This is a genomic window from Bacteroidota bacterium, from assembly GCA_016715945.1.
GTDB lineage: Bacteria > Bacteroidota > Bacteroidia > Bacteroidales > F082 > JALNZU01.
Genome location: JADJXJ010000001.1, coordinates 1,960,828 through 2,076,170 on the forward strand (window position 1 = coordinate 1,960,828; position 115,343 = coordinate 2,076,170).

The following is a 115,343-nucleotide window of genomic DNA, read 5'->3' on the forward strand; positions in this document are numbered from 1 at the left end:
TTGGTTGACCCAAACCGACCATGGACGGTTAACAAGGAAAATGTGCTTTATAAATGCGGCTGGTCGCCTTTCGAGGGTACCCGTTTCAGCAGCAGTGTAATCATGACCCTGGTCAACGGCCAGATTGTTTACGATCAGGGTAAATTTGCTGAGCCGGGCAATGGCATGCGCCTTCAATTCGACAGATAATCAACCCGAAATATGACACATGCGATGCACAGACTGTCAGGTTATGTCTTTTCAGGTTTATTGATGATTTTATTGTTTTCGGCTTCCTGCGCCAACCGCACCCCATCCGAACCACAAGCCGTAGCCTCTGAGATTGTGGACCTCTGGGACAATGGCCAGGCGCGCAAGGTGTGGCTTTATGCCAATGTGGACGGGGTGCGCACTGTGGTTAAAGAAATCCAGTATCATCCTAACGGTGTGAAAAGCATGGAAGGCCCGCTGAAAGACGGACTTCGTCATGGCGAATGGAAATCGTGGTACGAAGACGGCAACCTCTGGAGTGTGGGATCGTTTGTGAACGGACTGCGCCACGGGAAAGGCATCGTGTATCACCCCAACGGGAAAAAATTTATCGAAGGCGCTTACCTGAATGGTGAACGGGTGGGCAAATGGTATTGGTGGGACGAAGAGGGACGCAGCATCACCGAACTGGAAGCCCTGAAAATCGCCCCTGAGCTGGTGGAATAATCCGGACTGACAGGGAACCTAAATTGTATGCAGAAAAGAAAAAAAGCGGGAAGATGATCTCCCGCTTTTTTAGCACATTGCTATACGTATCTTGTTATCTTACAATGAATTTCACCGGTGCAAGTGCTTGTGGTGTTTCGATGCGGAGCAGGTAAACTCCGGCATTCACCTGAAGTGGCAGTTCAATTTTATTGGCACCGTTGGCTTTGGTTTCCAGTACTATCCGGCCGGCGGCATCGAGCACCTTCAGTCGGGCGGAGCTCAGCGCTTCGGGCAGGAAGACCTGCAGTTTACCACCTTCATAGCTTACCCTGGGCGTGTTGGCGTTGATGGCCGTCACACCTACAGCGCCCCAGTCTTCGATGCTGATGTCGTCCACAAACACCCCATATCCCTGAGGGGTATGCGCATGCCAGGCCAAATAACCCATTCCACTCTGATCAGGAATGATCAGCGTTTCGGCCCATTGCCATCCGGCAGCACCGTCGAAACCGCTCAGGCTGATTAATGGCTGAACAAATGAAGCCGTATCGGTCCCAGAACCCCAGTAAACTGTCAACTGCTCTGTGGTGCCCGGCATAAATGCCCTGTAAGCAAACCTGAGCAGATATTCCTTACCTGCCTCGAGCACCAGGGGTTTCGAGATGAGCCAGTGGTCAAACTGGGTCAGATTCAGACCAGTGGTGTTGTAACATCCCACGGATCGGCTGCCCTGGTTGCTGATCAGCGAAGTAGTCAGCCATTTGGCGGCACCCTGCGACAACTGTTGCCAGCCTTCCGGAATAGACGATACCGGAACCTGCTCAAAATCCATCACATAAGGGAAGCTCGAGATGGCCTCCACGGTGTTGAACGACCAAATGATATCGCACTCGTCGTTGATGCCGAAGTCGTTGATGGGTTTCACCTGAAGATAATAGGTCGAGCTATGTTCGAGCTGAACTTCGATGCTGTTTCCTTCAACCAGCATACCGTTCAGGATGTTGGATGGAGTTTGCAGCCCTTCGCCATCGGTGCCAAAGAACACCATGTAGGAAGTAGCAAAAGGCGCAAGTTGCCAGCTGACCGTGAGGTTGAGCAAGTTGTTCTGGCTGCCTTGCTCCGGGCTCATCAGACCGGGAGAGCAGAACGGAACGCCCTGGTATTCGTTGATGCCACTTACGATGAGCGAGAAATTCTGCGCATTTTGCAATGTTCCCTGGTGATCCACCACAATGGTGTAGGTGCCGGCCACAGGATTGGGGATAAAAACCATTTCCACATTGTCCACATTGTTTTTGCCATCGGTGGTGGCGGCAGCCTGGGGGTTATCAGGGTTAAGGCTATAGGGATAGTATTCTGTAAGGTCCGGCCCGATCACCTTAAGGTCGAGGTTGTGCACAAGCATGGGCGTGCGCGGGTTGAGCTGTGGCGGCAGCACGGTGCCCGGAGGATCAATCCAGGCGATGGTCACGCGCAAGGGTTCATTGCCGGAAGCCTGGATGTCGCGGGTGTACACGACTCCGTCTTCAAGTTCAATCTCATCAATCACATTTTGCAATACATCGTCCTGGGCAATGAGTTCAGCAGCGGCCTTTGCATTGAGCAATCCCCAGCCAAAACGGTAATCCGGTCCGGGAGTTGTGCCTGCTTCGTCAGCAGTGTGAATGACCAGGCCACGCAAGGTGCTCGAACGCATAGATTGCCCGCCATGGGTTTGCTGATAAAGCTGCTGCAGAAGCGCCATTGTTCCGGCAGCATTGGGCGAAGCCATGCTGGTGCCACTCTTGGTGGAATAATGCGTGTTGGAGTTGGAGCCGGCAGAATAGGTGCTCACCCCTTTGGCCACAAGGTCAGGCTTGATGCGCCCATCGTCGGTGGGGCCGTAGCTGCTGAAACTGCTCATCACCACCGAAGCCGGCGAAGTGTAGTTGTTCACCTGATTGACAGCGCCAATGGCCATGGCGTTTTTGGCTGTGCCTCCATCGCCGATACAATCGTAACCCAAGGCGCCTCCGTCAACAGGGGGCAAACCACCGGTTCCGGCGTTTGCCGGTCCCTGGCCGCGGTCGTTGCCAGCTGATTTAACTATCAGATAATAAGGCGCGTTGTTGGAAATGATGTCCCAATCGCGCGAGCGGTTCCCATAAAAACCGAAGCGCCAGTCTTCCTGATTCGATATGGTGGAGTCGCCATACCAGGTCCAAACCCCGTTGTTGCTGTGCCATCCGGTGATGTACCCATAGCTGTGGTTGGAAAGCTCGAGGCCCTGTGCTGCAAGGTTGGCCATCTCAGATTCTGCATTGTTCCAGTCGTTGGCTTTCAGGGTGGCTTTGTAGGCCATGCCTTTGGCATTGGCCACCACTCCACCTCCTACCAATGTGCCGGCCACATGGGTGGCATGGTCGCTGAGCGAGGTAGCACCATCCGTCTGGGTTACGCGTTGCACACCTGTATTGTTGAACTCCTGGTGGGTGCGGCGCACTGCACCTCCATCCCATTCGCCCAGCTTGTCGTATCCTTCTCCGGAAAGTTCCAACCCGGTCGAGCCACCTTCCCACAAGTCAAAAGCACGTGTGGTGATTGCTGCCCCCACATTGTCGGTGGTTTGATAAACAGGCCTGCCGTTCACTACGTCGATCATCTGAACCACAGTGCCATCATTTTTAAATTCTATGATGGCTACATTGTGACGCTGCGCATAGGCTTCTACCCGCTTGCGGGCATCGCGGTATTCCCTTTCCTTTTGGGCGGCAAAATCATGCAAGGCCCTTTGGTTGGTGCCTTGCGACCATGCCACGTCAAACACCACAAAGATCAGGCAAGTAAGAAAAATTGATAGCAGTTTAATTTTCATCAATAAATATTATTGGTATGGCGCCAAATATAACCGTTTTTCTGAATTATTGTTTTTTGAAAACAGACAAAGGAGAAAATAAAAAAGCCCGGCAGCGTGCTGCAGGGCTCTGATTATCTATATGATAGCTTTTAAACAACTGCTATCTCGCGGTTGATAGCCACTTTGGCTTCCTCTTTCTTTGGCAGGCTAATGCGCAAGATGCCATCGGTGTAGTCGGCACGAATCTGGTCGAGGTTGATAGTTTTGGGCAGTTGGAAGCTGCGCTCGAACGAACCAAACCAGAACTCGCGACGGGTGTACCTTTCGTTCTTTTCTTCATTATTCTGGTTCACTTCGGCAGCAATGGTGAGCAGCTGGTTGTCGAGCTTCACCCGGAAATCTTCCTTTTTCAGGCCGGGTGCAGCCACTTCGAGCACAAATCCGTCCTCCTTCTCAATCACATTTACAGCCGGACGGGCAAGATAGGTTTCCGGACCACGGAAGAAATTCCTGTCGAGATCTTCCATAATCTCATTCAACATGCTGATCGGGTGCTGATTGAATCGAATGATGTTCATGACTTTATCCTCCTTTAATTTGTTGTTGACTTTGTTGATTTGCCTCTCATCGGTCAAATCATGTGCCATGGGCACAAGGATGGGTTTTTCAGTCATTTTGGCAGTTATGATAAGCGGATGAACGTCATTTTGTCTGGGTGATAAGAATTTTTTTAAAGTATCTTAACACCAAAGGGCTGATTTTGGGGCCATTCGGCCGGGACTGGCTGAGGAGAATAGCCTTATTTTTGTTGGGTAAATGACTGATTTCATTGGATAATCCGCAGCATATTTTCAGGCCTGGACGCATTTTGCTGCCAGTAGTTTTTGGGCTTGCAGCCACTGCCTGGTTGCTTTCGCGGAATATTGACCGCGACACCCTGGGCTTTTTCGAATGGACCTGGGCTGCGGCCGGCGGATTGTTGATGGCCCTGGCCATGATGGGCGTGCGCGATGTAGCCTATATGTACCGCATCAGGGTGCTCACCGGCAAAACCCTGAGCTGGCGCCAGTCGTTTCAGGTGATTATGTTGTGGGAATTCAGCTCTGCCGTTTCACCCTCAGTGGTCGGCGGCACTGGTCCGGCCATCTGGTTTTTGTATAAGGAAGGGCTCAACACAGGAAAGAGCACAGCCGTTGTGCTAACCTCCATTTTTCTGGACGAGGTGTTTTTTGTGCTGATGGTTCCGTTGATGTATCTGTTTTTTGGTCACATGGTATTGCCAGCCGAGCTTTCTGAAGCTTTTTCGGGGAGTATCCGGATTGCCCTGCTGCTCGGTTACGGGCTGATTCTGGCCTACACAATCATCCTCACCTACACCCTTTTCATCAATCCATACTTCTTCAAGTGGATGCTCTCGTATATCTTCCTGCTGCCCCTGCTCAGGCGGTGGCGGATGCGAATGCGCAAGCTTGCCAACCAGCTCATTATCACATCCAACGAACTTCGTGGCCAGAAACCAGGCTACTGGGCAAAGGCTTTTATAGCCACTGCCCTGTCGTGGACCGGGAGGTACTGGGTCACAAACTTTATTTTCATGGCGTTCTTTTTCAGTCACTTAGGGCTGAAAGAACATTTTCTGATCTATGCCCGCCAGCTCACCATGTGGATTATCCTGCTGGTGAGTCCCACGCCCGGAGGCAGCGGCATCTCGGAGATTGTGTTCGGAGAGTTTCTGGCCGATATGCTTCCCAATGCCGCATGGGTCATTCCCCTGGCAGTACTGTGGCGTCTGATCAGTTATTATCCCTATCTGATCATGGGCGCACTGGTGCTCCCCAATTGGATCAACAGGGTGTTTCAGAAACCGGTGTACAGGAAGATTGAGTAGCAGAAACCGGAGGCATGTTGACCGGATGAAGTAACATCACCGGTGAACAGATCCGGATTAAACAGACTGATTACCAGACACCTTGGTTCTATCCGCAATGGAAATACTGGCTGACGAGCTTTAAGATTTTCTCCTCGTCGTTGCCCAACTCCTCCCGCAGATTCCGGTCGTTGAACGACTGCAGATGCTTCACCACGTAGGTGAGAATATTCTCGGGGAATACCCCGTGTTGCATGTAGATGGCTTTATCGCGAAGCAGGGCTTCGGCCGATTCAACGCACGAGGCAGGAAGTTTTTCGAGCTGAGCTGTCTTGTGTTTGTGTTCGTCGTGGAAGATATTGATATCCACATAAGTTTTTTCGGCAAACTCAAGCGCATCGGGCGAAGTGAGGCCATGGCGGGCGGCCACGGTGAGGCCTGCCATAAGCAGGTAAATATCGGCCGATCCGTCGGGTGCGCGAAACTCCACAGTTTGCTTGTCGTTGAAATCGACTTCAAGTGGTTTCTCGAGCGGATTGGCATCCGAAATCATGTCGTGTTCATTGGTCCAGCCAAGCGGCACACGCACCAGTACCGAACGGTTGCGATCGCCCCAGCATATGTTGGTTGGAGCTTCCTGATGGGGAACCAAACGGAGATAGGAAGTGGGATTGGTGTTGCCGAAAGCAGTGAGCGAGGCGGCCAGTTTCAGATAACCGGCAATGGCTTTGCGGGCTGTTTCGCTCAGGCTACCCTGGTGCATCATGGCGCTGCGGCCATCCTTCATGATGCGGGTATGCACATGCAACCCGCTGCCGGCGCGGCCCGCCACAATCTTGGGTGCAAAAGTAAGGGTGACCCCATATTGCCAGGCCAGCGTACGCATGATCCACTTGGCAATCACAAGCTGATCGGCGGCATCTTCCACATTCACAGGCAAAAACTCGATCTCGTTTTGCTCATATACCTTGCCCCCAAGTGAGAAATTGCCCACTTCGGAATGCCCGTATTTGATCTGACCACCACTTTGGGCAATCAGTCGCATGGCATGGCGCCTGAAATTGCCAAACTTGTTGTACGGAGATGACTCGTGATAACCACGCTGATTTACAGCCGGATAGAGTGGAGTCTCATCAGATATGATGTAGTACTCGAGTTCGCCCATGGTTTCGAAACTGAAACCTGTTTGCGCTTTCATGAGCCTGTGGGCCTTGCGCAGGATATACTCCGGTGAATCTTCAAGGGGATTGCCATGCCTGTCGTAGAAACCACACAAAATATCTATGGTGGGCACATCGGCAAAGGGATTGACAAAAGCCGTGCGATATTTCGGAATCACATACAGATCGCTTGAGCCTGCTTCCACAAAAGGAAACAAACTGGAGCCGTCCACGCGCTCTCCTGTGGCCAGGATGCTGTCGAGGTGCTCCCGGCTGTTGATGATAAAATTCAACGTCTTGAGCCTGCCATCCCAAGCCACATACCTGAAGTTGATCATGGCAACATCGTGATCTTCGATATACCTTATCAGGTCGGCCCGGGTGAAATCGGACGAGGGCTTGTTCAGGTATTGTACCAGCGGATTGGGATTCATGGCAGTGTTCATGATTGTTAATCTTTTAACATTGGCTTAAAATGGCCACAAAATTAGGGAAAAGCCCGAAGCGGAATCATACTGGGAATGTCCTGGCTATTTATATTTATAACGAGTAAAAACAACCAAAGCACATCAGATTGCCCTTTGCTGCCACAAGGCCGCAGCAACAATTCACATTCAACTTAATAACAGATGATTACATTAACAACATCAACCTTTCGGCGGACTTTGGTTTCGCAGTGCGGCAAACCAGGCATCTAAAAGTTGCGAAGCAGCCACATAGGCGCTGAGCTGTTGGTGGCGTACCTGCTGTTCCAATTCGGACATCTGAGCCTGGATGAGGGGCTGTTCGTAGAATGTCCGTTGCAGGGTTTCGTTCACAGCGTCGTGCATGGTTTGCACCAGCTGGCTGTTGCGTTTATGTTGGAAATAACCGTTGGTTTTGGTGGTTTGCAGGAATTGTTCCACCATTTTCCAAACTTCGGGGATGTTGAAGCCGGTGAGCGCCGAGCAGGTTAGTACGCGTGTGGGCACACCAGAAGCCGGGGGCGGAAAAAGGTGGAGGGCGTTTTCGCATTCTGCGCGCGCACGCTCTGCTCGTGGCACGTTGTCGCCGTCGGCTTTGTTCACCACAATGCCATCGGCCATTTCCATGATGCCGCGCTTGATGCCCTGAAGTTCGTCGCCCGCGCCCCCGATGAGGATGAGCAAGAAAAAATCGACCATCGAGTGCACAGCGGTCTCCGACTGGCCCACGCCAACAGTTTCGACGAACACGGTGTCGAAGCCGGCTGCCTCGCAAAGCACAATGGTTTCGCGGGTTTTGCGCGCCACACCACCCAGGGTGCCGGCCGAGGCCGATGGCCTGATGTAGGCATTGGGATGGGTGGTTAGCTGCTCCATACGGGTTTTGTCGCCCAGTATGCTCCCTCTGGAAATCTGGCTGCTCGGATCGATGGCAAGCACAGCCAGCTTATGCCCGTTGCCCACAAGATGCATCCCCAGGGCTTCGATGAAGGTACTTTTGCCTGCACCAGGTACCCCAGTAATGCCAATTCGCACTGCTTTGCTGCTGTGCGGCAAACAAGCCTGTATGATCTGCTGTGCCAGCTGCTGGTGCGCCGGCAAACTACTCTCGACCAGGGTGATGGCCTGGCTCAGCAGTACCCGGTCGCCACGCAAAATACCATCCACATAAGCTTCGGCATCAAGCAGCGTTTTGCGCCGGTTGGCCAGATTCGACAGGGCAGCACGGTTTACTGAAGCTGGCTGCTCCACGCCATCGTTCACTTTAAGCGCCATGGTCTGATCTTCGGGCCTTTGCTTTTTCATGGTATTGCAAAGGTACAAATATCCGGATGGCCCGGGCTACCGGTTTTGACCACTACAAAAGCTTAAAATAATTTGACAGCAAACGATAATCTTTTCTTAACTTTGCACCCCGATTTCTACTCTCTGTAGCTCAGTTGGTAGAGCAGCTGACTCTTAATCAGCGGGTCCCAGGTTCGAGTCCTGGCAGGGAGACCAAAAAGCTGTAAGCCAATGGTTTGCAGCTTTTCTTTTTCCTGACTTCCGCAAATTAACACCCTATATCAAAGATTTGGGCCAGTTTCATTTGCTCTTCGGTCAGCAGTAGGATTTTCTTGATTTTTTCTTTTTGTTTTGGGGTGGTAATTTCGATTTCGTAAATGCTTTGTGCGATTTCAATTACTTTTTCTGCTGAGAGATCTGAACATTTCTCTTTTAACTGTCTTTCAAGCTCTTTGAAAACTTTATATGCCACAAAATTCAGGCAGATGTGTGCTTCAATCCTTCTTTGCTTATAGTGGAAGATTGGTCTGATTTTCAGATCTGTTTTAGCAATTCTGAAAGCACGCTCAATTAGCCACAGTTGGTTGTAGTTTTCAAGTATTTCCTCTTTGGGCAGGGGTAGAATTGGTCAAGTATCCCTTTAAGCCATCCCATCTTTGGTCTTGCTGTATCTTTTGCTGATCAATGCGAACTTGAACTTGCCCATCTATTTCCAGGAATTTGTTGTAGCCTCGATTGTTGATAGCTGCTTTTGTAAGCCTGCCTGTCTTGATTGCTTTTTCTAATCGTTTAAGCCCCTTTTCCCGGTTGTATTTATCTTTTTCTGCTCTTTGATGGGAGTAGTTGACTAAAAGCCTGAACCCTTCTTTCTCAATGACTATTGTGTCACCATCATTAAAAGTATGGCTGCAGATCTTTTCTTTTATCCACTGAGCTTCATTTTTGATCCTTGCTCCTAAAATAAAATCATGTCCGTTGACTGTAAGCTCTTCAATGTTAGATTGCGACAGCAAACCTGAATCAGCTACAACAGTCAGTTTTTCGATGTTATACTTTTGCTTGAACCCATTGATAACGGGTAACATGGTATGCCCTTCGAATTTTTTTCCATCAAAAACATCGTAAGCCAAAGGATAGCCTCCTTGACTGACAAGCAGCCCTAAAACAATTTGTGGATTTTGATGCCTTCCTTCTTTCGAAAATCCCGTGCGCCGAAAATCATCTTCACCGTCGGTCTCAAAATAAATCGTCGTTACATCATAAAAACACCACTTGAACCCTTTGGGCAAGTATACGCATCGTGTGCTTATAGCTGATTTGCTGAACAAGCTCCTTCTGAGTGTTATAAAGCTTGTCCATGTATCGATAAATATTGTCCTCCGAAATGGATTTCTGGGCATACCGGTAAAGGTATTCTGTTGTCTTTAATTTACTCCTGGGATAAACCAACCTGTACAAAACCAAGTATTTAAACAACGGATCAATGACCTGATTAAAACCAATCTCATCAAATATCTTTCCCAGAATCAGATCGATACCAACAAGCTTGTGGGATGTGATAGCGTCGAGCAGACCCGCATAAACGGCTCTCTCCTGGTCAAAGTCAAACTCCGCTAACGACTGATACTCTTTAATCCATTGTTGAGCCCGTCTTACCAGAGCCTCTAAAGCATCCTCATCAGTGGCAGCCCCAAAACTCTTCCTAACTTTATACTTGCGGTTAAGCTTCTCAACTACTTGTACATAGATCCTGCCGCTTTTATGCTTTAGCTTCCTGACAAACACCCGCAAATATCATAACAAAAACCAAATTAACACCCAAAATTCCAAACACCCAATTTTTAAAACACAGACATACAACAACTTACAATGCAAAATTCAAAAATTCAAAAAAGTCTGCGGAAGTCAGGAGGGAGACCAAAAAGCTGTAAGCCAATGGTTTGCAGCTTTTCTTTTTCATACAAACTCAATCCGGTTCAAAATCCACCGAACCGGCCTTGAACTGCAGAAACACCTTCGCGCCCACACCCAGGCTGAGACGTTCGACCGACTGCCTTGTCACCACGGCCCTAAGTGTGGTACCCCTCACATCGGCGGATACTTCTACGCCCTCCGGCAGGTCGAACAAATCTATTACCACCCCTTCAAACTGATTCACTGCACTGGTTTGCACGGCCTGGGACGAGATCGTGATGGCCCGGGCCGGAATGATGACCTGACCGGTCATGGGTGGGGTGTAGGCCGAGGTCAACCAGAGCGAGAGTTGACCCGATTTAAAGATTTTCAGATTGGAATCGGAGGTGTCGGCGGGAAGGAGTGTTCCGGCGAAATAGTTTCGGATGCCTGCAAATGAAGCCACGAAGGCATTGCGCGGCCGGGAAAAGACCTCTGTGGGGGCGCCTTGCTGGAGCACCCTGCCCTGATGCATCACAACGATATTGATGGCAAGGGCAATGGCTTCGCGGTAATCGTGCGTCACATGGATGATGGTTTGCCCCTTGCGGTGCAATTGCCTGATGAGCGACAGCACATCGGCACGCAGGCTGCTGTCGAGGTTGGCCAGTGGCTCGTCGAGCAAAAGGATGCGAGGCTTTAAAGCGAGTGTACGTGCGATGGCCACACGTTGAGCTTCGCCGCCCGAGAGCTTGTCGGCTTTGCGCTTGAGGAGTTCAGTGCAGTGGGTCAGGCTTGCCAGTTCATGCACCCTGTTTTTGATCTCAGCTCTAGTCAACCCTTTGTTTTTCAGTCCATAAGCAATATTTTCCTCCACACTCATGTGCGGAAAAAGCCATTGTTTCTGAAAAACCATCCCGACGGACCTTTGCGAGGCAGGGGTTTTGGTGATGTCCTGATGATCGAGCACGACCTGGCCCGAATCGGCTTTCTCCAGGCCTGCAATGAGTTCGAGCAACATGGTCTTGCCCGAACCCGAGGGTCCGAGCAGCACCATCAGATCGCCTTCTGCGAGGCTGAGGTGTTCGATGTGCAGGCTGAAATCGCCTGCTTTACGCTTAAGATCAACGATTTCCAACATGCTTGCCGGGACGGGATAAGATATTCAGCAATACAAACACAATCAGACAGATGAGCACAAAGAGTGCGGTAACCGGGCGGGCATAATCGAGTCCGAAGCTGGTGAAACGCTCGTAAATCATCACGGGGGTGGTCATGGGGTGGTAGGCAATGATGACGATGGCGCCAAACTCGCTCATTCCCCTGCCCCACATCATCACCATTCCGCTCAGGATGCTTCGGCCGGCAAGCGGCAGACTGATGGTCCGGAAGATCCTCAGGTTGCCGGCCCCCATGCTTCGGGCCACTTTCTCGTACATTTCGGGCACCATGGCAAATCCGTCGAGGGCGGCATTGAAAAGGTAAGGCAGGCTGACAAACGCCATGGCCATGAAGATGCCAAGAGGATTATTGACGAACGATATCCCGATGGATTCGGCCAGCCGGCCAAATGCGTTTTCGCGCGAGAGCACCCCAAGCAATGCGATACCTGCAGCTGAATGGGGGATAACCACCGGTATGTTGATGACGGCCAGCAACAGCCTGCGAAACGGAAAGTTACGGCGGGCAACCAGCCAGGCAAAAGGCACGGTGAGCAAAGCAAAAAACATTGTCGCCAGCATGGCCAGCAACAGGGTTCGCCCGATGCTCTGCCGCACTTCGTTGTCGCCGGCTGCTTCCACCAGGCCCTCCACTCCCGACGATAGGAGCAAACCTGCCACAGGCGCAATGACAAACACCAGCAGCAATCCACCAAAGAGCGAAAACAGCAAATTGAACAGGTTACGCTCTATTTTCATGGCAGTTCTTTATTAAAAAGAAAATCCGGAAGAGTCTGATCATTAGTCAGATAACTATCATCAAGCGGACGATGTCCGGCCGACTTGAGGATGGCACGCCCTCCGGGGCCGGCAATAAATGCCACAAACTGTTCAGCGAGCAATCGGTTTGGCGCATGGTCTGGTATCGTGAGTCCATAGGTGATGGGCTCGCCTTGCAAGCTGATTTTCTCGCCCGGTTTCCGGCCTCTCACTTCGACCACCGACCTTAGGTATTCCTGGCCATAGGCTGGATCGGAAAGGTTGATTTCTTTTGGCAACTCAACAAACGGCATTTTATGTTGAACTGCTATCGAGCGGTAAAGAAAGGCGTAATCGAGGTGACCGGTTTGAAGCAGGGCAATCAGGTCGGTTTCTTTCGGGCGGACATTTTTCCGGCTCATCTCCAACACTTTATCCGTGAGCCCGGGTTGGTTGTAAAACTTTTCAGCCAGTTGAAGCACAAGCACCGTGCGGTAGCCGCATGGATCGAGATCGGGATCGGAACGCCCAAGCTGCCGGCCGGCTGCCGTAAGCAATTCAAACCAGTTGTGCTGATCCGGCTTATGGTCTGCGCTTACCGGGCGGCTGTAAACAATCACCATCTCGTTGCCGGCAAAAGGCAGGCTCCACTTTGCATGGTAGGGAATGAGCAGCTCGCGGATGAGTTTTTCGTCGGACACTGCCACGATGTCGGCCTTGCGACTGAGCTCGGTGAGCTTGCGGATGGTTTCAAGACTTCCGGCAGCCTCCATCCGAAACCTTACCCCCGGGTGTTGCAATGCAAAACTGTCTGCCAGCATCTTCAAAGGTACGGACAGACTGCCGGCATGCAGGATGGTCAGGACATTTTCCTTAGGCTGTTGATTTCCGGCCGGCTGACAACCGAGGCTGAAAAGTATGGTCAGGGCAATAAATGAGATTGCGCGCTCTGTAGACATGACGGCAAATTTAGGCATTGTAACCCGACCTCTGAAGGGATATCGTCACCTGATGCCCAAGCTTTCTAAATGCACTTCATTATTACTTAATTTTTTGAAACGACTCTTAAAAATTTGAAACACTTTTAATATCAAATAAATATTATTATATTGATATTCAGTATATTAACTTGTATGATTTGATAAACCTATGATTTCCCCTTAGAAGTGCTGGTTTTGCAAAACAAATCCCTACATTATCTTTGGACTGGGATTAACCGGTTAAACAACCCACCTTTACAACCATCGGACAAGCCGAACACCGATTTACAAAGTAGGCCAACAAACTTTCGAATTATGAAGAGAAACCTAACTGTTTTTATGCTTTTCCTGGTGGCATCATTTGCCATCTCATGCACACAGCCACCCAAAAACGAAACACAGCAGACTGCTGTTCAGACAATTACATTCGAGGAAGTCAACGCAGCCCAGCAGGCATGGTGCGACGCTTTGGTAAAAATTGGTGAGCTTTATGAAAATGGAGGCGATTACACAGCCTTTGCCAATCAGGTACTCACCGATGCATATGACTACGACAATGGCAAAGTATTTTTCAAACCCACGCTGGCATACGGGCCAAACACTTTCAGGGTAACCAAGAAGGGCGCTTTGGCTTATTTTGTCGGAAACGACCCCGACTTTCCGGAGGACAAAGGTTTTGCCCTCACACCCTGGGTTAGTGCCCGCTACGACAACATTGGCGAAGGCAACGAAGGCATTCAGATTCATGGCAATATCGCGATCACGCAAGGCAACGTTTACGTAACCGACAAAAACGGAAACGAAGCTATGGTGGACAAAACCTGGGTGTTCAAAAAAGGTGAGGATGGAAAGCTGCGCATCGTAATGCATCATTCTTCACTCCCCTACAAACCCTGATGCGGACAATACTTTAAGGACACAGAAAGACTGCCGGGTGGCGGTCTTTTTTTTTGCAAAAACGCGAAGTTTATTTTCACGCACATTTTGCTTTACATTTGAGCAGTAATTGCGAATCGTTTAAAAAACAAGCTTTATGAAAAGATTTCACATCGAGTTCAGGTGGGCGATCTATTTTGCGATCATGATGTTGGCCTGGATGTTGCTGGAGCGGCTCACCGGCCTTCACGACAAACACATCGCCAGGCATGCGATATTTACCAATTTAATCGCCATACCGGCGATAACAATTTATGTGCTGGCCCTGCTCGATGTAAGAAGGCACAAATACAATGGTCAGATGACCTACAGCCAGGGATTCATCAGCGGGCTGATTATTACTGCTATCGTGACAATCTTTTCACCGCTCTTGCAATACCTTACAAGTGAAGTCATCAGCCCTGAGTATTTTCGCAACATGATTGCTTTTGCGGTATCCGAAGGCAGGATGAGCCAGGAGGAGGCCGACGCATTTTTCAACCTCAGGTCCTATATTGGACAGGTGTTGGTAGGCACACCCGTAATGGGCATTTTTACGACAGCTATTGTCGCAATTTTTACGCGAAAGACCGGAAAAAACCAGTAAATCTCTGTGCCTTAGTAGGCACGTTCGTTCCTGCCCTCAATGTAGTTGATGAAGGAGCGGCAAACCACCTTGTTGCCTCCTGGTGTGGGATAATCGCCGGTAAAATACCAGTCGCCGGTGTGATTGGGCATGGCCTTGTGCAGATTTTCAATGGTCTGAAACACCACCGAAACTTTGGCTTTCACTTTGGGTGAGGTGACCAGCTGGGCAATCTTGGCGCTTATCTGTCGGGCAGTAAACGGCTTATAAATCAGCTTCACGTGGTTTTGCATTTCTTCTTTTGGAAGCTGCATCTGGGCCTTGCATAGCTGGTAAACTTCGTTGATGATTCCCTCTTGTCCGGTTTCTTTGAGCAGTTCGATGGCAGCCCGGAAAGCCACAAAATCGCTGAGCTTGGCCATGTCGATGCCGTAACAGTCGGGGTACCGGATCTGCGGGGCTGAAGAGGCAATGACAATATGCCTGGGTCCGAGTCGGTCGAGGATCCGGATGATGCTGTTGCGCAGGGTAGTTCCGCGCACGATGGAGTCGTCGAGCACGACAAGGGTATCCTGGCCAGGGCGCACTACGCCGTAAGTGACATCGTACACATGGGCTACCAGGTCGTCGCGTTGGTTGTCCTGAGTGATGAAGGTGCGCAGCTTGACGTCTTTTACGGCTATGTCTTCAACCCTGAGCCCATTGGCAAAAATCTCTTCAACGAGCTCTGGAGTGAGGCTGTCGAGCGACCCCAGGATGCGTTCTTTTTTGCGCTGCAGGCTGAGGCGGTTGAGTTCTGTAACCATTCCCCGGAAAGCCACGGAGGCAGTGTTGGGGATATACGAAAACACGGTGTTGTCGAGGTCATTGTCGATCTCCTGCAACACCTGTGGCACCAGCAGCTCGCCCAGTTTGCGTCTTTCCTTGTAGATATCCGCATCCGTACCCCTGGAAAAATAAATACGCTCGAAAGAACATGCCCGCTTTTCTGTAGGCTGTTTGAACATCTGTTCCATCCAGCTGCCATCGCGCTTGATGATGAGCGCATGGCCTGGCTTAAGCTCGCGGATGTCGTTGTGCGACACCTTGAATGCCGTCTGGATGGGAGGACGTTCGCTTGCAGCCACAATCACCTCATCATCCGCATAATAAAATGCGGGGCGGATGCCTGAGGGGTCGCGCATCACAAAAGCATCGCCATGGCCGATCAAACCGGTAATGACATAGCCTCCGTCCCAGTGCTGGCTGCTTTCCTCGAGTATCCAGCGCACATCCATGTGCTTTGCTATCATGGGCGAGATGTCGCGTTTGGCAAAGCCGGCCGAGCGGTATTTCTGGTAGACGCGCTCGTTTTCTTCGTCGAGCCAGTGCCCGATTTTTTCGAGTATGGTTACGGTATCGGATGTTTCGACCGGATATTGGCCAAGCTCGACCAGTTTGTTGAAAAGCTCGTCCACATTGGTCATATTAAAATTGCCGGCGAGCACCAGGGTGCGGGTCATCCAGTTGTTTGGCCGGATGAGGGGATGCAGGTTCTGAATGTTGTTGCCTCCGAAAGTACCATAGCGCAGGTGCCCGAGGAACAATTCGCCCGAAAACGGCACATTGTGTTTCAGCCACTGGATGTCGTTCAGGCGGGCCGGTGTTTTTTCGCGTATCTCCTGCAGCTGATCATACACCTGCTGGAAAATGTCTCTTATCGGGGAAGCCGAATTCGACCGGATGCGATCGATGTACTTATTGCCGGGAGGCAGGTCGAACTTAATACCGGCAATTCCGGCACCATCCTGGCCGCGGTTGTGTTGCTTCTGCATCAGCAGGTGGAGCTTCTGCAAGCCATAGAAAGAAGTGCCGTAGTTGGCCAGGTAGTATTCGAGCGGTTTCAGCAGGCGGATGAGTGCAATGCCACACTCGTGTTTTATCTGATCGCTCATGACTGGGCTGAGGCGAAAGTGATTAGTTTTGTAAAAGAAAGCGCAAAAGTAATGAAAAATCAGGAGCTCATTGTCCGTGAGGCAATAAGGGATGATATTGACGCCATACATCGTTTCCAGCTTGCCATGGCGCTGGAAACCGAAGGACTTCAGTTGGATGCCGACATCCTCAGGCAAGGCATCACAGCAGTTTTCGACCATCCGGAAAAAGGCAGGTATTTTGTGGCATTAACCGGCCATCAGGTTATCGGCTCGCTGATGATCACCTACGAATGGAGCGACTGGCGGTGCCGCACCATTTATTGGTTGCAATCGGTATATGTGCTCCCGGACTATCGAAGGATGGGAGTGTACAGGGCCTTGTATGCGCATGTGCGTGCGCTGGCGGAAGCCGATCCACAGGTAGGCGGCATCCGGCTGTATGTGGACAGCCAGAATCACGATGCCCAGCATGTGTACAGCCGCATGGGCATGAACGGCGAGCATTATCGCGTCTTTGAGTGGATGCGCACCTTCTGAAAAGCTTGCAGGCTTTGGGCAAAGTGCTATTTTTGCCTGAAACCCCGTTATCCCCTGCCCATGGCCAGAAAAACCAAGGTTCCACACACCTATGTGATTGTTTTTTCCATCATCCTGCTTGCGGCCGTGCTCACCTGGATCATCCCGCCAGGAAAATACGTGCCTGTGGATGGCACATTAACATTCAGGTATAAACACGAACTGCCTGACGATGTGGCTTTCAAGAGCCAGCCTCAGACCTGGCAGGTATTTGCCGCACTTTTTAAAGGATTTGTCAAGCAAAGCAACATCATCATCTTCATCCTGATGATCGGAGGGGCTTTCTGGATCATGAACCTGAGCAAAGCCATCGATGTGGGCATCTTTTCGTTTCTCCGCTTTGCCCAACGCCTCGAGCACAATGGCATTGTCCGCCGGCTGGGGGTGAACAACATCATCATGCTGCTCATCATGACCATGTTCAGCATGTTTGGCGCCATCTTCGGCATGAGCGAAGAAACCATTGCCTTTGCCATCATCCTGATTCCGTTGGCCATATCCATGGGCTACGATTCCATCGTAGGCGTCGGGCTGGTGTATGTGGCTGCTCACCTTGGATTTGCCGGCGCAATACTCAATCCGTTTACGATCGGCATTGCTCAGGGACTGGCCGAAATCCCGCTTTTTTCAGGGCTTGAATACCGCCTGGTTTGCTGGGCAATTATCAATGCCGTCGGCTTTTGGTACATCCTGAGGTATGCCGCCAAAATAAAACGCAACCCCACCCTTTCGCCTGTATATGAAGAAGATGCCTATTGGCGCCAGCATCTCGAAATCAATCAGGAAGAAATAAAATATTATACCCCCAAACCGGCCTGGTGGGTGTTTGGCGCCATTCTGGTCGTGCTTGGCGCTTTTGCGTGGATTTATCCCTCGACAAGGCTCAGCATTGGCGAAGCAGGCGCAACCCTGCCGATCATACCGCTTCTTGCACTGATATTTGCTGCAGCCGGTTTCTTTAGCCTCAGGCGCTCCGTACACTATTTCATCCTGCTGCTGCTCACCTACACCATCCTGTTCCTCATTATCGGCGTGATGGGCTACGACTGGTATGTGATGGAAATTGCCACCCTATTCATGGGACTTGGCATTGCCAGCGGCATCGCCATCGGACTGGATGCCAACAATATAGCTACATCATTTCTGGATGGCGTCAGGGATATCCTCTCGGCTGCCATAGTGGTTGGGCTGGCCGGCGGAATTATTGTCATCCTCGAGGATGGCGGGGTGATTGATACCATCCTTTACGGCCTGAGCAAATCGATGGACAATTTTGGACAGATTGCCTCGGTTGGCACCATGTATCTGATACAAACCATCATCAACATTGTGATTCCCTCAGGTTCGGCCAAAGCGGCCATCACCATGCCTATCATGGCACCTTTCAGCGATCTGATCGGCGTTTCGCGCCAGGCCACGGTGATGGCTTTTCAGTTTGGCGACGGCTTTACCAATATGATCACCCCTACGAGCGGAGTACTCATCGCAGTTTTGGGTGTGGCCAGAATACCCTATCAGAAATGGGTAAAATGGGTATGGCCGCTGATCGCGATACTGGTCGTACTTGGATTTCTGTTGCTCATTCCCACAGTGACTATGAGTTTGAAGGGCTTTTGAGGATTTGGTATTGAAAAAATACTTTTTGTTGGTTACATTTACAACGTTTTTAACAACGAAACCATCACACCAAGGCATAACTGCAGTGAACAGAAAGGCCTACCAGTTATTCCTCATGTTTCTGGCGCTGATAATGGCAGGAGAAACAGTTTTCTCTCAGCCCATCCAGCGGATTGATTACCAGCACCATGCGCTTAGGTTTCAGACCTTCAATACCCGGCAGGGCCTTTCGCGCTCATTGGTGCGGCAGATGGTTTTCGACCAGGCCGGATTTTTGTGGGTGGCCACCGAAAACGGCCTGAACCGTTTCGACGGCTACCGGTTCGAAGTATTCCGCAACTATCCTGACGATTCCACCTCACTGCCCGACAACGATGTGCTTTCGGTGCTCAACCTGCCCGATGGCCTGCTCGTAGGCCTCAAACGAGGCAAACTGGCAGTTTTCCACCCGAGGGAAGGTCTGTTCAGCCCCGTCGTTTTTCCGGAAACTACCGGAATGGGTTTTTCCTCTGCCGAGCCTGACTTCATGCTGCGCGATCCGAACGGAAACATCTGGATTGCAAGCACCAACGGTCTGTTTTGCTGGAACCCCAAAACGGGTGATGCCTGGCATTACCACCCTGGCAACAGCGCCCTTAAGACACAGTATATCAAACACATACTCATCGACCGTGCCAACAACATGTGGCTGGCATGTGATGCCGGACTTGCCAGGGTGAACAACTGGCAGCAACCCGAAAAGGCAAGTTTCGAAACATACGATGCTTCACTCTTCCCCAGCCCTTATGCCAAGCGGGTGGTTCAGGACAGCGGAGGGCGCATCTGGGTTGGTCACGATGGCGGCATAAGTCTTTTCGACCCGCTCAACGGCAATGTGCTGCTCAACCTTTCCAGCGAGCCGGACAACCCTTTCAGCCTCGCCAACAATTACATCAAAGACATGAAAACCGGGCCAGACGGACGCATCTGGATTGGCCACGACCTGGGCATTTCCGTTCTCGACGCGACCACCCTGAGTTTTATCAACCACAATGCTGACCCCAACAATGAGTTCAGCATTGTGAACAACTATGTAAAAAGTGTTGTATTTGATAATGAAGGACGCATCTGGGTGGGTACCGACCAGGGCATCAGCATGCACGATCCGATCAAAGAATCGTTTAGCTCGCTCACTTTTCGCTCAGGCCCCAACATCAGGCTGCAAGGCAACCTTATTTACAGCATTTGGGAAGACCACCCCGACCGCATCTGGCTGGCAACCAACAACGGATTGCACCTTTGGAACCCCGAAACAGGGGAAATGCAGGTCTTCAGGCACAACCCCAACGACCCGGGAAGCCTGAAAAGCAACATCATACGATCGGTGATGCGCGACAGCCGGGGCAACCTGTGGGTGGGCACCGACGCCGGCCTCCACAGGCTTACTGAAACTGCTACCGGCATCCGGTTCGAACACTTTGGCGCAGGTGAACCCGACGGAACAAGGCTGAACAACCCATTTGTGGTGACCATGCGCGAAATATCCGACGGTACCCTGTGGATAGGTACATGGGGCGGAGGGGTCAACATCCTTGATCCACTCACCAAACGGTTTTCCTACCTGACCGAAACACCAGATGCCTCGGGCTTGATGCTCAACAACAACAAGATAGCCAATATTTTCGAGAGGCGAAATGGCGAAATCTGGCTGAGAAGCGGCAATATTTACAATCCAGAAAACAAAACCGTAAGGCCCTTCCCCTTCAGTCCCATCCCCGAAAACATCAACTTCTTTTTCGAAGATGCCGCCGGCCGCATGTGGATAGGCACCTCCTCCAACGGCTTGCTTTATTACGATACCACCACAGCCCAGCTAAAACATCCTTTCGAAGACAAAATCTTCTTCGACGGCATCTTCACCTCCATGCTGCAGGACAAGGCAGGAAATCTGTGGGTCAGCATGGATGATAAACTTATCCGTTTCGACAGCAGGCTGTCGGAATACTATGTTTTCGATGAAGCCGAAGGCGTGAAAGCAGGTGAGTTTATCAACGAGTCGGTTTTTGCAGGCAGCATGGGCATGTTTTACTTTGGCGGCAATCAGGGCATCGCCTGGTTTAATCCCGAAAATGTGATTATCAACAGATTGCCTGTTCGCGTGCTGATAACCAGAGTTTTGCTTAATGGAAAACCGATCGGACTGGCAGGTGAGGTTGCATTCGACCCCGACAACCACGTAATCAAACTGCCTTTTGCACACCGTGAGCTGTTGATTCAGTTTACCGGTTTGAACTATACCAACAGCCAGAAGAACCGCTTTGCCTACAAAATTGAGGGTTTGCAGGACGAATGGGTGTATCTGGACGCCGACAACAAACAAATCAAATACCTGCGCCTGCCGCCAGGATCACATAAATTGTTGATCAAAGCTGCCAACAGCAGCGGCATATGGAACACAGAGCCTTTAGTTGTTCAGATTGAGGTTGCAAAAGCCTTCTATCAGCATTGGTGGTTTTGGGTTGCCTCCGGATTGCTATTTCTGCTCATGGGATGGCTTATCCTCTACTGGCGAACCAAAGCCTTGCAATCGCAAAAACGTCTGCTTGAGGAAAAAGTGTACGAACGCACCCAACAGCTTGAAGCTCAGAAAGCTGAGATTGAACTTAAAAACGCCCAGCTCGAAGAAGCCAGCAAAGCCAAATCGGAATTTCTGGCCAATATGAGCCACGAAATCCGCACCCCCCTCAACGGGGTGATAGGTTTCACCGACCTGCTGCTCAAAACCGAGCTTTCCGAATTGCAACGCGAATACCTGAGCATCATCCACCAATCGGGCGAAAATTTGCTCAGCATCATCAACGATATTCTCGACTTTTCGAAAATCGAGGCAGGAAAACTGGAGCTGTATTACGAAAAAACCGACCTGGCCGGATTGGCGAGCCAAACCCTCGATATCATCACCTTCCAGGCACAAAGCAAGGGCCTCGAAGTGCTCCTCAACCTTCATCCCAAGCTTCCACACTTCATCTATACCGACAGCATCAGGCTTAAGCAGGTGATTGTCAATCTTTTGAGCAATGCCGTTAAGTTTACGGAGGAAGGCGAGATAGAACTGAAGATTGAACCTATTGGCCCTGCTGCCGACCAAAAAACCATTATTCGCTTTTTGGTAAGGGATACCGGTATTGGCATTAAGCCGGAAAAAGTTTCACTTATTTTCGAAGCTTTCACACAGGAGGACAGCTCCACCACCAAGCGATTCGGTGGCACAGGGCTGGGCCTGGCCATTTCGAACAAACTGCTCGGGCTTATGGGCAGCCGCCTGCAGGTGATCAGTAAGCCAGGAAAAGGCAGCACCTTTTTCTTCGACCTCGCCCTGCAATGCGAAGATGAACAGGAACCCACACCCGTCGATCTGCTATGGGTCAGAAAAGCCCTTGTGGTGGACGACAACGACAACAACCGGGCCATCCTGTCGAAAATGCTGCTTACGATGGATGTGGAAACCATTGAAGCACGCAGTGCAAATGAGGCATTGAAAATGCTAAACCTGTCAAATGACTATGATGTGATCTTTGTGGACTACCACATGCCTGGCACCGATGGTCTGGAACTGATCGGACAGATCACAAAACTGAAGGATTATAGCCCCGACAGAACAAAGATCATCCTCTGGCACAGCTCGTTCGACAACAATGTACTGGCAGGCAAGGCCGAACAACTTGGGGTGCATCTGCGCATGACCAAGCCTGTGACACAACTAAAGCTGCGCGAAACATTAGCCAAAGCGCGTACAATCAAAACCAAGCCGGTTGCAGCAGCTCCACCCCAGCGCCAGTTTGCCGGCAAGTTTACCATCATGCTTGTGGAAGATAATCCGGTGAACATGCTGTTGGCCAGAACCCTCATCAGGAAACTTCTCCCGCAATCGCACATCATTGAATGCAGCAATGGCCTGGTGGCCCTCAACCTATGCCGCGAAAAACTACCCGACCTGATCTTTATGGACGTACAAATGCCCGAAATGAACGGTCATGAGGCCACACGCCAGATCAGGAAGCTCGAAGGAGGCGACCGCATCCCTATCATTGCCATTACAGCCGGCAACATCAAAGGCGAACGCGAGCGCTGCCTGGAATCGGGTATGAACGACTACCTGACCAAACCCATCGTCGAAGAAACACTTGCCAACGCACTGTCGCAATGGCTCATACCTGCCCGGGAAGCACAGGATGAAAACGTGAATGAAGCAACCCTGATACACCCTGAAGAACCAACTCCACATGGGTTTTCGATCGAAATGCTTAAAAATGACCTGGGTCAGGACGAGAATTTCCTGAAAGAGTTTCTATCCGTGCTTGCCGAGAATCTTCAGGAGTCAGCCCTCAGCATCAGGGCTGCAATTGACGAAAACAATCCAGCCCAGTTCCGGTCGCTGGTGCACAAACTCAAAGGAACTGCCCTCTCGGTCCGTTTGGAACATCTGGCCACCCTTGCAGGCAGTGCCGAAAAAACGGAAGACATCACCACCCCACAGGGCAAAAAACTGGCTGAAACACTTGTAGCCGAACTCGAAGCTGCCAAAACACAGGTAAGTGAGGAACTCAAGCGAATGAATGGCGAAAACAACTGATATGTAGTTCAGTTTTTTCGGAGGATAAAGCTGTTTATCAACCATATAACCTCCTGTGAAATGAGAAATGCGCTCCTTCTTTTCCTCGCATCCCTGTTACTGGCCTGCGGTGGTGCCGACAAACAAAAAAAAGGAAAACAACCAGAAACAGATACATTGCCGCAAGCACGCACGGATACACATGTAATCCATGAAAAAGCGGATACGGCGATCAATCCTTCACTTTATGCCTACGCCGGAGCGATGTTTGGCATGCGAATGGACGAAGTGCTGGCCACCGAAGGTTTCAGCGGCGGAACAAAGTCTGGCGAAACGGTGTGGGCGCCCGAGCATAAACGCAGGGTTGGCAACCATAATTATGACATCGTGGCGCACTTCCACGAGGACAAGCTCTATCTGGTGACTTTCGGCTCAGCCTGGCAAACAGCAGCCTTTATCGAATTTGATATGGTTTCGTGGCTCAACAACCTGAAAGATGTCATTGCCATCCGCTATGGCCAGCCGCAGTTCAGATACAAGATGCCCAATGTGATGGACTTCGAGCCAGGCACCCACAAATGGGTGTACAAGTGGGAAATCGAAGATAAAGTGATTCAGATCGGCATGCGCGAGCACAGCGAGGGCGCACGCTACCAGGCCATCATGTGGATCTACAACAAGCCTGTTTTCGACCGCATCGGCTACATGAAATCCAATGTCAACAAGGTGAAGGATGCGGCAAGGTTTTAATTTGCTCCCTCAACCTGAATAGCAGGGCCTCAGGCTGATATCACAACGCAAAGTTTATTTACGATCGGGATACCGGTGCGGTTTCATGCTGCATTTGCCTGCACCTTTTTGCAAGTTGCGCTGAAAGACAAATTTTAAGGTTCAGGCTCATTATCGTATTGAAAATGAGTGGCAAAAATGTTAATTGTTTCTTAACTTTAAGGCCACCAAAAACCCTCTTTGTCATGAAGACTTCAGGCACATGTCTCTGGGTTGCTTTTTTGTTTCTTGCAGCTTTCGGAGGCAACGGGCTGCTCTTTTCCCAGCCCAAACATTTTGGAATTTATGCCGTGGACCTGCCGGCAGGGTGGACTGCCGTACAGGAGAGCCCAACCCATTTTTCTTTTCAGCACAACAGCTCCGGATTAACCGTCAATCTTTTCAAAAGCCCCGATAATTGTGCCGACGCAGCTTCATTCAACAAGCTGATCATGGGCAAAATTCAGGAATTGACACGCAATCAGGAGGTGGTCGAAATGCGTAAACCTACATTCCCCTGCCAGATTCTGGGACAAAAAGGTTGCCACCTGATGCTGGTGAAATCCAAAGAAACCGATGCAAGGCATCTGCTTTTGCACGTTAAAGCAGGCGAGCATTTGTATCAGATTGATGTTCAAGGAAATATAAGCACAGCGGAGCTTCCGCAGCCGGCACGCGAATTTCTCGGACAGCTTGGCCTGGCCGACGGTAGCATCATGCCCCTTGCATCGAAAGGCAAAGAAAATGCGGATGCGGTGTTTGCCCAGGATCTCAAAACTGATCAAAGCGGCACCACGCGAGCTGCACGCGATGCTTCCCTTTCCGGACAGACAAAAGTTAAATCGGAGACGGATGTACAGACCATTGGCGCAAGCACTTCCATCTCAGGCATGACCAGCACAGCGGTCTCCGGATCCGCATTTGATGCTGTTGCTGCTGAAAAAGCCGCCGGAATGCCGGATGGAGACGAGATGCCCTATGTGGTATTTCCGTCGGGCACGCCACAGCCTGTGGCAGCCGATGCCGGCTGGGCACTCAGCCTGGCACACAATCCCGGACAACTGATCGATGCCCTGAGTGGCGACAGGCCGGGCGGCGAGGTAAGTGCCATGATTGCCTTGCTCAGGCAAGCCATGGGGCCATTCGACGAGCAGGAAGAACAGGCGGTTTATAATCAATATGCTGCGCATGCTTCCGTCGGATCGCCCAAAACCAGAAAAGCTATTCGCGGCCAGAGCGAGCTACTGTTGCAGGCGCTCATTCACAGGCAGTTGATGATGCAAGCTGCACACGAATACGACTTTGCCCTCTCGCAGATGCAAGTGGCCGAAGCCATGCAGGATGAAGAAGAACTGCTCGTAGCAAGCCTGATGCTGCAAACCCAGCAAATGATTGCAGAAACTCAGCAACAGGCTGTGGACCGAATCGTCAAAAAAAGTGAGGCGTCAACGCCCGTACCCACAGCAGCCGAGGTGATTGCAGAACATGAGGAAAAGCTCCGGATGGCCGAAAATGCCACCTATGCAGTCTTCCAGGCAACTGCCTCCATAGGCGGACAGGCCGGAGGTCCAGGAGGCACAGTTGACAGCGATGCTGCCGATGTGGCCCGTTACCATGCATTGCGTCAGGAGCACCGCATGCTGGTCGAAACCATGGGCGGAAGTTCGCCGGAGGCCACAGCCATTTACCGCGAAGCTATGGACCTCAGGCGAAAGCTCGAGGCAAAAGGCATTGATGTGTTTAACTACAAAAGTCCTGTACAGCCAACCGACGTCCAAAACACGCCGGTTGCCGACGAACCTTTTATCATTCCGTCAAACCCCGACCCGCGCCTGAGTCCGGAGCAAAATCAAGCCATAGCCGAGCACGAACAAAACATCAACTCGGCCATCAGAATGATGAACGCCTACAAGCGCGAGATGGCCCAGGCCAAAACACCCGAGCAACGCGAAGAGCTTCGCCTGCTGGCTCTGCATATGGCTCAGAACATACACGACAGCAAAGACCTCATCGCCTCGATCCGCACCGGAACAATCGTCAAAACACGCGGCCCATGGGACGAACATGCGGCTGTAGTTTTGGCAGAGACCTCGCGTAAACTGAGGGAAGACTTTCAAAGGGCAAGCCAGATGCAGGCTTCCTACGCCAGGATGCTCAATATATTGAACAAATACAATCCTCAGGAAGCTGCCAGATTCAGGGAAAAGATGGCCGACAATGTGATCAAAGGGATCTTTGACCCAGGTGGATTTGAAAAGGCACAGCAGGCGCTCAACTCGCTGCATGCCATCACAAAAACAACCGCTCAGGGCGAGCAGCGAAAACTGGAAGCTGAGCAAACCAGATCGTTCGAGCGCCTGGAGACGATTGAAAGACATCTGGCATACGCCGAAACAATCAAATCGGGTTGTGACAAAGCCATTTTTGTAGGCACACTCTTCACCGGCATGGCGCCCGGACTGCTGCTCTCGATGGCCTACGAAGGCGCATGCACGGCGGCTGAGAAGGGACCTGAGGCTGCCCTTAAGTCGATGGCCTACCAGGGTGCGATCACCCTGAGCATGATGGGCGTCATGAAAGCTGGAGGATGGGCACTGGGCAAATTGACGAACCCCAAGGTAGCCAGGAGCGAGATCAACACCTTCAAAAATATCCTCGAAAACAACCGTCTGGCACAGGAAACAGAGTGGAATCAGGCCTTGGTGAACCAATTCAAGGAACGCGCCCGGGCTTTCAATGCGGCAAAAGCCTCCGGGGGCAAGAATTATCTCGAAGCACGAAAGGCCCTCGACGAAGCCGTGGCAGCCTGCAACAGCAGCAGCCTGGCCAAACGCCTCATGAAAAATGAGCTCAACATGATCGAAAACCAGATCCGCACAGGTGCCACGCGCGACTTTTCAAAGCTTAGGGAAGTGGCGTCGTATCACCGTACTTTTGAAAACAGGCTGCAGCGAAGCATCTATCCGCGCACCGATGCCGAAATGATCAACAAATTGCGTGCGCAAGGATACAACGTGGAGGCAAGCTGGTTTCAGGAATTCCGCAATGCCTCAAGCCGCGGCATCAATGCCGACCGCGACCTTGGTCTGCTGGCAAAGTTCGAGCGCAGCGTGATGAAAAACGGACAACCCGTTTCGATGTCGCAGTTTATGGACGAGGCCCAAAAAGCATACGACGCCAGCTACAAGGCTATCACAGGACGCAGCGCCCGTCTGGCCGATCAGAACATCACCACCAGTGTGCACGGCGAATCGTTTCCGGTGAGTTGGCTCAAGAAAAAAATGGAAGGGCCGTTTTCTACCCTCGACCCACCTGTAACCCCATCCGACTTCCAGAAAGCCGGCAAAGCCATTTACGCCAAGGTAGAAAATGCCATGAGTGGACCTGATCCGGCATTCGTCAACATGAAAAAAGCATGTGCCAGCCTGAGTAAAGACCTGAAAACAAAGGTGTTCGAACGTCTGCAGTCGCCCCCACCAGGCACCGGACTTACGCCCACTGCCCGGCAGGCCGCTCTCGAACACTGGTCGGAGGTGCAAAAGGTGCTGGAAAAATTTGCTACCGACCAAAGTGATCCATTCACCACGATGAAAAAACTTCAGGAACTCACCGGCACAACCAGCATTACGGAAAATGCACGCAAGCTTCAGCAGCTGATGGGTAAGCTGGGAGGCTGAATGAACCCCCAGCCGGCCAGGAGCAGAGTCCCGTTGTGCCGGAAAGGTTCAGGGGAGGTTGGGCGCAATCGTGGCGCCAACCTCCCCTGTTTGGTATTTGCAGTTTTTCAGGCTATCTGAAAACCCACAATAGATTCTGATTGATAATAGGTTGCTGATTCTCGCCCCAGGCCACGCCAATATCCCTGAAGGCACGGATGCGCAGGGCCTCGAGCTTCACTTCGTTTTCGAACTGCTTCACAAAGAAATCCCAGTCGCGTTTTTCGTCCTTTTGCACCTTGGCAGCCATCTGCCTGATGATGCCCTGGGCGTCGTTGTAGCAGCGCGAATGGGGGTCAATCTGGCTTAAAACAGCCCCGGCCTTAAGTGCTCCATTCGAATTGGGCTCGGCAGCCCAAAGGTAGGATGCCCCTGAAATCATCATCTGGCAGTCGTGGTCGATGAATTCCTGATAGATCGGGCCAATTTCCTTCAAAGTGCGCATGTAGCAGTCCTTGCTCACCTCGGGCACCCCCGACAAGGTAGCCAGGGCATCGCGGTATTGTTTCTGGGCAGCCTGTGCTTTGGCGCGGGCAATCACAAAATCGCAACGCGAGTTGTAATACTCGATGATCTTGCGCTTGCCGTTTTCGAGAAAGCGTTCCACATTGGGATTCTTCAGGTTGACTGGGCGCAGGGCATTGGTATAAGCCCTGTTTTCGTTGGCACCGGCCCCTTTGGTGGTAAACGAAGTGGTGCTCAGGATGTTTTTGTCCACGTAATCAACCAGATACAGGAACACCTGAAAGGTATAAGTCTGCATCGTTGGTGTGGAAGGCACCACATCTTTGCTCAGGATTTCCATTTTGGCGGTCACGCAAAACCGCGGACTGGCGCCTTTGCCTCCCATGCCGTATTCGGTGACTGCCTCGATGAGCTTGCTCTCGAGCAAACTGCGTGCAAATTCGGGTATTTTGGATACCTGCTCCGGGATGACCACATCGATGGCAATGCGATCGATGTCGTCGGCTTCGCCCAGGGTGTTCTGTGCCAGGGCAAGGATGGGGAGCAAAAAAACGATCAGTAAAAGCTTTTTCATGATATGCAGGTTTTATTTTTCGCCAATAATGAGCCACACTTCGCCCAGACCGCGGGTGTGAATTTTCACGTCAAGATTGAAAGGCGGGCGCGTGAGCAAGGTGCGCAGGTCGCGCACCCAGCGACGGGTATCCATGGCCCGCTGGCGCTCGTCGTAGAGCGGTATGCGCACCTGTTCGAAACGAATGACGTTCTGCGTGTAATTACCGGTACTGAAACGTCCGCGAACAGTATTTTCGGCCACCCAGTCCTCGATAATCTCCCCAAGCTCAAGGCTCTGACCTTTGTAGCTGTACACCTCCTCGAGATCGACCGGCGACGTATCCCAAACCCTCACCTGAAAGACAATCTCACGACCGTTTTCGAATAAGTCGTTGAAATGGTTCTGAAGCCTGGTGTTGAAATCATCAATATGTGCCAGCACGGCCTCCTCAAGCAAAACAGGCGTAGTGGTGGCCATGGAGGGCGAACCGGTGCCCTGTGCTCCGGCAATCTGCTTGTTGGTGTAGGCATCAAAGCCCTGAAGCATGAAGGTGATGGAGCGCTGCGGGCCAATCTTGTTGATCACATAGGTGAGCTGAATGATGATGTCGGCATTGGCTACCCGCTGCAACATATCAATCGGATTTTCGGCTATGGCAGCGCCCGATTTTGAAGTAAGTGCATTGATCTCGGCACTCTCCTGCTCCATGTTTTTGAGTGCGGTTTCCAGATTGACCAACGGAAATCCACGATCGGCCATCATGGTGTTGATCTTCGAGATGGTCATCAGCAGGTCGGTTTCGTTCTGCAGGGCGGTTTTATAATCGGGCAGAGTTTTCATGGTACCCATCTCGTCGTACATCATGGTATAGCCATTTTTGATGCACCAATTGTCGGACGGCACCACCATGATGGTGGGTTTTTTGGCCTGACCAAATGCCAGCATGACCGGCAACAGCAGGGCTGACAAAAGAAATATTCTGATTTTCATCGTATTGGATATTTTAATTAGAATCCCTGACCCAGCTTGGGGATGATGCCGGCTGCCTCGAGTTCGCTGCGCAATTGCGCATGCAGCACCGAAACCACCATGCCCACCTTGTAGGATTTGTTGCTGATCTTGATGCGATCGATGCTGCCATCGCCTGCCTGATTCACAAAGCGCAGGTAAGCTCCTCCATCGCTGAAAAAATTGTTGAAAAACTCAGCATGCTGCACCTCGGCTCCCGGCTTGGTGATCAACGGACTCATCATGCAGCCGGGCAAACCCGTGCGGACTCCTTTGAAAATGACAGCATGCACCGCGTTTTTGCGGGCCTGAGTCATGGCCTTGTCGGGCGAGGTGCCAAACGACCACACTTTGACCAACTGCGTGCCATCAACGCCCACGCCCATGCACTCTACTTCGTAATTGCCAATCACATAGCCGGCAGCCTGCCTTTGTTTTTTTGTCTGGGCACCCAGACTCAAGGTGAGCAGGCAAATCAGTAAAACAGAAAGAATCTTTTTCATTTTCATATCATTTTGGTTGTCTGGATATTAAAACATCATCCGCAAGCCAAGCCCCAGGGCCGGGCCGGTGCGATCGTCGAATTCATCGCTGAATTTGATTTTGACGGGTTCAGCATCCTTGGTGAGAAAATAATTCGCACTCACCGGGATGAAGTACTGAACAAGTGGCATGAGCTGGATGCGATAGGTCAGGTTGAGACCCAGCCGCATATCGAGCGCAATGTGCTGACTGGTGTAGAAGTAAGCGGCATCGCCTGTTGGCTGGGCTTGCTCGAAGAGATAACCGGCAGAGGGCTCCACAAACAGATTGCGGAGCAGAAAGATTTCCTTGCTCAATCCGAAACCTCCTCTCAGGAACAAATAATCGTCCGTCACATTTTGCGGTGAAGCCGTGGCATAATTCAACCCTCCTTCGAGCCATATCTTCCATGCGGTCATGCCTTTTCGCACCTTCCCTCCCCCAAATACTTCGTAAAGAATGGGCGAAATCATGACATCCATGCGCACCTGTCCGCCACCAAGCCCCCCCTGGGCAAAGCCTAAGGTGAGGTTGATGCCGGTGCTGTTGTATTGCTCGGCAAACATGCCGGCAGCATCAATCTTATGCCCGGCCACCTGATAAAAGTAGGAGGGTTTGGTTTCGCCTGTGGCAATGCTCCGGTTGTCGGCCACACTCATGGCGCGTATCACGCCCTGGCGGCTTTTGTAGATGTTGCCATGCCTGTCCTGGCGGTTTTCGTACACAAAATACCGCTGATCGAAACGCAGGCCTTCCTTGCGACCAATCTTGATGGCAATGGGTTTCACATCGTGAATCATGGCCTTTACCCGAAACTCATCCTGTGCACCTTCGAGCCTGAGAATGACATTGTTGAAACCACCTTCAAGCATCGAGCGCAGCAGCTGATCGGCTGTGCGCTGTTGCCTGGGCGCAAATTTCTGACCGGGATTGAGCTGCGTGGCCGATATTTCTTCGGTAAACACATGTAAAGGTTTCAGCTTGAACTGGTAATTGTCAAAAGCTTTGACGCGTTCGGCTTTGTCGGGACTGTCGTCGCTCACCCACAGGTTATCGAAAAAGGTGGCTGCTTCCTGTTCGTTGAAGTCGAGTTTGAACACATAGGCATTCATGGTGCCTATGAAACCGTTCATGATGCGCTGCCCGGCAGGGGTGCTGTCGCGTTCGTACATCTCTTCCATCGTGAGCAGGCGCGGAAAGTCGAGCAGCACGAGATAGCTGCGATCGACCAGATCCATGCCCATATCGGCCAGAGCCGCCCTGCCGCGTTTGCTCGCCGTGGCCACAAGGGCTGCATTGTCGGTGGCATTGTAAAGGCCTCGTTCGGAGAGGAGCTCCACGCCAAATGAGCCATCGTCCCTGCGCGAAAACCATTTGGCTACTATCTGGTTGGCTACCCGCTGGCTGGTCAGAAAACGCTCCAGCGAAGCAGAGGCAAAAATCTTTCGCACCGTATCGCGCATCATCAGGCTTCTTCTCCCGTCGGGCAGTTGCAAAACCTTATGGCTGAGCTGATGATCGAAAAACTTGTCGGGAATCCTGAGCGAATCAATCAGATAAAGAAACGGCCTGACTTCGCTGCTGCCTGCATCAAGCACCATCACGGTGAGGGCATTGCGGTTGTATTGGGGAGTCTGAGCCGGCACAAGCCTGCTGAACAGCATCAACGAGCCACAAATGGCCAGCCCGGCAAAACACATCCGGTTCATCTTCAATGGTTTTGGTTTGGAAAGTGAAGTTACTATCAAATTGGGCCAATTCAACCTCAACAACCAAAAAATCAGTATAATTTGTACTTATTCTACGCATATAATGCTGTTGTGCGGTAAAAAGAGCTTTTTACGTGATTTTGAGGCACATTTTCCACACAAAACTTTGATTTGCGCACCGGCTGAAATAACTTTATTGTCTCAATTCAAACCAATGAAAACAAAAGCATTAACCCTGGCCTTGTTGCTTATTCTGCCCATGATGCAGCTCTCGGCCAAGAAAAAACCAGGCTATCGCAATTCGGATTACAAAGCGGGCAATTTTGTGCTGCACAACGGTAAGGTGTATTACGAAAAGCTTGTGAGCTCAGCTGTACCGTTATCGGTGGCAGCCGACAAGCTGGGCTCGAAAAACGCGCCTCAGGCGGGCATTCAGGTGAAAAGCAGCGACAGTGAGGCCGTCAAAGGTGTGCTCATCCGCAAAACATTCGACTGGGCCGCCATGGGTTACAAGCCCAAAAAACTCCCCTTGTTTGCCCGTTTGCCTGTGAATGGCAATTTCGAGCTTGCCACCACCGATCAGGGAAAGCGCATCAGGGTGACCGACATCTGGTTTACCAATCAGATGAAAGCCGGAGCAGGTCAGCATCTTACCCTCGAAAACATGGTCACCAAAAAAGGCGGGTTTGCTTTCCGTAAAAACAAAAAGGTGATGCGAGGCCTCGAGATGCTCGACCGTGGACTGAGCGAAACGTTTCAGATCCAGGGCAGCGGTTTCTGAGGTGAGTGATCAGAACACCCGGCCCACAGGATAAACCCTGAGCCTGGCATCCCACCAGGGACTTTTGCTGTAGAACCAGTTGAGCTGCAATTGCTGACTGGCTGCAAAAGCTGCATCTGTGGCTTTGCGCCTCTCGTATTCCTCCCGTAATCCGGGCATGGTATCGAGCATCCTGCGCGCCAGGCTTTCCATCACATAACTCTCGGCATACTCCTTCTGCTCGAAGATGGTATTGAAAAAACCCCACTCCAGAAGGCTGCCATTACCCTCAGGCTCAAGCATATGCGCCAGCAGGCGCACTTTGGGCTGCGCAACCGGAACCAGCACACTTCCTGCCGGAAAGTTTTGCACGCTTTCAAATTCTTCCATCTCCATCTGACTGATGCGGTGCCTGCCCTCGTATGGTGTGCGCGCCCACTCCGCCCGCGTGAAACGATACTGCCGCAGGCGAATGCTGGTATCAGTCTTAATCACTTTAAAATCAATCCCGTGCCATCTGAGGCGGTCGATAACTGCCGTCCACTCCACCGGCACCACATAATACTTTGGCAGCTCTATGTATTTGGTTACCACCGACTTGTCGAATATTGGCAATTGCATGTCCACAGGCCTGGTGTTGTCGTAAATAAACCAATCGCCTCCGGTGAGTTCGCTTTTGCGCAACTCATACTCCACACCTTTGAAATTCACCATGATGCTGTCGTACATATCCACCTTAAACCTCAGTGGAAATGGTTGTGCCCGGAAGTCGTCGGAAGCCGCCAGCCGATCGGCTTTCCCGATGGCAGCTTTCAGCTGCTGGTGCTGATCGTTTAGCACCTTCATTGTGGCAAGAATAATTTGTTTGGTACCTTCAACCCTGGGCTGGTAGGGTTTGAGCATATGGGTCTCGACGAGCAGTCCCGGCCGGTTGAGCACCGCGGTGTAGCCCTGCGAGAACATCGGACCTGACACACCAGCAATGAGTCCGCTGCGCGGATCGTGCCAACGCCTGAAACTTACGTACGGAAAAATGGGGAAGCCCGCCTCGTCCATCAGCCGCCCGAGCTGTGGCAAATAGGCTTCCTTTTGCCAGGCTGTGAGCCCCGGATCCATCTGCCCGTGTGTTTCGAGCGAGTAGGTCATCACATACTGATAATCAGCCCCATCGGAGGTATGGGTGTCAATGAAAAAATCGGGCATCCATTGATGGAACAGTCTTAGCCAGGCCTGCATTTCGGGGGCATCGGCTTTCAGGTGATCGCGATTGAGGTTGAGGTTTTGAGCTGTGGTGCGCCAACCCATTTCCTTCGGGCCGTTTTGGTTGATCCTGTTGTAAGGCCCGAAACGCTCGTGACCATCCACGTTGAAAACGGGAATAAACAACAGGCTTACCTTGTCGAACAGTTCCTTGTGTTTGCCGTAGATGATCAGGTCGCGGAGCAACAACAAACCGGCATCCTTGCCTTCAGGCTCGCCGGGGTGTATGCCGGCCTGCACCCACAAGATCAGCCGGCCGGCCTTGCGGATGCGCGCAGGATCGTTCAGGCCGTCGCGGTCGTAGAGGGCACAAACCAGTTTTCGGCCTTGCGGGCTGATGCCAAATTCCGATACGGTGAGCTGGCGCGATGCCTTGTCGAGGCGCGAAAGAAAATCCAGCGTTTCCTGGTAGCGCGGTGTTTCAAGGCCACCCGACTTTTCGAAATGGGTCAGCCAGTCGGATTGAGAAAACACCTGAGCACATGTGACTAAAAACCAGAGAAGTAAGAGATATTTGCCTGTAGATTTCATGTCATTGTTGTTTTCGTCCGGTAAAAGTGCTCATCGTTTCGTACACACCCAGGCCTTTGCCCACCAGCACATCGAACCAGCGTACAGGCAGGATACCTTTGACAAATGGCAGGGTATAAACCATGAAAGGCATGCGCACAAATATTTTGTTCTTTTCGATTCCCCGGATGATTTTGCCGGCAGCCACTTCGGGTTTCACCCTGGGAATGACAAAATTGGTCTTGACACCTTCGAACATGCCTGTATCAATGTAGCTGGGCGTTACAGTGGTCACTTTGATGCCTGTGCGCAGCTGCTCCATTTCGAGGCGCACGCTTTCCGACCATCCGAGCACAGCCCATTTGCTTCCCGCATACACCGCCATCTTTGGGTTCGACAGCATGCCTGCCGCCGATGCTATGGTCACCATGTGTCCGCTGCCACGGGCAATCATTTGCGGCAGAAATGCATGTGCCACCATCATCACACCGGTTATATTCACACCTATGGTCCTGAGAATCTCGCCGGCCTGATGCTCGTGAAAATATTTTCCTGACACCACTCCTGCATTGAGGATCAGGATGTCCGGCACCCATCCCCTGTCGATCAGTGCTTTGGCATGAGTTTCCACATCCGCCGGATCGCTCACATCCACCCTGGTAGTCATGACGTGATAACCTTGCTGGCGAAGCTTTTCGGCCTCATTATGCATCAGCTCTGCATTCACATCCCAAATGCAAAGCTCCGATGCCTTGCGCTCAAGCGCCATCCTGCCCATCAGCAGACCAATGCCCGATGCACCGCCGGTGATCAGCACTTTCTTTTGCCCGAAACTACTCATCGCTTTGTTTTGATTTACTTTTGCACCAATTTATAACCCGAATGAGGGCCGAATTTACACGGAAAATTCAGAATCGCATGTCAAGAATCATTTTGTTGTCGTTGCTGCTGATTTTCGGCACGCAAACACTAAAACCGCAGGAAATGAACCGCACCATTACCGACCCCAAACGCAACAAGGAAGTGCTGATCGACTATGTGACGCGCGAAGCCTTTCTCCTGCCCTTGTTTGGGGAATATTATCAGCAGGATTATGAGATTTATCGCCCTGATGCACAGACGATTGAAAAACTCAGGCCGCTGCTCGACGAGCTGGAAATCACCATTGTGCTTGCAAGCTGGTGTGGCGACAGCCGCGAACAGCTGCCTCGTTTCATGAAGATCCTCGATCTGGCTGGCTACAACAGCTCGCGGCTGACCATGATTGCCGTGGACTCCTACAAAACCGGACGTGAAGTAGATGTAACTGGACTGGAAATTGAGCGCGTGCCCACCTTTATCTTTTCCAGGAACAAACACGAAATCGGCCGCATCGTCGAGACTCCGCGCGAGACCCTTGAAACAGACCTTTTACACATCCTGACCGGTCAGGATCAATAAGTCAGGCTGCATGATACGTTGCAACACCCGCCACGAGCTGGAGCTTGCCCTCGGAGAAAGCCGGCAGGCCCATAAAACAATTGGCTTTGTGCCTACGATGGGAGCCCTGCACGAAGGACACCTACAGCTGATGCGTCAGGCCCAGGCCGAAAACGACCTGCTGGTGGTCAGTATCTTTGTCAACCCCATTCAGTTCAACAACCGCGAGGATTACGAAAAATATCCACGGGTTGACGAAGCCGACCGGCAATTGCTCGAACAAATTGGATGCGATATTCTCTTTTCGCCCGACGAACAGGAGATGTATCCCGGGCCGGTGAATGAACGATATCATTTTGGCCCCCTGGAAACGGTGATGGAAGGCGCTTTCCGGCCCGGCCATTTCAACGGCGTGGCCGTGGTAGTGAAAAGGCTGTTCGATATGGTGAAGCCCACAAAAGCCTATTTTGGTGAAAAAGACTACCAGCAGCTGGCCATTATTCAGGCCCTGGTTGAAGGCTATCAGCTTCCTGTTCAGATAGTTCCATGTCCTACGGTGCGCGAAGCCGACGGACTGGCCATGAGCTCGCGCAACATGCGCCTTGATGCACACCAGCGGAGCATAGCTCCGCGCATCTTTAAGGTGCTGTCGAAGGCCGCAAGCCTCCGCAATGTGCTCAGTCCGGACGAAATGCGGCAATGGGCCATACTGGAACTTGAAAAAACTCCAGAGTTCAACGTAGAATACGTGGAAGTTGCCGATGCAAGGACGCTTCAGCCACTGCGTCACTGGAACGACAGCCCTTCGGCACGCATATTTACTGCCGTTTACCTCGGGCCGGTCCGACTCATCGACAACGTACCGATATTTTAGTATCTTTGCAGCCCTTTTGGGATTGACCAAAACACTGATTATGAACATCGAAGTGCTGAAGTCGAAGATTCACCGCGCCACGATCACACAGGCCGATCTGCATTACATTGGCAGCATCGCCATCGACGAAGACCTGATGGATGCAGCCAACCTGATCGAAAACGAGCGGGTGAACATCTATAACATTACCAATGGCGAACGCCTCGACACCTATGTGATCAAAGGCAAACGGGGTTCGGGCGTCATCTCGCTCAACGGTGCCGCAGCCCGCAAAGCTGCCGTAGGCGATAAAATTATTATCGTCTCCTATGCCAGCATGGACTTTGAATCGGCCAAAACCTTCAAACCCTGGATTATCTTCCCCGACGACAACAATAAACTGAACCCGGAAGCTTGAGCAAAGTAGTCCGCAACATCCTTCAATACCTTTTCTTTCTTTTTCTCGGTATCTTTCTTGTCTGGCTGAGCTTTCGCAAGGTTTCAACCGAAGAGCTGCTTCATGGGCTGCGCGAAGCCAATTATTTCTGGATCCTGGTAGGCTCGGTTTGCGCCATTCTTGCACACATCGTCAGGGCTATGCGCTGGAACCTGCTCATCAACCAGATGAAATACAAAACCCGCACTTCCACCACCTTTCATGCACTCATGGTTGGCTATATGGCCAATACCGGTGTTCCCAGGCTTGGCGAGTTTATGCGCTGCGGGGTGCTCTCGAAACGCGAGAAGATTTCCTTTAATGCATTGTTTGGCACAGTGATTTCCGAACGATTGTTCGACCTAATCTTTCTCACCCTTTTCCTTATTCTGGTTGTAGCCGGACAATGGCAACTTGCCGGAAACTTTGTGAAGGAAATGTTAGCCCCCATGATGCAAAGCCTTAGCAAGCACAGGGTATTAATCGGGCTGGTATCTTTCCTGGTCATTTTTCTTCTTGTGGCATCGGGCTGGTTCTTATGGAAAAATCGCCGCAATTTGCGTAAGATTCCAGCCTTTGCCCGCCTGCACGATATCCTGGTGAGTGTTACACTTGGAATCCGCACCATCGAGCGCATGCCGCAAAAAGGATTGTTTTTGTTTTACACCCTGATCATCTGGCTATTTTATGCGCTGATGATGTATTTTCCGCTGCTCATGTTGCCCGAAACTGCACCCCTCGGCTTCATGGCAGCCGTTACCCTGCTTGCCATTGGCACCCTGGGCATTGTGGCCCCTGTTCCCGGCGGCATCGGCGCTTATCATTTTATCGGCATTGCCGTACTTACACAGCTGTACGATGTTTCGCACAGCGCTGCCGCGAGCTACGTCACCATTACCCATGCGGCCCAAACCCTGCTCAACGTTGGGGTAGGCGCCATTGGCTATCTGATGTTGTTCTTTTTCAACCGCAAACCTCCGCTCAATGAGCCATCTTGACCGCATCAAACAAAAAATCCGTAGTAAAGAAGCCCTGAAACCCATGCTGGAACAATGGCGCTTCTTCGGAAAAAAAGTGGTTTTCACCAACGGCTGCTTCGACCTGCTTCATCTGGGACACCTTGACTACCTCAGCAAAGCTGCCGACCTGGGCGATGTACTGATCATTGGCGTAAATACGGATGCCTCGGTGCGTAGGATCAAAGGACCACAACGGCCCGTTAACGACGAAACAAGCCGCACCATGTTGCTGGCCGGAATGCAGTTTGTGGACGCAGTGGTGCTGTTCGACGAACCCACACCCAAAGAAATTATTGACTTTATTCAACCCGATGTGCTGGTCAAAGGCAACGACTACAAGGCTGAAGAAATTGTAGGTTACGACACTGTGATGGCCAAAGGTGGTCAGGTGATTACCATTCCCCTGGTAAGTGGTTATTCCACAACCGGGATGATAAACCGCATACTCGCAGGGCTAAACGAACAGTAAACCAAAAGCTTACGGCTCAATGAAATGAGCAAAAGCCTGGATTTCTTTTATTGTTCAGGTTGCTCCTGGCAAGGTTACTGCACACGAAGCAACAACCCTTTCAGGTATGCCCCCTCAGGATGAAAGATGCTCACCGGATGATCGGCCGGCTGCGAAAAATGGTGCAACACCTGCACCGGTCTTCCGGCCTCGATGGCGGCTGCCATCACCACCGACTGAAACGACTGGCGATCGACGGCCTGCGAACAACTGAAGGTGTAGATCAGTCCTCCGCTTGCAATCTTGCTGATAGCCAGTTGATTGATGTATTTATAGCCAAGCAGCCCTTTGTGTCGCTGGCTGTGGTGCTTGGCAAAGGCCGGCGGATCCAGTACGATGATGTCAAACCTATCGTCTGGCATACCTGAAAGGTATCGCTTGGTGTCTTCACATACGGCCTCATGCCGGTCAGTAACTCCATTGAGCGCCACGTTGCGCTCGCACCATTCGATCGCCTTACGCGAGCTATCGACCGAGACCACTTCCTGTGCACCGGCGGCAAGCGCATAGACCGAAAAACCACCTGTATAGCTGAACGTATTGAGTACCTTCCGGCCAGCCGCCATCTTGCCCAGATGCATCCTGGCATCGCGCTGATCCAAAAAAAATCCTGTCTTCTGCCCTTCGATCCAATCCACCGCAAACCGGTGACCATTCTCGAATACCTCCTCCGTATTATGCGATCCTTCCAGATAACCATCCTCGGGCACAACACCGGCCGGAAGAAGCGAACTGCTTTTGTCGAAAACATTAGCAATTTGTCCGCCGGAAACCAGAACAATGGCTTTTGCTATTTCTCTCCTGAGCAGAAAAATGCCGGCGGAATGGCACTGCATCACTGCCGTTCTGCCATACACATCCACCACCAGACCAGGCAGGCCGTCGCCCTCCGAATGCACAAGCCGGTAAGCATTGGTTGCCGTGTTGCCGGCCAGGCCAATCTGCGAGCGCAAGGCGCGGGCTGCTGCAAGCGCTCTGACAAAGAAGTCCGTATTGAACTCCGTCCTACTGAAAGCGAGCACTTTAACGGCAATGCTGCCACCTTCAAAAAAACCTGTGGCTACAACATTTCCGGCAGCATCGCTTACCCAAACGGGCGATCCGGCCTGCAATGATTTAGGCACTGCTGCGAGCGCCCCCGAAAAAATCCAGGGATGGCGGCGCATCAGGGCTTCTTCCTTACCAGGTTTTAGCTTGACGAGTGGGTAAGTCATACCGGAATGTTTGCTGCAAAGGTACAGGCATTTCGTGCCAGGCACGAGATGCCTGCTGCATAAAAAAAAGGGCTGCAGCCAATGCTGCAACCCTGTATGATCTGGTTAGTGAAGAGCTCAGAATACGATGAAGCGCGCGCTCTTTTCCACGCCTTTTGCACGAACTGTGACCACATGAAGGCCTTTACCCAGGTTGATCGGCCTGCTGTAGCGCATCCCACTCAACTTGTCGGTGAATACCACCTGGCCGGCAGCGTTGCTGACCACAAGCTCCCCGTTTTGCAGGGCAGTTTCCGATTCGATGGTGAGCACGCCGTCATTGTGGTTGATGCGGATCTGACGTTCGGCACTTTCGGTCACTCCCACTGCGCCCCAGTCTTCTACCTTGATGTTGTCGATAAACTGTCCGATGCCCGAAGGGGTATAGGCATGCCAGGCCAGGAAAATATACCCATCAACACCCGGCTGGAGCAGGGCTTCGCCCATCAACCAGTTTGATGTCAGGATGCTGGAATTATCGTAAAGCACATTGGTAAGCGTGGTCGTGTCGCCACCCGTACCCCAGAGCAAACGCAGTTTTTCGGCATTGGTGGGCATAAAGGTACGGTGTGCAAATGTGATCATATATTCTTTGGTGGCTTCTACCTGGAAAGGCGGTGAAACCAGGTAGTTGTTCATCGGGAAGGGTTGCCCGTTTGAAGTAAAGAGCGCAAAAGATTTCTGGCTGTTGTGGCCGATGAGCTGGGTGGTTGCCCAGTTCTGGGGGCCATAGTTCAATGCCGACCAGCCTTCGGGCATATTTGGAGCCGTAATAGCTTCGACGTTCTGAATGTAGGGGTAGGTATTCACCACGTTCATGGTAGTAAAGCTGTAAATGGTGCTGCATTCGTTCAACCCAAAGCTGTTGCGCGGCTGAACCATAAGATAATATGTTGTAACTGGCTGGAGGTTCATCCTGAACGAATTGGTTGTCAGGTTTACGCCGTTCATCATGTTGGTGGGCGGGGTCACCCCTCCGCCATCGGTGCCAAAATATACATCATAACTTGTAGCAAAGGCGGCCGGGGTCCAGGTAACCAGATGGTTGAGGAAGGCATTGTTGCTGCCATTGGCCGGGCTGGTCATACCGGCAGAGCAATCGGGCACGGCACTATATTCGTCAATACCAGTTACAATAAGCGAAAAGACCTGGCTGTTGTTGGTCAGCGGTCCATCGTGCTGTACGATAATGGTATAGGTTCCGGATGTGGGATTGGGGATGTACACCTGTTCCAGATTGTCCACATAGTTCTTTCCATCCGTAGCCGGAGGTGCATCCGGATTATCCGGATCGAGACGGTAAGGATAGTAGATATTGAGGTTCTGGTCAACCACCATCAGGTCAAGGTCGTTAACCAGCGCTCTTGTGCGTGGGTTGAGGCTGGCCGGGGGCACATTGCCCTGCACATCTGTCCAGCTTATAGTTACACGAAGTGGCTGGTTGCCGGGCACATTGACCTCACGAATGTATGGATTGTTGGCTTGCAGGGTAATTTCATCAATCAAATTCTGGGCGGCGCCATCTTCACGGATCACCATACCTGCACGGGCGGTATTCATCAGGCCCCAACCAAATTTGTAGTCAGGCCCGATGTGCGGACCAGCCTCATCAGCTGTGTGAATGACCAATCCCTTGAGGGTTGAGGCGCGCATAGGGGTATTGTTATGGGTTTGCTGATAAAGCTGCTGCAACAGCACCATGCTACCAGCCACATTGGGCGACGACATACTGGTGCCACTGAGAGAAGCGTAGGAGGAGTTGGACGATGCAGTGGAGGAATAGACATTGACACCCTTTCCGACGACATCAGGTTTGATACGACCGTCGTCCGCCGGTCCCCAGCCGCTGAAGCTGCTCATGGTCACATTGCTCGGACCCTGATAGTTGAGCACCTCATTCACTGCACCCACAGTGAGTACATTCTTCGAAATTCCTGATCCACCGATGCAATCGTATCCGTCAACCCCACCATCTTTCTCCGGGTTGCCGTTCTGGCCGGCATTGGCAGGGCCCTCGCCACGGTCGTTCCCTGCCGATTTGGTGATCAGAAAATATGGCGCATTGTTGGCAATAATGTCCCAGGTGCGTGCCTGGGAGTTGTAAAAGCCAAATAAATAATCCTCTGTCGGCGAAACGCTGGATGTGCCGTACCATGTCCATTGTCCGGTGCTCTGATTCTGGTCCCAACCTCTGATGTTTCCCCAGGAGTGATTCGAAATCTCCATGCCGGCGGCAGCAGCAGTGGTCATCTCGCTCTCCACCGAGTTCCAGTCGTAACTCTTGAGTTGTGCCCTGAAAGCCATGCCCTTGGCATTGGCATTCACCCCTCCGGCCACGATCGTTCCAGCCACGTGTGTGGCATGGTCAGAAGTAGTGGTAGCCCCATCACCTGCAGTAACACGTTGTGTACCAGTATTATTAAACTCCTGATGGGTACGTCTTACCGCGCCTCCATCCCAAATGCCAACTTTGTTGTAGCCTTCACCTTCGATTACCACTCCTACACTTCCACCTTGCCACATCTGATTGGCGCGGGTGGTGATGGCTGCCCCAAGGTTATCGGTCTTAAAAAACACAGGCTGTCCATCCACCACATCAACAAGCTGGATCACTGTTCCATTGCTGAACTCCTGGCGCACAGGAATGTTGTTGGCTTTGGCATACGCCTTCACCCGCTTTTCCATTTGCCTCCATTCGCGTTCGAACTGCCTCGACAGACGATTGAGTTCGTCCACATTGGTTGCCTGCTGGGCGAAAAGGCTGGTCAGGGGAAGCAAGACAAGCGCTGTGAGTAAAAGCGCATAGTTTATGGTTCTTCTCATTGCAGAAAATATTGGAAAGGTTAAGAAGACAAAAATAATGTTTTTTGTATGGCATGACATGTGAATCATGGACTAAATAAACCAGTCCTCTTTCGTATATGCCTGTTATATAACCACTTACATTCATAATTCTGCCGTACGGATTGATGATAAAGTATCGTTGGCCGAAATTTTGCCCCCATAATCATTACCTTTGCGCAAATTTTTTCGTATGCAACCTTCGATCGTAATACTTGCCGGAGGTGGTCCGGCGCCGGGAATCAATACCGTCATCAGCACGGTGGCCAAGGTGTTTCTCAAAAGTGGTTTCAGGGTGATTGGCCTCAATGGTGGCTATAAAAGCCTCTTCGCCGAAACTCCCGACATGATTGAATTCGATTTTGCGCTGGCCGACGACATTCAGAAAAAAGGAGGTTCGGCCATCATGATGAGTCGCTATAAGCCAAAAGACACAGAGTTCAGCACCAGGTTTTTTGTGAAGCACAATGTGAAGCTCCTTGTAACCATCGGTGGTGACGATACAGCTTCAACAGCCAACCGGATCTCTCGTTTTCTGCACGAAAATAATGTTGATATCCAGAACATCCACGTACCAAAAACCATCGACAACGACCTTCCGCTGCCCGAAGGTTCGCCCACATTTGGCTATTATTCCGCCAAAGACGAGGGCGTGCGCATAGCGCAGACCGTTTACGAGGATGCACGCACCAGCGGCAACTGGTTTGTGGTTTCGGCCATGGGACGCGAAGCCGGTCACCTGGCTTTCGGTATCGGAGCGGCCTGCCATTACCCGATGATTGTCATCCCCGAAATGTTCAACAAAACCGAGGTTACTTTCGACCGCATCATCCGCCTCATCATTTCCTCCATGGTTAAAAGGCGCATTCTGGGCATACACTACGGTGTGGCCATTGTGAGCGAAGGGGTGTTTCATTTTATGACTGACGAAGAGATCGTGTCCTCAGGCGTCAATTTCACCTTCGACGATCACGGGCACCCGGAGCTTGGCAACGTTAGCAAAGCACACATTTACAACATGTTGCTGCAACACCGACTGAAAGACCTCAACCTGAACATCAAGAGCCGGCCCGTAGAAATCGGCTACGAACTGCGCTGCGTTCAGCCCACCGCCTTCGACCTGATGTATTGTGCCCTGCTTGGGTATGGCGTGAAAGAACTTTACGACCGTGGCGTTACCGGCGCTATGGTCACCTCCAACCACAAAGGCGAAGTGGCCCCGCTCTACCTGAAAGACGTGGCCGACGAAAAGGGTAAGGTCAAACCCAGGTTGGTGGACATGGAAAGCGAAAAGGTTAAAATGGTTTTCGAAAACGGCATGCAATACATCGGGCCGGACGATTATGAAGCCGCAAAAAAATACCTGCCTAACCCGGAGGAATACGATTTCAGGAAAATCCTGAACTGGTAAGTCTATTTATTGACAAAAAAATCCCGGAGTCCGATGGACTCCGGGATTTTTTCTTATGTAAGCCCCAAAGCCTCAATCTTCTGGGCCAGGATGGCTGCCATTTTGATATTGGACTCGTGCGTCCAGCCGGCAATGTGCGGGCTCAACACCACATTCCCGCGCCTGACCAGCTGGCTGAAAGCTTCGGGCCAATGACCGGTTTTAAGACTTTCGAATGAAGTTTCTTCAAACTCGAGCACATCCAGACAGGCCCCTTTGACCAGACCTTCGTCCATGGCACGAAGCAAAGATGCGGTATGCACCACCGGACCACGCGAAGTGTTGATGAGATAGACAGGCTTACGGAATTGTTTCAGATAGTCATAGTTCACCAGGTAGCGGGTTTCGTCGGTCAGGGGCACATGCAGGCTGAGCACATCGGCTTCGGCAAACACCCTCTCCATTCCGGTTTCCTGCACAAATGAGTCCGAAAAACCAGTTTTGTATTTGTCATAAGCCAACACCCGGGCCTCGAAGCCTGACAATTTACGTGCGAAAGCGCCGCCGGTATTGCCATATCCGATAATGGCAATGGTTTTGCCACCGATTTCTATACCCCTGTTGGCTTCGCGCCTCCAGATGCCCTGACGCACCTCGCTGTCGGCCCGAAGGAGGTTGTTGAATAGCATCAGCAACATTCCGATGGCCTGCTCGGCCACCGCATCACGGTTGCCCTCTGGCGCATTCAGGCAAATGACGCCTTTGGCCTGGGCGTACTCCACATCAATGTTTTCCATGCCAGCGCCTACCCTGCCGATAAACCGGAGCTGACCTGCTGCATCGAGCAGGTGTTGGTCAACCGGAAAACGGCTCCTGATGATCAGACCCACACAGTCATGTATGGCTTCGAGACAATCGTTGTAGCCCTGATCAGGACCCAGGCCAACACATTGGAAGCCCTGAGCCTCAAGCAAATCGGTGAGTGAGGGGTGGGCCGTATCCGCAAATAAAACTTTTGGTTTCAGCATCTTTTAGTCCACCTGAAGCAGCAGATTCGACTCTTTCTTGAGGGCATTGCGAAGCAAAGGATTGATTTTCTGGGCTGCTTCCATTAGCATCACGCCATCGGGAGGAAAAGGTACAGGGTTGCGTCGCATCATTTCCAGACTTTGCACACTGGCGGCACGCAGGTCGCCGTTGATTGTACCGTAAGTATAGGTAAAAACCGCCTCCGACTCGAAAGGAATGCTGCGCAGCGTTTTGCCTGTGGCGGGTTGTACAAAGTCGAACAGGCCACCCACCTTTGCCCGCTTTTCCATAAGTGTCTGGTTAACAAAAGCTTCAATGGTGCGATACTTTGGCACCTCTATCACCTTGCCCGTCGAATCGAGCATGATATTTCCGTTTTCATCGCGTTTGGGCTGGGTGCCATCCTGAATCTCCTTCTTTTCCGTAAACCTCGATTGACTGACCATTTCCGGGCTGACGGCGATGGTTCGCACTGAGGCATAGACCACATAATCGTAACTCATGCCACTTCTTTCTTCGAAATTAAAGCTGAGCCAGGGTTGGTCGAGGTTGGCTGCCGACATATTCATGATAACCTCTGCAAACTCGTCGGGTACCTGGACTCCTGAACGATTTTCGAACAACACCAGCACCTGACTTGTGCCCTGCTGCTCAGCACGTTGCAACTGGCGGCGCACCTCAGGGTCGTTGGGACTGAGCCGTTGCAATTCGGTCAGATGGTCGTAGGCCAGCCGGGCTTCCTGCTTTTTCCCTGTGGCAAGGAGGTTCAAGGCAGTTTCGAGCAACTGCTGACGTGCCTCGCGTCGGGCATCTGCTATCAGCATATCCAGATTCATGGGCACAAAACCTATGGCAGCCTGCTGGTCGCTGCTTAAGGTTTTAATCTTTGTCTGCCTCACGTTCATCCGCTCGTACAGACGCATGATTTCGGGCCAGTCGGCGGCCTCATTGCGCACCTTGAGCATCTGAATGCGGTCGTGGTCGAGCTGGTTGGCAGTGTGATAAGCCCGCGAAAGCAATTGCAGATCTTCAGCATCCGCTTTTCCGGCTCGTGCCGAACGCACCAGGCGCTCAATGGCCTGATCGTATTGCTCATTTTTTATCATGCGCGAAGGACTGTTGCATGCCAGCAGCAACTGCAAGGCTAACACAATGTGCATCAATCTTTTCATTATGGGAAGATGTTTTCTGTTTTGGTTTCTGATGTTCGGAATGCCTTTAATTAAAAGCAAATATCGAACCATTTTTGTAATTGATGCGAAAGTGCTAATTTCGAAAGTTTTTAAATCCTGTTCGCAGGCTGTCTGGCTTCATCGGACCTGGAACGCTATAATAAATCTGTTCATGTGGAATTTTTTCGTCAGGCTCATCTTACGCAACCGTTTAGCTAATCTGATAATCATTGCGTTGCTGACGCTTTATATGGGCTATACCGGCTCGAAGGTTCAGATGTCGTACGAGTTTGCAAACATGCTGCCCGATTCTGACACCACCAGCCGCATTTATCAGCAATTCAAGCAAACTTTCGGGCAGGATGGCGCCGTCATGTTTGTGGGGGTTCAGGACGACCGGCTCTTCGAGTTGGAACACTTTCGGGCATGGCATGCGCTCACCGAGCAGGTGCGCGCCATCGAAGGCGTGGAAGAAGTTGTTTCGGTGGCACGTATGTTTCATCTTGTGCGCAACGACAGTTTGAAAAAATTTGAGTTTAAACCTGTTATGGAGCGTCTGCCCCAAACCCAACAGGAGCTCGATTCGCTCAGGCAATACATCTTCAACCTGAGGTTTTACGACGGGCTGCTCTACAACAGCCAGACGAATGTGAGTGTGATGATGATCACGCTCGACAACAAGGTATTGAACTCCAAAGACCGCATCGGGCTTGTTTATGAGATAAAAGATGTGCTCGACAGCTTCACAGATCAGTTTGGCATCCAACTGCGCTATTCCGGTCTGCCTTATATACGCACCATCACATCACAAAAGATTCAGCACGAGCTGGTGCTGTTCGTATTCCTTTCGCTGGTGATTGCCGCTCTCATATTGTTCACCTTCTTCCGTTCGGGACGGATTGTATTGTTCATCATTCTTGTCGTGCTTGTGACTGTGGCGTTCATGTTTGGCCTGTTGCAAATGCTGGGCTATAAAATCACCATACTTACAGGCATTCTGCCACCACTGCTCATCGTCATTGGCGTAGAAAACTCAATCTTTCTGCTTAACAAGTATTTCAACGAATACTTCCTGCATGGCAACAAAATCAGAGCCCTCAGCCGCACCATCAGGCGCATTGGCGCTGCCAACCTGCTCACCAATGCCACCACCGCAGCCGGATTTGCCGCTTTTATTGTGACAGGCAACAAAATGCTGGTCGAATTTGGCATCGTTGCCTCGATCAACATCATGATCAGCTATGCCACCAGCCTGACACTTATTCCTATCATATTCAGCTACCTTCCCCCACCCAAACCCAAACAATACGCCCACTTCGAACAAGGTCGCGTCAACAGCATCATCCGTTTTATTGAATACGTGGTCTGGAACCGGCGAAATACTGTCTATCTGGTGACAGCCGTGCTGGTTGTTTTCGGTATCTACGGTGTAACCAGGCTGCGCACCACCGGCAACGTTGTGGACGACATCTCCCATAAGGAGCAGATGTATAAAGACCTGATGTTCTTCGAAGAACATTTTAACGGGGTCATGCCTTACGAAATAAGCATAGATACCAAACGGCCCAAGGGCGTCCTCCGGGCCTCAACCTTGCAAAAGATCGACCGACTTCAGGATTCGTTGGCCTCCTACCCCCAGTTCAGTAAACCACTTTCGGTGGCCGAGCTGGTTAAATTTTCGAAACAGGCCTTCTTTCGCGGCGACCCGGAATTTTATTCCATGCCCAACAATCAGGAACGCAATTTCATACTGGGTTATATGCCTGCTTTTCAGGGCGACAGGCGCACTATCCTGAATTCATTTGTAGATACTGCCCTGCAAACCACCCGGGTGAGTGTGCAATTGGCCAACGTAAGCACAAAACAAATCGACAGCATCCAGCAAAGTTTACAACCGAAAATCGACAGCATTTTTCCTGCCGAAGAATATACGGTAACTACCACCGGCACAAGCGTGGTGTTTCTGAAAGGCACCAACTATCTGGTAAAGAATCTCATATCCAGTCTTTTGCTTGCCCTGTTCGTAATCGCCCTCCTGATGGCGCTCACATTCTCATCGTTGAAGATGATCGTGGTTTCGCTAATACCCAATCTGATCCCTCAGTTACTCACTGCGGCAATGATGGGATATGCCGGTATTTCGATCAAACCTTCTACCATATTGATATTCAGCATTGCCCTTGGCATCAGCGTGGACAACACCATACATTTTCTCTCGCGCTATCGCCAGCAGCTTAAAATCAACAACTGGAACATCCCTCAGGCTGTGCTGGCAGCCCTGCACGAAACAGGATTCAGCATGATTTATTCGGCTGTGGTCTTATTTTTCGGTTTTGCCATTTTGATCCTCTCGTCATTCGGAGGTACCGAGGCGCTTGGTTACCTGGTCTCGTTCACACTTATTACAGCCATGCTCTCGAACCTTTTCCTGCTCCCATCGTTATTAATGACGCTTGATCGTTGGAGCACTACCAAAGCTTTCCAGGAACCCCTGCTCGAAATACTTGATGAAGAGGCCGATATCGATCTGGATCAATTGCAGATAGAAATAAATCATAAGAATAAAGACCAACAAAAAGATTTGGCGCCATGAAAGGAATTATTCTTGCCGGTGGTTCCGGCACAAGGCTTCACCCCCTCACATTAGCAGTGAGCAAGCAACTGATGCCCATTTACGACAAGCCAATGATCTATTACCCGCTCTCGGTGCTCATGATGGCAGGTATCCGCGAAATTCTGGTCATTTCCACACCCCAGGACCTGCCCAATTTCCGCAGACTGCTGGGCGACGGCAGCCCGCTGGGTTGCAGTTTTTCTTATGCTGAACAAGCCATACCGAACGGTCTTGCCCAGGCTTTTGTAATTGGCGAAGACTTCGTAGGGAACGACAAAGTAGCGCTGATTCTGGGCGACAATATTTTCTACGGTGCTGGTTTGCAGCAACTGCTCACCGAAAACAACGATCCTACCGGCGGCGTGGTCTTTGCTTATCATGTTTCCGATCCGCAGCGCTATGGTGTAGTGGAATTCGATGAACGGAAAAACGCCATCTCCATAGAAGAAAAACCTAAAAACCCCCGTTCAAACTATGCCGTCCCGGGCTTGTATTTCTACGACAACAGCGTGATCGAGGTGGCAAAAAATATCAAACCTTCGGCAAGGGGGGAATACGAGATTACCGACGTAAACAAATACTACCTCGAAAAAGGCATGCTGAAAGTGGGCATCCTCAGCCGCGGCACGGCCTGGCTCGACACAGGCACTTTTGAGTCGCTGCTGCAGGCCTCGCAATTCGTCGAAGTGATCGAGCACCGGCAAGGTCTTAAAATAGGCTGCATCGAAGAAGTGGCCTTCAACAAAGGCTTTATCAACGCCGAACAACTTGCAAGACTTGCTGAGCCCCTGATGAAAAGCGGTTACGGGCAATATCTCATGAATCTGATCAACAAGTAATTATGGACAAAATCAAGCGCCTGCAGGAAGAGATTAACAGGCTTATTGCCGAACAAAAGTTCAACCGACACCCCTCGGAGCTCTACGAACCCGTGCAGTACATCATGTCGCTCGGAGGAAAACGGCTCAGGCCCCTGCTTACCCTGCTGGCCAATGAACTTTTTGAAGGCAGAATAGAACACGCACTCTACCCTGCACTGGCCATCGAAGTATTTCACAACTTCACCCTCGTGCACGACGATATCATGGACAATGCCCCCATACGCCGGGGCCACCCCACAGTGCACAAAAAATGGAATGCCAATATTGCCATCCTCTCGGGCGATACCATGTTTGCCATGGCCTACCAGTATGCGGTACGCACTGATAAACAGTATATTCCCGCCATACTTGATGTATTCAGCCAGACAGCTATAGAAGTATGCGAAGGCCAGCAGCTCGATCTGAACTTCGAAACCTCCCAAAGCGTTTCAATTGCCGAATACCTCGAAATGATCCGTCTGAAAACGGCCGTACTGCTCGGAGCCTGCCTGAAAATTGGTGCCATTACAGCCAATGCAGCGGCTGAAGACACCGACCTGTTATATAATTTCGGGGTTAATCTGGGTATCGCTTTTCAGCTCAAAGACGACCTGCTCGATTTATATGGCAACGAAGGCGTATTCGGCAAAGTGACAGGTGGTGACGTGCTGGCCAACAAAAAAACTTACCTCGTGCTGCGTGCGCTTGAGCTGGCCAGCCCCGAGGACCGCGATCGCCTGTTGCAGCTGTTTGATGCAACCTATCATATTAACGGTGTCGAAAAAATCCTCGAGGTCAAACAAATTTTTGACAAATACCACATCCACGAAGAGGTCAATAAAATCATGAGTCATTACCTTTCCAATGCATTCGACATGCTCGGCAAAGTATCGGCAGGTCCTGAACGCACCCGCACATTAAAAGAATTTGCCCGGTATCTCTACGACAGAATCAGCTGACCATTCAACTATTCCTCCAGTTCTGCAACCTTTAGCTCCCATTCCGACATGGCAATGTCCAGTTGAGCCTTGAGCTCAGCATAGCGTTCGAACCAGGCCTGCGAACTTACTTCGGGATGTGCCAAAGGCTCAGCCAGCGCCTTGTCCATCTGCGATATTTCCGATTCAAGCTGGTGAATGCGATCCTCCAGCTGAGCCACTTCCCGCTCAATTTTCCGTCGCTCCCTGGCGGCAGACTTACGTTGCTCGTAATGTACCTTCCCGGCCGATACTTCCTGCTGTTTCGTTCCTTTCGGTGCTGAAGCAGCGTTCAGGGCTTCGAGCGTGGCAATGTTCCGTGCCTCGAGATAGTCGTACACATCACCAAGGTATTCCCTTATCACAGGCTTTTTAAACTCAAACACTTTTTCCGTCAGGCCCATCAGAAAATCGCGGTCGTGCGACACCACTACCACCGTACCCTCGAATTGCAGCAGCGCACTTTTCAGGATGTCCTTCGAGGCCATATCCAGGTGGTTGGTTGGCTCGTCAAGAATCAGCAAATTAACCGGAGTAAGGAGCAAGCGCGCCAGCGAGAGCCGCGCCTTTTCACCGCCCGACAGCACCTTCACTTTCTTTTCGATGGCATCGCCGCTAAACAAAAATGCGCCCAGGATATTCTTTAACTGTGTCCTGACAGGCCCCACAGCCACATCATCCAGTGTCTCGAAAACGGTTTTATCGCCATCGAGCATTTCGTGCTGATTTTGCGCATAATAACCTATGCTAACCAGGTGTCCGGGCCTGACCTCGCCAGCCTCATAAGGCAGCACACCGGCCATGATTTTTGCCAGCGTGGTTTTGCCCTCCCCGTTGCGCCCCACAAAAGCCACTTTCTCTCCCCGCATCAAGGTCATTTCCAGATTGTCCAATACCACAAGACTTCCGTATTGCTTTCTCAGCCCCTTGATTTCCATGACAACCCTGCCACTATGAGGTGCCGGGGGAAACCGCAGCCGCATTCTTGCCTGCTCCATGTCGTCGATGCCGATATCTTCCATTCTCTCGAGCATCTTTACACGACTCTGAACCTGGCGGGCCTTCGAGGCTTTGTAACGAAACCTTTCGATGAATCTTTCAATCTCCCGTATTTCCCGCTGCTGGTTTTCATAAGCCGCAGTCTGGGTCTCGATGCGCTGCTGACGCAATTCCAGATAGGCGCTATAGGCCGCTTTATAATCGTATATTCGCCCGGCAACAATCTCAATCGTCCGGTTGGTCACCGCATCGAGAAATGCACGGTCGTGCGACACAAGCACCACCGCGCCATAATATCCGTTTAAAAAGCTTTCGAGCCACTGAATAGATTCTATATCCAAATGGTTGGTAGGCTCGTCCAATAGCACCAACGAAGGCTTTTTTAGCAGGATTTTAGCCAATTCCACACGCATCTGCCAACCATTGCTGAATGTTTGCATCTGCCTGCGCATGTCATCATGCGAAAAACCCAGCCCAAGCAACACCTGTTCGGCCTGTCCTTCCAGGCTGAAAGCCTCCATGAGCGCAAGGCGTTCGTTGAGCAGGCTCAGCTCCGAAACAAGCCTGTGATATTCTACAGACTCGTAGTCTGTTCGCTGGTGAAGCAAAGCAGTGATTGCTTCAACCCGCTGATGCATTCTTTTTATCTCATCAAAAGCTGTGAGGGCTTCCTCGAGTACTGTGACACGGCTATTCAGGGCCATTTCCTGCGGCAGATAGCCTATTGTCACCCCATCGGGAATAATGATCTCACCTTTATGAGGTTGGATCAAACCGGCAATCAAACGAAGTAAGGTGGTCTTACCGGCACCGTTTTTGCCCACCAGACCGATACGGTCTTTCTCTCGTACCAGAAAATTTATTGAGGTGAAGAGATCTTCACCCGTGTAGTGCATCGACAGATTTTGAACAGAAACAACCATAGGGCTGGCAAAAATACATCAAAATAAAAACAGAGAGAGCCGGCCAGTGGCCAGCTCTCTCTGAGTAAACTATGTTGCGACGATTATTTCGTTACAACAATGGTGCGGTTGTAAGTGCGTCCGTTGTTGTTTACGAACTGCAGGGTGTAAGCACCGGCGTTGAGGCTCTGGAGGTTGAGCACCTCGTCGAGCTTGCCACTCAGGCTGCGCTCCATGACAACCTGACCCACGGTGTTGATCACACGTACCAGTTGGATACCTTCAACCAGTTTGAGGTTGAGCATACCACTGGTGGGTACAGGATAAACACGGATATCGCTCATCTGCTGTTCGTCCACGCCTACGGTGATGTCCATGATCACAGGTACAAGTTTTACCGGAGTTACCGGGTCGTTGCTCTGGATACGGATATTTGCGGTGTAACGTCCAGCTGTGAGTCCTGTGCTGTTGAACACGATGGTACGGTTTACGCTGGCACCGGGGTTGATGATACCCGAAGTGGGCGGTCCCATGATCAACCAGTTGTAGGTAACACCAGGCACGAGTGTGGCGCGAATGTTCCAGTTGCGGTTGATGGTCGAAACCAGGGTGCTCAGACGTGACCAGCTAGTGCCATCGGTGGAGATCCACTCACCGTTGGGGTTGGCCGGACCGGCATCCATACCAGCAGGGAATCCACCGGCAGCGTGAGTTATTGTATAACCCACCCAGATGTCTGTGCCGTCAATTGGCAGAGGTGTGCTCAACGTAATGGTATTCCATGCATTGGCCTGAGCTGTAAAGCTCTGTTCGCGAAGCACCGGACCGGGAGCGGTACCTGTACCAGCACCCCAGATCTTGAGCACAACGGCTGAAGCGGAAGCGTCGTAGATATAAACCTGTACAGAAGTGAGGTTATGTCCAACATAGGGTGTTACCATCGCACTCGGGAAGCGTGCAGCAACGTGGAAAGTGCCGCCATTGGTGAGGCCAATTCCAGTGTTGTTGTCACCGTCGTAGTTGAGGACTACAGGATTCCTGCTTGGCTCAATAATTTCAGGTGAACCGCCATTGCTGGGCTCACCAACACTGATATCAAGCACACCAGGCACATCTTTGTCACCACCAGGAACAATAACTGGCTCACCTACATTTTCACGGGTATATTGGATTGTTGCCGACCAGTTGAGCGGCGAAGCACCCGCGTTACCGATAGTAAGCGTCTTGGTGGTGGTTCCACCAGGCGTGAAGAAATAATGATACATGCTTTCGGGGTTGACAGTAATCACAGGTGCAGGCTGACCCTGGAATACCTTGATGTTGTCAATGCGCCACCAGTCGATATCGAGAGTAGTAGCACCCGTAGCTTCAAACCTAACCTTGGTTACCTTGCCTAAAGCATGTGTTGTAACATCGTAGGTTTTGGTTGTCCACGGAATATCTGCAGTGTTGCTGAAGGTATCGAGCAATACCCAGGTGGTACCGTTCCAGATGTAAACCTTCATCTGTTCGTTGCCATTGTTGGCATAGTCATCCAGGAAGATGTCGAATTCAAAGGTTACATTACCTACAGCAGCAGTAGCGTCAATTTCGCGGCTGATCAGCGACTGGCTGTAATTGGTTGATGTCGGGCTCCAGTAAAACTCGGCCGAAGGAGCAGGGTTACCGCCAGTAGTCGAAATCCTCCAGTTGCCCTGCGAAGGTTCAAATGTCCAGCTATTCTGGGTAAAGTTACCCGAAGCCCATGTTTCTTCAAATGGGAAGGAAGCGGGCGGAGCAACTGTAACCTGTGTTGTAATGGGCTGGCTTTCGCCGGGATATGGCTGGCCATAGACTGCAGTTACACCGTAGGTGTAGTCTCCGGCAGGTACATTTTCATCGGTGTATGTACGCACCGAAGCCGGTGTCTGACCAATAAGCTGGTTGTTGCGGTAAACTTTGTAACCGAGCAGCTCGCCATGGTTGCAGCCACCGCCACCACCGCCACCGGCAGTACCTTCGATCAGGAAGGGTAATCCCTGTGCGGGTGTGCCTGTGCCGGTGTCGAGGAAGTCTTGCCAGGTCTGGCTGCTGCCAAGGAACTGCTTGGCATTGCCTGTCACGGCTTGTCCGTTGATGGTGATCGGAGGTGCCCAGGGGCCACTGGCCAGGCTGCCTGCCAGACTGTAATCAATCCAGTAGGTGCCGGGCTCAAGCGTCAGACCAGGAGTTTCCAGTACAAGATACATGATCGGACGGGTGGTGCCGGGAGTGGTTTCACTCCTGCGGTAGGTGTTGGTCCAACCGGTAGCTGTCATCCTGTTGGTAGTCATGTCGCCCCAGATGATCTGGCCACCCTGGGTAGGATCGCCATCCCATACCTGGATGTAACCGCCTGTCATGGTGCTGGTTGTGGTCGAACCGGTCTGGTATGCATACACAGTGATGCTTTCCACGTTCCAGGTTTCCAGGAACTACCACGTCGTCGGCCATGCGGTTGCCCGAAGCATACTGGATACCGGCGCCGAGGGTGTTCATACCCAGGGTGCTGTTCTGCAGGATGCTTTCATCCGAACCATCAGGACCTGTGCCGGGGCTGTTGATGAATGGACCATTGTCGTAGAGCAGGGTGCGGCCGGTGCGGGTGCTGTTGGCTTTGTATCCGCCAGGCAGCAGGTTGGCAGCACCTCCGGTCTGCATCAGCTCGGCCGATGCTCCGGCTGCTACGCTTACAGCTGCATCGTAGCCCGAACCAATCCACAACACCCCCTCTCGGGAAGGATTTGTCCGTTGCTGCGGCCAATCTGCGATTGCAGGTTGTATGCCACAGGCTGTGCGCTGCGTGTAGCGGGTCCAACATACACATTATCGAGCATGATGGCCGAACCGTCGTTGAAGTTATCGAGCACGTGCTCACGGAAGCCGATGTAGATCTGGCTGCCGGCAGGCACGAAGTCGGTCAGGTTGAAGCTCATCAGCTGCCATTCGGTGGTGGTGGTAGAGGTGAAGTTCATCTCGGCCACAACAGTTGTGAAGGCAGCCGGGTCGTTCTGGCTGGTGGTGCTGATGCGCACGTCGAAGTTGTCGTTGTAGCTGCTGAAGGCGTAGCGCACATAGAAGCGGAGCTGATCGCCGTTTTCAACAGTGATCTGTGGTGTTACGATCCACTGGTCGTTGGCTGTGGTGCCACCAGTGTTCCAGGTGCAGAAGGCCATCTTGTTGCCGCCTTCCGGAGCCGGAGTAGCTGTGCCTCCCTGCCATCCGGGGATGGGGGTTGTGCCGGCATTGAGGCTGGTCCAGCCTGTGCCGCCATCAGGGTTCAGTTTAACCCAACCTGCGGGTGGGAAGTCGCCTTCGAAGCCTTCGTCAAGCTTCACGGTGCCGCCGCCACCGCCGCCGCCACCAAGCTCAGGAGCCTGCCAGTTCAGAATAACGTTCTGGCCGTTAACACTGCTTGTGAGGTTGCGCGGTTCGGGATAGCATATGGTGCTGGGTGTAACAGTCATTGTTACAGGAACTGTTACAGTTGGATTCGAAGGATCGTTGCTGCTGATTACGATGTTGGCATTATAAGTGCCGACTTCCAGGCCGGTTGCATCATACGTTACATCGAGTGAGCTTGAAGCACCAGCATTTACAGAACCAGCCAATGGATTGACACTAAGCCATTGTACCGGACCACCGCCACCAGTGGTACCACTGATGATGAAAGGTAATCCTTGTGCGGGTGTGCCGGTGCCCGTGTCGAGGAAGTCCTGCCAGGTCTGGCTGCTGCCTAGGAATTGCTTGGCATTGCCTGTCACGGCTTGTCCGTTGATGGTGATCGGAGGTGCCCAGGGGCCACTGGCCAGGCTGCCTGCTAAACTGTAATCAATCCAGTAGGTGCCGGGCTCAAGCGTCAGACCAGGAGTTTCCACGACCAGATACATGATCGGACGGGTAGTACCGGGAGTGGTCTCGCTCCTGCGGTAGGTGTTGGTCCAACCGGTAGCCGTCATCCTGTTGGTAGTCATGTCGCCCCAGATGATCTGGCCACCCTGAGTGGGATCGCCATCCCATACCTGGATGTAACCGCCTGTCATGGTGCTGGTTGTGGTCGAACCGGTCTGGTATGCATACACAGTGATGCTTTCCACGTTCCAGGTTTCAGGAACTACCACGTCGTCGGCCATGCGGTTGCCCGAAGCATACTGGATACCGGCGCCAAGGGTGTTCATACCCAGGGTGCTGTTCTGCAGGATACTTTCATCCGAACCGCCAGGACCTGTGCCGGGGCTGTTGATGAATGGACCATTATCGTAAAGCTGATCACGTGTGGCAAGCGACTTGCTGCCTTGAGGAATGATTTGGGCGTTTCCTTGTGCGGGTTCGTTTTCACCGTAAACAGGACCTTCACCAATATTCGGCTTGGTTGCAGGCGTAGTATTCGACTTCGAAGTAACATATTCAATAGCCACAGTGAAATCGAGCGCAGCATTGCCAGTATTTCCAACGGTCAGGGTTTGAGCAGCAGTCATACCCTGTTCTACTTCGGTGCTAAGACTTGCTGGATTTACAGTAATGACAGGGAACTGTGCAGGTTCATAGTCAACGGTCACATCGTCAAGGTACCAGCCATGGGCATCGCTTCCTTCATAACGGAAGGCAATGAAAATCTGCTGACCAGCATAAGCTGTGAGGTCAACTACAGTTTCAACCCATGACTGAGCAACTGTGGGTGTAGTCCAGACTTCGGTGAATGCAGCCCCGGGAGTTCCGTCGGTAGTGCTAATCAACACACTGTTCTTGCCATAATAAGTTGGCCAGATGTTGTAGCTCCAGAAACGCAGTTCGATGTTCTGACGATTTGCAGGCAGCTGAATTTTGGGAGTTACCAGCCAACCATCTTCGGTTTGCGAACTCGGGCCATAGTTGTGGAATGCACTGGCAGTTCCACCTGTTGTATGGTTTTGGGCAGTGCTGCGCACCCATTCACGAACGGTTGATCCGGTTCCAAGACGATACCTGTTCCAGTATTGTGGCGGGAAATCTTCACCCTCAAAGTTTTCACTGAAGGGGAAAGGAGCCACATATGTCAATTCGAAATTAGCCGTAAGCGTCAAATCGCTGGCCGGAATAGTGATGTTGTTTGCAGGCTGGGTCGAAACCACGTTGCCGTTGGCATCGGTCCAGTTTACAAATTCCCATCCACTGTTCGGGATTGCATCAACAGCTACTACAGTACCAAAGGGATAAGTTCCACCTCCGGTAACAGTACCACCAGCGGCAGGATTGGCCACAAGGGTAAGGGTATAATTGTTGAGTGCAAAGTTGGCTGTCAACGTAAGATCGCTTGCAGGCATGGTTATCACGTTTGCAGGCTGTGTTGAAACCACGTTTCCGTTGGAATCAGTCCAGTTAACAAACGAATATCCTTCGTTAGGTATAGCATCCACAGCTACCTGCTGACCAAACGTGTACACACCGGCACCTGTAACTGTACCACCAGCAGTGGGATTGGCCACAAGCGTAAGGGTGTAGTTGATAAGTGCAAAATTTGCAGTCAGGGTCAGATCGCTGGCCGGCATGGTGATGGTATTGGCAGCAACAGTCGAAACAACGTTACCATTACCATCTGTCCAGTTAACAAACTCGTAACCAGTATTCGGAATAGCGTCAACAGCTACCTGCTGGTTATAATTGTACACACCACCACCAGTTACTGTACCACCTTCAGCAGGATTGGCAACCAGTGTCAAGGTGTAATCAATTAAAACGAAGTTAGCAGTGAGTGTCAGATCGCTTGCCGGCATGGTGATGTTGTTAGCTGGCTGGGTTGAAACAACATTTCCGTTGCCATCAGTCCAGTTAACAAAAGCATAACCGGTATTCGGAATAGCATCAACAGCTACAACCTGACCAAAATTATAAATACCAGCACCAGTTACTACACCACCTTCAGCAGGATTTGCCAGCAGGGTAAGGGTGTAGTCAATCATAGTAAAGTTGGCAGTTACAAATGCATTGTTGATCATGCTGATGGTAGTGGTGGCACTGGTCAGGTTATTCACAGGTCCATCCCAGTTTGCAAATTGCCAGCCAAGATCACCTGTAGCTTCGAGTGTAAGCACTTTGCCGTACTCTACGGTGTATTGATTGGTCGTATTTGCATCCGGCAACAAGACCGTCATACCGTCCATTACAACCACGGAGCCCATACCACTGGTGTTCACAGTGAGTGTGCGGGTCTCGATGTTGCAGTTAACAGCGCCGTTTACATAGGTAATGGGCAACACAGTAGCACCGACACCGGTAATTTCACTTCCGGCATTGAACACTACAGGACTATTGGCAGCACCTGCATAGCTGAACACGATGTCGAACAGTTTTCCGTTGAGGTTAACGGGGTTCACATTCTGCCACTGCACATTAAGCGTATTAGCCACTTGATTAACCTGCAAACCGGTAAGGGCTGGGTTGACGTTGATGAGTTCCACATAAGTGAGCACCGAACCGGTGTAACCAATTGAGAAGCTGAAAGAAGAAACAATGCCTACATCAACCAGATTAACTGGTACGATAGCCGTATTTCCGGAACAGCTGTTTACAGTGCCGATGACAGCCTGCGCATTGCTGAAGTTTTGAGCAATGCTACCATGCTGGAAGCTTACAACTTTGGGCAATCCGTTTGTGCCGGTCACTTCCGAACCATTGGCAAAGGTTACAGGCATATTGCCGCCGCCATGATAGACAAAGTGCAGGGTAACAACTTCACCATTGTTAACAGTAGCACCTGCAATGTCTTGCCATTGGAAGTAGATGTTTCCTGCACCTTGATTAACAACCCAGTTTGTCAGCTGATTTGCGCTATAACTAGCGAGCGTAGCCTGCTGAGGGTTCCAGTTGATAATCAGATCGAGTGCACCAACGGTGCCAATATCTGTTGCGTTTACAGGAACGGATATGGTTTGGCCCGCAAAGCCAGTTACATCGGCAATCTTCATTATGGAAGTCGAAGCAGCAGGGCTGACAGTACCGTTCTGATAACTAATAGGTAGCGGCGTAGCCAGTGCATTGTTTACTTCGCAGCCGGGAAGGAATTGCAAATTGGCAGGAACCACACCGGTGTAAACGAAATTGAGATTTACAATGCTGGCAGAATTAAAGTTAGTTGCTGCCCCATTCCATGCCATCGAAATGAGACCATTGTTATGGTTTACTACAAGTTCAGGGGCAATTGGATTGCTGAAACCGGCAAAAACCAGACTGCTTTGGTCAAATTGAAGAAACAGTGTAAAGGCAGCAACATTATTCAAGCCAGTTCCGTTGAATTGAACAGGAAGGCTTACAGAGGCACCTGTAGGTACGCTGGCTGAACCAACACTAACAGTGCCAACAGCAGGAACTTGTGTTACTGATCCTTTGATGAATGAAATCGGAGCAACAGGATTGGGACCATAAGTTACTTCACTACCAGGCAGCCAAAGTATGTCAGTGTTAAAACCACCAACATAGTTAAACCTCATCTGGAATACAGTGCCTGAAGGCACAAAACCAGCTCCGTTGGTAAACCATTGAATCTGGAGTGTATTTCCGGTTTGATTGGCCTGAAGTGTACCAGCTCCGAGAGCGGGATTAATATTTTGCAGATCTACATACTGAAGCAGTGCTCCGGGTAGATTCAGATTAAAGGTGAAAGAATTGACGTTATTAGTGAAATTCAGCATTTCCACGCCAATATTCACAGCGCCGGGAGCAACAGTCACATCAGCAATATCCACAACGGGATCCGGAATCGGAAGCGTGGTGGTAATATTGCCGTTAATGTAATCTATGTTGGCAATTGGATTGATGCCGCTGGTTACTTCCTGCTGATTGGCAATAAAAGAAAGCGTAGTATTTGCTGCAGCAGTGTAGTTAAACTTCAGGTCGAATATTTTTCCGTTTGGGGTGTAACCGGCCCCAATGTCGAAGTAGATGATCGACAGGGTATTTCCATTCTGGTAAGCCTGGAAATTCGGACCAGTAAATCCTACCCTGTTGACCACTTCAACAAATTGAAGCAGGCTGCTGTTGGCTGTAATCTTGAAAGTAAATGAGTTGACAGGCTGGGTAAAATCCAGCATCTCAAACGGAACAAGGATTTCGCCAGGCCCGGAGGTGACATTGCCAATCTTTACTTTCGGATTCTGCGCCGACAGGCTGAACGTAGCCAAGAGCAACGCCAGAATGCTTAAGTAGATTTTTCTCGTCATTTGCTGTACTATTTTTTTGATTTAGAACTCAATTTAGATTTTGTTGGGGTTGGTCATCAAATTTTGCGATGTGGGTGGGGAGTTTACCGTTTCCCTTTATGATAAAAAAGGCAAGTTGTATTGCCTCCTTATTCGACTCACACTTAACTTATTTCAGGAAAACGATTGCGCATCGCAAACGGTTTTTTTAAAAAAATGCCGTTCCGGAGGACAAAGCCTCCGGAACAGCATGGGGGGGATATTCCTATTTCACTAAAATAAGAGTTCCGTTTGAAGTATAGGTTCTGGCGTTGCCTTCTACGGTGATTCTGTAGATGTAGGCGCCATTGCCATTGAGGTCGGAAGCATTGAGCTGAACAGTGTGGGCACCGGCAGCTTTAACTTCGTTAACCAGGGTCTTGACAGCCTGACCGAGTTTGTTGTACACAACGATGCTCACCTTGCCGGCTTCGGGAAGCTCATAGCTCAGGGTAGCAACATTGCTGAACGGATTCGGGTAAGCTACAAGGCTCAGGTTCGACACTTCGCTGGTGTTGGCAGCACCACCGTTGATAGCAACAGTAGCAAGGCTTACACCTTCGATGGTCTGTGCGTTGGCATCAACCAGTTCGGTTGTGGCATCGAGTTCCATGTAACGTACATCGGCAGGAATGTTGGCAAGAACTTCAGCTACCAGTACAACCAGGTTGTCGAAGTTGCGTGCGTTGCGATCCATCCAGGCGATGCGAACGGTACCATTGGCGTTGTTCACGTTCACAACCTCAGCACCTTCTACATCAATCACCTTGATGAGCTGGTTGTTGAAGTTGATTCCGAGGTTGTAAGCGCCCAGCTCAGTAACGTTGCTCAGACGTACAGGGATACGTACGATTTCACCGACATTGGCATTGATCACGCCATTGTAGTTCAGGTTCATGGCCTTCTTGGCGCCACCTGCAGGTACATAGCTGGCGTTCACATCACCACTGGCGATGAAGTAGATATTCATTACGTTGTCGCCTGCCTGACCTACAAAGTTTCCGGTGTAGTAGAAGGCATTACCAGCAGTGCCGGCAGCGTAAGTGCCATTGGCAGCAAATACGATGGACGGAGCCTGCGGATGGGTCTTCACACCAAGTGCAGATACGGGACCAGCGGCAACCTGGAAGTTAGGTACATTGTTCGGGTACATGCTGTAGCCAGGCAGACCTACCGAGCGGTACATCATGAGCAGCGGGTCAACACTGGTGAGGGTGTTCGAACCGTTGACATCAGCAACCTTCTTAGCAAATGCGGTCTGGTTGAGTACAGTTACAGGAGCAATCCAGGGGAAGTTTTCAACAATCGGGTTGTCGGCAATCATGTAGCTGGCAATGAGTGCGTCAGCTGCAGATACACCACCCCAGTTGTTCCAACCCCAGCTGCTGCCGAGTGTAGCATCGTCTTCCCAAACACGGAGGGTATAGGTTACACCAGGCACTATACCGACGAATTCGTAGTATCCACCAAATCCGTTGTTTGTGGTGAGCGATACGGGACCGCCTACCAGCGTGGCACCGTCGTAGAGCGCTACTTTCACGTTGGCGCTGAACGGCAGACCGGATTCAAACTGGTTGAAGTAACGTACCTGACCCATGATCTTGTTGTTCACAGCGGTGAAGTTTGCAGTCAGGGTCACGTTGTTGGCAGGCATGTTGAATGTCTGGCTTGCATTGGCAGGGTTGCCGAGGGTGATACCCGATGCAGTCCATCCACTGAATACAAAGCCCGGGTTAGGCGTAGCTGTTACAGTTACGCTCTGACCTACAGTGTAGCTGGGGTTGATGGCGCTGAAGGTACCACCATTGGCCGGAACAGCATTCAGTGTTACAGTGTAAGGAATAGCATCGAAGCTGGCTTCCAGTGTAACGTTGTTTGCAGGCATGGTAAAGTTCAGCGTAGCCGATGCAGCCTGAGCAGGTGTCAGGGTAACACCGGTAGCAGTCCAACCGGCGAAAGTATAGCCAGCTGCTGGAGTAGCGGTAACAGTTACAGCATCACCAATGGTAGCTGTCTGGCTTGCAGGAGCTACACTACCACCTGTTCCGGCTGTAGCGGTTACAGTGTAAGGAATCTTGGTGAAGCTTGCATTCAGGGTAACGTTGTTGGCTGGCATGGTAAATGTCAGCGAGGCGGAAGCAGCCTGAGCAGGTGTAAGGGTTACGCCAGTTGCAGTCCATCCGGCGAATTCCCAGCCAACATTGGCTGTAGCCTCAACAGTAACAGACTGACCCACATTCTTGATCTGCGAAGCAGGTGTTACGGTACCACCAGTGCCGGCAGTAGCAGCTACAGTGTAGTCGATCGGAACGTAAACAGCGGTAAAGTTGGCATTAGCGCAGTTGATGGTATGGTTGAAGCTCAACTGAGTGATGAACAGGTTACCATCTGTCCAGTGCTGGAACTGATATCCTGGGTTCGGAGTGGTGCTGATAACAACGGTCTGGTTGTTAACGTACGGTCCGGCAGGACTTACAGAAACAGTACCGGCTGCAGGCAGGTTGATGCTGGCATTTACACTGTAATTTTTGGTTACAGGAGCAAACTTGGCGTAGATATTATAGGTAATAGCAGGAGGTGTAAGTGCAAACGGAATGAAGTTGAAGTTGGCATCCGTTACAGGGTTGTTTCCTGCATCAAGCAGAGGAGTAGTCAGACCTGGGTTGGTAAACCATCCCTGGAATACATACTCTTCATCGCAAGTTGAAGGATTAACAAAAGCAGCTACAGGAATTGGGTTGTCATTGACAGTAAACGTAGCGGTTGTTGGCATTACCGTACCCCATGCAGGATTGTTGGTGTTCACGTTGAGTGTATAAACAATCGGGATATAGTTGGCAACAGCGGTTTGCGACATTGTCATATCTACCCAGTTACCGGGCTGAACATTAGCTGACCAGTGGCTGAAGGTATAGCCAGGCTGAGTTACATTCTGAGTAACGTTAACCTGTACACCAGCTGCATACGAACCAGCACCGGTAACGGTACCGTAACCTGCCGGATTAGCAACGGTATTCAAGGTATAGATAGGATATTCTGGCAGAGCGATCTCAACGAAGATTGCATATACAAACATCGGAGGATTGCCGGGAACTGCAGGAATAGTGTAGGTGAAGGTAGGCTGATCGCTTACCTGAACACCGCGCAGAATGAGATCCGGACCTGGGTCTTGGATTTCACCAACCATCCAGTTTACAAAGCGGAAGCCTGGGTTAGGCGTAGCGCTAAGCAGGACGGTCTGACCGGCGGTAAAGGTACCGGTAGCAGGTGTGCGGGCTACAGTTCCACCATAGTTAACAATGCTGTATCCTGGATAAGGACGCAGATATGTACGGCTTACAGGAGTAAGTGTGTACTGTGTCTGTACAAAGTTTGCAGTCAGGGCAACAGGGCCTGCAGGCATGGTGAAGGTCATCGGGTTAGCAACCTGCTGACCAGGGGTGAGGGTAATACCAGTAGCAGTCCAGTTAACAAATGTCCAGCCAGGAGCTGCATTGGCCTGAATGGTCATCGGACCAGGCAGATAGTTGCCACTTGTAATGGATGTTGTACCAGCGCTGCCGGGGGTTACGTTAACGGTGAGAGGATAGGTAGGAGGTGGAGGCAGTGTGCTGTACCAGCGGGCGATAAGCTCGATAGGACCTTGCAGTGAAGGAATAGTGTAGATAGCATTTGTTGAAACCACAACACCTGTTCCGTTACCGGCACCGTCGCCAAGCTCCCAGAAATCAAATGCCCAGTTGGTAGCAGCAGTGGCGCGGAAGGTTACCGAGGAATTCCTCTGGAAGAAACCTTCTCCCTTGCGGCCAGGTCCAACATTGTTGAATACAAAGCCAAGACCACCCTGATATCCGGTTCCGGATACGAAAGCTGGTGTGCTTGTATTGGTATGACCCTGAGTGAGGTTGAGTGTGCGTGAAATTACAGTGTATTCTTTCAGATCGAATACCATCTTTAGGTCAACACCATCACAGCCAACAATGTATGTCCATTCACGACGGTCCTGGAAGGTGCCGTTAAGCTGAACATGGCCGGGGATGGTTCCAATCGGGATAGCCGTACCGCTGGCATCTTCCCATTTCCAGGGGAAGTAGTCAGGTTCGCTGTAAGTGGTAATATAGAGAGGAGTACCATAGGTGAAGTCGTGACCAGCAAGGTTGTTGATGAGTTGCTGACCGGCGCCATTCACTACAATGTTAGTGCGGGCCGGATCGCTGAACACGACAACGGTTCCTCTGGGTGCCACATTGGCAGTAGCGCTTACATGAACGTCATCCTTCAGTTTGTAAACAGCTTTCATACGCATATTGGCGTTAACCGGGAAGAATGCGGTAGGATTGGTGGTGCTGTAGTCAACCCACGATCCACCGGCATTCGGGTTCCAGATCTGCCATTTTACAAAAACATACTGGCATTGTGCACTGATAGCCTCAAGCCTTACGCTTGTGCTAAAGTCATACTGTTCCCACTTGTAGGTAATGCCCTGGAAAGGAGTCATCTCAGTGCCGAAAGCAATGGTCGGCGATGAACCGAATTCCTTGGTAATCTGAATCGATACCAGTGTTGCTGTTCTGCGGTATCGGAAGCAGCGTAGAGGGTGGGCTGGAACGGAGCAAAGATGGCCTGAATGTTCCAGGTGGTGTTGTGTGTACGAGTGGTCCAACAAGATGAAAGCTCAAAGTACCAACCTGGCCAATAAAGTTCGGATAACCAACAGCAGTATGGTTAGGAACATTCTGAACGATGGTAGCAGCTACTGAATGAGGCAGAGCGTGGTGTTCCAGCCAACAAAGTAGTAACCGGAGCAGGAGTAGCAGTAAGGGTGACTGTAGAGCCATGGTTAATGTTGTTGGCAGCACCGGCAACGGTACCATATGTATTATTTGGAGAAACAGAAGTAGTAATGTTATACTTATTGATCTCAAACTGAGCCCTGTAGCCAAGTTGCTGGGTGCAGGTAGTGGGCTTAAGGGTGTTGGCGTTGAAAATCCACGATTGGGGAGCATAGTTTACACCAAGGGTTCCGCTCGAAGTGGACATATTGCTCCAGGTAGTACCACCATCGGTAGTACGCTGCCACCTTACCCAGTGCCAACCTTCGCCGTCAATTGCAGCGATCGGATAGGTCATGGTTACGTCGGCAGTGTAGGCAGTGTTCTTGGTGAGTGTGTAGGTAGGAGGTATGCCTACAGTTACGTTATACACACCATTGAAGCTGGCTTTGTTCGGGAGCGGAACAGCCGGGAATACGGGGCTTTGAGGCCAGGGATGTACATCTACAATCAGCGGATAGGTAGCAGTGGTCTGCCAGTTCCAGCCATCTGTGCCCTGTGTATGGGCGTAGTTTACAGGTCCGTAGAGCAGGTTGAATCCTGTTACCTTGTCAATGAATCCGTAGTTAACATCCAGACCAACGTTGTTTACAATCCTGTAATAGGTATTGAACTTGAGCGGACCAGGGTTGTAAGTAAAGGTGAATTCAGTGGGGTTGCCAAGTACGTTAACCGAAACACTCCAATCAGCGGTCGGAACCGGATTCCAGGTAATACCGTCGGTCGATTCCTCCATGGTGAACTTATGCTTCGGATTGTCTGTAATCTGATTACCGTTGAGGTACTGAACGGGGTTTACAAAGGTCAGTTTGATCTGATCGCAAACGCCTTTACCGCTTCCATAAGGAGTTACTGTCGGGAGCGTAGCTGTGAGCAGCGACATTGTATTGAATACAACAGCGCGGTGGGGGTCAGCCTGGAGGGCAGCGAAAGGAACAGAAATAGCAGGATCGAATCCGCTGGGGCCTTTATCAAGTGAATAATCCACCTGACCACCACCGTTGGCAGCTGTCTTGTAGATGTTCAAGAAACGGATACGATACTGTGTGCTGTATGACAGTGTGCTTGCGGGAACAATGTTTATCTTGTTTCCAACGCGGTTAGCCGAGAAAGCAACAGGATCCCAGGTGAGGGTTCCGGTGTTCCAGATCTCGAGCTTTACAAAATCACCAAGGCCAGTGGTAGGCAGCGGATCACCATTGATATCAACTACAGTTGTATTGAATTCAATCCACAGAGGTTCATTAACAGGCACATCGTTCACCGGAGCAACGGGACGCCCTACGATACCATAAGAAGGATTGAACATGGCATAAACACCAGGAGTAATTGTACCAGTAGTGGTAAATGGCTGGGTCAGGAAATAGTTGGGGTTGCTTACGGATACACCACCAGTGATGGTAACAGTTTTACCTGTACCGACAAATGGGTCAGCAAATACTGCCGTACCGCCGGAAACCGTTACTGCGGCAGCGCCTGTGCCAGGAGGAACAATACCAGTAATGGCACCCAGAGAAGTGATTGTAGCTGCGGTTGTTTCATCATATGGTTTGCTTTGGATGACAACGCTGTTAAGGAAGATTTCCTTGGGAGTAATATCAGCTGAGAGCTCAGGACCGGAAACAGTATAATTGCCGGCATCAGCACCGCTGAGTGTGTAAGTAACAGTAACGGGTTTTACGCCTGCATTAACGTTGTTGAAGTTTGCAGCGCTTACAGCAAAATTAACGACATCGCCGCCGATTACACCAACCAACGAAGCGCTAGTGAGATCAACAGTAGCTGTTGTAGTATTGTCAAATACTTTATTGTTTGCAACAGCACCGGCAACGGTGAGTGCGGCAGGAGTAATATTTCCTGTTGTCAGAACAGGGGATTGAAGTTGATATACAGCAGCATCTGCGCCAGTGAGTGCAAGACCTGTGATGGTAATTGTTTTGCCAGTGCCGACGTTCTTGTTATCGAATGTAGCAACAGCGAGTGTATTATCGAGTGAAACAAGTGGATAAGCAGCATCAACGCCTACAAGCGATCCCCAGGAACCGATGGTGGCGGTTGTATTGCCGTCATATACCTTGTTGTTGCCAGTTACACCAGTGAGCGTAAGCACCTTAACAAAGCTTGCTGTGATGGTTGTGTTGTCAGCCAACACAAATGTAACTGGATTGGCCGTGGCGTTGGGTGTAAAGGTAGCGCCTGACCAACCTACAAACGTCCATCCCGGAGCAGGTGTAGCTGTCAGGGTGATAACGGTATTTGTACCAAAGGAACCTACAAGTGAGCCGGTAACAGGGCCCGAAACGAGGTAAGCCGGAGGTACGTTAACCGTCACGTCACCTACACCAGTGATGGTGAGATTCAGCGTCTGGGTTTGAGCTTTAGCTTCGAAGGAACCTATCAGCATCCATGCGAAGAGGAATGCCAACAAAGTCCCGGAACGCAAAAGCCGGTTAAATTCGTACTTTGTCTTCATGTGATTCGAGATTTTGTGAATAAAAATTGATTTGGATTTTTTTTGGTTTCTAAATCTTTGATTTTCGAAAGCAAACATTGAAGGGGCACCCGCTGCGGGGTCGCGACTCCTTGAATTCAAAGCTGGCTCATTCATACATTGGTCAGTTTTTTGATTTTTAGTGAAAATTGAACATATCCCAAAAGTGTCTCTAAATACCGGTTTTACGAGTTAACGTTTTTTTTGTTACAGTCAACTTATTTAGATTCATTATGCAAAACTACAAAATTCGTGGAACTTAACAGAGCCTTAAAAATAATCACGTGCAGGAACATCTGCCTTTCCACCTGAGGGCCGGCATTTTCCAAAACACTTGTCATTCTTATGTTTCCGTATAGGTCCACTTCAAATTGTGGACAAAAGTAAACGTTGTTGCAATGCAATGCAAGTTTTTTTCTCAAATTTAGGGGTAAAATATTGTTAAGTACTGCATCAGTTAAGGCTTTCAGCCGGCAGGCCAAAACAAGTCTGCCTGTTATCCCCCTGGGGTTGGCCTCGAAATCGCCCTGGCATGCTGTACGGAACTCCCTCTGCTGGCTGTTCCGCCAGGCTGACCCGATGCTGCGTTTGTTTGACTTGAAATCTACCATCAATACCCCCTAATTTTCAGCATATAAATATAAGGTGTAAGCAGCTCTGTAAATCAGCAGCTAAGGATTTTTTTTCAACCACCAGCCCAAAAATGTTGTTAGTAATGTCAGGCCTTTTCAGCTGCCTGGCCAAACCGGCTGAGATTTGCATTTCCCGCAGTGAGGTAGGTGTGCCGGACAAATACGCGATTCTCGCCGCGATACGGAGCATTCTGGAGATTGCTTTCTGGATTGTCATTTCCGGCATGATGGCTTGTATTGGTTGAGGCAGTTACCGCTTGTCATGTTTCACATCGGTGCTGCCAGGCAATAAGTATGACTATTGCGGCCAAAGGTTGCAGCGGAAGTGATTTTTAAGACTTTTTTTACACATCGGGCTGCTTTCAGAGATTAGTTAGACAGTGCATGAACAAGACAAGGGCAAAATGGTTTTACCTTTGCCCGTTAAAATTACTTTTCGGCTTGAAGAACAGATGGCTTCCCTGGTTGATTCTCGTACTGCTCGTGCTTGTCTGGGGCAGCTCGTTTATCCTCATCAAGCGGGGACTTGCATACTTTGATGCGGCCACAGTGGGCGGGCTGAGGGTTTCGCTGTCGTTTTTCTTTTTGTTGCCGCTGGCTGTCAGGCGATTGCCAAGGGTAAGCCGGACAGAGCTTGGTTGGCTGGTGCTTTCGGGCATGATCGGCAGCCTGATACCGGCCTATCTGTTTGCCTTTGCACAAACCGGTCTGGACAGCGGGACAGCAGGACTGCTCAATTCGCTTACCCCGTTGTTTACGCTCATTGTGGGTTTACTGGTATTCCAGCTCGAGGCACGTTGGTTTCAGGCTATAGGTGTAGCCATAGGACTGGTGGGCGCCATCGGCCTGATCAGCAGCAGCGGCGGCCGAAGCATGGAATTCAACCTGCCCTATGCTTCGCTTATTGTGCTTGCTACCATCCTCTATGCCTTCAATGTGAACCTGATCAAGGCCAAACTGCACAAGGTGGATTCGATCAGCATTACCTCGCTTACCTTTCTGGTTCCGGGCGTGCTGGCTACTGTTATTCTGCTCACAACCTCTCCATTGATCGAAAAACTCAGCACGGAACCTGCCGCATGGGCAGGATTCGGGTACATCGCCCTGCTTGCCTTTCTGGGTACGGCACTTGCGCTCATTGCATTCAACGTGCTCATCAAACTGACTGGGCCGGTATTTGCATCTTCGGTCACCTACCTTATTCCGGTGGTCGCACTTCTTTGGGGCATGGCCGACGGCGAATACTTTTCGGTGGTGTATTTGCTCTGGATCGGGCTGATCCTTGGAGGCGTACTGCTTGTGAACCACCGGCCCAAAAGCAGGTAGAATAAACCTTTAATTATAATATGTAAGCCGAAATCCATACCGTAACCCCCGGGAGGCTTCCTATATCCGTTAAAGTGGCCAAAAGCAGTTCATTGTTGGAAATAAATGAACAAGACACAGTCATTGCAAGGTGCTCCGTATGGTATGGCTTATGGGTTTCCGCGCATTCCAGGGGTGCTGAATGCAGGTGAAATAAATCGTGAAGAAAAATAATCGCATGATACATTGGTGAAAATGAAATAATTTGTATTTTTGCCGTCCGATTTTAAGGTAAAGAAAGGGAAACAAAAGATGTACGCAATCGTAGATATCGCAGGCCAACAGTTTAAGGTACGCGAAGGGCAGCAGCTCTTTGTGCATCGCCTCCAGGCGGAAGAAGGCAGCCAAATTACCCTGGACAAGGTGATGCTGGTGGAGCACGACGGCCAGATTGAAGTAGGGACGCCCGTAGTGGAAAATGCCAAAATTACTGCCAAAGTGCTGGGTCACCTCAAAGGCGACAAAGTGCTGGTCTTCAAAAAGAAACGCAGAAAAGGATATCAGACCCTGAACGGACATCGTCAGTCGTTCAGCAAGGTTCAGATTGAAAGCATCAGCCTGTAAAACGTCAAAAAACTAATCAGCCATGGCACATAAAAAAGGAGTTGGTAGTACGCAGAACGGACGCGAGTCGCACAGCAAACGACTTGGCGTAAAGATATTTGGCGGCCAGTTTGCCAAAGCAGGTAACATCATCGTGCGTCAGCGCGGCACACAGCATCATCCCGGCGATAACGTGGGAATGGGTAAAGACCACACCCTGTTTGCCCTCACCGACGGGTTGGTGGTGTTCAGAAAACGTCATGACGACAAATCCTACGTATCGGTAGAACCTATTCAGAAAGACTAAAGTAGCTTTGTTCATACATGTTAACCCGCATGAAGCAACTTCATGCGGGTTTTCCGTTTTATGCGGCGAAGCCCATAGCGCAGGAAACCTTATTTTTGCTAAAAAATTCGCATGCTTACTATACCCTACCTTCGAAACAATCGTGAAGAAGCCATAGAACGTCTGGCAATCAAGAACTTCCAACAGCTAACGCTCATCGACGAGATATTGCAGCTTGACGACGAACGCCGCCAGACCCAATACGAGAACGACCAGATACTTGCCGAAACCAATAGCCTGGCCAAAGAAATCGGCAACCTGATGAAAAGTGGCCGCAAGGAAGAAGCCGAAGCGCTGAAGGCACGCAACACCCAACTCAAGGAAAGAAGCAAAGAGCTGGACAACCGGCTTGATCAGCTCCGTCAGCAGATACAGGCCAAACTGGTCGAAATCCCCAATACCCCGCACCTGAGTGTGCCAAAAGGACGCAGCGCTGCCGACAACCTGATTGTGCATCAGGAAGGCGCAATGCCTGAACTCCCGGCCGATGCCAGGCCGCACTGGGACCTGATTTCCAAATACGATATCATTGATTTTGAACTTGGTAACAAGGTAACAGGCGCCGGCTTCCCCTTTTATAAAGGCAAAGGCGCCAGGCTGCAACGTGCCCTGATCAATTTCTTCCTCGACCGTGCCAACGAAGCCGGCTACCATGAGGTGCAGCCTCCCCTGCTGGTCAACGAAGCTTCGGCTTATGGCACAGGACAGCTTCCTGACAAGGAAGGACAGATGTATGCCGTGCCCCTCGACGGGATGTACCTGATACCCACCGCAGAGGTACCCGTTACCAATATCTATCGCGATGTGATTGTACAGGAAAGCGAGCTGCCATTGAAAAACGTGGCTTATTCCAACTGTTTCAGGCGCGAAGCCGGATCGTGGGGCAAGCATGTGCGCGGATTGAACCGCCTGCACCAGTTCGATAAGGTTGAGATTGTGCAGATTGCGCATCCTGAGCGCTCGTACGAAGCCCTGGAAGAAATGCGCGAACATGTGGCAGGTTTGCTGCGCAGCCTGGAACTGCCGTTCCGCATTGTGAAGCTTTGCGGTGGCGATATGAGCTTTGCCTCGGCGCTCACCTACGATTTCGAGGTGTGGAGTGCAGCCCAGCAGATGTGGCTCGAGGTGAGCTCGGTGTCGAACTTCGAAAGTTTTCAGGCCAACCGCATGAAACTCCGCATCAAGGAAAAGAACGGCAACATTCAGCTTGCCCATACGTTAAACGGAAGTGCACTGGCCTTGCCCCGCATTGTGGCAGCCATGCTCGAAAATAATCAGAAAGCCGATGGCATACACATCCCCAAAGCTTTGCAGCCTTACACCGGTTTTGCACTTATTGATTAGCCTGCTGCTGTTGGCCGCATGCCAGCGAAAACAGGCCGACAAGCCCCCAGTGGCTTTCGAAGAAGCTGAGGCAGAAGCCAGTCGCCTGCTTGGGCAGCTCGGTGCATTGTCGCACGACGACATAGCACAGCTCGAAGTGAGGGCCGGACGGCTGTTGCTCGACCAGGGCGTGCAGGAGAATCAGGTGGCCAGCGAAACCCTGCACACGGCATTGGATTTCTTATCCACCGTGGGTGAGGAAACCGACAGCCTGCAAGCCCAGGTGAACGAATCGCTTGGCAAGATACGTCAGCTCAAACAAGCCTGGCTCGACAAAAAGGATGAGCGGCCTCTGACGATGGAACGTTTCTTTATGGAAAAAGAACGGCTCGACCGCCTTATGATGCAGGCCGATTATCTGGTCAACCGCTGGAATGTGCAACTGCTCAACATCGAAAACTTTGAGCAGGCTTTTCCGCAACACATGAACGACTGAAGACGGAAATGAACCTGCGTACACCTATTATATATATGGTATTGCTGACGGCTCTTTTTTTGCCGTTAGCAGCTGAAGCGCAGGTACGCATCTCGCCTGCCCCACAGGATCAGCGCCTTGCCGACGAGAACCTGGCCTGGGAGTTTTACCGCAACCAGGACTGGGCCAATGCCAAAGTGCTTTTCCTCAAGCTGTTCGAGCAGACCAGGTCGCAGCATTATTTCAATCAATACCTGAACTGCCTGATTCAGCTGGCGCAATACGACGAAGCCGAAAGGGCTATCAGGCAGCAGATGCGACAAAGCCGCGATGTGCAGCTTCAGGTGGACATGGGCTATATTGCCATGATGCGGGGCGACCGCAAACGTGCCCAGGAGACTTTCGACAAATTGATCCGGGAGATGCCGGCAGACCGGAATGCGGTTTATAGCCTTACCAATGCCTTCAGAGTCAGAGGTTTGAACGACCAGGCCCTGCAGGCCTACGAGCGGGCAGCAAACATGCCTAACCTGAACGAGCAGTTTTTAATTGAAAGGGCATCGCTTTATTACCTCAACGGCAACTTTGCTGCATCCACAGGCATGTATCTCGATTACTTGGATCGCTTTCCGGAGCAGTCGGAGATCATCAAACGCAACCTGCAGAACATGCTGTTTATGGACATTGACAACAGTATGGCCGAGCTGATACGCAACGAGCTGTTGCTCAGGGTACAGCGGCCTGGCGCCAAGGCCGTATTCAACGAGATGCTGGTTTGGTTTTCGTTGCAGCAGCGCGAATTCGACATCGCCATGGTGCAGGCCATAGCGCTCGACCGCCGTTTTGGCGACAGGGAATCCCTTGTGCTTGAGCTGGCAACCATCAGCCTGGGCAACGAGGCCTACGAAACTGCCCTTCAGGGATACAACTACATTACCGGAAAAGGACCAAGAGGCGTATATTATCTGAACGGACTTGAAGGGAGCATCCGCAGCCGCTACATGATTGCCGAGCAGCAAGGGACGCAGGATAAAGCTGTATATCAGTCGATTGTGGCCGATGCCGACAAGATGCTTGCCCAATCGGGCTTTAATCGCGAGACACTGCAGCTGGCCATCATCAGGGCAAAGGCTTTGGCCTATCATATGGGAAGGGCAGACCAGGCCGCCGAATCGCTCGAAAACCTCAAACAACTGGTGCTCAGGCCCGAAGAAACTGCCTCGATCAAGCTGGAGCTGGCCGATATCTATCTGTTCAGCGAGGAAGTGTGGGAAGCTACCCTGCTTTACAGTCAGGTGGAGAAAGCCATGCGCAATGAGCCTATTGCCCACGAAGCCCGGTTCAGGAATGCCCGGCTGCGGTATTATATTGGCGAATTCGAATGGGCACTTACCCAGCTTGACATCCTGAAGGCTGCCACCTCTAAACTTATTGCCAACGACGCCATGGAGCTTTCGCTGCTGATACGCGAAAACCTGGAAGAAGACAGCACCGGCGCCCAGCTTCGCGCCCTGGCCCGGGCCGATTTCCTGATCTACCGCAAGCAGCGCCGGCAAGCGCTCACAGTGATGGACTCCCTTCTTGCCTCACGGCCAAATCCGGTTTTGCTACCCCAGCTAATGCTGCGCAAAGCATCCTTGCTTGCCGACGAAGGGATGCAGCAGGAAGCCCTGGCGCTGTATAAAAGAATTGTCACCGATTTCCCGGATCACTATCTTGCCGACGATGCCCTGTTCAGGAGTGCAATGCTGACCGAGCAATTGCCGGATGGGACACAGGAAGCAAGAAAACTGTACGAAACCCTGTTCAACAACTACCCTGCCAGTGTATTTGCCTCCCAGGCCCGCATGCGCTACCGCCTGCTCCGTGGCGACGGTATCTCGTAAACAGCTCATGGTCAGACCAAAAAAACATCTCGGACAACATTTTCTGCACGATCGGAGCATTGCAGAACGCATAGCCGCCCTGGTGCCCGACGAGGCCGGATGTGTATTGGAAATCGGTCCGGGAACAGGGGTGCTCACCCGACACTTGTTGCCCCGCTTTGGCCAAAAGCTTCATCTGGTGGAAATTGACGGAGAGTCGGTGGCTTACCTGAGGGAGCATTTTGAACTGTCGGCCACTCAGCTTTTACACCAGGATTTCCTCAAACTCGACCTGCGACAGTTTCAGTCGGAAAAAATGGTGATCGCCGGCAATTTCCCATACAACATCAGCAGTCAGATTTTTTTTCACATCCTCGATGCCTACGAGCAGGTGGAAGAAGTGGTCTGCATGATACAACTCGAAGTGGCACAGCGCATTGCAGCTCCGGCCGGAAGCCGCACCTATGGCATCCTCAGTGTGCTGTTGCAGGCATGGTACGACATTGGGCTGAAGTTTGAGGTAGGACCCGGGGCATTTATTCCCCCGCCCAAGGTAAGGTCGGCTGTGGTTCATCTCAAACGCAACCATAGCAAAAACCTGGGTTGTGACGAAGACAGTTTTCGCCGGCTGGTGAAACAGGCTTTCAATCAGCGGCGGAAAACCCTGAGGAATGCGCTTGGGGGACTGGTGCCACGCGAAGCATCCCATCCTTTGCTGGAGAAACGCGCCGAACAACTTGAAGTACAGGATTTTGCAGAGCTCACCGCCTGGGCCGACAGCCTCAGGACGAAGGGCTAATTCTTCAGGTCGGCAGCCCTGAGGTTACCATTTCGCAAGCCGAACCAAACGGCATAAGCTGAAGCAAGCATACCGATCGCAGCAACGGTTATCAACACCGAAATCACATCGCCCAGCCTGAGCTCGACGGGGTAGGCATCGATCACGAATGCACCCTGCCCCCCACCAAGTTTAAGCAGCCCGAACCATTGCTGCAATAAAACCACCAATATACCGGAAACAAGACCGGCAACCGCCCCCACCAGCGAGATATAGATACCTTCGAGCACAAACAGGCGCCTGAGCATGTAGAGCGGCAGGCCCAGGAACCTGAGCACTCCGCTGTCCTTTTGTTTGTCCACAATAATCATGGTGAGCGAGCCAACGATGTTGAAGGAGGCCATGAAGAGTATAAAGGTGAGGATGATAAAGATGGCCCATTTTTCGGTACGCATGATGCGGTAGAGGGTTTCCTGTTGTTCGAAGCGGTCGCGGACGACCAGGCCGTTGCCGAGCTGGTTTCGGATGGCTGCACGCACACGTGCCGGTTTGGCGCCTTGCCGGACAAATACCTCAACCGCGCTGGCTTCGTGCGTGTATTCAAGCAGCCGGGCAGCCCAGTCGAAGGGCACAAACATGTACCTGCTGTCGAAATCCTGTTGCGAAGCAAAGACATCGGCCACCATGACGGCCTGGCTGCTGAAACCCTGATCGGGCGAAAAGCGGGACGGATCGCCTCGCCTGGGCACATAAACCATCAAAGGAGGGGCAGACTCGTCGGGATTCAGGCCCAGGTACCATGCCACGCCGGTGCCGGCAATGGCAAAAGGTAAGCCATTGGCTTCGAGCACAAAGCGTCCGTGACGGGTGATGCTGTCGAAACGTCCCGACAGCTGGTAGAACGACTCCACACCTTTGATGCGGCCCAGATGTTGTTTCGGACCGTTTACAAACAAGGCATCCTCCTCGAGCACGCGCGACACGCCTTCGACACCTTCAATCTTCAGGAGGGTTTGCAGCATGGCGCTGTCGGCCTGCATCACCTTGCCCTGTTCGGGACGGATGACCAGATCGGGCGAAACTGCGTTGATCATGCCGGTTATCACCTTGTCGAAACCGTTGAAAACCGACAAAACCACTATCAGCGCGAAGGTGCCGACGGCCACACCCAGGGCCGAGATGATGGTGATAATATTGATGAGGTTGTGGCTTTTGCGTGCCAGCAGATAGCGTCGGGCAATGGAGGCTATGAGGCTCATCATGGCTGCATGCCTTTAGTGTTTTACGGCACGGGCAATCAGGCCGGTGCCTGTGGCGTGACTCAGGCGCACATCGGCAGCATTCAACACCAGGCAGAGGGGGAAAACAAACAGATAGTAAAATGGCAGGATGACAAAAAATAACCTGGATGCATTGAGCATGATGATGGGATACTTCATGCTCAGCTTCCATGCCAGCCGTCCCGGCCTGCCATATTGATAGCGGATATGTATCTCCCGGAATCCGGCTTCGGCGAGTTTGCTGCGCAGTTCTTCCATGCCGTAACCGTCGCGCACATGCTCGTCGATAAAACCTTTGGCGCCCTGCTCATGCGGATGCTTGTCGTGCACATCCGATCCTCCCTGGTCGGACGGCGTGGAGATAAGCAAGGTGCCGCCATTTTGCAAGGCTTTGTGGAAGTGGCTGAATACCAGCCGGTCGTGCTCGATATGTTCCATCACATCCACACACAGGATGAAATGAAAACGGTTTTGGAAGTTGATCTGCGTGAGGTCGGCAGTTTGAAAGCGGACGTTTGTTGCGCCCAGCCGGCCAAAAAAGTTGTTGCAGTCGTTCACCTGCTCCTCTTTCAGGTCAAGTCCGAGGATGGACCAGCCCGGTCTGAGGCGGTGCAAATAGTGCGTGTGCTGACCGAAGCCGGAGCCGGCGTCGAGCACTTCGGCATCCGTGGGATATTGCGGGGCAATGGAATGCAGCTCTCGGTGGATGTGCCATGCGCGCAGCAGCAAGAGGTCGAGCAGGCGATAGAAAAAAATGCGAAGCCAGGCCGAACGGTTGAAAAAGTTGCCCAAACTGCGCTTGATGGGGTCGTATTGCATCAGCCGTTTTTTAACAGATTGTCGATGCGCTCGATGTAGTCGAGCGAGTCGTCTTCGCGGAACTGCAGCTCAGGGATAAGGCGAAGCTGATGGCGCAGCTTGCTGCCAAGGAATCCGCGTATCTCGCGGCTGCGCTGGTTAAACTCCTGCACTTTTGCTTTTTTGTCCTGCACACCGAAGATGCTCAGGTAAATTCTGGCCAGCGAAAGGTCGGGGGTGACGTGTACCTTGGTCACAGTGATCATACAACCATGGACCAGATCGGCCAGTTCGCGCAGCAGAAGCTCCGACAAGTCTTTCTGTATCAGACGCGCAATTCGCTGTTGACGTTTTGTTTCCATAGGGCAAAGATAATCAATGCATCCTAAAAAATTGACTTGAGGGAGGAAGGTGAAGCCCAGGCGAAAATTAAACATTTGTTAAAAGCAGAGGGATACAATCCTGTCAAAAGGGCTTTATTTTTGTGCGTCATTAAATCGTTATCCGATTCCATTGATGGACAAGTTCGGGCTACTAAAACCCTTTTATTTTCGTTCGTTTAGGTCAGGAAGGTTTGCAGTTTTTGCGATATATGCTGCTGTTTCCCTGTTTGTTGTTGCCTGCGGATATCTGCCGGGCACCAAGGGAACCCATTCCAGTGATGATTGCGTGGAAGTTGAAGCGAGGATAGAGACCGAACCTGTATCCATGCCCGGGGATGTGCTGGATGATCCGGCAGTATGGGTGCACCCATACGACAGGTCAAAATCGCAGATTCTGGTTACCAATAAAAAAGGCGGATTGCACATTTACAATCTTGAAGGCACTGAAATTCAGTTTATCCCGGCAGGAAGGCTGAACAATGTGGATGTGCGTTACAATTTTCCCTTTGCAGCCGGTCCGAGGGATATTGCCGTGGCCAGCAACCGCTCGTTCAATGCACTGAGTATTTTTGCCGTGGATCCGCTCACAGGGGTGTGGAAGGAAGTGACTGCACGCCTCATCAGTTCAAAGCTGGAAGAGGTGTATGGCTTGTGCCTGTACAGGAGCATGAAAAGCGGAAATTTTTACGCCATTGTGAACAGCAAACAGGGCGAGGTGGAGCAGTGGGAGCTGTTTTGCAGCAACGACAGCCTGGTGGATGCGAGGCTGGTGCGGCAGTTCAGGCTCAACGGGCAGGTGGAAGGTTGCGTTGCCGACGATGAGACCGGTTATTTGTACATTGCGGAGGAGCGCTATGGCATCTGGAAATTTTATGCCGACCCGGTGGCTCCCGACCGGAGGCTGGTGGCCGATACCAACATTGTGCTGAAGCCACAAATTGAGGGAATTGCCCTGTATAAAAGCGCCAAAGGGAAAGGATATCTTATTGTAGCACAGCAACATAAAAACAGCTTTGCTGTGTTTGAGCGCCAGGGAATTAACAAATTTGTCGGATGCTTCCGTGTGACCGACGGCACCTTTACCGACGGGGTAATACACACCGACGGTATTGAGCTTGTGGAATTGCCGCTGGGAAAAAACTTTCCCGCAGGGATGTTCGTGGCTCACGACGGGCAGAACACCGGCGACAGCCTCCGGACAGGACAGAATGTAAAACTGATCAACTGGGCTGCAATCGCCGACAGGTTTAATCCTCCGCTGATCATCGACTCCACATTCAACTACAGGGCATTGGCCTATCCTATTGCCACCTCAGCTGGCAAGTAAGCACATTTTCCCAAAAACCCCGGGCACAGCGTGCCCAATTTGTGCATGCGTGATAATGTGTACTTTTGTGCATATAATCCCTGGTGATGTCGGCTTTTTCGTATGCAGGTCTCAGGCAAATGGCAGACGGTTTGACGGAAACCATCGTCAAACACCGCAGGCATCTTCATCGTTTTCCCGAGCTCAGTTTCGGCGAGGTGAAAACAGCTGCCTACATAGCTGAGGTGCTTGGCAGGCTGGGCATTCCATACCAGACTTCAATAGCCGGGCATGGGGTGGTGGCCTACATAAGAGGTGAAGCCGGCAAGGGGAGATGCATAGCCCTCCGGGCCGACATGGACGCCCTGCCCATTGAAGAAAAAAATGCAACACCTTATGCTTCAGTACACAAAGGTGTGATGCATGCCTGCGGGCACGATGCGCATATGGCCATGCTGCTGGGTGCGGCCGATTTGCTCAGCAGCCACAGGAGCGCGTTTTCGGGCACAGTGAAGTTGATTTTCCAGCCTGCCGAGGAACAGCTGCCCGGCGGGGCAAAAGCCATGATTGAAGCAGGCGTGCTGCACAATCCTGAGGTTGAAGCCATTGTGGCCCTGCATGTTTCGCCCGAGATGCCAGTGGGCACCTTGGGATTTTGTCCGGGACCCTTCATGGCTTCAGGCGACGAAATCAATATCCGCATTCTGGGCAAAGGCGGACATGCGGCCATGCCCGACAAGGCAGGCGACGTAGTGCTTGCCGCGGCCCAGGTGCTGCTGAGCCTGCAACAACTCATCAGCCGCAACACCCCACCTCTGCTGCCCGCCGTGCTTTCGTTCGGAAGGCTGATAGCCCAGGGCGCCCACAACATCCTGCCCGACGAAGCTTTGCTTCAGGGTACCTTCCGTACTTTCGACGAAGCTTACAGGGCAAAGGCAAAGCAGCGGATAGCCGAAATAGCCCGGCACACTGCCCAGGCTGCGGGCACATCGGCCGAGGTGGATATCGTGCATGGATATCCGGTACTGATCAACCAACCCGGGCTTACAGGGAAGCTCAAAACGCTGGCGGCAACACTTTTCGGAGAAAGCATGGTAGCCACGCTGCCCCAGCGCATGACCACCGAAGACTTTGCCTACTATTCGCAACTGGTGCCCGCCTGCTTCATCCGGCTTGGAACAGGCAACGATGCGTTGCAAGCCAGGCTGCACACCCCTGATTTCGACATCGACGAAAGTGCCCTCCCCAAAGGCGCGGCCATGCTGGCTGCTGCAGCCCTCAGCCTGCTTTCGGAAACCGACCAATTTTGAACCAAACCATGCAAATACCTGAACTGCAGATTACTCCATCGCTGAAACTGCCTGTGCTTGGGCTGGGAACCTGGGAAATGGGCGGACGCCACACACCGGATACCTCTCAGGACCAAAAATGGATTGATGCCATGGTTTTTGCCCTGGGACATGGCATCAGCCATATTGATACCGCTGCCATTTATGGAGGAGGACACACCGAACGACTTGTAGGACAAGCCATTAAGCACTTTCCCAGGGAGTCGGTATTCATCACCACCAAAGTGTCGGGCGACAGGCTGCAATTCAGCGAGGTACTGCAATCGGTCAAAGGCAGCCTCAGGCGCCTGGGCGTGGATTATCTGGACATGCTGCTTCTGCACTGGCCCAATCCGCGCATCCCGCTTGCACAAACCATGAGCGCCGTAAACAAACTCATGGAGGAGGGTACAGTCAGATACTTCGGGCTGAGCAACTTCCCGGTCAGGCTGATTAAAGAAGTCAGGCTGTTTACGGATGCCCCCATCATCACAAATCAGGTGGAATACCACATTCTCAACAGAAGCGGAGGCAGCTACAACAGTGCGGTGGAAGATGAGATTATCCCCTGGTGCCGGCAAAACCACATCAGCATCACAGCCTGGCGACCGCTGGCCAAAGGAGCCGACCTTGGGGCACATCCCACCCTGGCCATGATGGCCAGGAAATACGGAAAGACACCCCACCAGATAGCCCTCAACTGGCTGATAAGCAAACCATTGACCCTGGCCATCCCGAAAATGAGCAGCCAGGAACACATCCTCCAGAATATTGAAGCCACACAGTTCAGCATGGAAGCAGCCGACCTGGCCTTGCTCGATGCGGTGGGCAAATGAGTGCGCTGCAGCCTCCTAACGCGCTGTTTTTGTGATATATTTGCAGCTGCAACCCAGGTAACTCATGAAAACTTATCAACTGACCGACTGGCTCCCCATCACCAAAAAAGAAGTGGAAATGCGCGGATGGGACTACGTGGATGTGGTGCTCATCACGGGCGATGCCTATGTAGATCATCCGGCCTTTGGCGCTGCAGTGATCGGACGCATCATCGAAAAGGAAGGTTTCAGGGTGGCACTGGTGCCCCAGCCCAACTGGCAGGACGACCTGCGCGACTTTAAAAAGTTTGGCCGGCCCAGGTTGTTTTTTGGCGTCACCTCGGGAAATATGGACTCGATGGTGAATCATTACACCGCCAACAAAAGGTTGCGCTCCACCGACGCTTATACGCCCGGTGGCAAAGCCGGCTTCCGGCCGGATTACGCTACTATTGTTTACAGCAAGATAATCAAGCAGTTATACCCGGATGTGCCAGTGGTGCTGGGCGGGGTAGAAGCATCGCTGCGCAGGGTGACCCATTACGATTATTGGTCGGACCGGCTCAAGCCCAGCATTTTGGTGGAGTCGGGGGCTGATATTGGCATCTACGGCATGGGCGAGCTGGCGCTGATTGAAGTGCTGCATGCCCTGGCCGCAGGCACACCTGTAAGCGAACTGACCCATGTGAAGCAGACTTTTTTCCTGAGGGATAAAAACCAACCCGCTCCGGCCTCGCCCTGGGGCGACATCCATCTGGCTTCGCATGAGCAATGCCTGGCCGACAAAAAGTCGTATGCCGGCAACTTCAGGCACATCGAACAGGAATCGAACAAGATACATGCTGCCAGGCTGATGCAGGAAGTGGGCGACAAAGTGCTGTTTATCAACCCGCCATTTCCCACCTTCACGGAGCAGCAGATGGACTCGTTTTTCGACCTGCCATACACCCGCAAGCCACATCCCAAATACGAGAAAAGGGGCGAGATACCTGCCTATGTGATGATCAGGCATTCGGTGAACATGCACAGGGGATGTTTCGGCGGATGCAGCTTTTGCACCATTTCGGCACACCAGGGCAAATTTGTGGCCAGCCGCAGCAAAGAGTCGATCATGCGCGAGGTGGAACAAATCACGCAGATGGACGATTTCAAGGGCTACATCAGCGACCTGGGCGGTCCTTCGGGCAATATGTACAAGATGAAAGGCAAGCACCAGCAGATCTGCGACAACTGCAAACGGCCCAGCTGCATCTTCCCCAGCATCTGCAGCAATCTGGACACCAACCACAAGCCCATGCTTGAGATTTACCGGGAGGTGGACAGCCATCCAAAAGTGAAAAAAGCTTTTGTCAGTTCCGGCCTACGCTACGACCTCTTTCTGACCGACGACCCTGAAAAAGACAAAGCCATGGGCTACTCTGAATACCTCCGCCAGCTGGTCAGCCGGCACGTGAGTGGTCGGCTCAAGGTGGCCCCGGAACATACCAGCGACCAGGTGCTCAAGGCCATGCGCAAACCCTCGTTCAAACTGTTCTACAAACTCAAAGAAAAGTTTGACCAGATCAACAAGGAAGAAGGACTGAAACAACAGCTCATCCCCTATTTTATTTCGAGCCATCCCGAATGCACCCTCGAAGACATGGCCCAGCTGGCTGCCGACACCAAAGCGCTGGGTTTCAGACTTGAGCAGGTACAGGATTTCACCCCAACCCCTATGACTGTAGCTACCGTGATCTATTATTCGGGCTACGACCCCTACACCCTCAAGCCAGTGTTTACGGCACGCAAACCGGAAGAAAAGAAAGCACAGCAAAAGTTCTTCTTTTGGTACAAAAAAGAAAACCAGGCCTGGATACGCAATGTGCTTGAGAAAAACGGGCGCCACGACCTGATCCGTCAATTGCTGACCTCACCTACCCCAAACCCCTCATGGAAGAAGAAGGAAATCAGACCAAAAGGAAAGAACTCCTGAAAGCCGGCCTCTTTTCGGCCTCGCTTTTTCTGATCACCTACTTTGCCGTGTTGTTTATCACAGGGCTTTCGCAGCTCTACATCGCCTACGACTTCGACATACCGGCCACCTTCTATTTGCAGGGTACAATTTTTCACATTGAGGATAACGATCAGCTTTGGACGCGCGATGCCCTGACCAGTGTGCTGCTGGCCGTTCCGGTGAGCAGTTTTGTGGTGAGCATGAGTGCCCTGTTTGCTTTCATTGTCCGGAAACAAAAATCGGAGCTCGTACTGTTGGCTACCCTCTGGCTGTTGCTGCAATCTTTCAACATGACCTTCGGGCTGATCAGCGAAAACCTGATTACCCAAACCGGACTGGCCAGGGTTGCCCGGCTGCAGGGCCTCAGCCAGGGCGCATTTATAATAACCGTCGGCCTGGCATGCTATTTTATGATACAGTTTGGGATGTTCACTGGCAGGCTGATGCTGGCGCATGTGCCACACACGCTGCGCACCCATCGGTACATGACCGCACTGGTGGTTTTCATCATTCCCTGGCTGGCCGGCAACGCGCTGGTACTTGCCCTGAACGGGGAGCCTCCCGGCCTAAAAGATATGTTCGTAAAGGCGATGATGGGTATCATGCTCATCCCAGCCTTTATGGTAAAACTACCCCCCAAAGAACCCACCGCGAAGTCACCAGCTTACCTCATGTGGCTGATGGTATTAACCAGCATGGTTGTGGTGTGGTTATCTGTGGTCGTGCTGAAACGCGGCATCAGTTTCTGAACAAGAAACACCGTTTACTTGAAATGCGGTGAAATGCCGTACTTTGTGGTTACTTTCGGAACACTAATCCTAAACCAAACTATAATGATGAAATTAAAAGCTTTAAAGATTTTTGCGCGTCTGCTTGCGATTGCCCTGATTGTGCATCTGGCCATGCCGATGCTGGCGCAACGTGGCCGGCAGACAGCTGCTGCTTCCGACACCCTGAAGGGCAGCACCTTTGCGGGCCTGAAATGGCGTGGCATTGGTCCGGCCTTTACGTCCGGCAGGGTTTCGACCATAGCTGTAAACCCCAACAATCCAAGCGAGTATTATGTGGGCGCCGGATCGGGTCACATCTGGAAAACGGTGAACAACGGCACCACTTTCAGCCCGGTGTTCGACAATTACGGCGCATATGCCATTGGCTACATTGCCATCGACCCCAACAACACCAATGTGGTGTGGGCAGGCACGGGCGAAAACACCCACCAGCGTGCCCTTGGCTATGGCAATGGGGTGTATCGCTCGGACGATGGCGGCCGCAGCTGGAAAAACATGGGACTGAAAGAGTCGCGGCAAATAGGTAAGATCATCATCGATCCGCGCAACTCGGATGTGGTGTATGTGGCTGCCGAGGGTTCGGTATGGGGGCCGGGTGGCGAACGTGGCCTGTATAAAACCACCGACGGCGGAAAGACCTGGGAACGTGTGCTTTACATCAGCGAAAACACAGGCGTGAACCATATCACCATGGATCCGCGCAATCCGGATGTGCTGTATGCCACTTCGGAGCAGCGCCGCAGGCACTTCTTCACCAAGATAGGCGGCGGGCCTGAGTCGGCAGTGTATAAAACCACCGACGGTGGCAAAACCTGGAACAAACTGACCAGCGGCCTGCCCTCAGGTCATGTAGGCGGAGGGTCAATTGAAGTGTCGCCGGCCAATCCCGACATCGTTTACTTCATTGTGGAGGCTGCCGACGGTCAGGGAGGCTTCTACCGCTCGACCAACCGGGGTGCCTCCTGGGCCAAAATGAGCGATTACACCTCCAGCGGACAGTATTTCAACATCATCGTGCCCGACCCGGTGAATCCGGACAAGGTTTATTCGCTCGATGTGGTCTCGAAAGTGACTACCGATGGCGGAAAGACCTGGAAAAATATCGGGCTCAACAAACGTCATGTGGACGACCACTGCATGTGGATTGACCCTCGCGACACCCGCCACTGGATCATCGGAGGCGACGGCGGTTTGTATGAAACCTTCGACGAAGGCGAACATTATGTGTTCAAAAGCAACCTGCCCATCACCCAGTTCTACCGGGTGAATGTGGATAATACCGAGCCTTTTTACTGGGTGTATGGCGGCACGCAGGACAACAACAGCATGGGTGGTCCTTCGCGCAACACCAGCAGTGCAGGTGTGACCAGCGACGAATGGATTGTGACCCTGGGCGGCGACGGTTTCTGGCAGGCCATCGAAGCTGACAACCCCAACATCGTTTATTCCGCTTACCAGTACGGCAACATCTTCCGCTACGACAAAGCCAGCGGCGAACGCATAAAAATCAAACCCGAGCCGGGGAAAGACGAGCTGCACTACCGTTGGAACTGGGATGCCCCCTTCATCCTGAGCAAACACCACAAAACCACCCTCTACATGGGTGCCGAAAGGCTGTTCCGCAGCAAAGACCGCGGCGACAGCTGGGAGACCATCAGTGGCGACCTGACCCGCAACGAAGACCGCAACCAGTTCAAGGTGATGGACAAATACTGGCCTTCGAATGCCGTGGCCAAAGATGTGAGCACCTCGCAATGGGGCACCATCGTATCGCTGGCCGAGTCGCCCGTTAAGCAGGGATTGCTCTATGTGGGAACTGACGACGGACTGATCCAGGTGACCGAAGACGACGGAGCTACCTGGCGCAAGATCAGCAACTTTCCGGGCGTACCTGAATATACTTATGTGAGCGACATCTGCCCCTCGCGCTTCGATGAAAATGTGGTTTACGCCAGCTTCAACAACATCAAAAACGACGACTTCAAGCCTTACCTGCTGAAATCGACCGACAAGGGCCGCACCTGGGTATCGATAGCCGCAAACCTGCCAGACAACGGAACCGTTCATAGCATTGCACAGGATTTTATCAATCCGGATCTGTTGTTTGTGGGCACGGAGTTTTCGTTCTTTTTCAGCGTGGACGGAGGCAGAACCTGGGTGAAACACAATGCAGGCCTGCCCGACATCCCCGTGCGCGACATTGCCATCCAGGAACGCGAGAGCGATCTGGTGCTGGCTACCTTTGGCCGTGGTTTTTACATTCTCGACAATTACGATCCGCTGCGTCACATCACGGCCGATAAGCTTCGCCTGCAGGAAGCCATCCTTTTCCCGGTGCGCGATGCTTTGATGTATGTGGAACAAGGCGGCCGTTATGGCACGGGTTCGACCTATTTCACCGCACCCAATCCTGAATTTGGCGCAGTGTTTACCTACTATCTGAAAGAGGTGCCCAAAACCAAAAAGCAGATCAGGCTCGAAAAAGAGAAAGAACTGTTCAGTAAATCGCAGCCCATTCCCCAGCCCGACAGGTCACAGCTGCGCGAGGAGGAAGACGAAATCGCACCTTACCTCATCTTCACCATACGCGACGATAAAGGCGACATTGTGCGAAAACTCTATCACGAACCCCGCAAAGGCGTGAACCGTATCAATTGGAGGCTTCGTTACGACCTGCCTGTCAACCGCATGGACGAAAAACCGGGCTTCAAACCTGCGCAAAACAATCCCGACGGCATGATGGTGGTACCGGGCAAATACACTGTGGAGCTGGCCATGGATCACAATGGCGAGCTCAGGCAGCTGGCCGGCCCGGTTTCGTTCGAAGCCAAAGTGCTCAGCAACACCACCCTGCCGGCTGCCAACAGGCTGGCATTGGCGCAATTCCATCAGCAGGCTGCCCAGATGCGCAAAAATGTGGATGCAACACAGCGTTACTGGGCCGAGATCAACCGCAGGCTGGGCAATGTGCGTCAGGTGTTGCATTATACCTACAATGCGGAATCTAAGCTGGCCACCGAAGCCAGAAACCTGGACAAGCAGCTCAAAGACATTGATTTTGAGCTCAATGGCACACAACCTAAGGCCAGCTTTGAGGAAGTGCCCCCCGAACCTGTTTCGATCGACTACCGCATGGACGTCATCCTGTCGGGCACCTGGTCGTCAACCAGCGCTCCAACGCGAACCATGCGACAGAATTACGACATCCTGAAAGCACAATTGCCCGGTGTGATCGATCGCCTCAAGGCCATTGATGAGCAGCTCAAGGCCATTGAAACCGAGCTCGACAAGCTTGGCGCCCCGCTGACGCCAGGCCGGGCACCTCGCATGTAATCTGATCCCTCTCACAAGCGTATTTGCTAAGCCGGTCATCTGGGCCGGCTTAGTTTTTTTTAACGTATGCCAAAGACTTAAGCTGCAAACGATGTAGGAAAATCGGGCCTGAATACCTATTTTTGTCGCCTATGTCAGATTGGAAAACACATTCGGAAGAAAACCCATTCAATAACGAAAACAACGAGGAAATTATGGAAAAGATCACCGTCATCGGTGCCGGCAATGTTGGTGCGACCTGTGCCAATGTGATTGCCCACAAGAACCTTTGCAAGGAAGTTGTGCTGGTGGATATCAAGGAAGGCATTGCCGAAGGCAAGGCGCTCGATATCTGGCAGACAGCACCCATCAACCACTTCAACACCAGGGTCACCGGTTCGACCAACGATTACCTGAAAACCAAAGGCTCCGGCATCATCGTCATCACCTCCGGATTGCCCCGCAAACCTGGCATGTCGCGCGACGACCTGATTAAAACCAATGCCACAATCGTCAAAGAAGTTACCGAGAAAGCCATCAAATATTCTCCAGATGCCATCATCATCGTGGTATCGAACCCTTTGGACGTGATGACTTATGCCGCTTACCTGGCCAGCAGGAAAGAACCCCGTAAGGTATTTGGCATGGCAGGTACGCTGGATACTGCCCGCTACCGCGCTTTTATCTCCGAAGCGCTCAATGTTTCTCCTGCCGACGTGCATGCCCTGCTGATGGGCGGTCATGGCGACACCATGGTGCCCCTGCCCCGCTACACCTCGATCAGCGGTATTCCTGTTACCGAGCTGCTCGGCAAAGAAGAGCTCGACAAGATTGTGGAGCGCACCAAGAAAGGTGGTGGCGAGCTTGTCAACCTGATGGGCACTTCGGCATGGTATGCCCCTGGTGCTGCTGCTGCTCAGATGGCCGAGGCCATTGTGGACGACCAGAACAGGGTATTTCCGGTTTGTGCCTACCTCCAGGGCGAATACGGCCTCAACGACGTTTATCTCGGCGTACCTGTAAAGCTCGGACGCAGTGGTATTCAGGAGATTATCGAGGTGGACCTCAACCAGGAAGAGAAAAAACTGCTTTATGAATCGTCCGACAGCGTGAAATCGTTGATGAAGGTACTCGATGATATGAAGCTGTTCGAGGACTAAGCGCAAAACACAACAGGTATTTAATTTAACTTTGTGCCGGGCCGTCACCAATCAAGGCCCGGTTTTTTTATGCATAATGTTGTCGTATTATCAGGTGCCGGTATCAGCGCCGAAAGCGGAATACGCACCTTCCGCGATGGCGACGGGCTTTGGCGCACCCACCGATTTGAAGAGCTTGCCACACCCCAGGCCTGGGAACGCAACCCACACCTGGTGCTCGAGTTTTACAACGAGCGCCGCAAGCAACTCTTCGAGGTGGAACCCAACGAAGGCCACAAAGCCCTCGTCAGACTCGAGCAGCACTTTATCACCGACATCATCACCCAGAATGTGGACGACCTGCACGAAAGAGCCGGATCGGGCAGGGTGCTGCACCTGCACGGCGAACTGAAAAAAGCCCGCAGCACAAGCAACCCCAACCTGGTTTATACCCTCGACCGCTGGGAACTGAAATGGGGCGACAAATGCGAAGAAGGCTCACAACTCAGGCCGCACATCGTGTGGTTTGGCGAGGCCGTACCCAACATCGGACTGGCCATACAGATCGTGCGCCAGGCCGACATCATGATTGTGGTGGGCACCTCGCTTCAGGTGTATCCCGCCGCCGGCCTGCTCGACTATGCCAAACACAACATCCCGATTTACCTGGTTGACCCGAAAGCTGAAGCACCCTACTACCTGAAAAACGTAATCGCCATCAGGGAAAAGGCCGGAACAGGCCTTCCAAAACTTGTAAATCAAATTATTGAACAATATGGTTAAAACGTTCAGCACTTACCTTTTCCTTTTTTTATTTGTCGCGCTCATCACAAGCTCGTGCCGCAAGGAAGACGACAACCATCAGCTTCATAACGATATCGCCCTGATTGAGCAGTACCTGGCCGATCATCAGATTGAAGCCTCCAGGCTCGAAAGCGGATTGTTTTATTTTGTCCACAATCAGGGATCGGAGCAAAGACCAAATCTAAACTCGACTTTAACAGTTAGTTACACCGGAAAGTTGCTTGACGGAAGCACGTTCGACACCGGCAGTTTTGTGAGCTTTCCGCTTTCGAACCTCATCAAAGGCTGGCAGCAGGGCTTGCCCCTGATTGGCAGCGGAGGGCGCATCAGTCTGTTCATTCCTTCGCCCCTGGGCTATGGCAGCCAGGCTAAGCCAGGCATCCCGGCCAATTCGGTGCTGATTTTTGACATCAATCTGCATTATTTTTCGAACTGAGAAAAGCCCTTGATTTTTCCTGCGGTTTCGCCTATCTTGCAATCACTTATGCCTGTGCTGGATATGGCGCCCGAACACGAATTTTTTCTGGAAAAAGCCCGGCACTTTTGCGACTATCAGGAACGTTGCATATTTGAAGTGCGCGAAAAGCTGCAGTCGTGGAACGTGCGGCCCGAGGTGGCCGAGCAGATCATCGTGCAGCTCGAAAAAGAGGGTTACCTCGACGAAGACCGCTATGTGCGGGCTTTTGCCCTGGGCAAGCTCAGGCACAACAAATGGGGGCGTAACAAAATCATTTATGCGCTGAGGCAAAAAAGAATACCCGAACTGATCATTCAGATCGGACTGAGCGAGATCGACTCCGAAGAATACCTCAATGTGTTGCGCAGCGTGCTTTCGGAGAAACGCATCAGCGAAACCGATCCCTACAAATACAAGGCAAAGCTTGCCAACTACGCCATCCAGAAAGGATTCCAGCCCTCTCTGGTGTGGCAGGTGATCAACGAAGCCGAATAAAACCTGGATGCGAATGCGTATCTTTGCCGGCCGGAAAATTCCGGACACCACTAAAACCACTTGCAATGATTACAACCGAACAAATCAAAGAGCTTGGTAAGAGGCTTGAAGCCTTGAGGAGGTATCTTTGACGTTGACCGTAAACGTGTAGAAGCCGAAGAGCTGGAGGAGCGCACCCTGGCGCCCGATTTCTGGGACGACCCCAAAAAAGCCGAGCAATTGCTCAAACTAATCAGGGAAAAGAAAAAGTGGATCGAAGGTTATCAGGCCGCCGAACAACTGTTTGAAGAGCTTGGCATGGCACGCGAGTTTTACGAAACCGGCGATGCCACCGAGCAGGATGTCGAGAAAGCTTACAAAGAATGCCTGCATCAGGTTGAAGCGCTCGAGTTCAAAAACATGCTCGGAGGCGAGGAAGATAAGCTTTCGGCCATCGTGAACATCAACAGCGGAGCCGGAGGCACCGAGAGCCAGGACTGGGCACAGATGCTCATGCGCATGTATGTGATGTGGGCCGAAAAAAACGGTTACAAGGTGAACGAACTCGATGTGCAGGAGGGCGATGTGGCAGGCATCAAAAGCTGCTCGCTCGAAATTGAGGGGGAGTACGCCTTTGGTTACCTCAAAGGCGAAAACGGGGTGCACAGGCTGGTGCGCATCTCGCCTTTCGATTCGAATGCCCGCCGGCATACCAGTTTTGCCTCGGTGTATGTGTATCCGGTGGTGGACGAAAACATCGAAATCGTTATCAATCCGGCCGACATCAGCTGGGACACCTTCCGCTCCAGCGGCCCCGGTGGACAAAACGTGAACAAGGTGGAAACAGCCGTCCGCCTCAAACACGCCCCCACCGGCATTGTGATCGAATGCCAGGTGACCCGCTCGCAGCTGCAAAACCGCGAAAAAGCCCTGCAGATGCTCAAATCGCAGCTCTACGAGATGGAACTGCGCAAGAAGCAGGAAGCCCGCGACAAGATTGAAAGCGGGAAGAAAAAGATCGAGTGGGGTTCGCAGATCAGGTCGTATGTGTTGCACCCTTACAAGCTCATCAAAGACGTGCGCACAGGTTTCGAGACCTCCAATGTGCAGGCCGTGCTCGATGGCGAGTTGGACGAATTCATCAAGGCCTACCTGATGGAGTTTGGCGGCAACCAAAACGAAAATTAGTGCCATGGTGACCATCTACCACAACCCGCGCTGCAAAAAATCGCGCGACGGACTGGCTGCCCTCCAAGCGTATGTGTCTGATTTTGAGGTGAGAGACTACATGAAGCAACCCCTGACTGCCGACGACCTCAGGCGGCTCTCGGCCAAACTCGAACTTCCTCTGGCACTCATGGTGCGCACCCAGGAAGCCTATTACAAGGCCAACCTCAAAGGAAAAAAACTCAGCGAAGATGAGTGGATAGCCGAAATACTGGCGCACCCGCAACTCCTGCAACGGCCCATAGTCGAAACCATTGGAAAAGCCGTCATTGCCCAGCCACCAACAAATATTTTAGCAATTTTGTAAAAAAACTCCAACATGCACATCGACAACCATTTTGAGCAACTTCCGGTCTGGAAACAGACCATGGACTTTGTCAGGCTGATTTATGCAGCCAGCAACACTTTTCCGCCTGAGGAAAAAGAGGGACTGGGCCGCCGGCTTCGCAACAAAGCCATCGACCTGGCCGTGATGGTATCGTCGGTGCCGCAGCTGGGGGCCAACGCCAACTCGGTTCGCAATCTCGAAGAAGCTGGCATGGCTGTGCGCGAACTCGAGACACTGCTTTACATCTGTACCCAGCTGGGTTTCCTTAAACCCGCAGAATATCAGAAATATAATGAAGAAACCAGCAGCATTGGGCGAGAGTTGCACCACCTTTCGAGCCGCATTGCCAGAAAACTATCCTGAGTTTGACCAAAAAACAAGCACACATGAAATACCGCATCGAAAAAGACACCATGGGACCGGTGGAAGTGCCGGCCGACAAATACTGGGGCGCCCAGACCGAACGTTCGCGCAACAATTTCCGTATTGGCCCTGAAGGCAGCATGCCGCGCGAAATCATCCACGCCTTTGCCTACCTCAAAAAGGCGGCCGCCTTGACCAACCACGAACTGGGTGTGCTGCCCGAAGAAAAAAAAGACCTCATCTGCAAAGTGTGCGACGAAATCCTGACCGGACAGCATGACGATCAGTTTCCGCTGGTAATCTGGCAAACGGGATCGGGCACACAGAGCAATATGAACGTAAACGAGGTAATTGCAAACCGTGCACATGTGCTGGCAGGCGGCAAACTCGAGGATGCAAAAAAGATCATCCATCCCAACGACGACGTGAATAAGTCGCAATCGTCGAACGACACCTTCCCTACCGCCATGCACATTGCCGCCTACAAGATGGTGATGGAACTCACCCTGCCGGGCGTGGAGATGCTGCGCAATGCACTGGACGAAAAGGCGAAAGCTTTCGCCGATATCGTAAAAATTGGCCGCACCCACCTGATGGATGCCACACCGCTCACCCTGGGACAGGAATTTTCGGGCTACGTAGCCCAGCTGGATTATGGGATGTATGCCCTGCGCAACACCCTTGACCACCTGAGCGAGCTGGCCCTGGGCGGCACGGCGGTGGGCACCGGCATCAACACCCCGGAAGGCTATGCCGAACGCGTGGCATACCACATTGCCCAGCTCACCGGACTGCCTTTCCGCACCGCACCCAACAAATTTGAAGCCCTGTCGGCACACGATGCCATTGTGGAAAGCCACGGGGCACTCAAGCAACTGGCCGTTAGCCTGATGCATATTGCCAACAACATCCGCCTGCTGGCCTCAGGACCAAGATGCGGCATTGGCGAAGTGATTCTGCCGGCCAACGAACCCGGTTCGAGCATCATGCCCGGCAAGGTAAATCCCACACAAAATGAGTCGCTTACCATGGTATGTGCCCAGGTGATCGGAAACGATGCCGCCATCACCGTAGCCGGAACCCACGGCCATTTTCAGCTCAATGTGTTCAAACCGGTGATGATTGCCAACTTCCTGCAGTCGGCGCGTCTGCTTGGCGAAGCCTGCATCAGTTTCACCGAACATGCAGCCATCGGCATCGAGGCCAACCTCGACCGCATCAAACACAACCTCGAAAACTCGCTCATGCTGGTGACGGCACTCAACCCGCACATCGGCTACGACAATGCGGCCAAAATCGCCAAAAAAGCCTATGCCGAAAACACCACCCTGCGCCAGGCTGCCATTGAACTTGGTTTACTCACCAATGAGCAGTTTACCCAATGGGTTGACCCAAGGAAGATGATTTAATATGCAGGTACCTTAAAAAAAGCCGGGTATTCATCCGGCTTTTTTTTCGAAATAATCCCGAACTTTGAGTAAAAATGCCATGAAAACCATGCATTTTCCTCAATTTTATTTAGCATGGCTGCTTAAATTAACCGCCCTGTCACTGTTAGTTTCGATCAACTATTCCTGCGCATCAATCTGGTCATCAAAAATGAAACCTCACATCCAACCCGTTGACCTGAACCGTTATGCCGGCACCTGGTACGAGATCGCTCGTTTTCCGCATCGCTTCGAGCGCAACCTGACAGGGGTGACAGCCACCTACACCCTGATGCCCAATGGCAAGATCAGGGTTGAGAACAAAGGCTTCAAAAACAGCCTCGACGGGCCTGTGAGCAAAGCCATCGGCAAGGCTAAGCCCGCGGCCGACCCGGCAGTGGGGCACCTCAGGGTGTCGTTTTTCTGGATTTTTTATGCCGATTACTTCATCCTCGGGCTGGATCAGGAAAACTACCAGTGGGCATTGGTTGGCAGCAGCTCTCCCAATTTCCTGTGGATCTTGAGCCGAAAGCCACAAATGGAACAGCAACAGCTCGAACGGCTGATTCAACGGGCTGCCGAACTCGGCTACGACGTCTCAAAGCTTGAGATGGTTCCCCAGCCCGTCCTATAAAATACCCATCTTGTCGGCAATCCAGGTCATGGCAATGGCTATGCCGAATGCCAGTAAAGGGGTGATGATCCAGATGACCCAGAACTTATGCACCTCGTAGTTGCGGAATACATTTTTCCAGCCCGAACGTGCCACGCCTATGGCCAGGATGGCGCCGGTGTTGAGCTGCACCAGCGAGGTAGGAATGCCTTTGGTGGTTGAAGCCCATAGCAACAGGCTGGCAGTAATCACCGAGATGATCATGGCCGACACCGGCCCCAGCTCAACAAGTTTAACACCTGTGGAGCGCATCACCTTGGTGCCCATGAGCGAGCTGCCGATGCCAAAGGTTGGGGCAATAAGCAACACCAGCACCACAATGACCAGCTTGTAATCTTTTTCGGTGGGCATAATTCCCAGCTCGTTTATAATCATAGAAGCCAAAGGGCCGGTGGCATTGGCCACGTTGTTGGCGCCAATGGACATGGCCACATAAAGCGAAGATAAAATGACCAGCGCCTGAAGCAGGGGCAGTTGTTTCAGCACCTGAAACTCATAACTTGCCAGCCGGCTGCCTGGACGGTAGATCATCCGGCCCACGAGATAAGTCAGAAAAAAAGCCACAACAGGCAGGATAAACCAGGTTGGGATGATCTCATAAAAGAGCTTATCGGTCTGAAGCACATCAAAATAAAGCGCAGGTCCGGCCAGGGCAAACACTGTGGATTGGCTGGTGGACTGCGGCACACCCAGAAGGTTGGCAAAAAACAGAGACAGGGCCACCGAAAGCATGATGATGGAGGTGAGCATGACCGACATCTCCTCTATGGGCAGGATACTTCCGCCAAGGGTGCGCGACACGTTTTTGCCGAATAGCAAGGCCCCCACAAGCACCATGATTCCGAACAGGCCGGGAATCAGGTTGCGTGGAATCAGGTTGGCGCCGAAAGCTGCGGCAAAGCTCGGCGCAGTGCCGCTTGCCCCCATATTGACGGCAAGAAAAATGGCAATAATCAGTGGAAGAATAAATTGGCTGTATATGGGTTCGATCATGTCTGCCTGCCGGAATGCCTGTGCAAGTTACAAATTAAGCGCTTGTGCCCGCCTCAGAATGGCTTTTTGTGGTAGTCCCAGGTTTGGCTGTCGCGAAACTGCCGGATTCTGGCAGCAATATGCAGGAAAATCTGCAGATCGCGCTCTCTAAGCCAGGCCACTGCCTCCTGCCGGTTGTTTACTGCCCCTGCCAATGCAATCAGCAGATGAAAATTGTATTGCCGCAGCCATTCGGTGGCACGGGTTTGGTTGTCGATGGCTCCGTCGAGGGCTGCCAGATGGTAAAACTTATGTTTCATAAGCCAGTCGAAAGCATCCTCGCTTCCACGAATGGCACTGCTGAGGCAGCAAGTTCAGGAAAACCATTGTGCAACAGCCAGTTAAGGAACTTACCCTCAGGGTCATCAAAGGTTTGCGCAAAAGCCAGAAGCACCTGTACCGGATATTTTTCCATGGATTCAGCTGTAAACTTCGGCTTCGATATGGTGGATGCGCACCTGATCGGCAATACGTTCAAGTTCCGGCGCTGGCACCTTGACCAGCCCTTCGAGTGCCGTATCGCGTTCGATGGAATAAATCATCACATAACGGGGCTGGATGAGCCTTACTTTCCCGATCCAGTCGTTCACCTGAGCCGGGGTGGTGTTGTCAATATCTTTTCCCTGATACCGGCCCCGTACGAAAAGCGTTTGAAGAATAAGGTTGCCCCGGAAATCGCAAAGCCGGCGCACATAATCGTCGAGCCTGAACGCCTTGAGGGGCATGTTGATGGCCCGCACGATTTCTTCGTTGCCGCCATCGAGCTTCAGAATGTTGTTGTCCACCCTACCAAGGGCCTCAGCCACCTCGCGATGGTGAATCATGCTGCCATTCGAAAGCACGCTCACTTTGGCCGAGGGCAGCACTTCGTCGCGAAGGCGCAGGGTATGTTCGACAATTGCTGGAAAATCGGGATGCATGGTAGGCTCGCCATTGCCCGCAAAGGTGATGCTGTCAGGTTGCAAAGCCGTGCCCTTTAGCTGCAAGAGCTTCGAGCGGAGCATCTGCAAAAATTCTTCCACCGGGGGCAATGGGGTACGCAGGCTGCTGCGGTTTTTGGTCCAGCCACATTCACAATAGATGCAATTGAAAGTGCACAGCTTGCGATGGGTTGGCAACAAATTGATACCCAGCGACATGCCCAGACGACGGCTATGCACCGGACCAAAAATCAGTTCATCGAACAGAAAAACGGACATCCTACGTAGTTTGCAACAAATTTAGGGCTTTTGCCGGTGCGTGCTTATTCGGCCAGCCAATACGGCAAAGCTTCAAAAGATGTAATTTTGCACTTTAATCACCGCTTTAAAGCGATGACAATTTTCGGGCAGATGCGGCAGATCGACATCATCAGGGCACCCATACGCGACGAACTCACCAGGTTTGAGCAGGTGTTCGATGCCAGCATGCGCTCCAAGGCTCCCTTGCTCGACAAGGTGATGCAGTATATCGTGCGCACCAAAGGCAAAAAGCTCCGGCCAATGTTTGTGCTGCTTTCCGCCAAAATCAACGGAGGCATCAACGAATCCACCTACCGGGCAGCTTCGCTGATCGAGCTGCTGCACACCGCCACCCTGGTGCACGACGATGTGGTGGACGATTCGAACCAGCGCAGGGGATTCTTTTCGGTCAATGCACTGTGGAAAAATAAGATAGCCGTGCTGGCAGGCGACTTTCTGCTTTCGCGCGGCATGTTGCTGGCCGTAGAAAACAACGACTTCGGACTCCTGAAGATCGTTTCAAGCGCGGTGAAAGAAATGAGCGAAGGCGAACTGCTTCAGATCGAAAAGGCACGCCGGCTCGACATAGAGGAATCAGTTTATTTCGACATCATCCGCAAAAAAACAGCCAGCCTGATTGCCTCCTGTTGTGCAGTCGGGGCGGCTTCGGCCGGAGCCACTGAAGAGGAAGTGCAAAAAATGCACCAATTTGGCACGCTGGTGGGCACTGCCTTTCAGATCAAGGACGATATACTTGATTTCCAGGACACATCAGTCACCGGCAAACCATCGGGCATCGACATCAAGGAGCGCAAGATGACCCTTCCGCTCATCTATCTGCTCAACCGCAGCAGCAGCTCCGAAAAGCGCCGCATCGTCAACCTGGTGAAAAACCACAGCCATGAGCCTGAAAAAGTGCGGCAGCTGATGGAAATGGTGCGCAATTCGGGCGGCCTGGAATATTCGGCCCAGACCATGAAACAGTTGGTAAGCGACGCCATGCAACTGCTGGAAAACTATCCTGAAAGCGAGGCCCTCAGCTCACTAAAAGCACTGGTTGAATACAGCATAAACCGAAAAAATTAAACCTATGAAACTCCATAGCCATGCCAAGGCAATGATGTTTGCAGCCATTGCCGCAATGATGTTTTTTTCGTGCGTTCGCCCCGACACGCAGGTCAAATCGCCCGATGGCAGCATTGTGCTGAGCTTCGGACTCAATAGCTCCGGAAGGCCCACATATGCCGTTGCCTACGGCGACCAGCCAGTGTTATTGCCCTCCGAACTGGGACTGGAGCTTTACGATGCGCCCGCCCTGGCCGAGGGATTCAAGGTTAGCAAAGTGTTTAAAACCAGCCACAACGAAACCTGGGAAATGCCCTGGGGCGAGCAGCGCGAGGTGAAAAACCAATACAATGAGCTCACTGTGGTGTTGCAGGAAAAGAACGAAGCCCCCAGGACGATGCATCTGATTTTCAGGGTTTATGACGATGGAGTGGCCTTCCGCTATCACATTCCGGACCTGCCGGGCAAAGACTCGGTGTTCATTGCCGAGGAACACAGCCACTTCAGGCTGAATGGCGATCACACCTGCTGGTGGGTGCCCGGCGACTGGGACATCAACGAGCACCTTTACAACAAGACCAGCTTCAGCCAGATCGATGCCATTGCCAAACGCAACCATCCCAACCTGGCCCAGACCTACATTCCCTACAATGCGGTGAATACCCCCATCACCATGCGCACGGCCGGGGGATTGCACCTGAGTTTTCACGAAGCTGCCCTCATCGATTATGCCGCCATGACCCTCGAGATCGATCCGCAGGGTCTTGGCATGAAAACCATCCTGGTGGGCAGCGAAAACCGCCCGTACAAGGTGAGCCATGCCCTGCCCTTCAGCAGCCCGTGGCGCATGATACAGATCAGCCCTGATGCCGCAGGTCTGATTGCTTCGCGACTTATCCTCAACCTGAACGAACCCAATGTGCTGGGCGATGTGTCGTGGGTCAAGCCCACAAAATACGTCGGCATCTGGTGGGAGATGCACCTGGGCAGGTCGGAGTGGAGCTATGCCCGCACGGCAGGCGGGCCACCCCACGGACGCCACGGCGCAACAACCCAGAATGCAAAGCGTTACATCGACTTTGCCGCAGCCAACAACATCGGGGCCGTGCTCATCGAAGGCTGGAACACCGGCTGGGAAAACTGGATTGGCACAGCCGACCGCGAAGGTATCTTCGACTTTGTTACCCCTTACCCCGATTTTGATATCGAAGAAGTGGTGAGCTATGCGCGCCGGAAAGGGGTTCGCCTGATCATGCACCACGAAACTTCGGCCGCTGTGAGCACTTACGAAAAACAAATGGATACCGCCTTCAGGCTGATGGCCCATTTCGGCTACGACATGGTCAAAACAGGTTATGTGGGAACTATCCTTCCCAAGGGCGAATACCACCACAACCAGCGCATGATCCGTCATTATGTGGATGTGCTTCGCCTAGCGGCACAGCATAAAGTAGCTGTAAACAGCCACGAAAGCATGATGCCCACCGGATTGCGTCGCACTTATCCCAACGACATTGCCTGCGAAAACCTGCGCGGGCAGGAGTTTAACGCCTGGGCAAGCGACGGCGGCAATCCGCCATCGCATCTGCCCACTGTGGCATTCACCCGCATGCTTGCCGGCCCGATAGATTACACCCCCGGCATCTTCAACATTAAGTTCGACGAATACAAACCCAACAACCAGGTGAATACCACCCTTGCCCAGCAACTTGCCTTGTATGTGGTGATTTACAGCCCGATACAAATGGCTGCCGACCTGCCGGAACATTACGAAGGGCATCCGGCCTTTCAGTTTATCCGCGATGTGGGTGTGGATTGGGAGCAGAGCCTTGTGCTCAATGGCGAAGTAGGCGAATATGTCACCATAGCCCGCCAGGAAAAAGGCACCGGCCATTGGTTTCTGGGCAGCATCACCAACGAAAATGGCCGCCAGTTGAGCTTAAACACCTCTTTCCTCGAACCGGGCAAAAAGTGGCAGGCCATCATCTATGCCGACGGCCCCGATGCGCACTGGAACGACAACCCGCTTTCGATGGTGATTGATACCCTTGAGGTGGACAGCAGCTCCACCATTAAGCTCGACCTGAAACCTGGAGGCGGCGCCGCAATCAGTTTTAAGCCCCTGTAAAGGCCTTTCCTGTTCTGGCGGGATCAAAGCCGGACATTGCACGGAGCCGCTTATTCGAGTAGGTATTCCACCTTTCGTTCGCGGCAGGCGGCAAATACCCCCAGCCCGTTGACCACATTGGTATAAACAGGGGTAGGCTCGCCAAAGGGGTTGTCGCCCGAAAAAAACCGGACACTCTGGTGGTAGCGGAAAAAGTGTACATCCGTCAGGGCGCTATACAGGACAAGGGTGTCGCGGGGTCCCCAGAAATCGAACCGGAAGGTGCGAAACAGAAAATATGCGCCGTCTTTGTTGGCATCGGTCATATACTGCTCACCCGATTCAAAGCCAATCATGTCGTATCCTGAAGGGCCTCCCCACGGATTATTTGTCCTGAACCGGCGGGCTACATCCACATAATAATAATGTCCGGTGCCTGGCAGGTCGGCCAGGCGCAGGCTTAAAGCCCTGCCTGGCAGGGACCATTGATCGGTGCTGGTGTACGAATCCACCCTGGTAACCTCCAGGGCATTGGGCAGGCTTGCGGGCACTGTGCACTCGGCCCAAACATCGCCGGCACCCGGTGCGCTCACCTCGAGCCGGTAGGTCTGTCCGGGCACCACAGGCATTTGTGAAGCAGCGATGAGATAGGCAAGCTTACGGAAATTGTAGCTCAGCACAGCTTCCTGCTGCCCGTTTTTGATCTTCACCAGGGCATTTTCCACCGGCTGAAACATGGAATACACAGCCGGCCGTGGCGTATCGAGCGGAACACTTTTGCTCACGCGCACCTCGATGGTATCCATGTCGGGCGAGATGACCCCAAAAATAACAAGTTTTGGGTCAACCTTTGGCCCGTCCACATCGCTGATCAGGCTGCGGCAGCTGCTCAGGGCGGCAAATACTATAAGGTATATGAGGAAATGAGTTTTCATGGCTTCAGAATTTGATGTTGTACGACACCGAAGGAATCAGCGGAAAGATAGACACCTGCTTGAGCCTGTTGTAGCTGTTGCCGTTTGACGAATACTCAGTGGTCAGGTAATAGAAATAAGGGTTGCGGCGGTTGTAGGCATTATACAGGCCCACCTCCCAGGTGCGTGTAAAATGTGGTTTGACGGCCGAGAACCTGGCAGACAGATCCAGCCGGTGAAAAGCTTTCATGCGGTAGGCATTGAGCTCGCCATAGTCGGACACCTCGTAAGGAAAGTAGTAGGGCATCCCCATATCGGTGGGAAGGGGAAAGGGATTGAAGGTGAATGCAGGATAAGACGCAAGGGGCAGACTTACCGCATTGCCCGTGCCATAGACCCAGCTTGCCGAGATGCTCACCCTTGGACTGATTTCGTGGATAACCACCAGCGACACATCGTGCCGGCGATCGTAGCGGGCAAAAAACTTGCGGCCAAAGTTTACCTCGTCAAACTGCAATTGTGTCCACGACAGGGTGTAACCAACCCAGCCGTTGGTGCGGCCCGTTTTTTTGTGCACCAGCAGCTCGGTTCCATACGACCAGCCTTGCCCGGAGGTAACATTGTCCTGCCAGGTAAAATTCTGAGCCTCAGAGGGGTCGTCGATCAGCAGAAAGCTCGCACCCGGGCGATAGCCGAGAATCTTGTTGCTTTTCTTGTAATAGGCTTCAAGGGTGGCCGAGAATCCGCGTTCTTCAAAGTCTTTGGCTGCGCCCAGCGAAACCTGGCGGGAATGCTGAGGCGCCACCCGGTCGGTCGAAGGTACCCAAAGATCCGTAGGCAGGCCCAAACCGGTATTGCTGAGCAAATGCACAAACTGGTTCATGTCGGCATAGGCTGCCTTGAGCGAAAGGTCGGGACGCAGCACATAATTGAGCGAGAGGCGGGGTTCGGGGGCCAGGCGATTTTTGCTTTCGGCCACAAAGTGCGTCAGCCTCAGGCCGGCATTCATGCTGAATCGCTGGCCAAACAACAGATGATTCTCGACATAAACGGCCGACTCGAACGAATCGTAAGCCGTTTTCGACTTGAAATCGAAGGCGGTTTGCGAATCGATCTCTACGATGGCATTGGGCTGAAAGTGGTGAAAGGTGGTCTGCGCCCCTGTCCTGAGCTTATATTCGGGCGAGGCGTGGTATTCTAGATCGAATTTGGCCGATACATCACGGATGCCGGAGTTGTAGTTGAGCCGGTATTTCCGGCCGTATTCCTCAAATTTATTGTACACATTAAAGTCGTACTCGCTGAAAATGAGCGATGTATTGCTGAACACCTTGTTGTTGAACAGGTGGTTCCAGCGCAGGGTAGCAGTCTGGTTTTGCCAGTACAGCCCGCCTTCGTAGAGCACATCGCGCGATTCGCGGTTGCGGAAGAAAAACTTATCCCGTCCGAAATAGCCGCTCAGATAGAGTTTGTTTTTCGGCCCGAAGTCGTAATTGACTTTGGCATTGAGGTCATAAAAATAGTACCCGGCCCTGCCCTCCTGGTTGAAAAATGGTGCGGCGAGGGCGTCGATGTAGGTGCGTCGCCCGGAGACGAGGAAAGAAGCTTTGGTTTTCTGGATGGGGCCTTCGAGGGTTAAACGCGAGGCGATGAGACCGATTCCGGCTTCACCGCTCAGCTTTTCTTTATTGCCGTCTTTCATGGTCATTTCCACAACCGAGGAAAGCCGACCGCCATAACGTGCCGGAAACCCGCCCTTGATCAGCTCGATGCTTTTCAAGGCATCGCCATTGAAAATGGAAAAAAAGCCAAAGAGGTGAAACGCATTGTACACTGTGGCATCATCCAGCACGATCAGGTTCTGGTCGGGTCCCCCGCCACGCACATAGAGGCCACTACTGCCTTCGTTGCCTTTTTGCACGCCGGGCATCAGCTGAAGTGTTTTGAAAACATCCTTCTCGCCAAGCAGCGAGGGCACCTCGCGCACCTGATTCACCGGCAGCGCAATGATGCTCATTTGGTTGGTTTGGGCCACACCTTCGAGGCGGCCGCCAACCACCTCTACCTCGCCCAGTGTGATGGTCGGATCGAGCTCTATATCGGCCGAGCGGTTGGCTGTCAGCTGCACTTTGAGCAACACGGGCTGATAGCCTACAAAGGAAAACTGCACCTCATGCTCTCCCTCGGGCAAAGTGAGCGAATAAAAACCGTAGTTGTTGGTGACCGTACCGCTGCGCAGGGCCGCCACATACACATTGACGCCCGGCAACAGCTCACGGCTACCCATTTCGCGCACAAATCCACTCAGGGTATAGCGGTTTTGGGCTGTAAGCATGAGCGCTGTGGAAAACAACCACACAACTAATAACAACGCTTTTCGGTTCATGGCTCGGTGTTATAATTTCTGATCAATAGGTCAACCGATCGCAAAGTTAATCATGCAACCACAGGGCATGAAAAAATAAATCCTCGTGATTTACAAAATTTTAGGCAAAATGCGAACAGCTCACCTCGTAGGTGTCCGTAATGTTCATACACGAAAGGATTCGAAAATCCGGTTCAGATTTTTTTCAGCACAATCCGCTCCGCATGCTTATCAACAATAAGCGTAAGAAAATTGCGCAGGGTATCATAATGTTGAGGAGGTATCAGCTCGGCTGAAAGGTTTGACTGGAACTGTATGTTCAGTTTATTGCCCGTAGCAGCTACATTGTACACAAAGCTTCCCATGTTGTCGGGCATGGAGAGGCGTTGCGGTTTGGGCAACGATTCCACTTCCACCCCTTCGGGCAGCGTAATCGTGATGGTTAATTTACGTGCCGTTCTGCTATCGAAAAACACCGGAAACTCGCGCTTCTCGCTCTTCAAAGGGTTTTCGGTTTCCTGCCAGATGAGCATCGGATTCAGATATATGTAGGGTTCAGCAGAATTTGCCATATTGTCGAAAGCCACATCCATGGTTTCAACAATTTTTGGCTCATTTCCTTCCAGGCCACTGAATTCAATGTGAGACACCTCCATATCCGGGTATTTATCCATCAACCATTTGAGGTATCCTTCCTTGCGTTCAGCTGTGATGTACCGGCTACGGAATGAAACAGCGCTGAAGTTTTCGTGAATCTGACGCACCTTGCCGGCTATGGTCATGTCCGGATTCAGGTTCAATATTGCCTGAACACTATAGCTTCCCGTGTTCGGATTTGGTATTTGAATTCTGACGGTTTTATTGTTTTTACCGATAACTATTCCGTCCATGTTAAGTGCCCTTGGTGGAAGAAAGCCGGCAATAAGCCCTTTTTCGGTGGCATCGAGAAAAACCTCTTTTTCACCCAAACGCACCATCGCCACAACATAATCGATCTGAGCCAAACTCGGATGGGTGAAATTGAGCATTCCTCTTCGGCGACTGTTCATAATCACAGGCACCACATCCAGTTGGGCTTTAGTAAGCAGGTTAATCAGCAACAGGTTGATATCCCCGATATTTCCTGTATTATTGGAAAGCAGCTTGCGCAAACCTTCCTGTGTTTGCTCGCCAGAGCTTTCGTTCCATGCAAAATTGTCGCGAACGTAATAGTAGAGATAATTCATGCGTTCGGCTTCATCAAGCTTCATGGCCTCGTCAACAACCGGATTGAGCTCGCTCAGGCGCTGCCGGATCGGCTCTCCGAACGACTCCGCTTTCATGAGTTCAACAGCTATATCATCCCAGGTGCTCGAATAGTTGTAAATCTTGCCAGAAGGCATCTGAATACTCGCCAGATCATGCACAACATGAGCCCGGTAATTATTCATGTTTAATACGAAAGGCTCATCGCGCAACGAACCGACATTGCTCGCACTGTATATCTCCACATTGATTCCATAGGTAACATTGCTTCCGGCCGAACCTGTGCCCAATATCCCATTTTTGCTCTCAACACGTTGCGTCATTTTAATAGGGATACCTTTGACAGCCTTGTGAAACCGGAAGTATTCGGGCAGCTCTACCTGATAGTCAACAAAATCGACCGGGATGCGGTATTGCAAATAAAAGGGTCTTAAACTTATGGAAGCCGGCTCCGACAACTCATATTCAATATCAATCACCGATCCGGGGACAACTCCCGGCATGGCAGCTTTTCGCAATTTGTTGCTTTTGTTGATTGTTTCATTAAATATGTCTTTGTTTTCCAGCCGCTGTTCGACCACTTTCCCATTCTGAAGATTAAAAGTGCTGGCTTTCAGGCTTGTGAAGCTTCCATCGGTGTGATAAGGTATTTCGATGTTGCCCCACGAAACGCCCTCCTGGCTGAATATCTTGATGCGCATATGCACCTGTGTATATAGCCTGAAAAAACCACTGCTTGTTCCGAACTCATAAAACCGCCGGCACGAAAGATGCGTGATGGCTGCTTCTGCATCAGGTTCAGCCGGATGTTACTTCAACTCCAACTCCAGAGCGGAAACCTTTCTGAACTTAATATTCTGTGCTTGCATATCGCAGGCCAAAAGCAGCACAACAAGCGATAAAATGAGTGGTCTCATAGGTTTTGGTTTGATTAATACGATCTGTAACTGATCAAGTCGGGCAATCTCCCTGCGGAATTGCTGATATTCGGCGTATTCTTCCGGCCTGTAAAGCCCCGGTTGCAATTGCAGATACCGGATATAAGTAATTGTCTGATCGGGATTTTGCACCACTTTAAAACTGTATGTTCCAAAACGGCTTTTAAGCTCCTGTTCCGATGGCATGGATTCGACCTCGTATGCCGGCGGCAAATGAATGACAGTGGTGTCAGCATCTGTAAAACCCCGAAGAATCTGGAATGGCAGCTTTCGGTCAGGGTAGCGTGGCGGCACATCGGTCAGGCGGTTAAATGCATTCAGCGGCACAAACATCCTGTTTCCGGTTACAGTGCCGTAAGCGGTCGCATGAAGGGTCAGATGTTCCTGCAGCACCGGCCTGTTGTCGGCCTGATTGAAACCAATCTTCCCAAAGCTGATGTGTTGCAGTTGGCTCCAATGCTTACGGTAGAAGTCTTCTACATCCTGGAGCTTTGCCCACGTCAAAGGAAAGCGGTTGTCGAACTGGGCTCCGGCAGTGCGGATAAAAATTTCTGCACCCATATTGCCCCCGGCAGTCAACGAAATGGATGAGCTGCTGGATTGCGTACTCACGCCGGCAGGATAATCCGGGGTGCGGGCAATGTATGCCCGGCTTCCTGCCAGGCTGAGCACCGTGCTGTTGTCGGTAAACCCACCCAGGTATCCAAACGGAATATACGCGTTGGTGGTTTCGAGCCAGATTGTGGTATCAGGCAAGGGTACGCTCACAATCACATGATTGCCCTGTATGGCTACATGCGAGGTATCGATGCACTTCATTTCGTTATTGCCAGCATAAACAATGGAGTAAGTGGCCGGCAAACCTGCTGCTTCGAGCAGGGCAATGGTATAAAAAGATAATGCCTTGCAATCGCCATAGCCCCGCCTGTCCACATCGGCCACCGGCAAAGGCTTCCATCCACCGATGCCAATGGCCACATTCACATACCTGGTTTTGCGCTGCATATACTGATATACAGCCCTTGCCTGCTGAACCGGATCAGGAAATTTATCTGCCAGGGATCTCATTTCGGCTTTTGTTGCTTCGGGCAGCCGATCCCTGCCCAGGAGCATATTGCTGTGATACCACTTCCCAAACTGCTCCCAGGTATCTGCCTGTCCCTCAAGGCCCATCAGTGCAAACTTATTCAGCGAAAAACCGGCCGAAGGCAAAAAGTGCTCGTGCAAGGGCACCCCGTACTCGTGAATTAATGCAGGGATATTGCTCACAGTTGCGCTGAACAGCCCGGGTTCGCTGCGCGTTGTCACTCCAAACTGTGCCTCCTGTTTCATTGACCGGTTCAGATTCCAGGCTGCAGGATATGTGATGCTGTAGGATGCGCGCTCCAAGCTTTGGTGGTAATACTTTACGGGCATCCATTCAGGCAGAAATGCCGTGTTGTTCGACCTGATAACCGACTTAAAATGAAATGTATATGGGTATGACACGGGTGTAAAATCCATTACTTTGATGCGGTCGTCGGAGAAAACGGTTCCCGCCGGAACCGCACTCAGGTCGTGAATGTCGTTCCCCGTAATCTTTCTTATTTCTTTGCCTGCGGCATCGTAAACCCTGGCAGAAAGATGCACGATACGCGTGGATTTGTCTTAATGCTGATAGGCATCAATGTGGGCATTGCCCGACCGGTTAAATACTGTGATCGCCCACTCCCTGCTTACCTGCATTTCATACTTTTTGCTCACCTCAACTTTGATCTCCGACATGCGGACCACCGAATTGGCATGCTTACGCAGGGCATCTGGTATTGCAGATACCGGAAAAGTTTGCGGATGCAATAAATGCGGGATAAGACCAAGTATTAGCAGTAACCTGAAGCCTAACGACATACACAAGCAATCAAGTGAACACTTGTTTTGATTGCTAAAAGTAAACAATATTGTTAAAAACCAAAAAAGTGTTAAAAATTTTTAGCCTCTTCCTACCGGCTGCAATCGCCTGTTTCCTGGCATAAAAAAAAACCCTGCAAGGCTGCAGAGCTTTTACCTGTGTTGCCCGACTAGGGGTCGAACCTAGACTTTTCTGATCCAGAGTCAGACGTGTTGCCAATTACACCATCGGGCAATGCGGATGCAAAGTTACGCAATGCGAAAAAAATGGCAAGGTTTTTTCACAAAATCTTTATATCAGATGCACTGCGCTACTGATAATCAGCTGTGTTTTTCTTTAATCTTCGACCATTCGTCCTTGAGGGCAACAGTTCGGTTGAACACCGGCATGTCGGCTGTGCTGTCGGGATCGACGCAGAAGTAGCCCACACGCTGAAACTGAAACTTGTCTCCCGGTTTGACATTGGCCAGCGAAGGCTCGATTTTGCAATTGCGCAGCACTTTAAGGGAGTTGGGATTCAGAAACTCAAGGAAATCGTGGTCTTTGTGGCCTGCCGGGTCTTCGTCCATAAACAGGCGATCGTAGAGCCTGACTTCAGCCTCACGTGCGGTGCCGGCTTCCACCCAGTGCAGGGTTCCCTTCACCTTGGGCTGTTTTGTGCCTGTGCCACTGCGGGTCTCAGGGTCGTAGGTGCAAAGTATGCGTGTTATATTGCCTTCGGCATCGGTTTCGAAGCTTTCGCATTTCACCACATAAGCGCCTTTGAGCCTTACCTCACGGCCTGGCGCCAGCCTGAAGAATTTTGCCGGTGGGTTGGCCATGAAGTCGTCGCGCTCAATGTAGAGCTTGCGTCCGAAGGGTACTTCGCGGAAACCGGCTTCGGGGTCTTCGGGATTGTTTTCGAGACTTACGGTCTCGATCTGATTTTCAGGATAATTGGTGATGATCAGTTCAACCGGGTCGAGCACGGCCATCACACGCGGGGCAGTTTTGTTGAGGTCTTCGCGCACGCTGAATTCGAGCAGGCTCACATCAATCACATTGTCGCGTTTGGCCACGCCGATGCGTTCGGCAAAGTTGCGTATCGAAGCCGGTGTGTAACCCCTGCGCCTCATGCCTGCTATGGTAGGCATGCGCGGATCGTCCCAGCCTTTTACATGACCTTGCTGGACAAGCTGCAACAGTTTGCGTTTGCTCATCACGGTGTACGACAGGTTGAGCCGGGCAAACTCAATCTGGCGCGGGCGGTAGTCTCCGTCGGCTATCTGGTCCAGAAACCAGTCGTACAGCGGGCGATGCACCTCAAATTCCAGTGTGCACAGCGAATGTGTGATGCCTTCGAGGTAATCGCTCTGGCCATGGGCATAGTCGTACATGGGATAAATCACCCACTTGTTGCCCGTGCGGTGGTGCTCTTTTTTGAGGATGCGGTACATGATCGGGTCGCGCATGTGCATGTTGGGCGAAGCCATATCAATTTTTGCGCGCAACACCCTGCTGCCTTCTTCAAACTCCCCGTTTTTCATGCCCTCAAACAAGCGCAGGTTTTCTTCTACCGAACGGTTGCGGTAAGGGCTTTCGATACCGGGCCGGGTGGGCACCCCACGCTGCTGGCTGATCACTTCCTGCGGCTGATCGTCCACATAGGCCAGCCCTTTCGTGATAAGCATCACAGCCCATTCGTAAAGCTGGTCAAAGTAGTCGCTGGCATAGTAAGGATCCTTATCCCACTGAAAACCAAGCCAACGCACGTCTTCCATAATCGACTCCACGTATTCGGTGTCCTCGGTTTCGGGATTGGTATCGTCGAAACGCAGGTTGCATTTGCCACCATACTGGGCAGCCACGCCAAAGTTGAGGCAGATCGATTTGGCATGACCGATATGCAGGTATCCGTTGGGCTCAGGAGGAAAACGGGTATGCACCCTTCCTCCGTTTTTTCCTTGCTGCAGGTCTTCTTCTATGATGGCTTCGATGAAATTCAACGACTTTTTGCCGTCCTCATTCAGGAGGTTTTCGCTGGCGTTCTCCATGGCTGTGGTAGTTTGGCTTGCTCTTTTAATAAAGGTGCAAAAGTAGTGTTTTTTACCATTTTGCCCCTCGGAGCCTGCTATGCAAAACGGTCGAGAATCTGACGCACCTGAGCTACGTATCCGCCACCGAACAGGTTGACGTGCACGAGCAGGGGATAAAGGTTGCACAGGCCGATGCGCTCGCGCCAGCCTGGCGCCAGCGGATAGGCTTCGTGGTAAGCCGCATAAAGCCTGTGGTCGAAACCACCAAAAAGGAAAGTCATGGCCAGATCCATCTCGCGATGTCCGTAATACACCGCCGGGTCGATGAGCACTGCCGATCCTTGGCTGTCGAAGAGATAATTGCCGCTCCACAGATCGCCATGCAGCAGTGCCGGAGGTTCCTGAGGAAACAGTTGGTTCAGCCGTGCGAAGAGCTGCCCGAACTGCCGCTGCATGGCGCTGTTGATCAAGCCTTTGGCAACGGCCGTGGCAAGTTGCGGCTTGAGCCTGCGTTCCACAAAAAAATCAGACCAGTGTTGATAGCCTCCGGTGTTTTGCTGCGGCAGCGAGCCTATGTAGTTGTCGTGATCCAGCCCAAAAGTTTCGGCACTGTGCCGGTGAAGCGCTGCCAGCTCGTGTCCGAACTGTTGCCAGCTTTGTTGGTGGGGCCTTCCGGGACGAATGTACTCCAGCATCAGAAATGCCGTATCGCCTGCGCTGGCACAGGCCAGCACGCGGGGTATGCGCACTGCCCCGGCAGCCGCAAGCAATCCAAGACCCGCCGCTTCGGCATCGAACATCCCGGGATAACGAGCCGAGCTGTTCCACTTGACAAAATACGAACTGCCGCCTGCATCCAACCGGACTGCATCGTTGATCGAACCTCCACCCAAAGGATGCACCTGCCACGACGCGTCAGCCCGGCCTCCAGCCCGGACGATGGCCTCTTCAATTGCCCGCTTCAGATGCGATGGTATCATAAGGCTATTGTTAATCGGTTCACGAAAATACCAAAACTTAGCAGAGCTTTTCTCTCAGAAAGGAAAACCCCGAAAAACCGATGGAGAATCCAGTTATTATTCTGAGTAATTAAGCATTTCAAATCCCTCAAATTTGTTAATTTTGCACACTGTCTGTTAAAGAAATAACAATATTAGCTCCTTACCAAAACCACAAGCCATGACCATCACCCGTCTCGACCAAATGTTTGAGGTGCTTAAAAGCAGCCCCAAAAAGCGCCTTGTTTGTGCCTATGCCAACGACGACCACTCCATAAGCGCAGTGAGCCAGGCCATCGACATGCAACTGCTCGAAGGCACTCTGGTGGGCGACGAGAAAGAGATCCATAAGGTATGCAGCCAGCTTGGCATCGACCCGGCAAAGTTTACCATTGTGCACGAAGCCGACGAAATGAAAGCTGCTGTAAAAGCTGTTGAACTGATCAACGAGGGCAAAGGCAACCTGCTGATGAAAGGTCTGGTGAGCACAGATAAATACATGCGGGCTATCCTCGACAAAGAACGCGGCCTGATGAACAAAGGAGCGGTGCTCAGCCATGTGACAGTGATGGAAAACCCCAACTACCACAAGCTGCTCATCGTGGGCGATGTAGCCATACTGCCGGCGCCCGAACTGCCCGAAAAGATTGCCATTGCCAACTATCTGATTCAGACCGCACATGCGCTGGGTATTGAAAAGCCCAAGCTTGCCGTGATCGCAGCTTCCGAACAGGTATCGGCCAAAATGCAGGCCAGCGTGGATGCTGCCCTGCTGTCGAAGATGGCCGACCGTGGTCAGATCAAGGGTGCCTATGTAGATGGTCCCATGGCGCTTGATGTGGCCATTGACAAGGAAAGTGCTGAAATTAAAAAAGTGGGTGGCCCGGTGGCCGGCGATGCCGATTGTTTGCTGTTCCCCAACATCGAAGCGGGCAACGTGTTCTACAAGATGAACACCAAGCTGGCCAAAGGGGAGCAGGGCGCTTTTGTGGTAGGCGCAAGAGTTCCTGCAGTGCTCTCATCGCGCGGCGACAGCACGCTGACCAAGCTCTACAGCATTGCACTGGCAGCCCTCACAGCCCGGTAATCAACTGCGCCTGAACTTGTTTACAATGGGCAGCAACGACAACATCCACATCCTGACCATCAACCCCGGATCGACCTCTACCAAGTTCGGCCTGTTTGAGGGGCTCAACCCGGTGTATATCAAAACCATCCGCCACAGCAGCGAAGAGCTTGAGCCTTTTGAAAAGATAACCGATCAGTTTTCTTTTCGCAAAGATTTGATCCTCAACGAGCTACGCGAAGCCGAAATTCCGCTTGAACAGATCAGGGTGGTGATGGGCAGGGGCGGACTGCTCAAGCCCATCGAGTCGGGTGTGTATGAGGTGAACGAGGCAATGATGCACGACCTGCGCAACAGTCCGCTGGGCGAACACGCCAGCAACCTGGGCGGGCTCATTGCATACGACATTGCCCGATCCCTGCCCGATGCCCGGGCTTATATAGCCAATCCGGTAGTGGTTGATGAGCTCGACGACATTGCACGAATCTCGGGGCATCCCCTTCTGCCCCGCTTCTCCATCTTTCATGCGCTCAATCAGAAAGCCATTGCCAGACAACATGCCAAATCAATCATGCGGCCCTACGAGCAACTCAACCTCATCGTAGTACACCTCGGTGGGGGCATCTCGGTGGGCGCACACAAAAACGGACGCGTTGTTGACGTGAACCAGGCATTGGACGGCGATGGTCCTTTCTCGCCCGAGCGCAGCGGAAGTTTGCCCGTGGGCGCCCTCGTAAGGCTCTGTTTCAGCGGCAAATACACCGAGAAGGAAGTAATGAAAATGATCAAAGGCGAAGGTGGCCTTGTGGCCTATCTGGGCACCAACAGCGCCTACGAGGTTGAACAACGTGTAGCTGCGGGCGACGCCTATGCCAAACTCATCTACGACGCCATGGCCTATCAGGTGGCCAAAGAAATCGGCGCCATGGCCACTGTGCTCCACTTTCAGGTGGATGGCATCCTCATCACCGGTGGCATCGCTCACGACAAATACTTCGTGAACAAAATCATCGAGCGGGTGCATCGCATAGCCCCTGTGCATGTTTATCCCGGTGAAGACGAATTGAAAGCCCTGGCATTCAACGGCCTGAGAGTAGTCAACGGCGAAGCCGAAGCCAAAGTGTACAGCTAAGCCTGATCAGGCCATTGCACAAACTTATTGCAGTTTTAACACAATTTGGTGTTTTGACAATCAATTAAGTCCAGCCCAAAAGTAAAATATATACTTTTGGCGGTCATAATTTTTTCTCAACCAATATCCGATGAAGAAAACCTTACAAACCATCACCATTGTGCTGGCGTTGACGCTGATAGCCGGCTTGCAATGGCTCATCAGTTCCGATGCAAAAACAGAGCGCGAGCGCCGCAACATGGTGGACACGCGCGTGGACAACAATGGGTATTATAAGCGTCTGGCCCAACAGGGGCTTTATACGCTGAATCCCGAGATACGTACCGAGCCTGCCATTTATACCGGTTCGGCCATCAAGGCATTCTCGGTGATCACCGACGACTCGCCCGACGTTCCGCTGATCTCCGGAGGCACCACGCAAAGCGAAAACTCTATCTTCGTGCACCCACTCAACAGCGATGTGGTGATCGCCTCGAACAACAGTACCAACCAAAGTGCAAGTACACTTTACGGAGCCAACGACCTCTACTCGTTTACTGCGGGTGAAACCTGGCAGGGAAAGATTCAAGGCGTTGCCGGTGGCAACTCGGGCGACCCCACCACCGCCATTGGCCGAAACGGTCGCTGGTATATCAACTACATTTCCAATCCCGGAGGACAAGGCATCGCATATTCCGACAACAATGGCGTGAGCTGGACTGCCCGCACTGTTAGCCCAAATCCGGGACAGCTGGCCGATAAAAACCACATGTGGATCGACAACAGCCCGAGCAGCCTGTTTGGCGGCAATCTTTACGTGGCATGGAGCGATTTTGGCGGAGCCAACAACAACCAGATCGTGGTATCGCGCTCCACCAATCACGGTGATACCTGGAGCACACGTGTGTCAATCAGCAATGCCGTAAATGCCGGCAGCCACAACCAGGGCGTGAACCTGCAAACCGGACCCAACGGGGAAGTATATGCCGTTTGGTCAATCTATAACAGCTGGCCCAGCGATGAAGGCGCCATCGGCTTTGCCAAATCGCTCGACGGCGGCGCTACCTGGCAGCCTGCCACACGCATTATCAACAACATCAGAGGCATCAGAAACACCCAAACCAAGAAAAACCATCGTGTAAACAGCTTCCCGGTGATGGCAGTGGATATTTCGGATGGTCCAGGCCGCGGAAATATTTACGTGGTGTGGGCAAATATCGGCGTTCCGGGCATCAACCAAAATAATGGCATTGATGTGTATATGATCCGCTCCACCAACGGCGGCAGCTCCTGGTCGCAACCCATACGTGTGAATCAGAACCCTCAGGGACAAGGCAAAGAACATTATTTCCCCTGGATCACCTGCGATCCCGAAAACGGTGTGCTCAGTGTGATTTTCTACGGCGACCGCAATGTCAACCAAAACCAGGTCGAAGTATTCTGCGCCAACAGCTTCGATGGTGGCGACACCTGGGAAGACTTTAAAGTGTCGGATGTGGCTTTCACACCGGCACCCATTCCCGGCCTGGCCGGCGGATATATGGGCGATTACCTCGGAATCTCCGCCCGCGGAGGCAAAGTTTATCCCATATGGACTGACAACCGCACCGGAGTCACCCTCTCGTACACCTCGCCCTACATGACTAACCCACTCAGCCGGCCGTTCAATCTGCAGGCCTCGGTTGATTTTCCCACCGGCAACGCTTCCCTGCAATGGAACTACACAGAAGCTCCTGATTTTATTGGGTTCAAAATCTACAGAAACAACGAGTTGGTTGGCACAACCACCGATACCGTCTATGTGGATGCCCTGCCCGACTATGGGGTTTATACCTATCAGGTTACTGCCGCATACACCGGGGACGCCGAAAGTGGAGCAGTAAGAACAACCGTGCAATGGGGCGATGCCCGCATTGCCACCACACCTGCCAGCATCAGTCAGGTGCTTTTGCCGGGCACACAAGCCACTCAAACCCTGACCATATCCAATGTCGGCCAACTGCCTATGAACTGGCAGATGAGTGCCCAAATCATCAACAACTCCCGCGAAACCAATGCCTATTGCAGCGCTTCTGGCGGTGGGGATGAATATATCTCCCGGGTGCAGATCGGCAATATCGACAACGTGACCGGCAGCAACAATTATGCTGACTACACAAACTTATCCACTGAGGTACGACCGGGCGAACCCATCACCCTGACCGTAACCAACGGCAATCCTTACAGCGCCGACCAATGCGGTGTTTGGGTGGACTGGAACCAGAATGAGGTCTTTGATGATGCCCCGATAACCGTTAGTGGAACACCCGGCCAGGGACCCTACACTGCCATCATCAATCCACCGGCCAATGCCCTGCCCGGCCCTACCCGCATGCGCATCCGCATCACCTGGACAGGAGCTGTAAATCCTTGCGGAACTACCACTTACGGAGAAGTGGAAGATTACACCCTCAATGTGGTCAACTGGCTGAGCTATACCCCTTCCTCAGGCACCATCGCAGCCGGAAACAACACTCCGGTAGCTATTACCCTCAAAGCCAACGACCTGACCCCAGGTGACTATCGGGCCAACCTGCGAATTGCCAACAACGACCCGGATAATCCGGTCTTCATCGTTCCGGTGCACCTTAAGGTATCTACCTTCCTGGTAAGCGCTGAGGCATCAGCCGAGGAAATATGCCACGGCGACTCTGTGCAACTGACTGCCGCTTTGCAGGGCAATATTGAGAACCTTTCGTTCATCTGGAAAAACAGCGCCGGTGACATCATTGG

At 51.9% G+C, this 115,343-nt stretch carries 83 protein-coding genes, 2 tRNA genes and 1 pseudogene (2 of these 86 only partly in view); 48 read left to right on the plus strand and 38 right to left on the minus strand.

All coding sequences use genetic code 11. The annotated features are described in order from the left end of the window. Both IPM52_07550 and IPM52_07555 read left to right on the plus strand, forming a co-directional pair. A protein-coding gene (locus IPM52_07550; GenBank protein MBK9291466.1) for a dihydroorotase crosses the window boundary here: on the plus strand, positions 1-189 show its 3' end. 1,161 nt of this gene lie to the left of the window's left edge; the window shows 189 of its 1,350 coding nt (coding positions 1,162-1,350); its start codon lies beyond the left edge, outside the window; its stop codon occupies positions 187-189. A 24-nt stretch (positions 190-213) separates the two neighbouring features. Then, entirely contained in the window at positions 214-696 is a 483-nt protein-coding gene (locus IPM52_07555) for a hypothetical protein (GenBank protein ID MBK9291467.1), read from the plus strand. Between the two features lie 94 nt (positions 697-790). On the opposite strand, the gene IPM52_07560 is transcribed toward IPM52_07555, so the two are convergent. Together IPM52_07560 and IPM52_07565 are read right to left on the minus strand one after the other, a co-directional pair. Next, on the minus strand, positions 791-3,532 hold the full coding sequence (locus IPM52_07560) for a S8 family serine peptidase (protein MBK9291468.1): 2,742 nt from the start codon (positions 3,530-3,532) through the stop codon (positions 791-793). A 131-nt stretch (positions 3,533-3,663) separates the two neighbouring features. Then, a complete protein-coding gene (locus IPM52_07565) occupies positions 3,664-4,092 on the minus strand; it encodes an Hsp20/alpha crystallin family protein (protein ID MBK9291469.1) in 429 nt (142 codons plus the stop codon). Between the two features lie 251 nt (positions 4,093-4,343). Here IPM52_07565 and IPM52_07570 point away from each other — a divergent pair, with 251 nt between their 5' ends. Further along, positions 4,344-5,402 (plus strand): flippase-like domain-containing protein, encoded by a 1,059-nt coding sequence (locus tag IPM52_07570; protein MBK9291470.1) that lies wholly within the window; start codon positions 4,344-4,346, stop codon positions 5,400-5,402. Between the two features lie 88 nt (positions 5,403-5,490). Here the strand turns inward: IPM52_07570 and IPM52_07575 are convergent, their stop codons facing one another. Both IPM52_07575 and meaB read right to left on the minus strand, forming a co-directional pair. Beyond that, positions 5,491-6,987, minus strand: coding sequence for a glutamine synthetase (locus IPM52_07575; protein ID MBK9291471.1), 1,497 nt, complete (start codon positions 6,985-6,987; stop codon positions 5,491-5,493). A 201-nt stretch (positions 6,988-7,188) separates the two neighbouring features. Then, a complete protein-coding gene (gene meaB, locus IPM52_07580; protein ID MBK9291472.1) occupies positions 7,189-8,310 on the minus strand; it encodes a methylmalonyl Co-A mutase-associated GTPase MeaB in 1,122 nt (373 codons plus the stop codon). Positions 8,311-8,429: 119 nt separating this feature from the next. On the opposite strand from meaB, the gene IPM52_07585 reads away from it, so the two are divergent. After that, a tRNA-Lys gene (locus IPM52_07585) sits at positions 8,430-8,505 on the plus strand. 52 nt (positions 8,506-8,557) lie between these two features. Here IPM52_07585 and IPM52_07590 read toward each other — a convergent pair. The 4 genes and pseudogenes from IPM52_07590 to IPM52_07605 form a co-directional block, all read right to left on the minus strand. After that, positions 8,558-10,074, minus strand: a pseudogene (locus IPM52_07590) (IS1634 family transposase). A 181-nt stretch (positions 10,075-10,255) separates the two neighbouring features. Then, positions 10,256-11,323, minus strand: coding sequence for an ABC transporter ATP-binding protein (locus tag IPM52_07595; GenBank protein ID MBK9291473.1), 1,068 nt, complete (start codon positions 11,321-11,323; stop codon positions 10,256-10,258). Further along, complete coding sequence (locus IPM52_07600; protein MBK9291474.1) at positions 11,307-12,101, minus strand: ABC transporter permease; 795 nt, start codon at positions 12,099-12,101, stop codon at positions 11,307-11,309. Before IPM52_07600 ends, IPM52_07595 begins: the two co-directional genes overlap by 17 nt. After that, positions 12,098-13,060 carry a substrate-binding domain-containing protein gene (locus IPM52_07605; GenBank protein ID MBK9291475.1) on the minus strand — a complete coding sequence of 321 codons (963 nt, stop codon included), beginning with the start codon at positions 13,058-13,060 and terminating at the stop codon, positions 12,098-12,100. Before IPM52_07605 ends, IPM52_07600 begins: the two co-directional genes overlap by 4 nt. 336 nt (positions 13,061-13,396) lie before the next feature. On the opposite strand from IPM52_07605, the gene IPM52_07610 reads away from it, so the two are divergent. Beyond that, entirely contained in the window at positions 13,397-13,978 is a 582-nt protein-coding gene (locus tag IPM52_07610; GenBank protein ID MBK9291476.1) for a hypothetical protein, read from the plus strand. 136 nt (positions 13,979-14,114) lie between these two features. Next, complete coding sequence (locus IPM52_07615) at positions 14,115-14,603, plus strand: DUF4199 domain-containing protein (GenBank protein MBK9291477.1); 489 nt, start codon at positions 14,115-14,117, stop codon at positions 14,601-14,603. 11 nt (positions 14,604-14,614) lie between these two features. Here IPM52_07615 and IPM52_07620 read toward each other — a convergent pair whose 3' ends face one another. Next, complete coding sequence (locus tag IPM52_07620) at positions 14,615-16,516, minus strand: class II glutamine amidotransferase (protein ID MBK9291478.1); 1,902 nt, start codon at positions 16,514-16,516, stop codon at positions 14,615-14,617. 51 nt (positions 16,517-16,567) lie between these two features. Here IPM52_07620 and IPM52_07625 point away from each other — a divergent pair, with 51 nt between their 5' ends. The 5 genes from IPM52_07625 (at position 16,568) to IPM52_07645 (ending at position 27,727) form a co-directional block, all read left to right on the plus strand. Next, positions 16,568-17,035, plus strand: a complete 468-nt coding sequence (locus tag IPM52_07625) for a GNAT family N-acetyltransferase (GenBank protein MBK9291479.1) — start codon at positions 16,568-16,570, stop codon at positions 17,033-17,035. Positions 17,036-17,095: 60 nt separating this feature from the next. Beyond that, on the plus strand, positions 17,096-18,691 hold the full coding sequence (locus tag IPM52_07630) for a YfcC family protein (GenBank protein MBK9291480.1): 1,596 nt from the start codon (positions 17,096-17,098) through the stop codon (positions 18,689-18,691). A gap of 85 nt (positions 18,692-18,776) precedes the next feature. Beyond that, positions 18,777-23,303 carry a response regulator gene (locus tag IPM52_07635; GenBank protein MBK9291481.1) on the plus strand — a complete coding sequence of 1,509 codons (4,527 nt, stop codon included), beginning with the start codon at positions 18,777-18,779 and terminating at the stop codon, positions 23,301-23,303. A 60-nt stretch (positions 23,304-23,363) separates the two neighbouring features. Then, entirely contained in the window at positions 23,364-24,032 is a 669-nt protein-coding gene (locus IPM52_07640) for a hypothetical protein (protein MBK9291482.1), read from the plus strand. Between the two features lie 224 nt (positions 24,033-24,256). Then, positions 24,257-27,727 carry a hypothetical protein gene (locus IPM52_07645; protein MBK9291483.1) on the plus strand — a complete coding sequence of 1,157 codons (3,471 nt, stop codon included), beginning with the start codon at positions 24,257-24,259 and terminating at the stop codon, positions 27,725-27,727. Between the two features lie 112 nt (positions 27,728-27,839). Here IPM52_07645 and IPM52_07650 read toward each other — a convergent pair whose 3' ends face one another. The 4 genes from IPM52_07650 to IPM52_07665 are packed head-to-tail and all read right to left on the minus strand — an operon-like array spanning position 27,840 to position 32,026. Continuing rightward, positions 27,840-28,805 (minus strand): hypothetical protein, encoded by a 966-nt coding sequence (locus tag IPM52_07650; protein ID MBK9291484.1) that lies wholly within the window; start codon positions 28,803-28,805, stop codon positions 27,840-27,842. A 12-nt stretch (positions 28,806-28,817) separates the two neighbouring features. Beyond that, entirely contained in the window at positions 28,818-29,777 is a 960-nt protein-coding gene (locus IPM52_07655) for a hypothetical protein (protein ID MBK9291485.1), read from the minus strand. A gap of 17 nt (positions 29,778-29,794) precedes the next feature. After that, on the minus strand, positions 29,795-30,298 hold the full coding sequence (locus IPM52_07660) for a hypothetical protein (protein MBK9291486.1): 504 nt from the start codon (positions 30,296-30,298) through the stop codon (positions 29,795-29,797). A 27-nt stretch (positions 30,299-30,325) separates the two neighbouring features. Continuing rightward, positions 30,326-32,026 (minus strand): hypothetical protein, encoded by a 1,701-nt coding sequence (locus tag IPM52_07665; GenBank protein MBK9291487.1) that lies wholly within the window; start codon positions 32,024-32,026, stop codon positions 30,326-30,328. Positions 32,027-32,240: 214 nt separating this feature from the next. Between IPM52_07665 and IPM52_07670 the strand changes: the two genes are divergently transcribed. Then, entirely contained in the window at positions 32,241-32,807 is a 567-nt protein-coding gene (locus IPM52_07670; protein MBK9291488.1) for a hypothetical protein, read from the plus strand. A 9-nt stretch (positions 32,808-32,816) separates the two neighbouring features. On the opposite strand, the gene IPM52_07675 is transcribed toward IPM52_07670, so the two are convergent. Continuing rightward, positions 32,817-34,577 (minus strand): M14 family metallopeptidase, encoded by a 1,761-nt coding sequence (locus IPM52_07675; GenBank protein MBK9291489.1) that lies wholly within the window; start codon positions 34,575-34,577, stop codon positions 32,817-32,819. A 1-nt stretch (position 34,578) separates the two neighbouring features. Continuing rightward, positions 34,579-35,397, minus strand: a complete 819-nt coding sequence (locus tag IPM52_07680) for an SDR family NAD(P)-dependent oxidoreductase (protein MBK9291490.1) — start codon at positions 35,395-35,397, stop codon at positions 34,579-34,581. A 77-nt stretch (positions 35,398-35,474) separates the two neighbouring features. On the opposite strand from IPM52_07680, the gene IPM52_07685 reads away from it, so the two are divergent. The 5 genes from IPM52_07685 to rfaE2 are packed head-to-tail and all read left to right on the plus strand — an operon-like array spanning position 35,475 to position 38,752. Continuing rightward, positions 35,475-35,996 carry a thioredoxin family protein gene (locus tag IPM52_07685; GenBank protein ID MBK9291491.1) on the plus strand — a complete coding sequence of 174 codons (522 nt, stop codon included), beginning with the start codon at positions 35,475-35,477 and terminating at the stop codon, positions 35,994-35,996. A gap of 10 nt (positions 35,997-36,006) precedes the next feature. After that, the gene (locus IPM52_07690; protein MBK9291492.1) at positions 36,007-36,849 is read left to right on the plus strand and encodes a pantoate--beta-alanine ligase; all 843 of its coding nucleotides are present in this window, start codon (positions 36,007-36,009) and stop codon (positions 36,847-36,849) included. A 40-nt stretch (positions 36,850-36,889) separates the two neighbouring features. After that, positions 36,890-37,246, plus strand: a complete 357-nt coding sequence (locus IPM52_07695; GenBank protein ID MBK9291493.1) for an aspartate 1-decarboxylase — start codon at positions 36,890-36,892, stop codon at positions 37,244-37,246. Continuing rightward, positions 37,243-38,262, plus strand: a complete 1,020-nt coding sequence (locus IPM52_07700) for a flippase-like domain-containing protein (GenBank protein ID MBK9291494.1) — start codon at positions 37,243-37,245, stop codon at positions 38,260-38,262. The genes IPM52_07695 and IPM52_07700 overlap by 4 nt, the downstream gene beginning before the upstream one ends. Beyond that, entirely contained in the window at positions 38,249-38,752 is a 504-nt protein-coding gene (gene rfaE2, locus IPM52_07705) for a D-glycero-beta-D-manno-heptose 1-phosphate adenylyltransferase (protein MBK9291495.1), read from the plus strand. Before IPM52_07700 ends, rfaE2 begins: the two co-directional genes overlap by 14 nt. Positions 38,753-38,826: 74 nt before the next feature. Here the strand turns inward: rfaE2 and IPM52_07710 are convergent, their stop codons facing one another. Together IPM52_07710 and IPM52_07715 are read right to left on the minus strand one after the other, a co-directional pair. Continuing rightward, positions 38,827-40,005 carry a class I SAM-dependent rRNA methyltransferase gene (locus tag IPM52_07710; GenBank protein MBK9291496.1) on the minus strand — a complete coding sequence of 393 codons (1,179 nt, stop codon included), beginning with the start codon at positions 40,003-40,005 and terminating at the stop codon, positions 38,827-38,829. Positions 40,006-40,122: 117 nt separating this feature from the next. Then, positions 40,123-42,867 (minus strand): S8 family serine peptidase, encoded by a 2,745-nt coding sequence (locus IPM52_07715; protein MBK9291497.1) that lies wholly within the window; start codon positions 42,865-42,867, stop codon positions 40,123-40,125. Between the two features lie 211 nt (positions 42,868-43,078). Between IPM52_07715 and IPM52_07720 the strand changes: the two genes are divergently transcribed. Then, entirely contained in the window at positions 43,079-44,296 is a 1,218-nt protein-coding gene (locus IPM52_07720; GenBank protein MBK9291498.1) for a 6-phosphofructokinase, read from the plus strand. A gap of 53 nt (positions 44,297-44,349) precedes the next feature. Here IPM52_07720 and IPM52_07725 read toward each other — a convergent pair whose 3' ends face one another. Then, positions 44,350-45,303 (minus strand): hypothetical protein, encoded by a 954-nt coding sequence (locus IPM52_07725; GenBank protein ID MBK9291499.1) that lies wholly within the window; start codon positions 45,301-45,303, stop codon positions 44,350-44,352. 3 nt (positions 45,304-45,306) lie between these two features. After that, a complete protein-coding gene (locus tag IPM52_07730; protein ID MBK9291500.1) occupies positions 45,307-46,476 on the minus strand; it encodes a hypothetical protein in 1,170 nt (389 codons plus the stop codon). Positions 46,477-46,648: 172 nt separating this feature from the next. On the opposite strand from IPM52_07730, the gene IPM52_07735 reads away from it, so the two are divergent. From IPM52_07735 to IPM52_07745, 3 genes are read left to right on the plus strand one after another with little or no spacing between them, the layout of a single operon-like run. Then, the gene (locus IPM52_07735; GenBank protein MBK9291501.1) at positions 46,649-49,069 is read left to right on the plus strand and encodes an MMPL family transporter; all 2,421 of its coding nucleotides are present in this window, start codon (positions 46,649-46,651) and stop codon (positions 49,067-49,069) included. Further along, positions 49,066-49,929: a glucose-1-phosphate thymidylyltransferase RfbA gene (gene rfbA, locus IPM52_07740; GenBank protein MBK9291502.1), complete on the plus strand. Its 864-nt coding sequence runs from the start codon at positions 49,066-49,068 to the stop codon at positions 49,927-49,929. The genes IPM52_07735 and rfbA overlap by 4 nt, the downstream gene beginning before the upstream one ends. 2 nt (positions 49,930-49,931) lie before the next feature. After that, the gene (locus IPM52_07745) at positions 49,932-50,909 is read left to right on the plus strand and encodes a polyprenyl synthetase family protein (GenBank protein MBK9291503.1); all 978 of its coding nucleotides are present in this window, start codon (positions 49,932-49,934) and stop codon (positions 50,907-50,909) included. Between the two features lie 8 nt (positions 50,910-50,917). On the opposite strand, the gene IPM52_07750 is transcribed toward IPM52_07745, so the two are convergent. The 5 genes from IPM52_07750 to IPM52_07770 all read right to left on the minus strand — a co-directional run bounded on the left by IPM52_07750 (position 50,918) and on the right by IPM52_07770 (position 68,364). Continuing rightward, positions 50,918-52,849 (minus strand): ABC-F family ATP-binding cassette domain-containing protein, encoded by a 1,932-nt coding sequence (locus tag IPM52_07750; protein ID MBK9291504.1) that lies wholly within the window; start codon positions 52,847-52,849, stop codon positions 50,918-50,920. An 83-nt stretch (positions 52,850-52,932) separates the two neighbouring features. Next, positions 52,933-55,263: a T9SS type A sorting domain-containing protein gene (locus IPM52_07755; GenBank protein MBK9291505.1), complete on the minus strand. Its 2,331-nt coding sequence runs from the start codon at positions 55,261-55,263 to the stop codon at positions 52,933-52,935. A gap of 273 nt (positions 55,264-55,536) precedes the next feature. Next, positions 55,537-61,041: a choice-of-anchor J domain-containing protein gene (locus IPM52_07760; GenBank protein ID MBK9291506.1), complete on the minus strand. Its 5,505-nt coding sequence runs from the start codon at positions 61,039-61,041 to the stop codon at positions 55,537-55,539. 244 nt (positions 61,042-61,285) lie between these two features. Next, positions 61,286-65,557 carry an InlB B-repeat-containing protein gene (locus IPM52_07765; GenBank protein MBK9291507.1) on the minus strand — a complete coding sequence of 1,424 codons (4,272 nt, stop codon included), beginning with the start codon at positions 65,555-65,557 and terminating at the stop codon, positions 61,286-61,288. Positions 65,558-65,784: 227 nt separating this feature from the next. Then, a complete protein-coding gene (locus tag IPM52_07770) occupies positions 65,785-68,364 on the minus strand; it encodes a hypothetical protein (protein ID MBK9291508.1) in 2,580 nt (859 codons plus the stop codon). A 1,091-nt stretch (positions 68,365-69,455) separates the two neighbouring features. Between IPM52_07770 and IPM52_07775 the strand changes: the two genes are divergently transcribed. The 7 genes from IPM52_07775 (at position 69,456) to rsmA (ending at position 75,730) form a co-directional block, all read left to right on the plus strand. Then, positions 69,456-70,340: a DMT family transporter gene (locus IPM52_07775; GenBank protein MBK9291509.1), complete on the plus strand. Its 885-nt coding sequence runs from the start codon at positions 69,456-69,458 to the stop codon at positions 70,338-70,340. A 291-nt stretch (positions 70,341-70,631) separates the two neighbouring features. Continuing rightward, complete coding sequence (gene rplU / locus IPM52_07780; GenBank protein MBK9291510.1) at positions 70,632-70,943, plus strand: 50S ribosomal protein L21; 312 nt, start codon at positions 70,632-70,634, stop codon at positions 70,941-70,943. A gap of 22 nt (positions 70,944-70,965) precedes the next feature. Continuing rightward, entirely contained in the window at positions 70,966-71,229 is a 264-nt protein-coding gene (rpmA, locus tag IPM52_07785) for a 50S ribosomal protein L27 (GenBank protein ID MBK9291511.1), read from the plus strand. 111 nt (positions 71,230-71,340) lie between these two features. Continuing rightward, positions 71,341-72,612 (plus strand): serine--tRNA ligase, encoded by a 1,272-nt coding sequence (serS, locus tag IPM52_07790; GenBank protein MBK9291512.1) that lies wholly within the window; start codon positions 71,341-71,343, stop codon positions 72,610-72,612. Then, complete coding sequence (locus IPM52_07795) at positions 72,596-73,087, plus strand: hypothetical protein (GenBank protein MBK9291513.1); 492 nt, start codon at positions 72,596-72,598, stop codon at positions 73,085-73,087. The genes serS and IPM52_07795 overlap by 17 nt, the downstream gene beginning before the upstream one ends. Positions 73,088-73,095: 8 nt before the next feature. Continuing rightward, complete coding sequence (locus IPM52_07800) at positions 73,096-74,952, plus strand: tetratricopeptide repeat protein (GenBank protein MBK9291514.1); 1,857 nt, start codon at positions 73,096-73,098, stop codon at positions 74,950-74,952. 7 nt (positions 74,953-74,959) lie between these two features. Then, entirely contained in the window at positions 74,960-75,730 is a 771-nt protein-coding gene (gene rsmA / locus IPM52_07805; GenBank protein ID MBK9291515.1) for a ribosomal RNA small subunit methyltransferase A, read from the plus strand. On the opposite strand, the gene IPM52_07810 is transcribed toward rsmA, so the two are convergent. The 3 genes from IPM52_07810 to rbfA are packed head-to-tail and all read right to left on the minus strand — an operon-like array spanning position 75,727 to position 78,149. Beyond that, positions 75,727-76,971: an ABC transporter permease gene (locus IPM52_07810; protein ID MBK9291516.1), complete on the minus strand. Its 1,245-nt coding sequence runs from the start codon at positions 76,969-76,971 to the stop codon at positions 75,727-75,729. The genes rsmA and IPM52_07810 overlap by 4 nt on opposite strands. Before the next feature lie 12 nt (positions 76,972-76,983). Beyond that, positions 76,984-77,808 (minus strand): class I SAM-dependent methyltransferase, encoded by an 825-nt coding sequence (locus IPM52_07815; GenBank protein MBK9291517.1) that lies wholly within the window; start codon positions 77,806-77,808, stop codon positions 76,984-76,986. Beyond that, positions 77,808-78,149 (minus strand): 30S ribosome-binding factor RbfA, encoded by a 342-nt coding sequence (gene rbfA / locus IPM52_07820; protein MBK9291518.1) that lies wholly within the window; start codon positions 78,147-78,149, stop codon positions 77,808-77,810. The genes IPM52_07815 and rbfA overlap by 1 nt, the downstream gene beginning before the upstream one ends. Before the next feature lie 151 nt (positions 78,150-78,300). Here rbfA and IPM52_07825 point away from each other — a divergent pair, with 151 nt between their 5' ends. The 15 genes from IPM52_07825 to IPM52_07895 all read left to right on the plus strand — a co-directional run bounded on the left by IPM52_07825 (position 78,301) and on the right by IPM52_07895 (position 94,568). Continuing rightward, positions 78,301-79,497, plus strand: a complete 1,197-nt coding sequence (locus IPM52_07825) for a phytase (GenBank protein ID MBK9291519.1) — start codon at positions 78,301-78,303, stop codon at positions 79,495-79,497. An 86-nt stretch (positions 79,498-79,583) separates the two neighbouring features. Continuing rightward, positions 79,584-80,786, plus strand: a complete 1,203-nt coding sequence (locus tag IPM52_07830) for an amidohydrolase (protein MBK9291520.1) — start codon at positions 79,584-79,586, stop codon at positions 80,784-80,786. A gap of 8 nt (positions 80,787-80,794) precedes the next feature. Then, on the plus strand, positions 80,795-81,640 hold the full coding sequence (locus IPM52_07835) for an aldo/keto reductase (GenBank protein MBK9291521.1): 846 nt from the start codon (positions 80,795-80,797) through the stop codon (positions 81,638-81,640). Between the two features lie 64 nt (positions 81,641-81,704). After that, on the plus strand, positions 81,705-83,591 hold the full coding sequence (locus IPM52_07840; protein MBK9291522.1) for a YgiQ family radical SAM protein: 1,887 nt from the start codon (positions 81,705-81,707) through the stop codon (positions 83,589-83,591). Continuing rightward, positions 83,549-84,361, plus strand: coding sequence for a hypothetical protein (locus tag IPM52_07845; GenBank protein ID MBK9291523.1), 813 nt, complete (start codon positions 83,549-83,551; stop codon positions 84,359-84,361). Before IPM52_07840 ends, IPM52_07845 begins: the two co-directional genes overlap by 43 nt. Before the next feature lie 84 nt (positions 84,362-84,445). Next, the gene (locus IPM52_07850) at positions 84,446-87,736 is read left to right on the plus strand and encodes a glycosyl hydrolase (protein ID MBK9291524.1); all 3,291 of its coding nucleotides are present in this window, start codon (positions 84,446-84,448) and stop codon (positions 87,734-87,736) included. A gap of 194 nt (positions 87,737-87,930) precedes the next feature. Further along, entirely contained in the window at positions 87,931-88,875 is a 945-nt protein-coding gene (gene mdh, locus IPM52_07855; protein ID MBK9291525.1) for a malate dehydrogenase, read from the plus strand. Between the two features lie 69 nt (positions 88,876-88,944). Next, the gene (locus IPM52_07860; protein MBK9291526.1) at positions 88,945-89,637 is read left to right on the plus strand and encodes an NAD-dependent deacylase; all 693 of its coding nucleotides are present in this window, start codon (positions 88,945-88,947) and stop codon (positions 89,635-89,637) included. Further along, positions 89,630-90,094 (plus strand): FKBP-type peptidyl-prolyl cis-trans isomerase, encoded by a 465-nt coding sequence (locus tag IPM52_07865; GenBank protein MBK9291527.1) that lies wholly within the window; start codon positions 89,630-89,632, stop codon positions 90,092-90,094. The genes IPM52_07860 and IPM52_07865 overlap by 8 nt, the downstream gene beginning before the upstream one ends. 48 nt (positions 90,095-90,142) lie before the next feature. After that, positions 90,143-90,610 carry a RecX family transcriptional regulator gene (locus IPM52_07870; protein MBK9291528.1) on the plus strand — a complete coding sequence of 156 codons (468 nt, stop codon included), beginning with the start codon at positions 90,143-90,145 and terminating at the stop codon, positions 90,608-90,610. Between the two features lie 65 nt (positions 90,611-90,675). After that, positions 90,676-91,777, plus strand: a protein-coding gene (prfB, locus tag IPM52_07875; GenBank protein ID MBK9291529.1) for a peptide chain release factor 2 whose coding sequence is annotated in 2 segments (ribosomal slippage) — positions 90,676-90,738 and positions 90,740-91,777 — 1,101 coding nt in all. Because the reading frame shifts where the segments join, the coding sequence is not laid out codon by codon here. A gap of 4 nt (positions 91,778-91,781) precedes the next feature. Beyond that, positions 91,782-92,123, plus strand: coding sequence for an arsenate reductase (locus IPM52_07880; GenBank protein MBK9291530.1), 342 nt, complete (start codon positions 91,782-91,784; stop codon positions 92,121-92,123). A 12-nt stretch (positions 92,124-92,135) separates the two neighbouring features. After that, a complete protein-coding gene (locus IPM52_07885) occupies positions 92,136-92,507 on the plus strand; it encodes a four helix bundle protein (GenBank protein MBK9291531.1) in 372 nt (123 codons plus the stop codon). A gap of 23 nt (positions 92,508-92,530) precedes the next feature. After that, complete coding sequence (fumC, locus tag IPM52_07890) at positions 92,531-93,916, plus strand: class II fumarate hydratase (protein ID MBK9291532.1); 1,386 nt, start codon at positions 92,531-92,533, stop codon at positions 93,914-93,916. 190 nt (positions 93,917-94,106) lie between these two features. After that, a complete protein-coding gene (locus tag IPM52_07895; GenBank protein ID MBK9291533.1) occupies positions 94,107-94,568 on the plus strand; it encodes a lipocalin family protein in 462 nt (153 codons plus the stop codon). Here IPM52_07895 and IPM52_07900 read toward each other — a convergent pair. The 4 genes from IPM52_07900 to IPM52_07915 form a co-directional block, all read right to left on the minus strand. Further along, positions 94,563-95,588, minus strand: coding sequence for an inorganic phosphate transporter (locus tag IPM52_07900; protein ID MBK9291534.1), 1,026 nt, complete (start codon positions 95,586-95,588; stop codon positions 94,563-94,565). The two genes, IPM52_07895 and IPM52_07900, sit on opposite strands and share 6 nt — an antisense overlap. A gap of 65 nt (positions 95,589-95,653) precedes the next feature. Beyond that, positions 95,654-95,899: a hypothetical protein gene (locus IPM52_07905; protein MBK9291535.1), complete on the minus strand. Its 246-nt coding sequence runs from the start codon at positions 95,897-95,899 to the stop codon at positions 95,654-95,656. After that, positions 95,896-96,054: a hypothetical protein gene (locus IPM52_07910; GenBank protein MBK9291536.1), complete on the minus strand. Its 159-nt coding sequence runs from the start codon at positions 96,052-96,054 to the stop codon at positions 95,896-95,898. Before IPM52_07910 ends, IPM52_07905 begins: the two co-directional genes overlap by 4 nt. Before the next feature lie 4 nt (positions 96,055-96,058). Further along, a complete protein-coding gene (locus IPM52_07915; GenBank protein MBK9291537.1) occupies positions 96,059-96,838 on the minus strand; it encodes a radical SAM protein in 780 nt (259 codons plus the stop codon). Positions 96,839-96,970: 132 nt separating this feature from the next. Between IPM52_07915 and IPM52_07920 the strand changes: the two genes are divergently transcribed. Both IPM52_07920 and IPM52_07925 read left to right on the plus strand, forming a co-directional pair. Next, positions 96,971-97,945 carry a polyprenyl synthetase family protein gene (locus IPM52_07920; GenBank protein ID MBK9291538.1) on the plus strand — a complete coding sequence of 325 codons (975 nt, stop codon included), beginning with the start codon at positions 96,971-96,973 and terminating at the stop codon, positions 97,943-97,945. Positions 97,946-97,949: 4 nt separating this feature from the next. Further along, positions 97,950-100,052, plus strand: coding sequence for a glycoside hydrolase family 97 protein (locus IPM52_07925; GenBank protein ID MBK9291539.1), 2,103 nt, complete (start codon positions 97,950-97,952; stop codon positions 100,050-100,052). Positions 100,053-100,102: 50 nt separating this feature from the next. Here IPM52_07925 and IPM52_07930 read toward each other — a convergent pair whose 3' ends face one another. From IPM52_07930 to IPM52_07960, 7 genes are all read right to left on the minus strand, one after another. Further along, complete coding sequence (locus IPM52_07930) at positions 100,103-100,966, minus strand: DUF4249 domain-containing protein (GenBank protein ID MBK9291540.1); 864 nt, start codon at positions 100,964-100,966, stop codon at positions 100,103-100,105. 4 nt (positions 100,967-100,970) lie between these two features. Beyond that, positions 100,971-103,331, minus strand: coding sequence for a TonB-dependent receptor (locus IPM52_07935; GenBank protein ID MBK9291541.1), 2,361 nt, complete (start codon positions 103,329-103,331; stop codon positions 100,971-100,973). A gap of 173 nt (positions 103,332-103,504) precedes the next feature. Continuing rightward, the gene (locus tag IPM52_07940) at positions 103,505-105,256 is read right to left on the minus strand and encodes a DUF3857 domain-containing protein (protein ID MBK9291542.1); all 1,752 of its coding nucleotides are present in this window, start codon (positions 105,254-105,256) and stop codon (positions 103,505-103,507) included. 108 nt (positions 105,257-105,364) lie between these two features. Continuing rightward, entirely contained in the window at positions 105,365-107,122 is a 1,758-nt protein-coding gene (locus tag IPM52_07945) for a DUF3857 domain-containing protein (GenBank protein ID MBK9291543.1), read from the minus strand. 420 nt (positions 107,123-107,542) lie between these two features. Further along, a tRNA-Gln gene (locus IPM52_07950) sits at positions 107,543-107,615 on the minus strand. 86 nt (positions 107,616-107,701) lie between these two features. Then, positions 107,702-109,414: a glutamine--tRNA ligase/YqeY domain fusion protein gene (locus tag IPM52_07955; protein MBK9291544.1), complete on the minus strand. Its 1,713-nt coding sequence runs from the start codon at positions 109,412-109,414 to the stop codon at positions 107,702-107,704. 77 nt (positions 109,415-109,491) lie between these two features. Continuing rightward, on the minus strand, positions 109,492-110,376 hold the full coding sequence (locus IPM52_07960) for a fructosamine kinase family protein (GenBank protein ID MBK9291545.1): 885 nt from the start codon (positions 110,374-110,376) through the stop codon (positions 109,492-109,494). 199 nt (positions 110,377-110,575) lie between these two features. Between IPM52_07960 and IPM52_07965 the strand changes: the two genes are divergently transcribed. The 3 genes from IPM52_07965 to IPM52_07975 form a co-directional block, all read left to right on the plus strand. Further along, positions 110,576-111,481, plus strand: coding sequence for a bifunctional enoyl-CoA hydratase/phosphate acetyltransferase (locus IPM52_07965; protein MBK9291546.1), 906 nt, complete (start codon positions 110,576-110,578; stop codon positions 111,479-111,481). 25 nt (positions 111,482-111,506) lie between these two features. After that, complete coding sequence (gene buk / locus IPM52_07970) at positions 111,507-112,592, plus strand: butyrate kinase (protein ID MBK9291547.1); 1,086 nt, start codon at positions 111,507-111,509, stop codon at positions 112,590-112,592. Between the two features lie 130 nt (positions 112,593-112,722). After that, positions 112,723-115,343: the 5' portion of a T9SS type A sorting domain-containing protein gene (locus IPM52_07975; protein ID MBK9291548.1), read on the plus strand. The gene runs 1,078 nt beyond the window's last position; the window shows 2,621 of its 3,699 coding nt (coding positions 1-2,621); the start codon lies at positions 112,723-112,725; its stop codon lies off the right edge, out of view.

What these genes read in the sequence shown, in the direction of transcription:
- IPM52_07555 (MBK9291467.1), top strand. Translation starts at nt 214, where the DNA reads ATGCACAGACTGTCAGGTTATGTCTTTTCAGGTTTATTGATGATTTTA.
- IPM52_07560 (MBK9291468.1), bottom strand. Translation starts at nt 3,532, where the DNA reads ATGAAAATTAAACTGCTATCAATTTTTCTTACTTGCCTGATCTTTGTG.
- IPM52_07565 (MBK9291469.1), bottom strand. Translation starts at nt 4,092, where the DNA reads ATGAACATCATTCGATTCAATCAGCACCCGATCAGCATGTTGAATGAG.
- IPM52_07575 (MBK9291471.1), bottom strand. Translation starts at nt 6,987, where the DNA reads ATGAACACTGCCATGAATCCCAATCCGCTGGTACAATACCTGAACAAG.
- meaB (MBK9291472.1), bottom strand. Translation starts at nt 8,310, where the DNA reads ATGAAAAAGCAAAGGCCCGAAGATCAGACCATGGCGCTTAAAGTGAAC.
- IPM52_07595 (MBK9291473.1), bottom strand. Translation starts at nt 11,323, where the DNA reads ATGTTGGAAATCGTTGATCTTAAGCGTAAAGCAGGCGATTTCAGCCTG.
- IPM52_07600 (MBK9291474.1), bottom strand. Translation starts at nt 12,101, where the DNA reads ATGAAAATAGAGCGTAACCTGTTCAATTTGCTGTTTTCGCTCTTTGGT.
- IPM52_07605 (MBK9291475.1), bottom strand. Translation starts at nt 13,060, where the DNA reads ATGTCTACAGAGCGCGCAATCTCATTTATTGCCCTGACCATACTTTTC.
- IPM52_07610 (MBK9291476.1), top strand. Translation starts at nt 13,397, where the DNA reads ATGAAGAGAAACCTAACTGTTTTTATGCTTTTCCTGGTGGCATCATTT.
- IPM52_07615 (MBK9291477.1), top strand. Translation starts at nt 14,115, where the DNA reads ATGAAAAGATTTCACATCGAGTTCAGGTGGGCGATCTATTTTGCGATC.
- IPM52_07620 (MBK9291478.1), bottom strand. Translation starts at nt 16,516, where the DNA reads ATGAGCGATCAGATAAAACACGAGTGTGGCATTGCACTCATCCGCCTG.
- IPM52_07625 (MBK9291479.1), top strand. Translation starts at nt 16,568, where the DNA reads ATGAAAAATCAGGAGCTCATTGTCCGTGAGGCAATAAGGGATGATATT.
- IPM52_07630 (MBK9291480.1), top strand. Translation starts at nt 17,096, where the DNA reads ATGGCCAGAAAAACCAAGGTTCCACACACCTATGTGATTGTTTTTTCC.
- IPM52_07640 (MBK9291482.1), top strand. Translation starts at nt 23,364, where the DNA reads ATGAGAAATGCGCTCCTTCTTTTCCTCGCATCCCTGTTACTGGCCTGC.
- IPM52_07645 (MBK9291483.1), top strand. Translation starts at nt 24,257, where the DNA reads ATGAAGACTTCAGGCACATGTCTCTGGGTTGCTTTTTTGTTTCTTGCA.
- IPM52_07650 (MBK9291484.1), bottom strand. Translation starts at nt 28,805, where the DNA reads ATGAAAAAGCTTTTACTGATCGTTTTTTTGCTCCCCATCCTTGCCCTG.
- IPM52_07655 (MBK9291485.1), bottom strand. Translation starts at nt 29,777, where the DNA reads ATGAAAATCAGAATATTTCTTTTGTCAGCCCTGCTGTTGCCGGTCATG.
- IPM52_07660 (MBK9291486.1), bottom strand. Translation starts at nt 30,298, where the DNA reads ATGAAAAAGATTCTTTCTGTTTTACTGATTTGCCTGCTCACCTTGAGT.
- IPM52_07665 (MBK9291487.1), bottom strand. Translation starts at nt 32,026, where the DNA reads ATGAACCGGATGTGTTTTGCCGGGCTGGCCATTTGTGGCTCGTTGATG.
- IPM52_07670 (MBK9291488.1), top strand. Translation starts at nt 32,241, where the DNA reads ATGAAAACAAAAGCATTAACCCTGGCCTTGTTGCTTATTCTGCCCATG.
- IPM52_07675 (MBK9291489.1), bottom strand. Translation starts at nt 34,577, where the DNA reads ATGAAATCTACAGGCAAATATCTCTTACTTCTCTGGTTTTTAGTCACA.
- IPM52_07680 (MBK9291490.1), bottom strand. Translation starts at nt 35,397, where the DNA reads ATGAGTAGTTTCGGGCAAAAGAAAGTGCTGATCACCGGCGGTGCATCG.
- IPM52_07685 (MBK9291491.1), top strand. Translation starts at nt 35,475, where the DNA reads ATGTCAAGAATCATTTTGTTGTCGTTGCTGCTGATTTTCGGCACGCAA.
- IPM52_07690 (MBK9291492.1), top strand. Translation starts at nt 36,007, where the DNA reads ATGATACGTTGCAACACCCGCCACGAGCTGGAGCTTGCCCTCGGAGAA.
- IPM52_07695 (MBK9291493.1), top strand. Translation starts at nt 36,890, where the DNA reads ATGAACATCGAAGTGCTGAAGTCGAAGATTCACCGCGCCACGATCACA.
- rfaE2 (MBK9291495.1), top strand. Translation starts at nt 38,249, where the DNA reads ATGAGCCATCTTGACCGCATCAAACAAAAAATCCGTAGTAAAGAAGCC.
- IPM52_07710 (MBK9291496.1), bottom strand. Translation starts at nt 40,005, where the DNA reads ATGACTTACCCACTCGTCAAGCTAAAACCTGGTAAGGAAGAAGCCCTG.
- IPM52_07715 (MBK9291497.1), bottom strand. Translation starts at nt 42,867, where the DNA reads ATGAGAAGAACCATAAACTATGCGCTTTTACTCACAGCGCTTGTCTTG.
- IPM52_07720 (MBK9291498.1), top strand. Translation starts at nt 43,079, where the DNA reads ATGCAACCTTCGATCGTAATACTTGCCGGAGGTGGTCCGGCGCCGGGA.
- IPM52_07725 (MBK9291499.1), bottom strand. Translation starts at nt 45,303, where the DNA reads ATGCTGAAACCAAAAGTTTTATTTGCGGATACGGCCCACCCCTCACTC.
- IPM52_07730 (MBK9291500.1), bottom strand. Translation starts at nt 46,476, where the DNA reads ATGAAAAGATTGATGCACATTGTGTTAGCCTTGCAGTTGCTGCTGGCA.
- IPM52_07735 (MBK9291501.1), top strand. Translation starts at nt 46,649, where the DNA reads ATGTGGAATTTTTTCGTCAGGCTCATCTTACGCAACCGTTTAGCTAAT.
- rfbA (MBK9291502.1), top strand. Translation starts at nt 49,066, where the DNA reads ATGAAAGGAATTATTCTTGCCGGTGGTTCCGGCACAAGGCTTCACCCC.
- IPM52_07745 (MBK9291503.1), top strand. Translation starts at nt 49,932, where the DNA reads ATGGACAAAATCAAGCGCCTGCAGGAAGAGATTAACAGGCTTATTGCC.
- IPM52_07750 (MBK9291504.1), bottom strand. Translation starts at nt 52,849, where the DNA reads ATGGTTGTTTCTGTTCAAAATCTGTCGATGCACTACACGGGTGAAGAT.
- IPM52_07760 (MBK9291506.1), bottom strand. Translation starts at nt 61,041, where the DNA reads ATGACGAGAAAAATCTACTTAAGCATTCTGGCGTTGCTCTTGGCTACG.
- IPM52_07765 (MBK9291507.1), bottom strand. Translation starts at nt 65,557, where the DNA reads ATGACTCCTTTCCAGGGCATTACCTACAAGTGGGAACAGTATGACTTT.
- IPM52_07770 (MBK9291508.1), bottom strand. Translation starts at nt 68,364, where the DNA reads ATGAAGACAAAGTACGAATTTAACCGGCTTTTGCGTTCCGGGACTTTG.
- rplU (MBK9291510.1), top strand. Translation starts at nt 70,632, where the DNA reads ATGTACGCAATCGTAGATATCGCAGGCCAACAGTTTAAGGTACGCGAA.
- rpmA (MBK9291511.1), top strand. Translation starts at nt 70,966, where the DNA reads ATGGCACATAAAAAAGGAGTTGGTAGTACGCAGAACGGACGCGAGTCG.
- serS (MBK9291512.1), top strand. Translation starts at nt 71,341, where the DNA reads ATGCTTACTATACCCTACCTTCGAAACAATCGTGAAGAAGCCATAGAA.
- IPM52_07800 (MBK9291514.1), top strand. Translation starts at nt 73,096, where the DNA reads ATGAACCTGCGTACACCTATTATATATATGGTATTGCTGACGGCTCTT.
- rsmA (MBK9291515.1), top strand. Translation starts at nt 74,960, where the DNA reads ATGGTCAGACCAAAAAAACATCTCGGACAACATTTTCTGCACGATCGG.
- IPM52_07810 (MBK9291516.1), bottom strand. Translation starts at nt 76,971, where the DNA reads ATGATGAGCCTCATAGCCTCCATTGCCCGACGCTATCTGCTGGCACGC.
- IPM52_07815 (MBK9291517.1), bottom strand. Translation starts at nt 77,808, where the DNA reads ATGCAATACGACCCCATCAAGCGCAGTTTGGGCAACTTTTTCAACCGT.
- rbfA (MBK9291518.1), bottom strand. Translation starts at nt 78,149, where the DNA reads ATGGAAACAAAACGTCAACAGCGAATTGCGCGTCTGATACAGAAAGAC.
- IPM52_07830 (MBK9291520.1), top strand. Translation starts at nt 79,584, where the DNA reads ATGTCGGCTTTTTCGTATGCAGGTCTCAGGCAAATGGCAGACGGTTTG.
- IPM52_07835 (MBK9291521.1), top strand. Translation starts at nt 80,795, where the DNA reads ATGCAAATACCTGAACTGCAGATTACTCCATCGCTGAAACTGCCTGTG.
- IPM52_07840 (MBK9291522.1), top strand. Translation starts at nt 81,705, where the DNA reads ATGAAAACTTATCAACTGACCGACTGGCTCCCCATCACCAAAAAAGAA.
- IPM52_07845 (MBK9291523.1), top strand. Translation starts at nt 83,549, where the DNA reads ATGGAAGAAGAAGGAAATCAGACCAAAAGGAAAGAACTCCTGAAAGCC.
- IPM52_07850 (MBK9291524.1), top strand. Translation starts at nt 84,446, where the DNA reads ATGATGAAATTAAAAGCTTTAAAGATTTTTGCGCGTCTGCTTGCGATT.
- mdh (MBK9291525.1), top strand. Translation starts at nt 87,931, where the DNA reads ATGGAAAAGATCACCGTCATCGGTGCCGGCAATGTTGGTGCGACCTGT.
- IPM52_07860 (MBK9291526.1), top strand. Translation starts at nt 88,945, where the DNA reads ATGCATAATGTTGTCGTATTATCAGGTGCCGGTATCAGCGCCGAAAGC.
- IPM52_07865 (MBK9291527.1), top strand. Translation starts at nt 89,630, where the DNA reads ATGGTTAAAACGTTCAGCACTTACCTTTTCCTTTTTTTATTTGTCGCG.
- IPM52_07870 (MBK9291528.1), top strand. Translation starts at nt 90,143, where the DNA reads ATGCCTGTGCTGGATATGGCGCCCGAACACGAATTTTTTCTGGAAAAA.
- IPM52_07880 (MBK9291530.1), top strand. Translation starts at nt 91,782, where the DNA reads ATGGTGACCATCTACCACAACCCGCGCTGCAAAAAATCGCGCGACGGA.
- IPM52_07885 (MBK9291531.1), top strand. Translation starts at nt 92,136, where the DNA reads ATGCACATCGACAACCATTTTGAGCAACTTCCGGTCTGGAAACAGACC.
- fumC (MBK9291532.1), top strand. Translation starts at nt 92,531, where the DNA reads ATGAAATACCGCATCGAAAAAGACACCATGGGACCGGTGGAAGTGCCG.
- IPM52_07895 (MBK9291533.1), top strand. Translation starts at nt 94,107, where the DNA reads ATGAAACCTCACATCCAACCCGTTGACCTGAACCGTTATGCCGGCACC.
- IPM52_07905 (MBK9291535.1), bottom strand. Translation starts at nt 95,899, where the DNA reads ATGAAACATAAGTTTTACCATCTGGCAGCCCTCGACGGAGCCATCGAC.
- IPM52_07910 (MBK9291536.1), bottom strand. Translation starts at nt 96,054, where the DNA reads ATGGAAAAATATCCGGTACAGGTGCTTCTGGCTTTTGCGCAAACCTTT.
- IPM52_07915 (MBK9291537.1), bottom strand. Translation starts at nt 96,838, where the DNA reads ATGTCCGTTTTTCTGTTCGATGAACTGATTTTTGGTCCGGTGCATAGC.
- IPM52_07920 (MBK9291538.1), top strand. Translation starts at nt 96,971, where the DNA reads ATGCGGCAGATCGACATCATCAGGGCACCCATACGCGACGAACTCACC.
- IPM52_07925 (MBK9291539.1), top strand. Translation starts at nt 97,950, where the DNA reads ATGAAACTCCATAGCCATGCCAAGGCAATGATGTTTGCAGCCATTGCC.
- IPM52_07930 (MBK9291540.1), bottom strand. Translation starts at nt 100,966, where the DNA reads ATGAAAACTCATTTCCTCATATACCTTATAGTATTTGCCGCCCTGAGC.
- IPM52_07935 (MBK9291541.1), bottom strand. Translation starts at nt 103,331, where the DNA reads ATGAACCGAAAAGCGTTGTTATTAGTTGTGTGGTTGTTTTCCACAGCG.
- IPM52_07940 (MBK9291542.1), bottom strand. Translation starts at nt 105,256, where the DNA reads ATGCGCATCAAGATATTCAGCCAGGAGGGCGTTTCGTGGGGCAACATC.
- IPM52_07955 (MBK9291544.1), bottom strand. Translation starts at nt 109,414, where the DNA reads ATGGAGAACGCCAGCGAAAACCTCCTGAATGAGGACGGCAAAAAGTCG.
- IPM52_07960 (MBK9291545.1), bottom strand. Translation starts at nt 110,376, where the DNA reads ATGATACCATCGCATCTGAAGCGGGCAATTGAAGAGGCCATCGTCCGG.
- IPM52_07965 (MBK9291546.1), top strand. Translation starts at nt 110,576, where the DNA reads ATGACCATCACCCGTCTCGACCAAATGTTTGAGGTGCTTAAAAGCAGC.
- buk (MBK9291547.1), top strand. Translation starts at nt 111,507, where the DNA reads ATGGGCAGCAACGACAACATCCACATCCTGACCATCAACCCCGGATCG.